Below are 110,571 nucleotides of genomic sequence, written 5' to 3'. Positions count from 1 at the left end.
GCGGAAACGATCTCGAAGCTGCGTAGCTCCAGCCTGTCGTCGGTCCCGAACGGGCACTCCCAGTGCAGGTCGCCGTCGCGCCGGAAGAAGCCATAGGCGCCCAGCGCCGGGATCGCCGTGCCGTAGCCGCCGCAATACATCTCGTCCGAGACGATGCGTTCGACGGAGCCTCCCTGCTGCATCGCCGGATCGCTCGTCACCAGCGTGTGCGAACCATCAGTGTTGAGGTAACGCTTGCTCTGGTGGCGGCCATGGATGGCATAGAGATCGTGATTGCCTGGTGTGGCGACAAAACGCAGGCCGAAGCGCCTGGAGTAGTCGTCGAGAAGCGCGGTCGCCGCCGCCATCGTCGATTGCTGGCCGTCGTCGGTCAGGTCGCCGGCAACGATAACAAGAAAAATGCCGCGCCGCACGATGTCGTCGAGCAGCGCGCGGGTCGCATGAAAGCTCTCGTTGAACACCCGCGTCGAGGCCGCCGTATCGGCCAGCGTCCGCATCGCCGCCCCTGCGCCGACACCGACACCTTGGCGGTGGTTGATGTCGTGGAAATGCGGGTCGGCGATGACGGCAATCTTCATTTCATTCTCGCTGCGAACGGGCCGAGCCGTCAGTTGTTGAGGACAAGGGCAGGTGCAGGCAATCCCTTGTCGATCATGGCAATCCATTGCGCCGCCTTGCGGGCGGCTGCGACCAGCATCGGCTTGGGCGCCTCGTGCCATTCGTCGCGGCGCAGCTCGCGCTTGGTGCGCACATGGTCGAGGGCTGCGTCGAGGGTGGGGAATTTCTCGGGCATCTCGACATGCAGGAACAGTGCGACCAGCGATACCGAACGGCTGCGGCCGCCACGGCAGTTGACCAGCACATTGCCCTTCTCGCGCCGCCTGTAGGTGGCCTTGTCAGGCAGCACCTGGCTGAGTGCCCCACGCAGCAGGTAGAAGCCCGACAGCATCATCGTCTCGGGATTGCCGTGGCCATCGATCAGCCCGAGCTTGTAGTAGCGCACGGCACCGACGCCGTAGATGGCATCGGCCGCCTCGCCCTCGCCGAACGGCTCGGTGGCGTAGTTGAAGTCGAGATTGACGGCACAGTTCACCACCGTGGTGATGTTTTTTTCCCTCAGCAGTTCGAGGTCGCCGGCGCCGTCCATGCCGCCGACATAGATGTCGATGCCGTAGCCGGCGATGTCGCGTTCGATCAGGCTGAGCGCCGGGCGCTCATATCGCGGGCTGGTGCGGTCCAATTTGGGTGGCCTTGATGCTCGATGGTGTCTCAAAAATTCACTTGCCGGCTTCGAGCGCGATGCCGGTCGCCTCGCTCATGCCAAGCGCCACGCCAGGTGCCGCCGCCAGCACCGCGCCGCCCTTGGTCAGCCCGCCGAGCGACAGGAAGGGAGCGACGACGCCGCCTGCTTCCTTGACCATCAGCAGCCCGGCGAGGCAGTCCCAGGCATGCATGTGCAATTCGGCATAGGCGTCCGAGCGGCCATCGGCGACATAAGCGAGGCCCAGCGCGCCCGACGCGCCACGGCGCACATTGGCGCCGCGCTCGAGGATGTTGGACAGCACTTCGAGATAGCGCTTGTTGGTCTTGCGGTTCGACCAGCCGAACTCGACGCAGGCGGCATCGAAATCGCTTGTCCCGGCAACCGACAGGGCCTTGCCGTTGCGGGTTCCACCATGCCCGCGACGAGCGAAATACAGCTCGTCCAGCACCGGATTGTAGATCGCGCCGATCTCGGTCTCGCCATTGCTGACGAAGGCGATCGAAATGCAGAAATGCGGAATGTCACGGGCGAAGTTCGCCGTGCCGTCGATCGGATCGACGACCCAGATGTCCGACTTGATGGCGCCGCCGCCCTCCTCGCCGAGAAAGCCATCCTCGGGGAATTCTTCGGCGATGCGCGCCTTGAGGTGCCGCTCCACCGCCGCATCCGTCTCGGTCAGGAAATCCTGCGGCCCCTTCATGCCGAAGCCGGCCACCCGGTTGGTGAAGCCGTCAAGCGCCACCGCACCCGCCGAACGTGCGATATCGCGGCAGAATGCTGCGCGCCGGTCGAGGCCGGTTTCATCAGTCGCTTTGGTGGCTGTCGCGTGAACCGTCATTTTTATGCCGCCTGTGATATCTGTTGATCTCAAATTGCACAGGTGTGCAAAATCGTCAACGCATTAAGTCGAATAATGTTTCGGCACTTCCTGGAACCTGGTGCAGCCAGCAATGTCGTAGGGATGCACACGCGTTCTTTCGTCATGCCGCGTCTCGCGCGCGGGCATCGCGACCGCAGGAGATCCGCCGCGCCACCCGCATCAGCGAGGGATAGTCGGCGCCTTCGCCCAATGCGACGTAGCCCGGGCACATGAAGTCGCTTGTATCGGTGGCGACCTTGCCAAGCGTCAAAGGGTGATAGCTGCCCCCGGCCTGTTTGAGGATGAGTACCGCCGCCGCGACGTCCCACGGGTTGCTGCCAAACCCGGCCGAGGCATCGACCCAGCCGGCAGCGACATGGCACAGGCTGAGCGCGCCGCTGCCTGGCCGGCGCAATGTCGAAAATGTCTCGACCAGCTCGCCGAAATTGGCCAGCGTCTGCTCGTGGCCGTCGAGCCGGAAGTCGCGCGCCACAGGGTAGCCCGTGATCAACGTCGCGTGGCGCTCGTCTGCGATGGCGCGCGAGCGCAACGGTTCGCCGTTCAGCCAAGCGCCGGTCAGGTCGGCCGAAAACAGCATGCCGGCGACCGGGTCGTAGACCGCACCGGCAACGACCTCGCCATCGATCGCCACGCCGACCGAGACGCACCAGAAGGCAAAGCCTCGGGCGAAGTTGGAGGTGCCGTCGATCGGATCGACATACCAGCGCACCCGGCCGGCACCGCTTTCGCCGGCCTCCTCGCCAATCACCACGGAACCGGGCACCTCGCCCAGGATGAAGGCGCGGATCGCCACTTCCGCTTCCTTGTCGTATCGGGTCACCACATCATGCAGATCGACCTTGTAGTCGACTGCCATGTTGGAGCGGAATGCCGCCAGCAGCGGGGCGCGCATCAGCTGCGCCGCCTGTTCGGCGACCGTTCTCAGGCGCCTGGACTCCTCGATGCCAGTCATGCCGCGATCCCGCGTGTGGCTTGATGGAAAAGACCGAGCAGCCCGACCGGGTCGGCGACGATGGCATCGGGCTTGAGCTTCAATTCATAGGGCAGGTCGTAGGTGCCCTTGGCTTCCATCAAGATGTTGCCGCCGATGCCGGCGCGTTTGCCGCACAGCACGTCGCGGTCGAAATTGTCGCCGACATACCAGGCCTCGCCTGCTTCGACACCGAGCGCCCGCGTCGCCAGCCAGATCATCTCCGGGTTGGGCTTGCGCAGCTTGACCTCGTCGCTGTGGATGATGGTGGCAAACCGGGCGGTCAGCCCGTGCGCGTCGAGGAAGTCGAGATGGACCTGCCCGCACAAGGCATTGCTGACGATGCCGACCGGCACGCCTGCCGCGTCGGCGGCATCGAACAGGTCGAGCATGCCCTTGCGCAGCACGCGTTCGCTCTTCCAGTTGCCCATCTTGCGGCAGAGATCATAGGCTTCGGTCACAACCACGTCTCGCGCCTGTCGCGGCCAGTCGCCGGCGACAAAGTCGCCCCAGAACTCCTCATGCCTCAGTTCGCGCGGCGCCAATGGCCGCGACATCGCATCCTTCCAGTGCGAGTCGGCGATGGCGGCAGCCTTGATGTCGTCGGTGATCTGTTCGACCGAAAGCTCGGGCGCTGCAACGCCGGCCCTGTCGAGCAGGCCGCGCACATACCCTCCCAGCCGTTCCTGCCAACCCGGCAGATGCGTGGTCGACACGATGACGCCGCCGAAATCGAGCAGCAGTGCCTTGGGAGCCGCGAGTTGCCTCGCCGAGGTTGCAGTCATTCAAAATCTCCAAGTCACCAGGTGCAAAGTCGTACGGTGGAAAAAAGTGGACGGAGCCGAAGGAGAAAGGCTCCGTCCCAGTCCACCGGAAAGCTATTTCTTGTAGGCGACGCGCCAGAGGTCCTGCCAATCCTGGCGCGCATCCCAGTCTGCGAGCGCCGTCGAGGCGTCGTATTGCTGCAGCCTGTCCAGCACCTTGCCGATGCCGGAGGGCTCGTCGGCGGGCAGGCCGATGTCAGGGTTGGTCGGCAGCTTGCCGTCCTTCACCTGCGGGGCGATGCCTTCTTCGGTCAGGATGTAGTGGATGAACAGCTTGGCCGCATTCGGGCTCTTGGTGCCGGTGGCGATCAGCCCGAGCTTGACATAGGTCCAGCCCGGCCAGGGATCGAGCCCTTCGCAAAGCCCGAGCTTGAAGCCCTTGTCGGCATTGTCGCGGAACTTGGCCGAGCTCATCAGCCCGAAGAACGGCTCCTTCTGGCCCGGCGCGCCCACCGCTTCCGAGATCGCGTCGTCGGCGTCGGCAAGCAGTGGCGCGTTGCCGGCAAAGCCCTTGACCCAGGCTGCCGTGGCGCTGTCTTCGCCGACCTCGATGTCCTTGCCGAACAGCGCCTTGTAGGCGGCCTTCATCTTGTCGTCGTCATGGGTCGCGGTCTGGTTGAACCAGTCGGGATAGGTGCCCTTCGACAGCGGATCGTAGAAGGCGACCTTGCCTTTCCACTTCGGCTCGGTCAGCTCCCAGATGTTCTTGATCGGGCAGGCGCTGTAGACCTCGGTGTTGTAGGCCCAGACCGAGGCATTGGTGGTGATCGCCAGCGGGTTCTGGAACTTGACCGGGATCTTGTCGGCCATGTCTGGCGGCAGATAACTCTCGACGAACTTCTGCGGCAGAAGCTGCGCCAGGCCGGCCGGCGCGTCGGTGATCAGCACCACGTCGCCCTTGACGTTCTTGGCCTGGCCCTCGCGGATGATCATCTCGAGCTGCGCGCTCGCCGACACCTTGATGCCGGTCGCCTTCACCCCGTATTTGGCGGTGAAGTTCTCGGCCATTTCAACGATCTTGCCGGTGCTGTCATAGATGTTGATCGGCGCTTCCTTTTTCGCCGCCTCGACCAGCGCATTGAGGTCGAAGGCCTCGGCGCGCGCCGGCGCCGATGCCATCAAGGCAGCCGTCATCATGGTGGCCAGCGCCGTCGTTGCCAGTGCAAAATTCCTGCTCGTTCCAAGTGCCGGTTTCATCGTTTCCTCCCCAAAAATCCGGCTGAAACGCGCCCGACATTGTTGCCGGGCGCGGCAGTCGCAAGCGTCATTTCTTGTAGTTGATGCGCCAGAGGTCCTGCCAATCCTGGCGCGCGTCCCAGTCGCTCTGGGCCGACGCCGAGTCGTAGGGGAAGATCTGGTCAAGCACCTTGCCGATGCCCGAGGGCTCGTCGTCAGGCAGCTTGGCATCGCTGTTGGTCGACATCTTGCCGTCGGCAGCCTGCGGGGCGATGCCCTCGTCGGTCATCAGGTAGTGGATGAACAGCTTGGCCGCATTCGGGCTGTCGGTGCCCTTGGCGATGAAGCCGAGGCTCGGATACATCCAGCCGGCGAAGGGCTTCAGGTCGGTGCACAGGCCAAGCTTGGAACCGACATCCTGGTTGTTGCGGAACTTGGCCGAGCTGATCAGGCCGATGAACTGCTCCTTCTGGTCGGGTGCTCCGACTGCCTGTGCGGCTGCCTCGTCGGCGTCGGTGAGCAGCGGGCCGTTGGCGGCCAGCGCCTTGACCCAGGCACCGGTGGCGCCGTCCTCGCCCGCTTCGAGATCCTTGCCGTAATAGTCCTTGTAGGCCGCCGCCACCTTGTCGTCGGCGTTGGTCGCCATCTGGTTGAACCAGTCGACATAGGACGCCTTGTTGAGCGGGTCCTGCATGGCGAGCTTGCCCTTCCACTTGGCCTCCGTCAGCTCCCAGATGTTCTTGACCGGGCAGCTCTGATTGAGCTCGGTATTGTAGGCAAAGACATTGGCTTCGTTGGAGACGGTCAGCGGGTTCTGGTACTGCGCCGGGATCTTGGCGGCGAGATCCGGCGGCAGCCAGCTCTCGACGAAGCCCTGCGGCACCAGCTGCGCCACACCCGCCGGCACGTCGCTGATCTGGATGACATCGCCCTGGACGTTCTTGGCCTGGCCTTCGCGGATCACCATTTCGAGCTGTGCCGCGGCATTGGCCTTGGTGCCCGTCGCCTGCACGCCGTATTTCTTGGTGAAGGCCTCGGCCTGCTTCACGATCTTGCCGGTGCTCGAATAGACTGCGATCGGCGGCTCTTTCTTGGCCGCCTCGATCAGCGCGTTGAGGTCGAACTCCTCGGCCTGCGCGGCCCCGGCAAACAGGCCCGCAGCGACGCCAAGTGCCGTTGCTGCCAGGAGCCGTTTCACATCGCAATGTCTGCTCATCTTTTCCTCCCTCTGTCGGGCCGGCGTCATGCCGGCCGTCTCGTTCCCGAGTGTCCTGCTTCTTCCCGCCGGGCGGTCCTCCACCGCCCGCCGAACCTGTCAGTGCAGCTTGGTCGGCCGCATCAGCCGGTCCGCCGCCTCCAGGCGCTGGCCCGCCTTGTCGAAGACATGCAGCGCCTTTGATTTGGCCCACCAGGTCACGGCATCGCCGACCTCGATTTCCGGCGACTGGTGCGTGGTCAAAAACAGCTTTTCGCCTGAGGCGGTCAGCTCGATGATCCAGCTGCCGCCGGTCGGCAAGATGCCCGTCACCTCGGCCTCGCCAGACAGCGCCCCTTCGGCGACGCCGCGCTCGGCGTCGGCCAGCCTGAGAGCTTCCGGACGGATGCCGATCGAACCGGCGTCGCGCAGCTCGGCAAAGCGTGAGCCGAGATAGGCATTGGCCAGCCGTGACAGCTCGGATTTGGCGTCGCCGAGTTCGACGATGTTGATCGGCGGGTTGCCGACGAACTGCGCGACGAAACGGTTGGCCGGACGGTCATAGATGTCGTTGGGCGTGCCGACCTGCTGCAACTGCCCTTCGCTCATCACGGCGATGGTGGTGGCCAGCGTCATTGCCTCCCACTGGTCGTGGGTGACGAACACGATGGTGGTCTTGAACTCTGCATGCAGCCGCTTGAGTTCGGCGCGCATTTCGAGCCGGAGTGCGGCGTCGAGGTTGGACAGCGGCTCGTCGAGCAGCAGCACCTCGGGATTGACCGCCAGCATGCGGGCCAGTGCGACGCGCTGCTGCTGGCCGCCCGAAAGCTGCGAGGGATAGCGGTCGCGGTACTTTTCGATGCCGAGCGTCTTCATCACCTGGTCGACACGCTGTTCGCGCTCGGCCTTGGGCATCTTGCGCAGCCTGAGGCCGAAATCGGTGTTGCGCTCGATGGTCAGATGCGGCCACAGCGCATAGCTCTGGAACACCAGCCCCATCTCGCGCCGTTCCGGCGGCACGAACACGCCTTCGACGACGGAGTCGACCAGCTTCGGGCCGACGCGGATTTCGCCTGCCGTCAGGTGCTCCAGCCCGGCGATCATGCGCAATGTCGTCGTCTTGCCGCAGCCGGAAGGTCCCAGCAGGCACATGAATTCGCCGTCGCCGATTTCGAGGTCGAGATCGGCCACCGCATTGGCGGAGTTGCCGCCATAGTTCTTCTCGACGCCGCTCAGGTTGATCTTCGGCATGTCAGTTCCCCAGTCCTTGCGCGAGATTGGTCTTGGTCAGTTTCTGGCCGAGCAGCGCGCCGAAATAGGCGAGACCGGCGATGATCAGCACGACGGCGTTGGCGGCCTGCGTGTAGTGGTAGTCGACCAGCCGCAGCGAATAGGTGGTCAGCACGTCGGTCGACGGCACCGCCAGCACCACGAACAGGCTCAGCCCCTTGATGCCCGAGATGAAGGGCAGCAGGATGCCTGTCGTCAGCGACCCTTTCTGGATCGGGATGACGATCGAGATCATGCGACGGAACCAGCCGGCGCCGGCGATCTGTGCTGCCTCTTCCGGTTCCTTGCCGAGCTGCGTCATCGCGGCGATGCCGGCGCGCGAGGCATAAGGCATCTGGTCGGCGATCAGCGCCAGCATCAGGATCAGTGTCGTTCCGTAAAGCGCGGGGATCGGCCCGCGCGGCACCGCAAACAGTGACAGGTAGGCTGCGGCAAAGGCGATGCCCGGCACGAGATATGGCAGGAACGTCACCTGGCGCAGGAAGGTGCCGAGCGGCCTCACCGGGGTGCGGGCCACGACATAACCGACCAGCAGCCCGAGAATGCCGGAGGTGATCGAAGCGACGCCGACGATGCGCAGGCTGTTCCAGGCGGCGTTCCACAGATCGGGGCTGAGCAGGATGCCGGTCTGCAGCGCCACCGTGTTGAGATTGGTGCCGATCCAGTAGTCGAGCGTGAAATTGTCCAGGTTGAACTGGCCCGGCATGCGCATGATCGTCGACAAAAACAGCGTGCCGATCGGCAGGCCGACACTGAGCACGAACATCAGCGCGGCAAAGCCGGTTGCCGGCATCCTGAGGATACCGAGCGGGCTCAGCCGGTTCATCGAGCCCTTCGAGCCGATGGTCACGAAACGGCGCGCTTCGCGCATCAGCCGGGCATCGATGGTGATGGTGATGATGCCGATCAGCATGATCGCACCGGCCAGCACCGCGCCCACGCCGACCTGGCGCGACGAGATATTCTGGTACAGCGACGTCGCCAGCACGTCGAAATTGACCGGCAGGCCGAGCACGTAAGGCACACCGAACTCGCCGAGGCACTTGGCGAAGATCAGCACCATCGCCGACATCAGCGACGGGCGCATCAGCGGCATGATGATCTTGCTTGCCACCGTCAGCCTGCTGGCGCCGAGGATGCGGGCCGAGTCCTCGAGCTGCGAGTCGAAGCGGCGCAGCGCGTTGCCGAACAACAAGATGACGAAGGGCGAATAATGCAGCGCCAGGATGATGGTCACCGGCAGCTGGCCATAAGACAGCCAGTCGGGCGGCGAAAAGCCAAGCGATTCCATCCAGCCCGGCTGGCCGCCGACAGTACGGTTCTTGAACAAGGTCGTCCAGGCCAGCGCGAAGGTCCAGGCCGGCAGCATGTAGGGCACGATGAGCGCGGTGGCGAACCAGCGCCGCCCGAACATGTCGGTGCGGCTGAGCAGCCAGGCGAGTGTGCCGCCAACCAGCATCGACAGCGTGATCGCGCCTGCCGCCACGCTGAGCGTGTTGACCAGCGGCTCCCAGAACAGGTCATGCGAGATGCGCGAGAAAAAGACGCGGTCGATATAGTACCAGGTCAGTTCGCCGACATCCTGCTTGATGCGGCGCTCGTCGCCGAATTGCACCCGCATCGCATCCGACAGCATCGAGATGATCGGCACGACGATGAGATAGGCAAACAGTGCCGCCGCCAGGATGCCGATCGTCGTCGTCGGCTCGCGCAGCGCCACCTTCAGCCGGTAGCGCAGACGCTGCCCGCGGGTCGGCGCGGCAAGGGATGCCTTGAGCGGCCGCATCGCCACCGCCTTGACCGATGTCTGGGACGAACCGGTCACGAGGCAACGCCTTGCGGGCACATTCCATCATGGCCGCAACGTGCGGAACCGGGAACGATGCGGCGCGAAGGCACGGCATGGCTGGCATGCAATGGCACGGGCATGAATTCTCCTCCGTTGGGCGCCTTGAAGCGGAACCTGCGCGCTTGCGACCCCAGCCGCCCGGCACACCTCACCCGCCCCGCTTCCGACGCCACCGCCCCTCCAAGCGGTGCGGCACATTCCCGTGCCTGTTGGCATATTCATTCCATTGGCGGTACGTTCGTGTCAATGCGGAATCCGCAAAAAATTGCACAGGCGTGCAAATGTTATGAATTTGCTTGAACTAGCTATGTTTTCTGCGGCCAGGCTTGACGACGCTGCAATCCAGACGTTCCACATTGGCAAAAACATGCACTGCCGTGCAATGCACAAAAAGCCGCCTTGCCGAAACCTGTTGAAATCAACGGAAAAGCAGCGTCGGCGCCCGATGAGGACGGCGCCTCTTTCGCAGTGCACGCAACATCTCTAGGGTGCGCCGCACGTAAAGAACCGCAAGGAATCGGCAATGTCGAACGAGCAGAAATCAGCGCCGGCAAAGAACGGCAAGGTGGCGCTGATCACCGGCGTAACCGGACAGGACGGCGCTTATCTCGCCGAAATCCTGATCGCGAAGGGTTATGTCGTCCACGGCATCAAGCGCCGCTCGTCGTCCTTCAACACCGGCCGCATCGAACATCTCTACGAGGATCCGCATGTCGCCGACCCCCGGCTGATCCTGCATCACGGCGACCTCACCGACGCCACCAACCTGATCCGAATCGTGCAGGAAACCCAGCCCGACGAGATCTACAATCTCGGCGCCCAGTCGCATGTCCAGGTCAGCTTCGAAACGCCCGAATACACCGCCAATTCCGATGCGCTCGGCCCGCTCCGGCTGCTCGAGGCGATCCGCCTGCTCGGCCTCGTCGGCAAGACGCGTTTCTACCAGGCTTCGACGTCGGAGCTTTACGGCAACATTCCTGCGCCGCAGCACGAGACCTCGGGCTTCGCCCCGCGCTCGCCTTATGCGGCCGCAAAACTCTATGCCTACTGGATCGTCGCCAACTACCGCGAGGCCTATGGCATCCACGCCTCCAACGGCATCCTGTTCAACCATGAAAGCCCGCTGCGCGGCGAAACCTTCGTCACCCGCAAGATCAGCCGTGCCGTGGCGGCGATCGAGGCCGGCACCCAGGATCGCCTCTATCTCGGCAATCTCGACGCCCGCCGCGACTGGGGCCATGCCCGCGACTACGCGCTCGGCATGTGGATGATGCTGCAGCAGGACAAGCCCGACGATTATGTGCTCGCCACCGGCGAGGCCCACAAGATCCGCACCTTTGTCGAAAAAGCCTTCGCCGAGATCGGCATCACCATCGCATGGCGCGGCCAAGGCGTTGGTGAAACCGGTGTCGACAGCGCCACCGGCCGCGTTCTCGTTCAGATCGACCCGCGCTATTTTCGCCCCACCGAAGTCGACTATCTGCTCGGCGACGCCTCCAAGGCGCGGACAGCGCTCGGCTGGCATCACAACACCAGCTTCGACCAGTTGGTGGCCGAAATGGTGCGCGAGGATCGCCGCGCCTTGGCAAAGAACGGTGAGCGCACCAATGGCTGATCTGCTCTACCCGCTTGCCGGCAAGCGCGTCTGGGTCGCCGGCCATCGCGGCATGGTCGGCGCCGCCCTTGTGCGCCGACTGGCGCAGGAAGACTGCGAGGTCGTCACCGCCGGCCGCGACAGCGTCGACCTGACCCGGCAGGCCGAGGTCGAGGCCTGGCTCGCCGACACCCGCCCCCAGGCCGTATTGCTGGCTGCGGCCAAGGTCGGCGGCATCCTTGCCAACGCCACCTATCCCGCCGCGTTTCTCTACGAGAACCTGGCGATCGAGACCAACATCATCCATGCGTCCCACAAGGTCGGCGTCGAAAAGCTGCTGTTTCTCGGCTCGAGCTGCATCTACCCGAAATTCGCGGCCCAGCCGATCACGGAAGACGCGCTGCTGACGGGCGCGCTCGAGCCGACCAACGAATGGTATGCCATCGCCAAGATCGCCGGGCTCAAGCTCGCTGAAGCCTATCGCAAGCAGCATGGCGTCGACTTCATCTCGGCGATGCCGACAAACCTCTACGGCCCCGGCGACAATTTCGACCTGACGTCGAGCCATGTCCTGCCGGCACTGATCCGCAAGGCGCATGAAGCCAGGCTTTCGGGTGCCACTGAGCTGACGATCTGGGGCAGCGGCACGCCGCGGCGCGAGTTCCTGCATGTCGACGACGCCGCCGACGCGCTGGTTTTCCTGCTCAAGTCCTATTCAGGCGACCAGCACGTCAATGTCGGGTCGGGAACCGACGTGACCATCCTCGAACTGGCCGAGACGGTGGCGCGTGTCATAGGCTTTGCCGGCCGCATCGCCCTCGACACCTCAAAGCCCGACGGCACGCCGCGCAAGCTGATGAGCGGCGACAAGCTCGCCCGCCTTGGCTGGCAGCCGCGCATCGAACTCGAAAGCGGCATCCGCGCGACCTACGACTGGTTCATCGACAACAAGCTGTAGCCAGGACGGCCAGCCCCGGCCCCTGGCTGGCGCGCGCCTATTTGACGATCTGGATGCTGGTGTTGGACGGGCCGTAGGCCTGGACCAGCTGGTACAAGTCGGCCGCATTGTCGGGGTGCAGGCGCACGCAGCCATGCGAGGCCGGCCGGCCGAGGCGGCTGATGTGGTTGGTCGCATGGACCGCATAGCCGCCATTGAAGAAGATCGAATGCGGCATCGGCGCGTTGTCGTATTTCTTCGAGTACCACATCTCATGCATGCGCGTCGGCTTGTAGGAGCCCCTCGGCGTGACATAGCCGCGGCCCGCCGTCGACACCTTCCACACAAAGGCCGAGCGGCCGTCGATGATGACATGCATGCGCTGCTGGCTGATCGACACCCGCGCCACGATCTTGCTCGCCGCAAAGGCGCTGCCCTGGCCTGCCGCCAGCAATAATGCGGCGCCTGATATGGCGATGGCGGCAATGTTGACCAGTCGCTTCTTCAGTTCGGAATTCATGACGTCCCCCTTGAGCCGGTCGCACCGGCAGTAAGATGCATTTCGCAATGGACGTCTTTTGCCAGCTTCGTGTTTCCGGCGAATTTCGTTTATCTATTCTTTCTGTTTCATATTCGTTTCCACTTTACTGAATTTGATTTCGCTAGCGCCCGCGCCCGTCACGCTTGCGACGGCTCAGCTCCGATGCGGACTGCCCTGAAACAAAGCCCCCCGGCCAGCCACGACCCTATGAAAACCTTGACGTACGGGCCGGTTTTGCCGCTGAAACGGCTGCGCATGCGCCCGGCCAGCCCGCAACCTGCCCACACATGCCCACAACCTGCTTGAAACATTCGGAAGCACTAAAGGTCATCCGGCGGCATCTTCCCGATACAGCCGCCCGGCACATTCAGCTCCGACGAAACGAACGTTGCGAAGGTTGGATGAGCGCGAAACGGTTGGCAGCGAGATGGTTCCTGCGGGTGGGCGTCGCTACGGCGATTCTGTCAGGAATCGGCTTTCTGGCCAATCCTGTTAACGCCATGGCAGCTGAATTGCCGCCGGTGCAGGACATGGCACCTGCGGCCTCCGCCGCCATCTTCTTTGCAGCAGCATTGTTCGTCGCAACTCTGCACATCGGCCGGGTCCATGGGCGTGGGTGCCTGGCCTGGGTGAGCAGAACCTCACGCGTCACGCGCGGCGAGGACAGGATACCCGCGCCGTCCACGGCAGGTCAGGCGGCGCGGGTATCTCGGTAGCCGGTTTTTCAACCCCCTGAAATGGAAACGGGGCCACAGCAATGAAGAGACAATTCGCAGCATCGGTGCTTTCGGCACTGCTCTATGCCCAGGGGCTGCTTGGCTTCGCGGGCTTGGCGAGCGTGCTCCTCAAGGACAGGGCCCATGCCGAAGAGACGGCGATTGTCGAGATGGCCGCGCCGGCGGTCGTTACCCCGGCAAGCTGACATTTTGGTCAGCGCAGCGCCATCAGTTCGGGTTCTCGGTTGGAGTGGTTGTGCCGGCCTCCTGGCCGGCTGTCCTTGTCGGGGGATCGAAACGATAGCCCGAACCACGGATCGTCGTGATGCTGTCGGTGTCGAGCTTGCGGCGCAGGCGCACGATGCGCGAGTCGATCGAGCGGTCGAAGGCATCGGCACTTTCGGCCGGTGCGGCCGCCATGATGTCGTCGCGCGTCAAGACGCGCCTGGGCTGCGACAGAAACAGCTTCAGCAAGGCGATCTGGCCGGGCGACAGCTGCTCCTCCTCGCCGGTGCTGTGCATGACAAGTGCCGAGCGCAGGTCGACAGTCGAATTCTCCAGCACCACCAATTCCTGCGTGCCGCGTCCCCGGCGCGTGAGGAGGCCGCCGATGCGCGCGGCGAGCTCCCTCACCACGAGAGGGCTCTCCACGACGTCGGCGGCGCCAAGTTCGAGCGCCAGCACCTTGTCGACGAGTTCGCCCGGCCGGCAGATCAGCACGAAGTCGGGACCACCCTCGCCGCCGAAACGGCGCAGCAGGTCGCGGCCCTCGGCGGGCGTCACCCCGTCGCCCACGACAACGACATCGATGCCTTTGCCCGCCAGCAGCGGCTCGGCTTCCCAAAGCCGCTTGGCGCAGCGCACGTCGTGGCCGCGCCGTTCGAGATGATCGGTCAGGTCGGAGGCTATGACCTCCGCGATGGCGACAAGTGCTACGACCGATCTTCCAGCCACGTTCCACCCCGCATCGTCAGCCTCAGTGCGACCATTGCCTTCAGGCGCGGACTGCGCGGCGCCTGCCGTGGCAAGAAGATGCCCAGGGATGCGCTTGGCCGGGGATGGGTCCCCAGTCGTCTCGCCCCAAGCTTCAAATCGCCCCTAACGAGGCAGGACGCCATTGGCAACTGCCCACCTGAAATGATCGCTGGACATCATGTTTATACCCAATCTACTTTCCGCCGGTAGCGGAGGCGAGACTAAACTGCGCGCTCGGATTGTCATCGTCGAAGATGAGCCCGACCTGAGGGATGCCGTTGCCGAGTATCTCGGCGCGAACGGCTTCGACGTCACCGGCGTCGAAAGTGCCGCAGCACTGCGCGCACTCATCGAGACAGAACAATTCCAGCTTGCCATCCTCGACATCGCCATGCCCGGCGAAGATGGGCTTTCGCTCGGCCGCTGGCTGCGGGCGAAAATGCCGATCGGCATCATCTACGCCACCGCCGCCGGCACAGCACTTGACCGCATCGTCGGCCTCGAGATCGGTGCCGACGACTACATGGTCAAGCCTTATGAACTGCGCGAACTTCTGGCGCGCGTGCGCTCGGTCATCCGCCGTGTGCCGCAGCCCGAAAGCTACCGGCAGTCGCTGCTTGCCGCCCAGCCGCCGCGCCGCACCATCGCCTTCGGACCGTTCCAGGCCGACCTCGACGGTCGCCTGGTCACCGGCGGCAGCGGCGCCATCATCGACCTTGCCAAGAGCGAATTCGACATGCTCGAGGTCTTCCTGACGCGGCCCAACCGGCTGCTCAGCCGCACCACCATTTCGGAGGCCATCGGCTTTGCCGAAGACCCCGAATCCTCGCGCGCCGTCGACATTCGCATCATGCGGCTCAGGAAGAAGATCGAGGACGATCCGGCGAACCCGAAATTTCTGCGCACCGTGCGCGGAGAAGGCTATATCTTCTCCTTGCCCGGCAGCGAAGGCTACTAGCGCGTCGGGCCAAAAATCGGCGCCGATTTTCGAAAAAGCCCGCTGCGCAGAATCAGAAACTAGAGCGTCTTTTGTGCGTCCGATTGGACGCACGGCGCCCTAAAGCAATTCCCGTCCGGAATTGCGCAAAAACAAGAAGATAGAGAGATTCCGCGATTCGAAGAAAAGCGGAAATGCTCTAAAGCCTCCGGCCCCCGCCAGGAACCGCGATGACATTGTTGACCGTCTCACGCACCGACAACCCGTCTGGCACGCCGAGCCCCACCATCGTGGCCGCTCAGATCGTGCGCCGGCTGCGTCAGGCCCAGGATTGGCAGATCGAGATCGACCATATCCTGGAAAGCTTTGCGCGCGGCTTCGGCGGCCATCGCAGCATCCTGTTTCGACTGCGCGACATGCCCGGCCAGGGCTTCGCGCAGTCGATCTCGGCCTACTGGGTCGATCCCAAGGTCGATGCCATCGCCGCACCACCCACGACCATCAACCAGGCACTTGTCGATTCCGACCCGCTGCTCGAGCGCCTTGCCGAAGAGGGCCGCCAGGGCAAGATCTTCACCGGACTGACGCGCGATCTGACCGGCTTCCTGCGCAATGATTTCGAAAAGCAGCACATCAAGTCGTTCCTGTCGGTGTCGGTGTCGGCGCATGGCCATCTGTGGGGCACGCTGGCGGTCAATGACTGCCTGGTCGAGCGTCACTGGAACGACGACGAGATCGCCGCGCTCGAAATCATCGCCGCAGCGCTTGGCGACGCCATCGAGCGCTCGCTGTCTGAGTATCATGTCAGCGAGATCATCCGCCGCACCATGCTGCAGGCCTCGCTCGACGCCATCATGGTGGTCGACGAGACCGGCTCGATCATCGAGTTCAACCCGGCGGCCGAAAAGATGTTCGGCTGGAGCCGCGACGAGATCCTGGGCAAGGACCTGCTCGACACGGTGATCCCCAGCTACTACCGCAAGGGCTACAACAACGGCGCGGAGTATCTGGCCGGACGCGGTTCGCCGATGGTCGGCCACCGGCTCGAGACGGTGACCCAGAACGCCACCGGCGAGATCATCCCGATCGAGCTCACCGCCAACGAGATGCGGCTCGCCGACCGGCGGCTCGTTCTCGGCTCGATCCGCGACCTCAGGGAAAAGCACCGCGCCGAAGAAGAGATCAACCGCCAGCGCGAAAAGCTGCACCAGAACGAAAAGATGGCGGCGATGGGCTCGCTGCTCGCCGGCGTCTCGCATGAGCTCAACAACCCGCTTGCCGTGGTGGTGGCGCAATCGACGCTGCTGCACGAATTCGCGCCCGACCCCCAGACCAAGATACGCGCCGAAAAGGTGCGCGCCGCGGCCGAACGTTGCGGCCGCATCGTCAAGAGCTTCCTCGGCATGGTCCGGCTGCACCCGACCTCGCGGGCCGAGACCGACCTCAACCAGGTCATTCGCGCGGCACTTGAAGTCACTGCCTATGGCGCCCGTTCCAGCGGCATCAGCATCGACACCGATTTCGCCTCGGGCACGCTGAGCGTGATGGCCGACGCCGATCACATGACCCAGGTGGCGGCCAACTTCCTGGTCAACAGCCAGCATGCGCTGGCTGCCGCACCCGGCGAGCGCAGCATTCGCGTCAGGACCTTCCGCAATGCCGACGGCAGCGCCGGCTTTTCGGTCGAAGATTCCGGTCCCGGCATCCCGCAGGCGATCCGCGACCGCATCTTCGAATCCTATTTCACCACCAAGCCCGTCGGCGTCGGCACCGGCATCGGCCTGTCGATCTCCAAGGCCATCGTCGACCGCCACAATGGCAAGGTCTGGTTCGAGCCGGTGGAGCCGACGGGTGCGCGCTTCATCGTCGAATTGCCGCCGATGGGCGCCGGCCACAGTGCGGTGCTGGAAGCCACGCCGAAGTCGAGCGGGCTGCGCCATGCCGTCATCATCGACGACGAGCCTGACGTCGCCGCCTCGCTGGCCGACATCCTCGAACTGATGGGCGTCAAGTCGCGCATCGTTTCGACCTGGGATTCGGTCGCTGAAGCGCTTGCCGGCCAGCCCGACATCATCTTTTCCGACCTGCGCATGCCCGACCGCAGCGGCATCACCATCTTCCGCGAGATCGTCGCGTCACAGCCCGACATGGCACCACGCTTCGTGCTCGTCACCGGCGATCTGATCGGCGCCAAGGCCGAGCTCGAGCAGCTGCCGCCCAACCTCAAGCCGCATATATTGGAAAAGCCGTTCAGCACTTTCGATGTTCGCAGCGCGCTCAGCGCCGTCAGCGAGCAGGTCGCCGATGGCGCATGACCCCGTCATGGATCGCCAGCGTCAATCGACAGTCACTGGGCGGTATAGCCACCGTCGATGACCAGTTCGGTCCCGGTGACGAAGCCCGACTCGTCCGAGGCGAGATAAAGCACGCCGTAGGCGACGTCATCGGGTTCGCCGACCCGGCCGAGCGGGGTCAGCTCGACGGCCTTGTTGCCCACGCCGCCTTCGGCCAGCTTGTCGAGTGCATCAGACGACATCGGCGTGCGGATCCAGCCCGGGCAGATCGAGTTGACGCGGATGCCGTAGCGCTCCCTGGCGCAATGCAGCGCAGCCGACTTGGTAAACAGCTTGACCCCGCCCTTGCTTGCGACATAGGCCGCGGTCGAGGGGCTGCCGACGATGCCCATCGTCGATGAGAAATTGACGATCGAGCCGCCCTTGCCGGTCGCCCGCATCGCCTCGATACCGAATTTGGTACCGAGAAACACGCCCTCCAGATTGACCGCCATCACCTGGCGCCAGTCGTCGAGGCTGAGATCTTCGACACTGCCGAACGGCGTGCCGACGCCGGCGTTGTTGATAAGGATATGGAGCCCGCCGAACGCCTCGCGGGTCTTTGCCATCACCCCTTGCCAGCCGGCTTCCGAGGTCACGTCATGTTCGGCATAGAGGCTGCGCCCGCCGGCGATCCGGATGGCTTCGGCGACCTGGCGGCCCTTGTCGGCCTGCAGGTCGCTGACGACGACCGCAGCGCCCTGGCGCGCCAGCAGCCTGGCGCTCGCCTCCCCCATGCCCGACGCGGCGCCGGTGACGATCGCAACTTTTCCTTCGACGCGGCCCATCGCTGATCCCCTTGCGTGAGGCGTCGATGGTCGCGTAACGACGATCGCCACCGCATCGTCCTGAGGGACTAACAGCGCCGTTCATCACGACAAAAAAAAGCCCCCGCAGCCGAGGCCGCGGGGGAGGTACGCGCTGGAGGATCTGTGTGCAGGCGCGGGGATTGGTGGCAGCGCTCTGAGCGCTAGAAAATGTTGGGCGTGGTGCGGACCGGTTCGGCGCTGGCGATCAGCCTGACCTTGCGCGCTTCGCCGGATTCCTTGGCGATGGTCTCGACGCAGATCTCGCTTTCCGCACCCCAGGCCTGCCCGCGGCAGGCGATCTCGGTCTCGGACAGCGGCAACCTGTCGGTCTTGGCAGTGGTGTGCGCACCCTCGATCACCCGCGGCATCGCGCCCATCGAGGCAAAGGCCGGGCCGCTGGTCGGGGCCAGCACCATCGATGACAGCGAGGCGACCACGAAAACCGAAAACATCGCCATCGGGTGCTCATTGGCACGCTGGCGGATGGCAAGGCGCGGACGGCGATAGATGTGCGAACGCGGCTGGAACTTGTGGTCGAACTCGGAAATCTGGGTGGAACCGGACATTGGGCAGCTCTTTTCGTTAAATTTCATTCCCCTGTTGATGTGAATGTAACCGCGCTTTGTAACACCCAGATGCTGATCAGCTACACCTAATGAAACAACCGCTAAACGTCACAAACAGTCAGCATTTCTGTCCAATCAGTCATAATCAGTCGCCATATCAGTCATTTCGACTGATAAGCTGTACCATTCCGAGAAAGCGCTGAAATCGCCCTTGTAACAGCCTGCCTGAAATTCAGGCAGACACGAAAATAACGAAAGGCCGGTGCAGTCGCCTGCACCGGCCTTTCGGATTGGGCCGGGCGATGCCCGGCGTCGATGTTTGAACCTAGCCGTTCAGCACGTCGGCCCATTCGGGATGGCGGCGGAATTGCGCCGCCGCAAACGGGCACAGCGGGATGATCTTCTTGCCCGCCACACGTGCGTCTTCGACCGCGCGTGTCACCAGCCTCAGGCCGGCACCCTGGCCCCGGAAGGCATCGGGAACTTCGGTGTGGTCGATGATGAACAGCTGCTCGCTGACATTGCTGTAGGTCATCTCGGCCTCAGCGCCGCCGGCACCTCGGATGACATAGCGCCCCTTGCTGCCGCGGTCCTCATGCTCGATCGCCGCCAGTTCTTCGCTCATTGCTACAGCTCCTTTGTCACGGTGGCGAACAGGCGCTTCACCGCATCGATTTCATCAGGTCTGACTTCATGGCCGCCGTCATGCCACTCGAGACTGACATCGGCACCGGCTTGCCGCAAATAGGCGTCGAGCCGGCTCGTCAGTTCGGGCGGGCAGATCGGGTCGCGGCGCCCGGCGGTGACAAGCACCTGCCGGCCGGCGAGGCTGCCCTTCACCTCTGGCGCAAACGGGATCAGCGGATGCATCAGCGCCACCGCGTCGAACAATTCAGGCGCGGCAAACAGCACCGAGGCCAGGATGTTGGCGCCATTGGAATAGCCGAGCGCCAGAACCCGTGACGGCCTTGCCGCTTCGACATGCGCCTTGACGAAACCGGCCATCTTGTCGGTCGCCCTTGCAAGATCGTCCATGTCGTAGACGCCCTCGCCGGTGCGGCGGAAGAAGCGTGCGGCGCCCATTTCGGAAACGTCGCCACGCGGCGACACGATTGTCGCCCCCGGCACCAGCTCGCGGGCAAAGCCCAGCAACTGGTTTTCGTCACCGCCGGTGCCGTGGAAGGCGAAGACCAGCGGACCATCAGCTTGCCCAGCAAGCAGTTTGTGGATGTAGCTATCGGTGCTCATCAATCCCTCCTCAGTCGCCCAGCGGCTGCAGCTTGTTTTCGAGATAATCGCGTAGATGCGCATGCTGCGACGGCAGCTTCAGCGCCTCGCCGAGATGGGCGGTGTCCTCGTCGCGGTCGAAGCCGGGCTCGTTGGTCGCGATTTCGAACAGCACCCCGCCCGGCGTGCGGAAGTAGATCGCCCAGAAATAGTCGCGGTCGATGACAGGCGTCACCTGGTAGCCCGTTTCCATCAGCGCCTTGCGCACCTCGAGCTGCTTGGCCCGGTTCTCCACCGCAAAGGCGATGTGATGCACCGATCCCGCGCCCATGCCGGCAAAGGACGCACCCGGCAGCGTCTCGATGTCGATGAAGTCGGCACCGTTGCCGTCCATCACCGCCAGCCGCTTGATGTTGCCGGAGGTATCGACGGTCTCATAGCCCATGAACTTCAAAAGCTCTTCGGTGCCACCGCTGTCGCGCAGCCTCAGTGACGCCGAATGAAAGCCGCGGATCGCCTCGTCATTGGCAACGCCACCCTTGACCCAGGGCGCACGGCCGTCGCCCTTGGCCTCGACCAGCGCAAAACCATCGCCGTCGGGCCCGGCGAAGTTCAGGCGCTTTTCGCCGAACTGCTCGGCTCGGGCAAGCCCGCTCACGCCCTGTTCGGCAAAGCGCCTTTCCCAAAACGGCAAGGTACCCTCGGGTACCGAAAACACCGTGGCGCCGACCTCGCCGACTCCAGGACGGCCTTGGCCGATATTGGGAAATGGAAAGTAGGTCATGACCGAACCCGGCGTGCCGAGCTCGTCGGCATAATAGAGGTGGTAGACGTCAGGCGCGTCGAAATTGACCGTCTTCTTGACCCGGCGCAGGCCGAGCTTGTGGGTGAAGAACCGGTTGTTCTCGGCCGCATCGCTGGCCATCGAGGTGACGTGGTGCAAACCCTTGATCTGGTTGAGCATCGTCTTGCTCCCTTTCTCGCCGCGGCCCCTGCCGCGCTGTTGCGATGAATATGGTCGCATTGGCAGAAGCGGCAAAGTGGGCCGGAACAGAATGCACTGTCGCCGATACGTGAACAATAAGCACGCCAGCGTTCACTGATTCTGGCATGGGCTGCGCCGACATAATGGCGCTTGCACGCGCCGATGAATCCGGCTTCCTTGGCCCGCGATTTCAGATTTGGGGGCGAGCTTGGCAGGCACCGGCAGACGGCGGAACATTCTTCTCATCACCTGCGACCAGTGGCGCGGCGACGCCCTGTCGGCCACAGGCCATCCGGTGGTGAAGACCCCCAACAGCGACGCGCTCGCCCGCGAAGCTGTGCTGTTCCAGCGCCACTATGCTGGCGCGGCACCCTGCTCGCCGGCGCGGGCCTGCCTCTACACCGGGCTCTACCAGATGAACAACCGCGTCTGCCGCAATGGCACGCCGCTCGACGACCGCCACGACAACATCGCCCGTGCCGCCCGCCGTGTCGGCTACGACCCGACATTGTTCGGCTACACCGACGTCTCGCCCGACCCGCGCAACCGCGCGCCAGGCGATCCGTTCCTGCGCAGCTATGAAGGTGTGCTGCCCGGCTTCACCACAAGGCAGCTTCTGCCCGAGCACCAGAAGGGCTGGCTGTCCTGGCTGGCCGCGCGCGGCATCGATTCCAGCCCCGGCTTCCCCGATGTCCACCGCCCGGCGGAGGCCGGCGCAGCGGAGGTCAGCAACGCTGTTCCTGTCTATTCGAAGGACGAAACGCCGGCCGCCTTCCTCACCGGCGAATTCCTGCGCTGGCTCGGCGAACAGGACGCGGGCGAGCCATGGTTCGCCCATGTCTCCTTCCTCAGCCCGCACCCGCCTTTCATCGTGCCCGAGCCGTTCAACACCATGTACAATCAGGCTGAGGGCCCGGCTTACGCCCGCGCAGCCACCCTCGATGCGGAAAAGGCAAGCCACCCCTTCCTCGCCTACCATCTCGAACATCACCAGAATAAGTCGAGCTTCATCCCTGGCGCGCCCGGCAAGGTCGGCGACTGGAACGAAGACGAGTTCCGCAAGATCCGCGCGCTTTATTACGGCATGATCTCGGAAGTCGATTCCCAGCTCGGCCGCATCTGGCAAGGCATTCGCGACAAGGGCGACTGGGACGACACCATCGTCATCTTGACCTCCGACCACGCCGAGATGATGGGCGACCATTTCATGCTCGGCAAAGGCGGCTGGTTCGACGGCTCCTACCACATCCCGCTGATCGTCAAGGCGCCCGGCCACCAGCATGCGGCGGGCAGCACCGTCGACCGCTTCACCGCCGCTGTCGACATCATGCCGACCTTGCTCGACCTTATCGGGGCGACAGCGCAGCCACATCTCGACGGCCAGTCGCTGAAACCGTTCCTCGACGGCGAGGAGCCAGCTGGCTGGCGCGATGCCGCGCATTGGGAATACGACTTCCGCTCCGTCACTGATGGCGCCACCGAAGCCCATTTCGGCACCGGCTCGCGGCAGCTCAACCTGTCGGTCATCCGCACAGAGACGGTCAAATATGTCCATTTCGGCGGTGGCCTGCCGCCGCTTCTTTACGACCTCGTCAACGATCCCGGCGAAACGCGCAACCTTGCCAATGATCCGGCCTGGCTGGCGGTGCGGCTCGAATTTGCCGAAAGGCTGCTCTGCTGGCGCGCCCGACATCTCGATCAGTCGCTGGCATTGTCGGAGCTGGCCGAAACTGGTCCGACCGGCCATTTCCTGCGCCTGCCCTAGCGCAATTCCGGGAAAACTGTGCAGCGGTTTTTCCTAGGAATTGCACAGGACAAGAAGACAGAGTGCTTGCGCGCCTCGAAGAGGAGCGCAAGCACTCTGACACGCAAAAAAGGCCCGCGCCGAAGCGCGGGCCTTGCCTCCTCGATACGAGGCAACTCGCCGCATCTACTGGGTCATGATCAGGCGCTGTTCGTCGCGCTTGGCAGCCCAGTTGCTGGCGTCATAGGCCGGCTGGGCGTCGAGCTGTTCCTTGGTAAAGGTCGTGTAGAGATATTTCTTGCCATCGGCATCGGCCATGAAGGCAAGGTTGTCGCTACCGACGGCGACCTTCTTTTCACCCACGCCGAGGAAGCCGCCAACGTCGATGACATAAGCATCGATCTTGCCGTCGGCGGTCATCAGGATGTCGCCGATCTCGCCGATATTGGAGTCGTCAGCACCGTAGACAGTGGTGCCCATCAACTCCTCGGCGCGCAGATCGGCAGCCGGCAGTTCCTTCAGCGTCGACTTGTCGATCGCTGCCGTCTTGGTCTCGTCGGCCGTTGCCGCATCAGGTGTCGCGGCCGGTGCCTGGGCGGTTTCCTCGGTCACGGGCGGCGTGGCCTCAGGTGTTGCCGGCGCTGGCGCCTGTGCCGTCTGGTCGGTGGCGGGTGCCGCCGGATCGGTCGCCGCTACAGCAGCCGGTGCGGGATCATAGGCGCGGCGGTCGAAATCAGGCAGCCCCTGCAGCTGCTCCTTGGTCGCCGCCGTCACCAGCCAGCGATCGCCGTTCTTCTCGGCCCAGTCGAAGTCCTTGAACGGCATGGCAACGTTCTTTTCGCCGATCCCAAGGAAGCCGCCGACGCCAATGATGAGCTGGTCGGCGGTGCCGTCAGCCGAAAGCACGATGTCGTTGACGTCGCCGATGTTCTCGGCGTCGTCGCCGGTGCCATTGTAGACCTTCTCGCCAATGATGTTGGCGGCAAGGAAGCCATCGGCATGCGGGATCACATCAGGCGTTGCCGGAGCAGCTTCCATCGGTGCTGCCGGTGCCGGCGCGGGTGCCGTGGTGTCCTGGGCATAGGCGCCGGTTGCAAGCAGGGCGGTAATGGCGGTCGTGGCCAAAAGGTTGCGGATCATGGTAAAGTCTCCTCGTGCGTGTTGTTCATGCATGCCGCGCCCCGACTTGTCTTTTGCGGGAGAGGTCGGGCGCGGCCTCCTACGGGTTCACAACGTTGTGACCCGGTCATGGTTCCGAATTTTTGCCAGGCTTATTTCGACAAGTGCCGGGCTCGGAACCGTCGCTCGCATTTCTGCAGGCGTTCGAAAAATACCTTTCCGTTAGGGCACTTAGCCCGGAGCCGTGATTGTCTGGTTGGCGTTCTGGTCGATCATCTCGCCATAGAATTCCGCGGCACCCCATGCCGCCAGCGCCAGCATCAGCGCCGCCACAAGCACCACCAGGACGTGGCGACCACGCGTTCCCTGTCGCGCATTTCGGGCTGGAATGATCCTGGTCATCTTTGCTCTCCCATGTGGTTCCAGGAGGGCTAACGACAGCATCACGGCATGGTTCCCAAGTTTCGACCAAGGCTTTTCAAGCGTGCCGCGCCCGTCTAGTTTCCCCAAGCCAAGAGGGGTGGCCGCGTGCAGGACGACACAACCAACGCAATCAACATCGCCGAGGACAGCGACAACGGCGCGCATAGGCGTGGGCCGCACGACGCCGATTTCGACCGGCTGGCAAGTCTTGCTGCGACGCTGATGGCGGCACCCGCGGCCCTGCTCACACTGGCCGACGCGCACGGGCGGCAAATCGTCCAGGCGCATGTCGGAACGTCTGCCGCGCAGGCAGCGGAGGCGCTCGGCCTTGCGGAACGGTTCCTGGCGAGCGATCCCGCCGAAGCGCGTGACCCCACATTTCTCCTGCGTACCGGTGCGCCGATCGTCGCGTCCGGCCGCACCGTCGGTGCCTTATTGGTTCTCGACGGCGGAGAACGCCCCGATCTGGACAAGCTCGAGCAGTTGCAGGACATCGCCGCACTTGCCGGAAGCCTGGTTGTGCTGCGCGACCGCTCGCAAGCCGGTGCGCGCGCCGAAGCAGCGCTGGTCCATGCCGAAACCCGCCGCGCGATCGCCCTTGAAGCCGCGGCGCTGGCCAGTTGGGTCTGGGACCCGCGCACCGGCGTCGTCGAATGCGACACGTTGCTACCCGAACTGTTCAACATGCCGCCGGCAGCGACAATGCGGGCGCGCGACATCGTCGTCGCCATCGATCGCCGCGATATCGGCAAGACGCGGAAGATCTTCCAGGAAGCGCTCAAAGGCAGCGACGATTACTCCGGCGAATACCGCATCCGCGGCTTCGATCCACCGCGCTGGCTCGCCGCCCGCGGCCGCGTCGTCGAGCGTGATGCCGATGGCCGTCCGACGCTGGTCTTCGGCGTCAATTACGACATCACTGAGCGCCGCAGTGCCGAAGAGCGCCAGCGCCTTTTGTTGCGCGAGATCAACCACCGGGTCAAGAACACGCTCGCCACCGTTCAGGCACTTGCCACCCAGACGGTGCGCCATGCCCGCGAGCCGCGCGAGTTCCTCGACGCCTTCAGCCAGCGCCTGCGCGCGCTCGGCCTCGCGCATGGACTTTTGTCGGAATATGAATGGCGCGGCATCGGCATCCGCGACCTCGCGCGGCTGGAGCTATCGCCGTTCGGTGATGCAGAGGCCCAGCGTATTTCTATCACCGGCCCCGACGCGCTGCTGACTCCGGACCAGACGCTGGGGCTGGCGCTGATTCTTCATGAACTGGCCAGCAATGCGCTCAAATACGGCGCGCTGTCGGTGCCAGGCGGCAGTGTTTCCGTGTCCTGGACGGTGAGGACCACCACAGGCGACAAGCATCTCGAGCTCGAATGGATCGAAAGCGGCGGGCCGAAGGTCACGCCGCCGACACATCACGGCTTCGGCTCGATCCTTATCCGCCGCAGCCTCGCCAAGGTTATCTCAAGCGAGGTAACACACGAATTCCCGGCTGAGGGCGTGCGCGCCCATATCTCGATGCCGCTCGGCGAAACGCTCGAAGCCTGAAAGTCGCCGGCCTAGTCGCCGGCCACGTCGTCGCTTTCGTCGGGTTTGCGATTCTCGCGATAGATCGCATAGGCGGCCAACGCCACCACCGGCCCCAGCAGCGCGCCGATGCCGCCTTTGCTGCGCAGCAATGTCGGCAGCAAGGCCATCGCCGCCGTGGTGCCAAGTGCCGCGATATCGGCGCGCCGGCGCCGCTCATCCTTGCGGGCACGCGACCCGGCCTTCAGCTTGTGCAGAAGCAGGATAAATCCCGCCAGCACCAGAAAGCCCAGGCCGAAGCCAATTGCCGCTTCGAGGTGACCATATTTCTCGGCCGCCCAGATGAAGGCAGCGCCGACGAGAAAGCCAGCACCGCAGAGGCCGGCGATCGCAGCCGCCAGATAAGCGACTGCGGCCCGGCGCGTCCGCCTCAGGGCCAGTGTCGTCTCGCCGGTGGCGAAACTCGCAATCAATGATGCCAGCATATGTCCCCCGGCCTGCCTGAAATTACGCATCGTACTGCCGAAAATCGATGCCGACTTTCGGCCGATACGCTAGCGCCGCGCCAGCAGCGCTATGAGAAAGCCAACGCCAGCCGCGATGGCAAGCGACGTCACCGGCTTTTCGCGCACGGTCGTCATGAACTGCTCTTCGATGTCGCGGGCGTTGGCACGCAGGGCTTCGACCGCCGCGTCGCTCTGTGCCTTCAGTTGCTCGGCACCTTGTGCCGCTGCGCGCCGCGCAGCACCGTAGCCATGTTCGCCGGTGGCTGCCAGTTGCTTGGCCAACGCCTCGATGTCAGCCTTCAATTGTTTGATGTCGGCTTCGAGGTCCGGCGTTGTCTTGGTCCCATTGGTCGGTTTGCCCGTAGCTGTCGCCATGTCGTTGCTCCTTGCATTCGATGGGGCCGAAACGCTTGATATCCCTGTCGGTTCCGTCGACACAGGAACCATCGCCTGTCGCCGGACGTTTTGCCAGTCTGATCCAGCTGGAAAAATTGTCGATGTCGAACCGCACCATCAAGAAGGCACCGACGGTGCGCCTGCCGCCAAAATCCAACTTCGAGATTCTGCTCACGCGCGGCGCACAGCTATCGATCATCTTCATCGGCATCATCGTCACCGTCTTTGCCCTTCATGCCGGCGAATTCATCCTCACCCCCATAGGCCTCGGCGTCGTCGTCGGCCTGATGCTCGGTCCGCTTGCCTCTCGGCTCGAGCACTTCAAGGTGCCGCCGGCACTGTCGGCGGCGATCGTCGTCGTGCTGTTCATCCTCTCCGTCGGCATCTTTGCGCTGCTGGTAAGCTCCCCGCTCGCCTTCTGGCTTCAGCGCCTGCCACAGATATGGGCCCAGCTCGCCACACTGCTGGCTGACCTCAAGGGCCCGCTCGAAACCTTCAAGAGCATGCGCGACCAGCTGCGCCAGGTCACCGGCGGCGAGGGTGTTGCGGTCTCGGTCGACGAGGGCATGGGCGTCGAGACCATGGCAACGCTGGCCCCGGCCGTCATCGCCCAGGTTCTGCTGTTCTTCGCCAGCCTCTATTTCTTTGTCGCCACGCGCGACCAGACCAGGATCGCCATACTCAGGGTCTGCTTCAACCGCCGCCTGCGCTGGCGCGTCGCCCATATCTTCCGCGACGTCGAACGGCTCGTTTCGCAATATCTGCTGTCGATCACCGTCATCAACTTCGCCGAAGGGGTCACCGTCGGCATCGGTCTCTATCTGCTTGGCGTGCCCTCCGCCCCGCTATGGGGCGCGCTGGCGATCATCACCAACTTCGTCCCCTTCGTCGGCCCGCTGGTGATGGTGGCGATCCTGTTTGCCGTCGGACTGACCGAATTCGACTCCCTGGGCGCGAGCCTGCTGCCGGTGGCGCTCTATCTCGGCGTCAACACCATCGAGGGCCAGTTCGTCACCCCACTGGTCATCGGCAGGGCGATGACGCTCAACCCGTTCGTCGTGCTCCTCGCTTTGGCATTCTGGATCTGGCTGTGGGGTGCCGTTGGCGGCTTCATCGCCATCCCCGCCTTGCTCGTCGGCTATGCCATCATCCGCAACGTGCTGCCCGGTGTGAACTGGGGCGTCGACGAGCTCGACCGGCAATATGAGCGCTAAGGCATGGCGGCAAAACCGGCGAGGTCATGCCCCACGCGTTTCACAGCAGGGGGCGTAGAGTTTCGTCGAGGCCGCTCCAGTTCGCCAGCGCCATCAATCCTTCGATGTCGAGCACCTTGCAGCCGCCATCGCGCCACTGAACCAGTTTGCGGTCGATCAGCTTGCGGATCGTCTTGTTGGTGTGAACCACCGAAAGCCCGAGCGTATCGGCAACATGCTGCTGGGTGATCGGGATATCGACATCGCCTTTGCCGCCCATGCCGACCTTGCGCGCCCGACTGGCAATGAAGGCCAGGAGATAGGCTGCACGCTCCAGCGCCGAGCGCCGGCCGACACTCAGCAGGTTTTCGTCGAGCATGCGTTCCTCGCGCGAAGCGATCCAGGTGATGTCATAGGCAAGGCCCGGATAGCCGCGATAAAGCTCCATCAGCCGGTCGCGCTCGAACATGCACAACAGCATCGGCGAAAGCGCTTCCACCGAGTGCTGCATCTCGCCCATCAGGCCGCCTTGCAGCCCGATCATGTCGCCGGGCAGCACATAGTTCAGAATCTGGCGACGGCCGTCCTCCAACAGCTTGTAGCGAAAGCCCCACCCCGCCAGGATGGTGAACAGATGGGCACTGTTGCTGCCTTCCGAAAGCAGCGTCGCGCCCTTGTCGGCGGCGAGTTCGCCGCGCTTGAAGTTGCTGACAAAGGCCAGCTCCTCCTTGTCGAACGCCCTGAATGTCGGCATCTGCCGCAAAGGGCAACTTTCACACGAAACTTTCCGCCCCACCTCGGTTGAGCCACCCCGTACAGCCATGCAACCTCCTGATTGTGCTCGCCAACGCCCCGACTTGACAAAGGTTCCGGCCGCGTCCAGCCATCTCTTGTTGACGCGTCCAGCCCATGTCTTTTTTAAATGACAGCGGGCGCGACTGCCGTCATGTTCGGCCCGATTTCATGGAGTGCCCCGCGACGTGTCGAGCCCGCTATCAGGACTGCGTATACTTGTGCTCGAAGACGAGGCGCTGATTGCGCTCGATGTCGAGCAGCTTTGCCGGGACCACGGTGCCGGAGAGGTTGCCATCGCCGGCAATCTTCGCGAAGCGCGCGAACTCGCCAAGCCCTATGATGCCGCCATCATCGACGTGATGCTCGGCGGCGAGCCGACCTTCGACTTCGCACGCTCGCTCAAGGTAGCTGGCGTCCCTTTCGTTTTCGCTTCGGGCTATGACAAGCTTGACGAGGTCTTCGCCGACTTCCCCGGCGTTGCCCTGGTCTCCAAGCCCTATGCCGGCGCCGACCTCATCGAGGCCGTCGCCGAAAGCATCCGCAAGGCGGCACGTTCAGCCGACAGTTGACCCCATCACCTGGGCCGCGATCGCGTCGGGGCCGTAGTCGGCCTCGCCCGAGATGTCGAGTATCTCCTGCAGCTTGTTGCGGGCGCGGCTGACGCGGCTCTTGATGGTGCCGACCGCACAGCCGCAGATTTCCGCAGCCTCTTCATAAGAAAAGCCCGACGCGCCGATCAGGATGATCGCCTCGCGCTGGTCCTCCGGCAACTGCTCAAGCGCCTTGCGGAAGTCGTCGAGATCGAGTCGCCCATGCTGGCTCGGATGCACGGCCAGTCGGGCTGTCAAAAGGCCCTCGCTGTCCTGCACTTCGCGTCCGCGCTTGCGCATCTGCGAATAAAACTCGTTGCGCAGGATGGTGAACAGCCAGGCCTTGAGGTTGGTGCCAGGCTGAAAGCTCGACTGCTTGTCCCACGCTTTGACAAGCGTTTCCTGGACCAGATCGTCGGCCCTGTCGGCGTTCTGCGACAGCGACATGGCGAAAGCGCGCAGGCCAGGGATGGTGGCGAGCAAGTCGCCCTTGAAACCGAGGGAAGCTGCCATGCCCGGTCAGTCCTTCTGCTGCTCAGGTTCGGCCTGTTCCAGCTGGCTGAGCAGCTGGGCAAATCGATCCGGCACCTCGTCGGACACCAGTTCATCGTAATATTGCTTGAGCTTGCGGCCTATTTCGGAGTTTGCCCCAAGAGGCTCACCATCGCGTCGACGGTTCGGCCCGGCGCTGGCTGCGCCACTGGTCTGCTTGGTCATATGCTTGTCTTCGCCCTTTTTGCCCCGCGGACGTCCCGCTCCACATGGCGCGCAACTACCTTGTCGGTTTTTCAAATTTTGCACCCAACTCCCCAAATGCGGATAGGTTCCACAAAAGAGGAACTTTTGCACAGACCACGCGTTGTGTGTCGCTTCACAACAGTTTCAGCAACGTCGAATGAGGGAGACGTCAATCATGACACTATCCACGAGAATCGCCCCGCACCTGCCCTATCTCCGCCGTTTCTCACGCGCGGTGGCGGGCTCCCAGGAGAGCGGCGATGCGCTGGTGGCTGCGATGCTTGAAGCACTGATCGACGACATCGATGTGTTCCCGTCCGCTTCCAACGACCGCATTGCGCTCTACAAGATATTTGCCCGTCTTTTCACATCCGTTTCCATTCGCGTGCCGCAGGACTCGCCAACGCTTGGCTGGGAAAAGCGCGCCGCAGCCAATCTTTCTGCGCTGTCGCCGCGTCCGCGCCAGGCATTCCTGCTGGTTGCCGTCGAAGGCTTCAACGAAGCCGAGGCCGCCGAGGTCCTCGACACCGATCCGGACGAGTTCACAAGGCTGCTGCAGGAAGCGAGCGGCGAAATCTCGCGTCAGGTGGCGACCGACATCCTGATCATCGAGGACGAACCGCTGATCGCCATGGACATCGAAGAGATGGTGGAGAGCCTGGGCCATCGCGTCGTCGGCACCGCCCGCACCCGCGCGGAGGCGATATCGCTGTTCAAGCGGACGCGTCCCAAGATGATCCTGGCCGACATCCAGCTCGCCGACGGCAGCTCCGGCATCGATGCCGTCAACGAGATGCTGTCTTCCGCACCGCTGCCGGTGATCTTCATCACCGCCTTCCCCGAGCGCCTCTTGACCGGCGAGCGGCCGGAGCCGGCCTTCCTCGTCACCAAGCCGTTCAACCCCGATATGGTCAAGGCGCTGATCAGTCAGGCTTTGTTCTTTGACAGACAGGCAAAGGCTGCGGCATAGGGCTTTTTATGCACCGCCTCAGGGAACCAACCTTGGGGCGGCACGTTTTTCATGCGTCATTTGAAGGAGATAGATCATGCTTTATTGGGCGCTCGTATTCCTTGTCGTTGCGATTATTGCCGGCGCCCTCGGCTTCGGCGGCATCGCCGGAACATCAGCCGGTATCGCGCAAATCTTGTTCTTCATCTTCCTGGCGTTCCTGGTCATTTCGCTGATCGCGGGCCTGTTCAGGCGCGCTTGATGACGCCGGCAATATGAAGAACCAACCCGAGACTGGAAGCCGGCCCCCTCAGTCGGAATCCAGCGCCGCCGGGTAGCGCCTCATTCTTGAAGCGTTGCCCGGCGGTCCCATTTGGTTCTTGCCGAGATCATTCGGCCGAACCGCAATGAGCAGAGCAAAGGCGCTCGTCGCATGGCCAATCCCTCCACAGCGGGACAGAGTAAAAGGGTCGACGCCGCCCTGCTCCATGCCTCCCGCAATGCGGGCATTGCCGTGCTCTACCAGGATCATAGGCTCCACACGGTCTGGTCGCACAATCTGCAGCCGCCCTGGGCGGACGCGCTCGAAGAGCAGACCGGCGAAGGCGACTTCCTGCCCGAACAGCAGGCCGACCGGCTCGTCGCCGCCAAGAAAAACACCCTTGCGACCGGCAATTCGGATGCGCTTGAGGTCAGCATCGCCGACAACGCTGCCGGCATGCGCTGGTTCGACGTCTGCATCGACGCCGACCGGTCGCCAAGCGGCCAGATCCAGGGTGTTGTCGTCACCGTCATCGAAACCACCGAACAGAAGCGGCGTGAGCAGACCCTGAAGGCGCTGTTGCGCGAAGTCAGCCACCGCTCCAAGAACCTTTTGGCGATCATCCAGAGCATCGCCAGCCAGACCGGCCACTACTCAGGCTCCATCGACGTCTTCCTCGATCGCTTTCGCGGCCGCCTCCAGTCGCTGGCCTCGTCGCAGGACCTTGTCACCTCGTCCAACTGGCGCGGCGCCGGCTTCCGCGAACTGGTCGTCGGCCAGGTCAAGCGCTACAGCAACGACACCGAGCACGCGGTGCACATTCTGGGCGACGATCCATATCTCACCCCCAATGCCGCCCTGCATATCGGCCTTGCCGTGCACGAGCTGGCGGTCAATTCGGTGAGTTATGGCGCGCTTTCCCGTGCCGACGGTCACGTCGAGGTAACGGCGAGCAAGATCTCCGGTCCCGACGGCGAAGAGCAGATGAGCCTGCACTGGTCGGAAGCGATCGGCCCGATCGCGGATGCCTCGACGCGCAAGAAACGCTTCGGCTCGGTGGCGCTCGAGCGCGTCGTACCGGCCGCTCTGAACGGCAATGCCGAGCTCGAAATCGGCGTCGACAGTCTGCAATACCGTCTCGTCATGCCCCAGGCGAACTTCGAGTTGGACCAGGACTAGCTGCCGCGACCGCCTGCCTTGAAATTCAAACGGTTCAGCTCGGCCGCTGCATGGAACTTTTAGCCTCCACCCGCCGTTTCTTGGCCGAGGTGGTTTGCCATGGAACACATCGCAGCATTTCTGTTGGTCGTTTCCTGCTCCCAGGACTTGTCGGGTTGCCGCGAGATTCCGGCGCCTGCGCCCCTGTATGAGGCGTATGACGCGTGCCAGGCTGAACTGCCGAAGGTTCTCGGCGCGTTCAGGTCGAGCAGCAACCGCACTTTTGCCAGGTGCCTGGAGGTCGATCCGGCACTTGAGGACGATTACGACCAGCTGACCTGGAACGTCCTGCCCAATGGCACGCTCGAGGCGTCTCTAACCGTATCCAGCGTCGTCGTGGCGGATACCGCCACCGGCAAGCCGGCTTATCTCCATTGATGCGGTCCATGAATGCGGCCCATGAATGCAGCAGCGTATCCGCCCACCCCCCTCAGACCAGGGAGCCGACATCATGCGGATACGCTAAGCCGTTGAATTGATGCGGCGAGCGGAAAAACGATTCCGATTTTCAGACCGATACGCTAAGTATTCCCAAGGGCGATGTTAAAGTGAGAGGACTGACCACATGAAGAAGCTTATCCTTGTCGTTGCAGCCGTCGTTGCAATCTCAGGCTGCACGACGACCGAGCGCGACGTAGCCACCGGCACGGGCGTTGGTGCTGTGGCGGGCGCGCTGATCGGCGGCGGCCGCGGGGCTCTGATCGGCGGTGCCGTAGGTGCTGCGTCGGGCCTGCTGGTGCGCAATCTGCGCAATGGCTACTGCGAATATCGCAACAGCCGCGGCCAGATCTACACCGCGCGCTGCCGCTAACACGGCTTTGCAGACCAAACCCGGCGATGGCTCTGGCCGTCGCCGGGTTTTTCTTGTCGAACCGGCTTCTTGGCAGACGTCGAGGCACGTCAGCGGCGATACGGTATATCGATCTCCACCCTCAACCCGTCTTCGGTGTAACGCCGCACGATCTGGCCATCGAGTTCGCGGGTGATGTTCATGTCGATCAGCTTGGTGCCGAAGCCGGTCTTTTCAGGTGCCGACACACCGTTGGCGTTGCGTTCGACCCAGTTGAACAACAGACGCCGCCCCTTGCCCTGGCCGTTCAGGCGCCAGTCGACCTTCAGTCCACCGACCGAGTTGTCACCATCGCCATATTTCAATGCGTTGGTCGCCAGTTCATGGAAAGTCAGCCCGAGCGCCTGTGTCGTCGTCTCGTCCAGTTCGACCTTGGGACCGGACATCATGTCCACCGGCAATTCCTTGCCGAACACCTGGCCGAGCTCGATGCGCAACAACTCGCCAAGATCGGCCTTTTGCCAGCGTGAACGCGTCAGCATGTCCTGGGAAGCAGCCATCGCCTGAAGCCGGGCCGAGAACGACGCCGAGAACTCGTCGATGTTTTCGGAGTGTGCCGCCGTCTGGCGCGCCATCGCCAGGACACGAGCGATCGAGTTCTTGATGCGATGCTTCATTTCCTGAAGCATCAGGTCCTTCTCCAGGAGGCTCTTCTCCGTCGTTTCGTGAAGCAGGGCCGCAGCCTCGTAGGCGCGCTGCTGGTAGCGGGCCACCAGCGCGATCGAGCCGGCCAGCACCAGGCCGAACAGCCCGAGCATCAAAGGTGCCGTGCGCGGCGATGGCGGCATGAAGGCGGTACTCGGCCTGAAATTGATCGTCCACTTGCGGCCGGCGACATCGGCCTCGCGCGTCACCGAAAAGTCGTCGCCATAGCCGGGATCTGGCGGCGCCTCCGAGCGGAACAGCAAGGTGTCGTCGCCCATCGTGCCGTCGAACACTTCGACAGCGACCGGCAGCAGCGGCGCCTTGCCAAGTGCGGCCTGAAACAGCTCGGAGGTGCGGAAGGCGACATAGAGGAAACCGGCAGGCGCCGTCCCCTCGCCATCCGGCCGGTCGACGCGCGAAAACACCAATATCCCTGGCTGGCGCGGGCCGTTGTCGCCCTGGCCAAGCAGCACCCGACTGGTAGCCCTGGGTTCACCCTTTGCCGCCAACGCCGCTTCGATCGCGCTGCGGCGCAGCGGGTCGGTCGCCATGTCGAAGCCCATGGCGTCAAGGCTGGCCTTGCTCATCGGCTCGAACAGCACGATCGGCGTCCGCCACGACAGGTTTGTATCAGGGAAAAGCGGTCGGTCGATGCCGTAGCCTTGTTTCAGCTCGGCTGTGATCGCATCGCTTTGTCCGCTGTCGATGAGCCTGACAAAACCGATGCCGCGCAGGCTCGGGAAACTCCGCTCGGCATCGAGCGAAGCGAAGTAGCTGCGAAACTGGTCGCGCGAAAGATTGCCCTTCTGCGCCGCAAACATCGCCTGCGTCGCATGCAGCAAGGCAAGGTCGAACTCCATCCTGCCCTCGATGCGGTTAAGCGCATCGTCGGCCACCGACTGGAACTTGATCCTCGCCGCCTCGACCGTCGCAAAATAAACGAGCGCCGCCATCGTCAGGCTGACCAGCGCGACGGCAATAAATATCAAAGTGGGAAAGTATTTTTTCAATTCTGGCCGGCTCGTGTCACGCTCCACTCATTAAAGCATGATCGCGAAAAGTGGGAACTGCTTTTCGCGACCATGTTTTGAGCCAGATTGGTAGCCGGCAAAGCCAGATAGTCGCTCAGGCGGCGATCTGCATCGCTCCCGGTCCCGGAATGGCGCCGGGCGGGCATTTTCCGAGGATGATCATGCCGAGCACCTCGTCCTTGGTCACATCCTGGGTGCGCGCCGTACCGACGACCTGGCCGTTCTTCATCACGCAGACGCGGTCGGCGAGATCGAACACGTCGTGGATGTCGTGGCTGATCAGGAAGATGCCGATGCCATCGGCCTTGAGCTGCTTGACCAGTTCGCCGACCTGCGCCGTCTCCTGCGGCCCAAGGGCTGCCGTCGGCTCGTCCATGATCAGGATGCGGGCATTGAACAGGATGGCGCGCGCGATCGCCACCGACTGCCTCTGGCCACCCGACAGCTTGCTGACCGGTTCCTTGAAGCGCTGGAAGCGCGGGTTGAGCCGGCCCATCACCTTGCGCGCCTCGGCCTCCATGGCGACGTCGTCGAGCGTGCCATAGGCGGTCATGATCTCGCGGCCGAGGAAGAGGTTGGCGGCGGCGTCGACATTGTCGGCCAGCGCCAGCGTCTGGTAGATCGTCTCGATGCCGTATTTCTTGGCGTCGCGCGGATTGGAGATCGATGCCTCCTCGCCGCGGACGAAGATCGCACCGCTGTCGCGCTTGTAGGCGCCCGACAGGATCTTGATCAGCGTCGACTTGCCGGCGCCATTGTGGCCGAGCAGGGCGACGACTTCGCCCGGATAGAGATCGACCGAGGCGTCGTCGACGGCGCGGATGCCGCCGAAGGCGATGGAGATGTTCTTGAGGTCGACGAGCGGGATACGGGTCTGTTCCATGATCTTGGCTCCCGGTTTTCGTTAGACGCGCTTGCGGTAGAGCGTGTCGAGCCAGACGGCCACGACCAGCACCAGGCCAACGACGATGTTCTGCAACGGCGTGTCGATGTTGAGCAGCACCATGCCCGACTGCAATGACTGCATCAGAAGAGCACCCAGCATGGCACCGGCAACGGTACCGGCGCCGCCGGCGAGCGAGGTGCCGCCGATGACGGCAGCAGCGATGACCAGCAGTTCGTCCAGCGTGCCGAGCGAATTGGTGGCAGAATTCAGGCGAGCACTGGAGACAGCGGCGCTGATCGCTGCCAGCACGCCCATGATCATGAACACCTTCATGGTGATCCAGCGCGTATTGATGCCGGCGAGGTTGGCGGCTTCGGGGTTGCCGCCGATGGCAAAGACATAGCGGCCGAAGCGGGTGCGGTTGGTGACAAAGGTCATGACGATGCCCACCGCCACCGCGATCAGCACGGGAATGGCGATGCCATGGGCGATGAACAGCCCGCCTTCGGGAACGGTGATGCCGTTGGCCTCGGCGTAGCGACGCACGATGCCGATCGGCCAGGGGTAGGAATTGGCAATCCAGACCGCACCGAGGATGACACCGCAGGTAACGGTGCCGAGAAATGTCTCGGCCCACAGCGGCCGCAGCGGGAACTTGAAGCGCTTGCGTTGCTGGCGGCCACGCAGCAGCAGCAACACCACGGCCAGGCATGCAACGAGACCGACGACCCAGCTCCATGTCGCGCCGATGGCGCCCTGCGGACCACCGCCCATCAACTGGAAAGTCGCATCCAGCGGCGCGATCGTCTGGCCTGAGGTGACCCACCAGGCCGCGCCGCGCCAGATCAGCAGTCCGCCCAGCGTCACGATGAAGGCGGGAACCTCCATATAGGCGATGACGAAACCCTGCAGCGCGCCGATCAGCAAGCCGAGCGCGATGCCGATGACGAGTGCCAACGCCCAGATCCACGGATTGCCGAGTTCGAGACCGACGGCTTTGACGAGGAAATGCACCTGGGCAAAGCCCATCACCATGCCGATCAGGCCTTCGGCCGAGCCGACCGACAGGTCGATGTTGCGCATGACGATGACCAGCACCATGCCGGTCGCCATGATCGCCACGGCAGACGCCTGCACCGACAGGTTCCACAAATTGCGGGCGGTCAGGAAGGTGCGGCTGTCGAAATCGAACGGGTTGACGCCGAGGCGCAGGCTCGAAATCACCTGCAGCCCCACCCAGATCAGCAACAGCGCGCCGACCATGCCGAGCATGCGCGTATCGATCTCGGTTGCCTTGAGGAAACGCCCGATCGGGCTGAGCTCCGTCGTTCGCGCGCGGTCCGCCGGCACGTTGGAAGTCGTGTCTGTCATAGTTACCTCCCGACCGGGCAGCCGTCTAAGCGGCGGCCGGTGTGCGCATGATAGGGTCAATATGCCATGTCATGAAGCGGGCGTTTTGGGAAAACGCCGCGGTCACTGGACCGCGGCGCTTCACCTGTCGGACCAGGCCGACTGTTAGTTGCAGGCTGCTACCGAGCCCGCTGCCACGCCCTGGCAGACGACGTCCTTGCCAACCCAGCCGGCGTCGATGACGACGTTGAGGTTGTCCTTGGTGATCGGAACCGGCGTCAGGAACACCGAGTTCAGATCGAGGCCACCGGGCGTCTTGAACTTGGTGACGTTGGCGATCTCTTCCATCTTCTTGCCGTCGGCGAGCTGCGAGGCGATTTCAGCCGCGTTCTTGCCGAGTTCGCGTGCGTCCTTCCACACCGAAACGGTCTGGGTGCCGAGCGCGATGCGGTTCAGCGCGGCATGGTCGCCGTCCTGGCCCGATACCGGCACCGAGCCGGCAAGGCCCTGTGCCTGGAGCGCGGCGATCGCACCGCCTGCGGTGCCATCGTTGGAAGCCACGACCGCATCGATCTTGTTGTCGTTGGCGGTCAGGAACTGCTCCATGTTCTTCTGGGCGTTGGCGGGCAGCCAGCCGTCGGTGTAGGCCTCGCCGACATTCTTGATCTTGCCGGCGTCGACGGCTTCCTTGAGCACTTCCATCTGGCCGGCAAACAGGAAGTCGGCGTTCGGATCGGCACCGCTGCCCTTGATGAAGACGTAGTTGCCTTCAGGCTTGGCGGCGAACACGCCCTTGGCCTGCATGCGCCCGACTTCCTTGTTGTCGAAGGTCAGGTAGAAGGCGTCCTTGTTTTCGATCAGGCGGTCATAGCCGACGACCGGAATGCCTTCGGCGACAGCCTTGTCGACGGCCGGTCCGATGGCCGAAGCGTCCTGCGCCAGGATGATGAGGGCGTTGGCGCCCTGCGAGATCAGGCTTTCGACGTCGGTCAGCTGCTTGGCTGGCGACGACTGCGCGTCAGCCGAGATGTACTTGTCGCCGGCTGCCTCGATGGCGGCCTTCATGGCGGCTTCGTCGGTCTTCCAGCGTTCTTCCTGGAAGTTCGACCAGGACACGCCGATGACCTTGTCCTTTGCCGAAGCCACTGCCGAAAGCGACAGAGTCATGGCAACACCCGCCAGGATGGCGGTGGTAAACTTTTTCATTGTTTCCTCCCTGCGCCCAATGGGCGCGCCTACTTCGCTTAGCCCTTGGAGAAGCTCTTTTTTTCGAGCCTCGAAAAAATACTGACGCAATGCCCGACCGCTGTCAACAAGGTTTCGCGTCCGCGCCTTATTTTTTTCGGAGCTCGAAATAAATAGAGACATTTGGTGCCGGCTCTGTCACAATCACTTGGCGCGTAAGGGACTGCCGCTTAAGAAGGCAGCGCTTCGCCGGGAGGAAGACGAGCACATGTCGGTCGGCATACGTCACGACGATCTGAGACGGCGCAACCGTGCCATGGTTATATCCGCGGTTCGCCGGGCCAGCCAGCCGTCGCGCACCGAAATCGCCGCCACCACCGGCCTCAGCCATTCGACCATCTCGACGATTTCCTCCGATCTCATCGCAGAAGGCATCCTTGCCGAAGCCAAGAGCAACGAGCCGGTTTCGATGAAGCGCGGCCGCCCCCAGGTCGCCCTGACGCTCGAGCCCAGGGCCGCGTCGGTCGTTGCCGTCGTGCTTTCCCTCAACAGCCTGTCTGCTGCAATCATCGATTATGCCGGCAACACTGTCGTTGAAGAAACCACGCGTCTGGTGACCGAGCATATGTCCGGTGAAGCGCTGACTGACGAATGCGTCGCCATGATCCGCCGACTGACTGAAAGCGACGATGCCGCGGGCGGAACGGTCTTGCGCATCGCCATGGCCGTGCAAGGCATCACCGATGCCGCTTCGCGCAAGCTGTTGTGGTCGCCGATCACCCGGCATGACGACATCCCGTTCGCCGACAGGCTGGAGCAGGAGTTCGGCGTGCCGGTGACGGTCGAAAACGACTGCAACATGATCGCCGAGGCACTGCGCTGGCGCGATCCGTCACGCTACCGCGACGATTTCATCGCCATCTTGTTGTCGCACGGCATCGGCATGGGCCTGGTCATCAAGGGCGAGCTGTTCACCGGCACGCAATCATCCGGCGCCGAATTCGGCCACATGATCCACCGGCCCGACGGCGCGCTGTGCCGCTGCGGCCGCCGCGGCTGCATCGAAGCCTATGCCGGCAACTATGCCATCTGGCGCAACGCCAGGCTTGGCGACGAGAACGCCGAGCCGCTGGCCGATCTGTCCGACGACGACATCCGCTCCCTTGCCGATGCCGCCCGCGACCATGACGGCCCCGAACGCGAGGCCTTCCGCAAGGCCGGCGAAGCGATCGGCTTCGGCCTCGGTTCGATGTTCGCCCTGTTCGACCCCGCGCCGCTCGCTTTCGTTGGCGTCGGCGCCACCGCCTTCGACCTGATGGAACCGCATGTCCGCGCCGCCATCGCCAAGACCGCAGGCGGGCTGCATTCGAAGGCGATCTCGTTCGACACCGAGCCCAACGAGGTTCCGCTCAAGCGCGAGGGCGCAATGATGCGCGCCCTGCTCCATGTCGATCAGGAAATCTTTGCCGCAGGCTCAGCGCCACGCCGCGCCGATGCCGACGTCGCGTAGAGCAATTCCAGGAAAAGTGCGTAGCGGTTTTCCCTAGGAATTGCGCAAAAACAAGAAGATAGAGAGATTCCGCGATTCGAAGAAAAGCGGAAGCGCTCTAGCGCCTGATAGGGACTAGTCCTCGCGAATGGCGTAACCGGCGCCGCGGATGGTGCGGATCACGTCAGGCATGCGGCCATTATTGACCGCCTTGCGCAGACGCCCGACATGCACGTCGACCGTGCGCTCGTCGATATAGATCGTTTCGCCCCAGACATTGTCGAGCAACTGGCTGCGCGAAAACACCCGGCCTGGATGCCGCATCATGAATTCGAGCAGGCGGAACTCGGTCGGCCCGAGCTTGATCTCGCTCTTCTTGCGATAGACCCTGTGCGACTCGCGGTCGAGCATGATGTCGCCGACCTTGAGTACCGACGACAGCACTTCTGGCTTGGCCCGGCGCAGCAGCGCCTTGACGCGCGCCATGAACTCCGGCGTCGAGAACGGCTTGACCAGATAGTCGTCGGCACCCGTCGAAAGTCCACGCACCCTGTCGCTTTCCTCGCCGCGCGCCGTCAGCATGATGATCGGCAAACGTTCGGTGTCGGGACGCATCCTGAGCCGGCGGCACAGCTCGATGCCGGAAAGGGCCGGCACCATCCAGTCGAGCACCAGAAGATCGGGCACGTTTTCCTGAAGCCTGATCTCGGCCTCGTCGCCACGCGTGACGACCTCGACCTGATAGCCTTCCGATTCGAGGTTGTAGCGAAGCAGCACGCCCAGCGGCTCTTCATCTTCGACGACCATGACCTTGGGAGCGATCATCGGCTATACCTTATCCTGGCGCATGGTCCTTGAGGCCCATGCGCTGATTTAACCTATGCAGCGCCCCCGCGCCAAACGCATGCGGTTGCGGAAATGCTCAGGCCGGAACCGTCGTCGTGGTCTCGTCGACCTTTGGCCGGTTCAGCGGCAGCTGCGTACCCGTGACGACGAAATAGGCGTTCTCGGCGATGTTGGTGACATGGTCACCGATACGCTCGAGGTTCTTGGCGCAGAACAGCAGATGCGTGCAGGCCGTGATGTTGCGCGGATCTTCCATCATGTAGGTCAAAAGTTCGCGGAACACGGCGTTGTACTGGATGTCGATCTTCTGGTCGTCGGCGCGCAGATCCTTCAGGCCCTCGGCCTTGCGCGCGACATAGAGGTCGACGACGCCGCGAACCTGGCCGAGCACCAGCTGTGCCATCGCGTCGATCGAGTGCGACAGGTTGCGCGGCGTCGGCGACTGGCCGACGGCGCCGACACGCTTGGCGATGTTCTTGGCCAGGTCGCCGATGCGCTCGAGGTCACCCGCCATGCGGATGGCACCGACGACCGCGCGCAGATCCTGCGCCATCGGCTGGCGCTTGGCGATCAGCGTGATCGCCGAATTGTCGAGGTCGCGCTGCTTGGCGTCCATGATCGTGTCGTCGGCGACGACGTTCTGCGCCAGCGACTGGTCGGACGACAACAGCGCGCGGATGGCGCCGGCGACCATCGCGCCGGCAAGGTCGCCCATGTCACGGATGAGCTGGTCGACGTGCTGGAGTTCTTCATCGAAGGACCGGACTGTATGTTCGCCCATGATTTCTTCCTCGTCTCGTATACAGCGGCGAAAACGCTCACTCAGCCGAAGCGGCCGGTGATGTAGTCCTGCGTCCGCTTGTCGTCGGGGTTGGTGAACATCTTGTCGGTGGCACCTTCCTCGACCAGATAGCCGAGGTGGAACATCGCCGTGCGCTGCGACACGCGTGCCGCCTGCTGCATCGAGTGCGTCACGATGACGATGGTGTAGTTCTCGCGCAGTTCGTCGATCAGCTCCTCCACCTTGGCAGTGGCGATCGGGTCGAGCGCCGAGCACGGCTCGTCCATCAGGATCACCTCGGGCGAAACCGCGATGGCGCGCGCGATGCACAGGCGCTGCTGCTGGCCGCCCGACAGGCCGGTGCCCGGCTCGTTGAGACGGTCCTTGGCTTCATTCCACAGTGCCGCCTTCTGCAGGCTCTTTTCGACGATGATGTCGAGTTCGGCCTTGTTCTTGGCCAGGCCGTGGATGCGCGGGCCGTAGGCGACATTTTCGTAGATCGACTTGGGGAACGGGTTCGGCTTCTGAAACACCATGCCGACACGGGCACGCAGTTCGACCACGTCGATCTTGGGATCGTAGATGTCTTCGTTGTCGAGCGTAATCTTGCCGCCGACGCTGGCGCTGTCGATGGTGTCGTTCATCCGGTTGAGGCAGCGCAGGAAGGTCGACTTGCCGCAGCCCGACGGGCCGATCAGCGCCGTCACCTGGTTCTGGCGCACGTCGAGATCGACGCCGAACAGCGCTTGCTTGTCGCCATAGTGCACGGTGACCTTGTCGCCGCGCATCTTGATGATTTCATTCGATCTGGCGTTCATCTCAGCATTCACCGCGTCGTCGAGGGATTTTTCGGTCATGATGTTCATAGCAGGATGCTCCTTGTCCATGCCCTACCAGCGGCGCTCGAAGCGGCGGCGCAGGACGATGGCGACGATGTTCATCGCCATGAGGAAGATCAAAAGGATGATGATGGCGCCCGACATGCGCTCGACAAAGGCGCGTTCGGCCTCGTTCGCCCACATGTAGATCTGCACCGGCAGGGCCGTCGCCGGGTCGAAGGGCGTCTTGGGATAGTCGGCGACGAAGGCGACCATGCCGATCAACAGCAGCGGCGCGGTCTCGCCGAGCGCACGCGCCAGGCCGATGATCGTGCCGGTCAGGATGCCAGGTGCGGCCAGCGGCAGGATGTGCTGGAACACCATCTGCATCTTCGAGGCGCCCAGGCCAAGTGCTGCCGAGCGGATCGACGGCGGCACGGCGGCAAGGGCGGCGCGCGTCGCGATGATGATCGTCGGCAGCGTCATCAGCGTCAGCACCAGGCCGCCGACGAAGGATGCCGAGCGCGGCAGGCCAAGGAAGTTGATGAATACGGCAAGACCGAGCAGACCGAAGACGATCGACGGCACGGCGGCGAGGTTGTTGATATTGACCTCGATCAGGTCGGTGAAGCGGCTCTTCTTGGCGAATTCCTCGAGATAGATCGAGGCAGCGACGCCGATCGGCAGCGCCAGCAAAAGCACGATCACCATCATGTAGAACGAGCCGATGAGGGCAACGCCAACACCAGAGGTTTCAGGCCGGCTCGATGCGCCATAGCTGAACAGCCCGGTGTTGAAATGCTCGGCCATCACGCCTTCGGCCTTGAGCTTGTTCATCCACTCGACCTGCTGGTCCGACACCTTGCGGCGGCTTTCCGGCACTTCGAGATCGATCTGGCCCTTGAAGGCAGAGTCCATGTTGGCGGCGGCCAGGATGTCGACATTGCGCGTCGTGCCGATGACCGACGGGTCGGCGGCGACGATCGCCCTGAGCTGAACACGCGAGCTGTCGGACAGGAAGCCCTTGAGCTTGCGCACCTCGGCCTTGTCGTTGGGATCGATGCCGAGCTTTTCGATCAGCGCGGCTTCGGCGAGCTTGGGGTAATTCGCCGTGATCAGCACGTTAGGATCGGTCGCCCGCTTGTTGGACGGATCGATGACCTTCTCGTCGAAGTTGATCGCAAGCGTCACCGTCGTCTGCCAGAAGGCGGTGTAGCCCTTGGAGATGATCGAGGTCAGCATGACGCCCAGGAAGGCCAGGCCGACGGCGATCGCCAGCACGCCATAGAGGCGGAAGCGGCGTTCGGCGGCGTAGCGCTTCTTGATGCCGATGTCGCGGCGCGGACGGGCAGCTGAGGTGGTCAGCGTGTCGAGCGAAATATCGGTCATTCGTACTGCTCCCGGTACTTCCGGACGATGTAAAGGGCGACGATGTTCATCACCAGCGTCAGCGCAAACAGCGTGATGCCGAGCGCGAAGGCGACCAGCGTCTGCGGCGTGTTGAACTCAAGGTCGCCGGTCAGCTGGTTGACGATCTTGACAGTGATGGTGGTCATCGCCTCGAACGGGTTGAGCGTCAGGTTGGCGGCAACGCCGGCCGCCAGCACCACGATCATCGTTTCGCCGATGGCGCGCGAGGCAGTCAGCAGGATGGCGCCGACGATACCAGGCAAGGCGGCCGGGAGGATGACGCGCTTGATCGTTTCCGAGCGCGTGGCGCCAAGGCCGAGCGAACCGTCGCGCATGGCGCGCGGCACCGCGGTGATGATGTCGTCGGAGAGCGAAGAGACCACCGGGATCAGCATCACGCCCATCACCAGGCCGGCGGTCAGGATCGACTGCGCCTGGATGAACGGGGTGCCGCCGGTCAGGGCCGCACTGATGTCGCGCAGGAAGGGTCCGAGCGTGACGAGCGCGAAGATACCGTAGACGATGGTCGGGATGCCGGCGAGCAGTTCGAGTGCCGGCTTGACCACCGCGCGGACCTTGGGGGCTGCGTATTCGGACATGTAGACCGCCGACATCAGGCCGATCGGCACAGCGACGAGCAGCGCCACAAAGGCGATGTAGAGCGTGCCGGCGAGCAGCGGGATCAGGCCGAACTGGCCTTCGCTGGCGCCTGCACCGGCAGCCGCAAAACGCGGATCCCACACGGTGCCGAAGAAGAAGTTGCTCAGCGGCACCTTCTCGAAGAAGGCGATGGTCTGGAACAGCATCGACAAAACGATGCCGATCGTCGTCAGGATGGCGAGCGTCGAGGCGCCGAGCAGGCTCCACAGCATCACCTTCTCGACATTGTTGCGCGCCCTGGCGCGCGGGCTGATGCCCCTGAGGCCGAAGCCGACGCCGATCAGCGCGAGGCCGACCGAAACGACGGCCGAAATCATGCCGAGCCGGTCGGAGACGCGGTTGGCCTCGGTGGCGATCGGGATCATGTAGTCCTGGGTGTCGGGCGCCAGCGCCACGCCCTTTGCGGCGAGCATCGGCTGCAGCTCGGCAAAGCTCGAAGGCAGCGCGGAAAGCGTCTGGCTGTCGAGCTTGCGCAGGCCGCTGGCGAGGCTCTTGACCAGGCCGGCGGCGAGATCTTCTTGCGCCACCGTGCCATCGGCGACATCGGCGGGCAGCGCCGAATGGATATGGCTGTTGAGATAGGCACTCGCGCCGATATCCCAGGCGGCGAGAAACAAGACGGCCGGAACGACGCCCGTAAGAAACGCCCACCAGCCATGGTAGTGCGCCCGCGAGTGCGGCTTGACCGTTCCGTCGTCCTGCGCACGCGCCCTTTGCCGGCCGGCCACGAAGGCCGCCAGTCCGATTGCGAGTACGATGGCGAAGACAAGCAGGAAAGACATGGGCCGGCCTCGGTGAATTCAGATCATTGTGCCGAACGGAACAGCCGGCGAAACATTCCATGGGGCGGCGGTTTTTTCCGCCGCCCCATGGTCGATATTACATGGTCTTGCCGGTGCCGAAGGCATCGCGCTGGGCAGCGCGCTCTGCATCCGGAGCAGGAACCAGGCCGTATTCGGCAAGCGGGCCTTCCGGGCCGACCATCTGGTCGTCGAGGAAGAACTCGACATATTCCTTCAGGCCGGGAACGACGCCGAGATGTGCCTTCTTGACGTAGAAGTACAGCGGACGCGACACCGGGTACTCGCCCTTGGCGATGGTCTCGACCGAAGGCGTGATGCCGCCGACGGTGGCGACCTTCAGCTTGTCGGCGTTGTTTTCGTAGAAGGCGAGGCCAAACACGCCGACGCCGGTCTTGTTGGAGTCGATGCGAGCGAGCGTCTCGGAGTAGTCGCCGTCGATGTCGACAGCCTTGCCGTCCTTGCGTACGGCCTTGCAAGCAGATTCCGAGGCCTTGTCGTCGAGACCTGACGCCTTGCCGGCTTCAACACCGCCGAGCGAGTGGCAACCAGCGATCAGGAGCTTCTCTTCGAACACTTCACGGGTTCCGTGCTTTTCGCCTGGGATGTAGGCGGCGATGTCCCAGTCGGGCAGGTTCGGGTTGACCTGGTTCCATTTGGTGTTCGGGTTGTCGACCAGCTTGCCGTCGACAGCGATCTTGGCGGCCAGCGCCTTGTAGACGTCCTCAGGGGTCAGCGCCCAATCCGGGCCCTTGACGTCGGTTGCGAAGACGATGCCGTCATATCCAAACTGCACTTCCTGGACGTCCTTGACGCCGGCTTCAGCGCACGACTTGACTTCCGAGTCCTTGATCTTGCGAGACGAGTTGGCGATGTCGACGGTGTTTTCGCCAACGCCTTTGCAGAATTCCTTGAGACCAGCCGAAGAGCCACCAGACTCAATGACTGGGGTCTTGAAGTTGGTGAAGGTTTCACCGAACTGCTCGGCGACGATCTTGGCATAAGGCAGAACGGTCGAGGAACCGGCAACCTGGATCTGGTCGCGGGCCGAGGCATAACCTGCCGAGGCAGCGATCGCGAAGGCAGCAGCCGACGCAGTGAGAAGAGCTTTTTTCATTGGGGCCTGCTCCTGTTGGAGTATCTCGTATGACGCCATTCCTCGGCGCCCGGTGAGCCAATAGCCCCCCTCTATTACAGTTGCATGACAGTTTCGTGTCACCCCTGTAACGGTTGCAGTGCCTGGCCCTGAAGGGGTCGTTTCCTCGGTCCTTTGCCGGCGCGAGGCAAACTACAGGTAGGCAACGATTGCAAGCCGCCTACCCAACGGCAGGCCGGCCTTTGGCATCGAGGACTGTCACATTTCCACAGTCTTTGAGAGCCGGCCCGGCATATGCCCGGGATTCGCGTCAGACGGCGCCGCGGCGCTCCTCGTCCTGCCACGACCAACGCTCGATCTTTTCGAGCAGCGCGCGCGGGCTGATCGGCTTGGGCAGATAGTCGTCCATGCCGGCTTCGAGGCAACGTTCCTTGTCGCCTTTCAAGGCATGGGCGGTGACGCCGATGATCGGCACGCGCATGCCCGTGCCGCGTTCGAGCTTGCGGATTTCGCTCGTCGCTTCGAGCCCGTTCATCTCGGGCATCGACACGTCCATCAGGATCATCCTGGGATGACGTTCGCCATAGGCGGCAACCGCGCGCCGGCCATTGCCGACGATCTCGAAGCTGAGCTCGGTCTCGGCCAGGATCTGGCTGAACACCATCTGGTTCACCTCGTTGTCTTCGGCAACGAGAATGTCGAGCCCGCCATCGCCGCCCGGCCGCTGGCCGCCGCGCAGGCGGGCGACTTGCGGTGCTGGACCGCTTGCGTGCTTAGCCGGCACCTGGGCGTCGGCCATCTGCGCTGGCGTGAGGTTAGGCACCCGCTTGCGCTGGATCGCCGCGACCAGCGCCTCGAGCAGCGCCGACGATCGCGCCGGCTTGATCAGCTGGGCATCGATGGCAAGGTCGCGGTGCGCCGGCCCCGAAAGCGACTGGTCGACCGAAGTCAGCATGACGATTGGCGTTTCAGAAAGGGTCGGCGATTGCCTGACGATCCGCGCCATCTCGGCGCCGGTCATGCCGGGCATCTGGTAGTCGAGCACGATGCAGTCGACATTGACGCCCATCGCCTGCGCCGCCTGCAACACCTGCAGACCTTCGGCACCGCTCTTTGCAGCACAGGAATCGAACCCCCACGACAGCATCTGTTCGGTCAGGATGGTGCGGTTGACGGCATTGTCGTCGACGATCAGCACGCGCGCGCCGGTGACATCGATCAGTGCTGCCGGCCGCGTCTCGAGCCGTCCGGCGTTGGGCAGCGTCAGCGTGAACCAGAAGGTCGAACCGGCCCCCTCGCCGCTTTCCACCCCAATCTCGCCGCCCATCATGTCGACGAGGCGCGAGGTGATGGCGAGGCCGAGGCCGGTGCCCTCGTGCCGGCGCGTCGACGACGCGTCGACCTGGCTGAACTTCTCGAACACCAGCTTGAGCTTGGCTTCGGGAATGCCGATGCCGGTGTCGGTGACAGCGACATGCAGCTTGGTCTGTTCGCCGTCGCTGCGCCCGGTGACGTCGACGAGCACATGGCCCGAATCGGTGAATTTCACCGCATTGCCGAGCAGGTTGGTGATGATCTGCCTGATGCGGCCGACATCGCCGACATAGAGGTGGCGCAGATCAGGCTGCATCCTGACGATCAGCTCGAGGTCCTTTTCCTTGGCCCGCGTCGACATCAGCGTGGCAACGTCCTCGATCGCCTCCGACAGGTTGAACGGGATCGGGTCGAGCACCAGCTGGCCGGCGTCGATCTTCGAGAAATCGAGGATGTCGTTGATGATCGTCAACAGCGCATTGCCCGATTTGACGATGATGTCGGTGAAGGTCTTTTGCTTGGGATCGAGATCGGATTTCGCCAGAAGTTCGGCCATGCCGAGTACGCCGTTCATCGGCGTGCGGATTTCATGGCTCATATTGGCGAGGAATTCCGACTTGGCGCGGTCGGCGAGTACGGCCCGGCGCTGCGCTTCTTCGAGCTCGGCCTCGCGCTGCTTGAGCTCGGTGATGTTGGTCGTCGAACCGATCAGGTAGAGCGAGCCGTCGGAGGCCACCATCGCGCTCTTGCGCGCGAACTGGTGGCGCACCACCCCGTCGGCGCAGGTCGCCGTCTCTTCGATCTCCACCGTCGTGCCGCGGCGCATGACCTCGCGGTCGGCCTCCATGAAAGGCTCGCCTTCGGGTCCAAAGATCTCGAGGTCGGTCTTGCCGATGGCTTCTTGTTTGGAATAGCCGGTCAGTTCGCACCAGCCCTGGTTGACATACATCAGCCTGAGGTCGGCGTGCTTGGCATAGATCGACACCGGAACATTGTCGATCAGGGAGCGGAACACCTCGTTTTCGCGCATCGAGTCCTGCAGCGCGCGCTCGCGCTGCTTGAGTTCGGTGATGTCGACGCGCACACCGATGAAGGTGCCGTCGGCCAGCCGCTGGTCGAAGATCTGGTACCAGCGCCCGTCGGGATTGCGCCGCTCGCGCACCGCCTGGCTGGAGTGATAGCGCTCGACCATGCCCTCGACCCAGGCGTCGGGATCAGCGTCATACAAGGCATCCAGGTCGTCGTCGCTGGTATCGCGGAAATAGCCCGAGCGCTGCGCTGCCACCATGCTGTCGCGCAGCGTGCGGCCTTCGGCCAGGACGTCGTGAAGGGCCGGCAAGGCACTCTTGAGCTTGCGGTTGGCCAGCACGAAACGGTCGTCGCGGTCATAGATGACGACGCCCGCCGGCAGCGACTCCAGCACTTCGGCCAACCGGTGACGGGCCTCGACGGCCTCGACCTCGCGCCGCTTCATCTCGCTGACGTCGTAGTAAGAAACCAGCCGCTTGCCGCCGGAAAGGGCGGTGACCGAATAGATCATGGTGCAGCCGTCGGCGCGGCGGAATTCGCGCGGCGCGACATCGCCGGCCGAAATCTCCGACTCGCGCAAGGCGACGTAGCTTTCCCAGTCGCCGTCGGCGACAGCGTAGACGCCGCTGTAGCGGTTGATGTCCATCAGCGCCCTGAACGAGCAGCCCATGGCGACCTGGCCGACGGTCAGCTTCCAGATGTCGTAGAAGGCGCGGTTGATGAACTGCACGTTGAGGCCGGCATCGACCAGCACCACACCCATGTTCATCGAATCGATGGTGCGTTCGAGATCGGCATAAGGCAGGTTCAGATCGTCCAGGGCCCGCGCATCGCCAGCCTCGTTCGTCAGCCCCCGCTCATTGGCCGGCTCGCCGGTCGGATCGATGACGTCCGAGCCCAGAATTTTCCGCATCCGTCAGCCCTGCATGCATGGGGCGATGCTGCTCCCCTGCAGACCGCCGCAACAAACCTTGCCGCAGAAGCATTAACGACTGACTAACCTTAACGCCGCAGCGCCATACATGAGCACATTCAAATGTAAACGGGATGGGAAACCGCGAAAACCTGCCACCGGAACTGCGCTTACTTTCCGCAACGTCAAAACAGGGCGGCCGGAAAACCGCCAGCTGCGGCCCCCGGACGGCCCGAAACCTCTCGGCTAGTCGTCATTGGCGGCGTTGAGTTCTTCCGGCCGCATGCCGCCATTGGGATCGACAAGGCCCAACGACCGCGCCAGGATCAGCCGGCGCGACTTGAGCAACGGCGAAAGTGCCGCCTGCACGTCAGACATGCGCGGGTTGCGCTCATGGGCGGCAACGGCCGAGTCGTCGGCATAAAGCTCGTTGACCATCACCTTGTTGGCGATCGGCGTGCCGTCGCGCTCTACCGGCTTGATGACCTCGAAGCGCAGGCAGCCCGGCTCTTCCTGCAGCGTGGCGCGGGCATGTTCCGAGATCAGGTCGAGGAACTGCTCCTCCGCCCCGTCCACTGTCTCGAATTCGGCGATGATGGTCATTTCAGCCAAGAGCTTATGCCTTTCCTTCGATCCCGCCGTCCGGCTGCCCGGGCAGCGGCGGTGACGTCAGGCTAAGTCATGCAGGCAGCGTTGGGAAGGCCATGGCAGGCCTTGAGGCGCACCGGCGGGCGAAGGGTTGTGCAGCCCGCCGGGCGTTGCCAAAGACGCGCACTCGATACATTGCGCAGGTGAATGGTGCGGAGTTGATGGTGAACAAATGATGAAGCCCAACGATCACTGTCGATGTCTTGATGTAAGGCAAGCCACCTCGCGCGGAACCATTTCCCGCCCAACAGAGTTGCGTTGAGGCACACCGGGCGTGGTCTTTTCCTTTCAACCACGCTCAGAAAGGGCCTGCCGTTCCCCTTCTGGCGGGCCCTTTCGCGCATCTTCAGGCAGCTTTTTCCTGCAACTCCGATGCAACCCAGAGTGACTCGACATCACACAGGTTGTAGAGCAGAATTTCCGCCCTGAAATAGACCACGCCAGCATGCAACCTTTGCCTCAAGGAGGCATATCGATGCTATCGCCTGCGGCAGATGCTTCCACATACGTGACGATGCTGAACTCTATCTTCGTTCTATACCCAGGGGTATGAGCGCGGATTTAGTTCTCGATCGCGATCAGCTTTGCTGACCGCGACAGCAAGCAGGCAAAAACTCAGCAGCAAAGCATAAGACAAAAGAACAAGCACCATATGGGAGAAGACTATGGAGCACGTACTTTTCACCCAGCCTAACTCCCCGATTTATCCCAGGGATCTCGCGCTTCTTCAGCATGTATTCGACCAGATTTGCCATGAACGCGGCGAAGATCCGAGCTCGGTATGGGCAAGCGAAATAGCGAGGACGCTCCTCAAGCTTTATCGAAGCGGCGTGCGTGACAAGGATCTGCTGCTGGCAAGCATACCCCGTTTCAGGACAAGAACCGCCGCCTGACGACAAGGCGGACCACAACTCCGAATTGATAACCTGGGAGCATTTCGGCTGTCGGGACAAGGTGGTGCTGATGCCAGGCTGCTGGCACCCATCACAGACTTCGTAAGGGTCCTGAATCCCGGGCGCGCAGGGCGCTCGGGTTTTTTGCGCCGATCTAAATTTTTCGAATTTTTCCCGAATTTTTTCCGACCTCTGGCGATCGCTGCAGTGATTTGAACCCGCCATTGATCCCGCTTCCCCGCCATTGATCCCGCTTCGATGAGCGGCGACAATGGCCAAGGCTGATTCCTTGCCGAAAACTGGCAAACGGGTTTTCGGACAAGGTCAGGCTCCAACGAGAAATTAGGGCTCATTTCCTGGAGCTCTAAGGCCGGGCACATGTCGCGACGCATCGCCACGCTGCTTGCCGCCATCGCTGCCGCTGCCATGGCAACGGCAGTTCAGGCTGGCGACAGCCGTGCCCGTCAGTTGCTGGTCGACCCGCATCCGCATGGCGTTGGCGTCCTTTATGCGCGCTGGCCGTCCATCGCCGCCGACTACACCACCGCGATGATGCGCTATCGCATGGCAACCGAATACGAGGACCTGCCGCCCAGGACCTATCCTTTCGTCATGTTCTCGCACCCGCCGCTGGGCGGCCCGTGGACCTGGACGGCGACCAACGGCTCCCATGCGCGGCGGCTCAAGGACGGCGCCTTGCGCATCAGCCTGACCGACCAGCTCGGCAACTGGTTCGTCGAGATCCTGTGCGCCGACAGCGGCTGGCCGGTGTTTTCGTGCAGCGACGGCATCCAGCGCATCGCCGCAGCGCCTGAACCCCACCTGCTGGTCATCGACGGCGTCGAATTCGTGCGGGCCCTGCCGGTACAGCCAGATCCCTGAGAAGAGCTTGTACAAGTAAGCCCGGCACCAGGCCGGGCTTCGATTTCGCGGGCAAGCAGTGCAGGTCAGAACTTGTAGCTGATGCCGGCGCGCACGGTGTGCTCGTTGAGGCCGATCTTGATGTCTGCCGGAAACGCCTCGGAACCGAAGTCGGCATAACGGTATTCGAAGCGGCCGATCCAGTTGTCGGTGAACGCATGCTCGATGCCGGCGCCGACGGTCCAGCCAAGGAACGTCTTGCTTTCGTCATAGGCCTGCATCTTCACAAAGCTATTGGCGAAGGCGACGCCGCCGGTCGCAAAGATCAGCGTACGGTCCATCGCGTAGCCGGCACGCAGGCGCGCGCTGCCTTGCCAGTTGGTCCCGGCTTCGACGGCAACGTTCATCGGCGGAAAATCGGGAATGCTGACGCGCACGACCAGATCGCGCTTGGTCCAGGCGTGCGAGATATCGGCCTCGATACCGGCGACAAGACTGCCGTTGAGTTGCCAATTGTAGCCTGCGTGGACGCCGAGCAGCCCATTGTCGAAGCCATCGACGTCGAAGGGCCGTGCGGCCGCAGCGACATCGACCGTACCATTTAGCCAGGCGTAACCGCCATGCAGGCCGACATAACCGCCGGTCCAGACAAAGCCGGCCGGCGCTGTATCTGGTGCCGGGGCATTGACGACCGCATCGGCAGCAAAGGAGCTGCCTGCAACGGCAAGCAGAAAGGTCGAAGCAAGAAGAATTGTTTTCATCAAGAACCCCTGAGATGAAGGGGCGCAACACGGCAACCTTTCGTTGCCTTATAACCTGACTGCTGCACGCCCTGCGGTGCGTGATAAGGGCTGGCCACGCGACCGGTAAACGACCAAATCTGGTCCTATCGTGCCGCTTGCGAATGTTGCGGCATTTCTGACCGATCGCCCTCGCCCCGCTCGGTCGCGGAGTGGGTTTCGCCACTGATGTTTTGAACCGCCCAGCAATAGGCCTCGTCAAGTGCGGCGAATTTCTGCGCCTGCCACAGGAAATAGTCGTCCAGAAACGCAGCCGACAGCCACAGCACCCGCTGCTCTGGCGTCACGGCCCAGCCCATCAGACCGCTGGTTTCGGCCTTTTTGAACATCCTCCTCAAATTCGTGACCGAGATGAAGTATCGCGCGGCGAGCTCCGCGACGCTGGAGGGTCCAACGATCACCTTGCCGCCCTGCGGCGTGAAGTCGTCGATGCGCGAGATGATTTCGTGCAGGATCATCCCGCCCAGTTCCGACTGCAGGAACGAATTGATGCTTTCGGCCGGATAGCGCCACAACGGATTTTCGATCAGCCGGCGGGCGGCGCGCGGCTGGGCCGCCCGGAAGATCCTGATGTCGGCTTGGCAACGGGCATGGCGGCCGCCATCGTCAAGTTCGTCGAGGCAGCTCATATGCCCCATGAACCAGCTGGTCATCGCCTTGCGGCTCGCCTCGGTCGTGTCGAGAAGGCGTAGCCGCTTGTCGTGCGGATTGGGGATTTCCATCAGGAACTTGTAGCTCAGCAGTTCCTGCAGAAAGGCCCGCGCCGTGTTGTGGCTCACCGCCCCGATGCTGGTGGCGATATCGACCAGACGAGACGCCGAAAGGCCGGAATCGGGATCCTCTTCCGTGCGCTCGAGCGTCAGCGCATAGAGCGACTGGGTCATCAGCCATTTGCGATGCGAGGCCTTGAGCCGCGCAAGCCTTGGCGTCTGCTCATGTATGGCGATCAGGTGGCGGGCCAAACGTCGGTCGATGCGTGGGAAGAGCGGATGCGCCGTCAGCTCCGCGGCGCTCATGGGGCCTGTGGGGTGACGGGGCGAACTGTTGTCAGGCATGTGCATTGGAGTCGCGATTGCAGTTGCATTTCCCGGCAAGTAACCCAGCCGGCCGACATCAGGCAATCCTGGATTGAACACTGCTCATGCCCACAGGACCCTCGGTGCCGGCACGGCAACGGGAGCGAGTTCGTCTTTCTCGCAGATTTGAAGCTGCATCAATTCATGGTCCGTGCCGCGACCGGCCAGCATGGCCCGGAAACAGCCAATGTCGATGCAACTCTCCGACCGCAGCCGCGTTTTGGTAGATGAATTTTACATCGACCGTCTGGATCAGGGATGGAGAGTTTTCGTTGCGCGAGGTCGTCTCGGTTCCGGATGCTGTCGCGTTTCTTGACGATTGGCCACATGACAAGCGCAATCCGTTCTTCTATCTGGCGGAGAATGCCATGCAGGCCGCGATCAACGGCTCTATCCCCGTCGACGAAGCCAGGGACGCCTTCGAAAGCTTCTGCGATGAAGCCGGAATACTGGCCATGCCGCCGGGCACGGCCTGACTTGCGTTCATGACTGACCTGAATTGCGTTCTTGACGGGAAAGGCTGCCGTCGCCATTTTCCTGGTCTGCTTGTCGCGCCCACTGCCCGGCAAGTTCGCTTGCTCGAATGACGGTCCATGACCCCGGAGGAAGTGATGACAGCCAGACCCTTTTCCAGCCCGATTTTCGTCAGGGACGCGGATCAGGCCATCCTGCAGATCGCAAGCGTTGCCGACGCGCTCGGGTTCCTGGCAAGGTGGCCCGAACAGCGGCGCGGACCGATCTACAACACGGCGATGCGCGCATGCCAGGCAGCACGCGAGGACCGCCTTTCGGTCGACGGCGCGCGCAATGCCTTCGCCGGCTTTGCCCGTTCCGTCGGCATCCGCGAAGCCGATCCGGTGTCGATCGAGCCGTGGATGGTCACGCCGACACGTGGCCGCATGCCGCTTTAACCCCGGGGAACATTTGCCCTTAGCTTTCCGTTGAAGCGGAAAGGAGCCCTGCCATGGAAATTCGTAGCGGCGAAACCATTCGATTTGGCAGCTGCTATTGCCGTGCTGTTAGCTTCCGGGTCACCGGTCAGCCCCTGCGAGTGGGAATCTGCCATTGCGCCGACTGCCGCAAGACAAGCGGTTCGGCGTTTTCCGCATACGCCGTCTGGCCGGCCTCGGCCCTCGAACAGACGGGCCAGGTCAGCACATATGGCAACAGGAGCTTCTGCGTCACCTGCGGCAGCCGCGTGACCTATGTCAGCGACGACGAGGCCGAGATCATGCTCGGCAACCTCGACATGGTGCCCTCCGATCTCACGCCTCAATATGAACTGTGGACCGTCCGCCGCGAAAGCTGGCTGCACCCGTTGCCGGATGCCCAGCAGTTCGAGCATGATCGCGACGCCGTGGCCGAGCCCGAACCGCCCGAAACCGAACAGCCGGAGCGAATCCGAACCCTCGACACGGTAGTCCCGCGTTCGAGCGAACTCGTTCGACCGGCTTGAGTCCGGGCGCGCCCCAGGCACTCCCGGCACGCAATGTCAGTGAGTGGTTGTCGCCGTCGCCGCTTTGGTGTTCGGCTTCGCAGCTGATTTGCGGCGACGCTTAGGCGCAGCCGAAGGCGCCGGGACAGGATCGAAATCCGACGGCACGCTGGCGATGAACTCCCGGCCCATCCTGTAGGCGGCGTAGCCGACGGCAAGCAGTGCTAGCGTTCGAAGCATGGCAATGTTCTCCTTTGCCAACGCAACGCCTGCCGGCGCGCTAGGTTCCGCCAGCCGTCCGGCGGTTCAAGCAGGCGCAACCCGGCACCGCTGTCGGACGCTTTATTTGCGCCCGACGAGGTATTTTCATCGTGCATTCACATCAGCTCAAATATGTAGGCTGACACAGCTCAATGGGGGCTGGGGTGAAATCCCAAGGGTGATAATTTGACACGACATCTTTCAGTTCTGCTGGCAGCAAGCGCCATGCTCGCCACTGCCGGCATGGCCAGCGCCCAGACCACTGGCGACTGGGTTCTGGGGAACTACAAGGGTTCCGGCTACTGGTTCGCCGGCGTCATCGAAAAGGTCGATGGCGACACCATCACCGTCCGCTACGACGACAATGAGCGCGAAACGACCAGCCTCAGCAAGGTCCGTCCCTACGACTGGATGATCGGCACCAAGGTCGAGTGCAACTTCAAGGGCGCCGGCGAATGGTACAAGGGCACCATCACCTCGCTGGCCGGCGAAAAAGTCGGCATCGCCTATGACGACGGCGACAAGGAAACCACCAAGACCGGCCGCTGCCGGACGAAGTGAGTGCTTCGGGCAGGCCAAATACCTGCCCGTTCATCTGCGGCTGTTCAATCGTGACTGGGTCTATCGGAACCCCCCGGCCTTCCGGAGCATCCGTGCCATCGAGACTCCTATGGGTCGGATCCGGCATTCTCGATACGATTGAGGGTAAATCCTGGCGGATCGGCGCAGCTCGCAACGAGCGGGTTCCGAGTAAGGCTCCTCGCTGACAGCGGGCGTCGACCAAACGCAAAAGCCCCGCTGCCTCGAGGTGGCGGGCTTATGCGTTTGGGCAAACAAGACCCCCGGCGCGAGGCCGGGGTTTGCAACGTCGGATACCTGGGCATTCAATGAACCTTGCTGATTTCGGTAGCGCCCGGAGCCCTTGGCGGGTCGCTTGCGCCTAAAAGAGCGCAGCGGTGGCGCCGGCTACTCCGAAGGCTATCAATGCGAGGATGGTGACCGGATAAACGACAAAATCGGCAACATCGCCGCCGGGCAACGACGTGCGGAAGTTTGTGAGCACAAGCAACAGGGCAACTGCGAGCAAGATACAAATCGCGCTGACCAACAAAGCCACTCGGCTCTCCTTCCTATTGCAGCAGATGCGGCCACATCATCGCAGCCGGAAGAGCGTTGTGCAGTGCATAGACCACGGCGACGATCACGAGCGCCACATCCTCGGCAATCGCCACGCTGATCTTGTTGCCGTTCATTCTTCAGGGCATCGGTCATCCCCATCGGAAAAAAACCGCCCGGATATTCCTCCCGATCCGGGCGGTCGCTTCAGGAGATCGCCTGCCGCCCTTCCATCTCCTGAAGTCTTATGTGCGTTCCGCACACCACACTTCAGGCAGTGCACTTGGCTCGGCCATTGCCTGCCCCGTTTTCAGCGCATCCTCGAGGCAACAGGTGAAATACGCGGTTTCCGCAGTCGCGCCGAAGTGGTTGATGCGTATTCGGCCCTGGGACTTGCTCATGACGATGCCAACCACCCTCAGCCTTTCCTGCACTTCGCGATACTTCATCCCTCTCCACCCCCTTCATTTCACGTCAGAACACGCGCCGGCCAACCTCCCTGGCGGCTGAGATGAAGGCCCGGCGGGCGTCCGGAGGAGCCCGCAGCCCATCGAGCACATCTCGACATATGCGAACGGCTGAACGGTATCGCGGGCCTGTGCAAGCCGGTCTTCGCAGTCGCAACCACTCCAGCGCTTCCCAAGCGGACGCAATCGTCCTGCGGCCGGCTCGGTTCTCGCGTGCAATCACCACGGGTGGGTCGAATTCCTTGTCCATGTTCAAACTCCCGGCGCGGGGCTAACCTTCGACCGCCGCCGAGGACGTCGTTTCGGGCACGCCGTCCATGGCTGCGAGCTTGTCAGCGCACATCACGGCAGCGCCCACGACTTCCTCCGACCCGAACTGGCTCCAGCCGCCGTCTTTGACAAAGTCATCTCGTTGCCAGGAACTGAGAGCTTTCAGGTCGGTCAGTCGTTGGGCCGCATCGGTGCCACCGAGAAAGCGGTTCACACATTCCGTCGAGGCCAGTTCCGCCACGGCATCCCGCGCCGCCACCGTCGCCATGAGCCTGGCGGATCCGCCGGTAACCCAGCCTCCTGCAATGAAACCAAATATCGTGGTCAATATAGCGCTGATCACAATTGACCAAGCCAAAATCTTCTTGCTTGGCCTGTAGTCTGAAATCCTTTGATCCAAGGACTTCCGGTCATTGTTTGCCTGATTCATTTCGGGCTCCTTCCGCATTGGTTTGTTGCGAGATTGAGCATTCACGAAGTGTAACACATTATTTCGATCTATGGGGCTAACCTCACGGGATCGTGATCAAACGTTACTGTCGGGCTTCATCAAAAGTGAGCGTTTGCGGCGCGCTCAAAGGCAGCGCGCGCAGCCCGCAACGTGCGCGCGCCAGTAGAGGCGGGCCCCAGGCTTGGATGTCCGAGCGCGGCATCTTTTCACCGGCGACCAATCATGGCGATTTCGTGTGAAGGCGCGCGCCAGCCCGCCGCTCAGGTGGATTTGCGCCCGTCTGCAGAGGAGGAACTTTGCAGGCGGCTGTCACATGACGGAGACGCGCTGACGCGCGCTCTTCCTTCGCGAACAGCGAAGGGAATAGAGCAGAAGTGCCGTAGGCTGGGGTTGGTCAAAAAGCTCGACGCGTGGACATCGTGGCAATTACCCGGCTCCGACGTTTGTATCCAACCGCAACGTGGCCGGAACTTATGGAAGCCTTCCCCGGCAGGAGCCGCCGCTGCATAAGAGAGGCGGCATGGAAGAGAGGCCTCTATCGATCGCGCAAACCCCACAAGATCAGAGGGGACCATTTGGTCGATCAATTTAAGCAGCGCTGTTTTGAGTTGAACGTCACGCTGCGAGATCTCAATGATGCTGTCGGGAACAGATACTTCCTGACGCTTCATAAAGAGCGCAGCAGGCGCCGCGCACGCCTTTCCAAAGCCTTGCGCGTTCTCAATGGGGAGCTAACGGTGGGGTGGAGAGGCCTCGAAGGAAACTAAGGCGCGTTGGCATGTCGAGTTCATCGAACGAATTTCTCAATCTGCGTGATTGGATCATGCGGCTGATCGAGGGGGAGGCGACGTCCCGCCAAAGCACTTATTTGACTGTTATTTGATGGGTTTGCCGTAGCTCGGCCAAGTGCCTGAAATAGTTGGTACGCCCAAGGGGAATCGAACCCCTGTTCCCGCCGTGAGAGGGCGGTGTCCTGACCGCTAGACGATGGGCGCAGCCGAGATCGGCGATATAGGCTGGCGATTTCGAAAAAGCAACAGGCCCAAAGGCGTTATTTGCGCCCGGGCTTGCTGCCGCAGGGGCATCAACGCTTCGGTTCGAGCAGATCCCACAGATTGCCGTGGATATCGGCGAACACCGCGACAGTGCCATAGGCTTCGTTACGTGGCGCCTCGCGGAATTCGACGCCGTTCGCCAGCATCAGCGCATGGTCGCGGGCGAAATCATCGGTCTCGAGAAACAGGAAGACGCGGCCGCCGGTCTGGTTGCCGATGGCAGCCGTCTGCCTGTCGCCATCCGCCCTGGCGAGCAAGAGCCTCGCGCCCTTGCCACCGCCGGGCTCGACCGTCACCCAGCGCTTGCCGCCGCCGAGGTCGACATCCTCGACAAGCACGAAGCCGAGCTTTTCGACATACCAGGCGATCGCCTGGTCGTAGTCGGCGACAACGACGGAGATCGTGGCGACGCGGCGCGAAGCGGCGAAGTCGCTCACTTGTTGCGGACCTGGAACTGGCCGATCAGGCGGCGCTCGGCGATGTCGTAGAGGAAGATGGTCCGGCTGCCGTCGACGAGCTCGGCATCGATCGAGATGCGGTTGCCCGACAGCGCCTGCGACATGATCTTGGCGCCCACCGGCAACACGATCTCACCGCTGATCTGGCCGCCCGCCGGCACCTGGATATCGCCGCTCGCCACCGGTGCAACTGTCTCCGGCGTCCGCGATTTGTAGACAACGCCGCCGAGGACGGCCATAAGGGCAATCAACAACAGCCCTATATTGATGATGAAGAAGCGGACGAGTTTCCTGCGGACGCGCTCAACCGATGGGTCGAGCGGCTTGTCTTCTTCTTCGATGGCGGGCCGAGACATGTCAAACTTCCGGAACAATTGTTATGAGCGCATCAGATAGCGAAGCGACAGGCACTTTGATAGTGCTCGAGGCCGACGCCGATGCCGCAGGCCTGCGGCTCGACCAGTGGCTGGCCGGCCGCCTCGCGCCCGATCTGTCGCGCAGCCGCGTCCAGGCGCTGATCAAGCAAGGTGCCGTACGTGTTGGCGGCAACGTCGTCAGCGAGGCCAAGCGCAAGCTCGCCCCGGGCGACCAGATTGCCATCGACATGCCCGAACCCGAACCGGCCGATCCCGAGGGCGAGGCGATCCCGCTCGACATCCTTTATGAGGACGACGAGCTGATCGTCATCAACAAGCCGGCCGGCCTTGTCGTTCATCCCGGTGCCGGCAACTGGACCGGGACGCTGGTCAACGCGCTGATCCATCATTGCGGCGATAGCCTGTCGGGCATTGGCGGCGTCAAGCGGCCGGGCATCGTCCACCGCCTCGACAAGGAAACCTCAGGCGTCATGGTCGTTGCCAAGACCGACCGCGCCCACAAGTCGCTGTCCGAGGCCTTCGCCGATCACGGCCGCACCGGCGACCTCGAACGCGCCTATGATGCGCTCGTCTGGGGCTTCCCGCAGCGCATGACCGGGACGATCGACGCCCCGCTCGGCCGCCATGCCGACCGCGTCCGCCGCGCCGTGGTGCCGGAGCACCGCGACGACGCCCGCCACGCCATCACCCATTTCACCGTGCTGGAGCGTTTCGGCTCCGAGCAAGGCGAATTTGCCGCCGCCAGCCTGGTCGAGTGCCGACTCGAAACCGGCCGCACCCACCAGATCCGCGTCCACATGGCCCATATCGGCCACCCGGTCCTCGGCGACCCCGATTACGGCCAGGCTTTCCGCACCAAGTCGAACCGCTTGCCCGAACCGCTCAAGTCGAACGTCAAGGCGTTTCCGCGCCAGGCTTTGCATGCCCGCCTTCTTGCATTTCGCCATCCGGCTACCCATCTGATCATGCGGTTCGAGGCACCCTTGCCTCGCGACATGGGGGAATTGGTCGAAGGCTTTCGCAATCTCTGAACCTTCGATCAGAAAACCTGACTCGTATTGTTCACTTAGGCGTGACACTCTGTTTCGCGTTGAACAAATCGTGTCTTTTCTGGTTTTGTTCCTGTATAAGACTCCATGGCGCGACAGGCATTCGGCAGCCGCGCCACATGCTCGCCTGGATCAGGGAGCATTTCTCGTGAAGAGGGAGGGCGCTTTATGGCCCAGTCACTACCTAGTATCGTCTCCGGCGAAGGCGGCCTCAGCCGCTACCTGGAAGAAATCCGCCGCTTTCCGATGCTCCAGCCGCAGGAAGAGTACATGCTCGCCAAGCGGTACAACGAGCATGAGGACACCTCGGCCGCCCACAAGCTGGTCACCAGCCATCTGCGTCTCGTGGCCAAGATCGCCATGGGCTATCGCGGCTATGGCCTGCCGATCGGCGAGGTCATCTCGGAAGGCAATGTCGGCCTGATGCAGGCCGTCAAGAAATTCGAGCCGGAGCGTGGTTTCCGTCTCGCCACCTATGCCATGTGGTGGATCAAGGCCTCGATCCAGGAGTACATCCTGCGCTCGTGGTCGCTGGTCAAGATGGGCACCACCGCCAACCAGAAGCGCCTGTTCTTCAACCTGCGCAAGGTCAAGGGCAAGATCCAGGCGCTCGACGACGGCGACCTGAAGCCCGAGCACATCACCGAGATCGCCACCCGCCTCAACGTCTCCGAGGCTGAAGTGGTGTCGATGAACCGCCGCCTGTCGGGCGACGCTTCGCTCAACGCGCCGATCCGCGCCAGCGAAGGCGAGTCGGGCGAGTGGCAGGACTGGCTTGTCGACGACCATGACAGCCAGGAAACCATGCTCATCGAGCAGGACGAGCTCGACAACCGCCGCGGCATGCTGGCGAGCGCCATGTCGGTGCTCAACGACCGCGAAAAGCGCATCTTCGAGGCGCGCCGTCTTTCCGACGAGCCGCTGACGCTGGAAGAGCTTTCGTCCGAGTTCGACATCTCGCGCGAGCGCGTCCGCCAGATCGAGGTTCGTGCTTTCGAAAAGGTCCAGGATGCGGTCAAGGCCGCAGCCAAGAAGCAGGCCCAGGCGCTCCGCACCATCGACGCCTGAGACTGACAGTCTCACCGAACAAAAAACGCGCCGGCAAAACCGGCGCGTTTTTGCGTTTTGGCATGATTACGCCATTGGGTGTGGCTGCCAACTCAAACCGGCACCGTCAGATCAACGGCCGCGTTGAGGCATGGATCCCCGTGACCCTTCGCAGCTTCGCCGCTACGGGCACGAGGATGACGAGATGGGGGGCGTCTCGACCAATCGCGAACGTCGGCGATTAGCGCGCAGATCATGGCTTCCGTCATCCTCGGGTCGGAGCGCGAGCGCAGCGCGCGGCGGAGATCCCGGGGATCCATGCCGTTACGGTTGCAAAATCGGCGACGGCGCCAGATTGCCTCTTGAATGCAACCCTCGCGGAGCCGCCAATAGGCGGTGACCGCACCAGCCCCGCAGCCAAGAAGCAGGCCCAGGCGCTCCGCACCATCGACGCCTGAGACTGACAGCTTCACCGAACAAAAAACGCGCCGGCAAAACCGGCGCGTTTTTCTTTTCGGTCTCCATCCTCCCCTCGAAGATGAAGGCCCGTCCCTAAACTTTCTTGGTCAGGCTCAGCGCCATCTGTTCCATGCGCTCGGCCAGCGAGCCCAGCGCGCCGGTCAGCGCGGCATCGTTCTTGTCGGCCTTGGTCAGCGCGTCGTCGCGCGTCTTGCGCAGCGTCAGGACCTCGGTTTCCATGCCCTTGACGCGCTTCTGCAGTTCCGACAGCTCGTCCATCACCATGATGCCGGCCATGACGGTCAGGCGCTGGTCGCCGATCTCGCCGAACGAGTCCTTGAGGTGCAGCACATAGCGGTCGAAGCGGCTGGCGAGGTCGATGAGGTGCTCTTCCTGCCCCTCGTCACAGGCCATGCGGTATTGCTTGCCATCGATGGTAACGGTGACTTGCGCCATCTCCATCCTACCTGTCCAGCACGGCGCGGATGGTCTCCATCGCCGTCACGAGCCGCCGCGAGACTTCCTTGTTGGCTTCTTCCAGCCGTTCGGCGCGGGCCTCGGAATTGTCGAGCTCCTGCGCCAGGCGCGCCCGATCGGCATTCATGCGCTGGACCTCGGCTTCGGCTTCGCCGTAATCCTGCTCATGTTCGAGCCGTGCGGCGACCGCGCCCTCAAGCGTATCGATCGCCTTGCCTAGCCGGCCAATGACTTCTCTGAGTGTCGTATCCCCGGTCATGGCTCCCGTAGACCCTCGCCCATCACCGAATCGCGCACGTTTCTGAACGCGTTATCACTGAAACATTAGGCACCGGTTGAAGGAAGCGTCAACAAAGCTGTTTTGTCTTTCCCCCATTAAGCGTGTCCAGCCCGACACAGGAAAGTGGCTGAGGCGTGACTTGGCGCCGCAATGCGGTGGCGAAAACGCACCGATTTATTGACTCAAGCCCTGTGCCTGCTATGTGTCGCGCACTTTTCCGGGGCTCCCATCGGCCCCAGTTTCCACGGCTTATGGGAGGGACGATGTCCTCGCGCGAAAAACACGACCGGATGGCCAATGCGATCCGCTTTTTGTCCATGGATGCCGTCGAGAAGGCCAACTCCGGCCATCCCGGCCTGCCGATGGGCGCCGCCGACATCGCCACCGTGCTCTACACCCGCTTCCTCAAGCATGACCCGGCCAACCCGAACTGGCACGACCGCGACCGCTTCGTGCTTTCGGCCGGCCATGGCTCGATGCTGCTCTACTCGCTGCTCTATTTGTCGGGCTACGAGGACATGACCATCGAGCAGATCAAGAATTTCCGCCAGCTCGGCTCCAAGACCGCCGGCCACCCCGAATACGGCCACGCCGCCGGCATCGAGACGACCACCGGCCCGCTCGGCCAGGGTCTCGCCAACGCGGTCGGCATGGCGCTCGCCGAACGCATCATGAATGCCCAGTTCGGCGACAAGCTCGTCGACCATTACACCTACGTGCTCGCCGGCGACGGTTGCCTGATGGAAGGCATCTCGCAGGAGGCGCTGTCTTTTGCCGGTCACCTCAAGCTCAACAAGCTGGTCGTCTTCTGGGACCACAACAACATTTCGATCGACGGCCCGATCTCGCTTGCCGACTCGACCGACCAGCTCGCCCGTTTCGCCGCATCGGGCTGGAACACGCTGGCCATCGACGGCCATGACCCGGAAGCCATCGCCGGCGCCATCGAGGCCGCCAAGCGTTCCGACCGCCCGACGATGATCGCCGCCAAGACCACCATCGGCTTCGGCTCGCCGGCCAAGGCCGGCACCAACAAGGTCCACGGTTCGCCGCTTGGCGCTGCCGAGATCGAAGCCACCCGCAAGGCGCTCGGCTGGGAATACCCGGCCTTCGAGATTCCCTCCGACATCCTCGACGCATGGCGCCTCGCCGGCCTCAACTCGGCCAAGAAGCGCAACGACTGGGAAAAGCGCCTCGGCGAGACCGAGACCGAAATCCGTGGCGAGTTCGAGCGCCGCATGCGCGGCGACCTGCCGGCCGGCTTCGATGCCGCGATTGCCGACTACAAAAAGAAGCTCGCCGCCGACAAGCCGAAGGTCGCGACCCGCAAGTCGTCGGAAATGGCGCTCGAGGTCATCAACGGCGTCGTGCCCGAGACCATCGGCGGCTCAGCCGACCTGACCGGCTCAAACAACACCAAGACCAGCCAGACCAAGCCGATCTCGGCTGAGGACTACGGCCAGCGCTTCGTCCATTACGGCATCCGCGAACTCGGCATGTGCGCTGCGATGAACGGCATGGCGCTGCATGGCGGCGTCATCCCCTACTCCGGCACCTTCCTGTGCTTCTCCGACTATGCCCGCCCGGCCATGCGCCTGGCGTCCCTGATGGGCATCCGCGTCGGCTTCGTCATGACCCACGATTCGATCGGTCTCGGCGAAGACGGCCCGACCCACCAGCCGGTCGAGCACCTGGCAGCCCTGCGCGCCATCCCCAACCACATCGTCTTCCGCCCGGCTGATGCCATGGAAGCCGCCGAGTGCTGGCAGCTGACGCTTGAAAACCGCGCCACCCCGTCGACGCTGGCGCTTACCCGCCAGAACCTGCCGGCGGTGCGCACCGAATATGTCGAGGAAAACCTCTGCGGCTACGGCGCCTATGAACTCGCCACCGCCGACGGCGATGCCGAAGTCACCATCTTCGCCACCGGCTCCGAGGTCGAGATCGCGCTCGATGCCCGCAAGCTGCTGCAGGCCGCCGGCCATCCGACCCGCGTCGTGTCGGTTCCCGCCTTCGAGCTGTTCGAACAGCAAAGCCCCGAATACCGCAAGGCGATGATCGGCAATGCCAAGGTCAAGGTCGCCATCGAGGCCGGCATTCGCATGGGCTGGGACAGCTTCATCGGCAGCGACGGCATCTTCATCGGCATGCACGGCTTCGGCGCCAGCGCCCCGATCGAAGAGCTCTACAAGCATTTCGGCATCACCGCCGAGGCCGCCGCAAAGGCAGCCACGGCACGGCTTCAGGCATAGACGTCCCCCAGGAGAACCAACATGACCGTTAGAGTTGCCATCAATGGTTTCGGCCGCATCGGCCGCAACATCGTGCGTGCCATCTATGAGTCGGGCCGCAAGGACATCGACGTCGTTGCCGTCAACGATCTCGGCCCGGTCGAGACCAATGCCCACCTGCTGCGCTATGACAGCGTGCATGGCCGCTTCCCGCACGAAGTGAAGGTCGAAGGCGATTCCATCAACATCGGCACCGACAAGTTCAAGGTCACCGCGATCAAGGATCCGTCGCAGCTGCCGTGGAAGGAACTGGGCGTCGACATCGCGCTCGAATGCACCGGCATCTTCACCTCCAAGGACAAGGCCTCGGCACACCTGACCGCCGGCGCCAAGCGCGTCATCGTCTCGGCACCCGCCGACGGCGCCGACCTGACCGTCGTCTACGGTGTCAACCACGACAAGATCACCAAGGACCACATCGTCATTTCGAATGCGTCCTGCACCACCAACTGCCTGGCCCCCGTCGCCATGGTCCTCAACAATGCCTTCGGCATCGAAAAGGGCTTCATGACCACGATCCACGCCTATACCGGTGATCAGCCGACCCTCGACACCATGCACAAGGATCTCTACCGCGCCCGCGCCGCGGCGATGTCGATGATCCCGACCTCGACCGGTGCCGCCAAGGCCGTCGGCCTGGTGCTGCCGGAACTGAAGGGCAAGCTCGACGGCGTTTCGATCCGCGTGCCGACCCCCAACGTCTCGTGCATCGACTTCAAGTTCCTGGCCAAGAAGAACGTCACGGTCGAAGAGGTCAATGCGGTGCTCATCGCTGCCGCCAACGGCCCGCTCAAGGGCGTGCTTGCCTTCACCGACGAGCCGCTGGTCTCCATCGACATGAACCACAACCCGGCCTCGTCGACCTTCGCGCTCGACCAGACCAAGGTCATCGAGGGCAACCTCGTGCGCGTCATGTCCTGGTACGACAACGAGTGGGGCTTCTCCAACCGCATGGCCGACACGGCCGTCGTGATGGGCCGCACCATCGGCTGATTGATCTTGAATGGTGCATGATCCTTTCCGAAAATCGAATTCGATTCTCGGGGTCATGCACTAACCCATTGGCAACGCCCGGCTTCGGCCGGGCGTTTTCATTTTTGCCGCAATGCAAAAAACTTTGGTCCAAGCCGGCAAAAATCCATTCTTGCTTGGACATGGCCTTTTCTTCGCCGCACTCTCAACCGACGCAACGAACAGGTGGTTCGCAGACGGGTCGGGGATGGAACAGGCGGTATATCTCATCACGCTGGTAGGCACCGCGCTGGTCGTGGCGGCGGCGTTTTCAAGCCTGATCGCCTTCCGCTTCGGCGCCCCCTTGCTGTTGCTGTTCCTCGGCATCGGCCTTGCCAGCGGCGTCGACGGCCTCGGCATCGTCTTCGACAATGCCCACATCGCCTATTTCGTCGGCGCCATAGCACTTGCCGTCATCCTGTTTGACTCAGGCTTCGGCACGCCTGTCGGCGTGTTACGCCAGGCCGGCATGCCGGCCCTCACGCTTGCCACCATCGGCGTCGGCATCACCACCGTCGTCTTCGGCATCGCCGCCTATTACCTCACCGGCTTCACCTGGCTCGAATCCTTCCTGCTCGGGGCCGCCGTCGCCTCGACCGATGCTGCGGCCGTGTTCTTCCTGCTGCGCGCCGGCAACATCAACCTGCGCGAGCGCGTCCGCTCGACGCTCGAAATCGAGTCCGGCACCAACGACCCGATCGCCATCTTCCTGACCATCACCCTGGTCGAGATCATCGCGCTCGGCGCCAAGCCCGACACCGACCTTTTGCTCGTCGATCTCGTCGTCGGCTTCTTCGTCCAGATGATCCTGGGTGCCGCCATCGGCCTGCTCGGCGGCTTCCTGATCGTCAAGCTGGTCGAACGGCTCAACCTCGACCGCGGCCTGTTGCCGATCTTCGTGCTGACGCTGTCGCTGCTGGTCTTCGCCGCAGCGGGTGCTGTCGGCGGCTCGGGCTTCCTTGCCGTCTATCTCGCCGGCCTCGTCGCCGGCAATTCCGACATCCGCGCGGTCTCGACGCTGAAGCGTTTCCAGGACGGTATGTCCTGGCTCGCCCAGATCATCATGTTTTTGGTGCTTGGCCTGTTTGCCACGCCGTCGCAGTTTCCCGAGATCGTCCTGTCGGCGCTGTTGCTCGGCTTCTTCCTGATGTTCGTCGCCAGGCCCCTTGCGGTCTGGCTGTGCCTGATCCCGTTCAAGTTCCCGCGCCAGGAAACCGCCTTTATCTCCTGGGTCGGCCTGCGTGGTGCCGTCTCCATCCTGCTTGCCATCACGCCGGTGCTCGGCGGGCTCGAAAACGGCCGCGATATCTTCAACATCGCCTTCATCATCGTGTTGTCGTCGCTGGTGATCCAGGGCTGGACCGTCGGCCCGCTCGCCCGCCGCCTTGGCCTGATCGTGCCGCAGCGCTTCGGCCCGCTCGACAAGGTCGAGCTCGAACTGCCCGGCTCGGCCCACCACGAACTGCTCGCCTACCGCGTCGTTCCAGGCAGCCCAGTGGCCAAGGGCCAGCGCGTCCCGCGCTGGGCGAGGCCTTCACTGGTCGTGCGCGACGGCCGTTCGATGCGCTTCCAGGACATGGGCCGCCTGCAGGCCGGCGACAACGTCTACATCTTCGTGCCCGACCGCTATCCGCGCCTGCTCGACCGGCTGTTTGCCTCCCGCGCCGAAGTCCATGCCGAGGACGAGGACTTCTTCGGCGCCTTCACCGTCGACCAGACCCACCTCGCCGGCGAGCTCGTCGCCATCTACGGCGCGTCGGTGAAGGACGAGGAACTCAAGCTGACCATCGCCGACCTGATCAAGCAACGGCTGCGCGGCCATGTCGAATATGCCGACCGCGTCTCGCTCGGGCTGATCGACCTGATCGTCCGCGACGTCGACGAAAAGGGCCGCATCATGTCGGTCGGCCTGTCGATCGAGCCTGCCCCTCCTCCACCGCCCGTGCCGGTGTTCCTGAGCGGCGGCGAAATCAGCGACCGCATCAAGCGCTTTCTCGCCCGGCGTTCAGGCAAGGCATCCGCCAAGCAGGAGACGCCGGCGACAACCTCGGAAGGCTTGCCCGAGGACGCGTGAGGATGAAGGACTGCGCATGTTTTCAGTTTGGGACAGCCGCAGCGACGGTTCAGAAATCTCCTGATCGACATCAGAAACCCACTATTTTCCACCCGCCGCCCCCCACAAACCTTGCATCCGCGTCGGCGCTGGCTATGGTCCGCGCGATCTCGCGGCGTATCGGCAGATGCGCGCCCAATGAGGAAAGGGAAACCCCATGGCCGGCTTCAGGACTCTCGACACCATCGGCAACGTCAGCGGCAAGCGGGTTCTGGTCCGCGTCGACCTCAACGTGCCGATGGCCGACGGCAAGGTTTCCGACGCAACCCGCATCGAGCGCGTCGCGCCCACCATCTCCGAGCTGTCCGGCAAGGGCGCCAGGGTCATCCTGCTCGCCCATTTCGGCCGCCCGAAGGACGGCCCCGATCCGGCTCTGTCGCTGGCCCCCATCGCCGCGGCAACATCAGAGGTCATCGGCCGCCCGGTCGGCTTTGCCGCCGACTGCATCGGCGACAAGGCGGCAAGCGCCGTCGCCGCGATGAAGGACGGCGACATCCTGCTTTTGGAAAACACCCGCTTCTACAAGGCCGAGGAAAAGAACGATCCTGATTTCGTCGAGCAGCTTGCCGCCAATGGCGACATCTTCGTCAACGACGCCTTCTCGGCCGCCCACCGCGCGCATGCCTCGACCGAAGGCCTCGCCCACAAGCTGCCGGCCTATGCCGGGCGCACCATGCAGGCCGAGCTCGAGGCGCTGGAAAAGGGCCTGGGCAACCCGGTCAAGCCGGTCGTCGCCATCGTCGGCGGCGCCAAGGTCTCGTCCAAGATCGACCTGCTGATGAACCTGGTGAAGAAGGTCGACGCACTGGTCATCGGCGGCGGCATGGCCAACACCTTCCTCGCCGCGCGCGGCACCGATGTCGGCAAGTCGCTGTGCGAGCACGACCTTGCCGCCACTGCCAAGCAGATCATGATCGAAGCAGCGAGCGCGGGCTGCGCCATCATCCTGCCGTCGGACGGCGTCATCGCCCGCGAGTTCAAGGCCGGTGCCGCCAACGAGGTCGTCGCCATCGACGCGGTTCCAGCCGATGCGATGATCCTCGACGTCGGCCCGAAGACCGTCGCCTCGATCAACGACTGGATCGACCGTGCGTCGACGCTGGTCTGGAACGGCCCGCTCGGCGCCTTCGAGATCACCCCTTTCGACAAGGCGACCGTCTCCGCCGCCCAGCACGCAGCCGCCCGCACCAAGGCCGGCAAGCTCGTCTCGGTCGCCGGCGGCGGCGACACGGTGGCCGCCCTCAACCATGCCGGCGTAGCCGACGACTTCTCCTACGTCTCCACCGCCGGCGGCGCGTTCCTCGAATGGATGGAAGGCAAGGAACTGCCTGGCGTGGAAGTGCTCAAGGCCTGACGCGTAACGGTTTTCCTCCCTTGCGAAAGCGGGGGAGGATTCATTTCATGCGACAACGGCGTAGTCGGCGCCACGCGCCGCTCTCCGCCTCGCTGCGCTCGGCACCTCTCCCCAACGGGCGAGGAACCCAAGCTGGAGAGGCGCGGTACTGGTGAACCTATCAGGGACCTAGGTTCCTCGCCCCTCTGGGGGAGAGGTGGCCCGGAGGGCCGGAGAGGGGTTTCAGCGTCGACCTGACCTCGCTGTAGGGCTGTCCAGCTCCCTTTACACCGGCTTGGCGTATTGCTCGGCGCTCATCACCTCGATGCAGACGAAACGTTCGTTGCCTTCGACCCAGGCATCGTGGCCCGGCGGAATGGTGTAGGAGGCACCTTGCTTGAGCGTCTTTTCGGTCCCGTCATTCAGCCTCACCGTAAGGGTGCCCGAGACGACGTAGCCGACATGCGACACCTGGCAGCTGTCTGTCTTGACCACCGGCTTGACGCATTCCGACCACCGCCATCCCGGCTCCATGTTGAGGCGACCAAGGGTGAAACCTGTCAGCCGGACCACCTCGACGCGGGTCTTGTCGGGCGCACGCACCTCGTCTGGTTCGTTGTGAGACTTGAACTCGAATTTCGTCACGTTCATTCCGCCATCGGCCATGGCTTCCTCCCATCATCGTCATGCGCACAGGCGCATGCGGAGGGCATTTATTTTAGCACTCACTGATATAATAGATAGGCGAAGGCCTGCTGCTTGCGGACGTCCGAAATGGCCTTCATCGGGCCGAGTCGAAGTGGCCAGGCTCGAGGCCAGCCAATGTACTTTTATCTATTCAGAAGTATATAAGTTCATATTTTCGACAACTGCGCGTTGTTCTTGCCCCAGATCTAAAACGATTGAAATAATTTCAATCGGTTATAGGCTTGTTGCCGGCATTCCGTTCGGGAAAACCATCTGCTATGCGCGCCGCATCTGATCAGGAGAAACTTGTATGAGCGAACGTCTCGAAGACATCGCCGTCGCCATGGTTGCGAACGGCAAGGGCATTCTGGCTGCGGACGAAAGCTCCGGCACCATCAAGAAGCGTTTCGACGTCATCGGCGTCGAGTCGACGGCCGATAGCCGCCGCGACTATCGCGAAATGATGTTCCGTACCAAGGAGGCGATGACCAAGTACATCTCCGGCGTCATCCTCTACGACGAGACCATTCGCCAGAGCGCTGCCGACGGCACGCCGCTGGTCGAGCTCATCAAGGCATCCGGCGCCATCCCCGGCATCAAGGTCGATGCCGGTGCCAAGGGCATCGTCAACTTCCCCGGCGATACCATCACCGAAGGCCTCGACGGCCTGCGCGAGCGCATGGCCGAGTACTACAAACTCGGTGCCCGCTTCGCCAAATGGCGCGCCGTGATCGACATCGACACCACCCGCAACGTGCCTTCGGCCTATTCGCTGTCGGCCAACACCCAGGCGCTCGCCCGCTACGCAGCACTGTGCCAGGAAGCCGGCATCGTGCCGATCGTCGAGCCGGAAGTGCTGATGGACGGCGCCCACGACATCGACACCTGCTACGACGTCACCAAGGCGACGCTGGTCAAGCTCTATGACGAGCTCTACGCCGCCCGCGTCAACCTCGAAGGCACGATCCTGAAGCCGAACATGGTCATCTCCGGCAAGAAGGCCGCAAGGCAGGCCAGCGCCGAAGAGATCGCCGAAAAGACCATCAAGCTGTTCCGCGAGACGGTTCCAGCGGCGGTCCCGGGCATCGCCTTCCTGTCGGGCGGCCAGTCCGACGAGGAGGCAACCGCCAACCTCAACGCCATCAACGCGATTGGCCCGCATCCGTGGAAGCTGACCTTCTCCTACGGCCGCGCGCTGCAGGCAGCGCCGCAGAAGGCATGGTCGGGCAAGGTCGAAAACCTCGGTGCCGGCCAGGCCGCCTTCACCCACCGTGCCCACATGAACCACCTGGCGGCACTTGGCCAGTGGCAACAGGCGCTGGAGAAGGCGGCGTAAGCCGAGACTTCAGGCAGAAATGCAAAAAGCCCCTGAGCAATCAGGGGCTTTTTTGTTTGCGCGGCCATAACCGTGCCGCGAACTGGAATGTTGGCACAATTGCAGCTGGCTGCTCAATCGCCTGGATTTTCTCCATGATCGGAGGCCCAAAACTCACACCCAAGCAGTTTTGTCATGCTTGTTGTTTGCGCTTGTGTCTGGATTGTTGGCACGCTGTTCGGGCCGATTGGCTGGTTTCTTGGAGCGGGCATCGGTCTGACGGCATACTAGCCATCGTCTTCACAATTGCCGACAAGGAGGAACGCCGTCGCGACAAGGAAGACAGCGCCACCGGCGAGCCGTCCTCAAGCGGGTGCCTACCGAACGGACCTGGGCCCGCCGCCCTCCACATCAATCCTGATATGTATACGACGCGCACATCTCGTCGCTGCTCTCCGGCGGTTCGTCGCCGGTGAACACGGCAACGATCGTCAGGCCCTCGCCGCCGCTCCAGCTGGCGAGGTAGGTCACGTCGCCCGCCCCGCACAGCCTGTTGCCGTTTTCCAGTTCGGGGTCGGAGGGATCCTCCACGCTGTAGACGGACGCGTTGACGCGGCTGCCGTCGACGACGAAATGGTCGCCCAGCAAGGCCGCGAACTTCAGGGACTCGCCATTGGCGAAAGTGATGGAGAAATCATCCATCGAGATGTCGCCGGTGATGCTCTCGGCGGTGGTGGAGAAGGCGCGGTAGCGGTCGCCCTCGGCGAATGCCGGCGTGGTCGCAGCGATGAGCAGGCCAAGAATGGCAGGCAGTATCCGTTTGGTGTTCATTGTTCCCCCTCGTCGCTCACCCGGCGAACTCCGTGGCAGCCGGCAGCAAGAGCCTGCTCTGTCACGCCATGTGAGCGCCGGCAAGGCCCAGAAAGGATGTGCCGCGAGCCCTTTCGAGCCGGTGCAGCCAAGCCAATTCCGGCTCTTCAACCATGAGGCGTTATGCGGCTCGCTTCCCCCGCCGGTTTGGCGTATGAGCGGCGATGGAAAACGTCAGGTTCGAAACTCCCGTCACCGTGAAGGCCGATCCGGCCGGCACCCCGCTACTCCTGCGCACCGCAAAAGAAGCTTCCGCCTTCCTGCTCAACAGCTGGCCCGGCAAGCGCAGCCCCAAGCATCGTGCGGCCCTGCAGGCCTGCTCCGACGCCATGTCGGGCGAAAAGCCTGTCATGTCGGCACGGCGCGCCTTCATCGCTGCGGCGCGCGAGGTCAACGTCTTCATCAACGACAAGGACTGACCGGCGCACCGGCCCGGGATCAAGGGCCGGATACGCGGTTCGGTAGCGCCCTTGGCGGCGCCTGCGGCGGCTATTCCTGGTTTTCGGTTTCGCCTTCCGGCTCCGACTCCATCTCCGTATCGGACTTTCCGCGCTGCTTGGCTTCGGCCTTGGCGGCCAGCTTGTCGGCCTTTTTCGCCGCCTTGGCGCGATCGCGGTCGCGGCGTTCCTGATTGTAGTTCGTCGGTCTGGGCATCTTTGTCCTCTTTTTCTGGCTTGTGCCTGCCTAGGGCGATACGCCCGCGAATACAACCAGCCATGTCGGCACACCACCGACAACAAGGGACAAAGTGGGCCGCGCTCAACCGCTTATGGCAGCGAAGAAGTTGTCGTTGATGCGGCGCGCGGTGGCGCGGAATACAGGCAGATGCGGTGCGACAGTCTGTGCCAGCCGCCCGGCCTCGTCAGCTCCCAGTGCCTGCTCGAGGCTCGCGGCATATTCCGGGATCTGCGACCAGTCGCCGACGGTGCGGTCGGTGATCTCCATATGATACTGGAAACCGTAGGCCTTGTGGCCGACACGCATCGCCTGGATCGGGCAAGCGGCGTTTGCGGCGAGAACTTCGCCGCCCTCGGGCAGCCCTGAAACCTCCGCGCCATGCCATTGCAGCGTTTCGATCGCTGGTTCGACGCCGGCAAACAACCGGTCGGCTCGACCGGCTGCGGTCAGCTCGACGGTGGCAAGCCCGACTTCGGGCGCCTTCATCAGCCCGACCTTGCCGCCCAGCGCATCGGCCAAAAGCTGGTGGCCAAGGCAGATGCCGAGATAGGGCCGCCCGAGTTCGCGCACCCAGCGCCGGATCGCCGCCTTCTCCTGTCTCAGCCAGGGATGGGCCTCTTCCTGCCAGACATCCATCGGCCCGCCCATCACCGCCAGCATGTCGAAGCCGTCGAGATCGGGAATCGCGCCGCCTTCGTCGAGCTCGACGATGTGCTCGCTATGCCCGGCCTCGCGCCAGAACCCGGCGAAGATGCCGCTGTGCTCGACGCGCAGATGCTGGAAAACAAGGATCTTCATTCTGCCCCCAAGGCTGCCTCACGCCGCCCCATCTGAAAACAATCGCGGCAGCGCGGCATGGGGCACGGCGGCCAAAGGATTGAGGCAGGGCTCACATCTGGTCGTTATAGGGCTCCTTCATCTGGCCAACCATCCGGGCCAGGGTCGAAAACGACGGGATGTCGGCTTCCGGCTGGCATTGGTTGGCCAGCTGCAGCAGCCGGATCGGGAAGTTGATGGCGTCGCGGTGGGACGACGACAGCTCTTCGGAGCGCTCTCCCGATGTCTCGCTCGCCTCGGCCTTGCGCAAGGCGATGTCGATCTCTTCGGCCGACAGCACGCCCTTGCGGACCAGGATATGATTGATGGTGGCGATGGCCATCACAAGGCCTTCGAGTTGCAGGTTGGCGACATTCACGGGGTTTGCTCCTTTCGGGAGGCGCCGGCTTGCTTCAGGGCCCAGCCGCGGCACGAGCGCTCATTGCTTGCGCCCGGAAATCTGCTCGTGGATAGCCTGGAAACAGGCGTCGAGATCGCGATGCAGGCGCTCGCCGGCGCCGCCAGCCGTCACGTCATCCTGCGTCACCTCATCGGCGTCGCCGGCTGGCTGACCGTACCAGGCGGTGACCAGCAGATTTTGCAAAAGCTCATACATTGCGGGCTCCACCCTTGTCTCGCCATGAGACAACCCCCGATGTGTCTCGCCATGAGACAACCCCCGATGCGGCAGAGCGTTCCATTGGGGCTACGGAAAACTGAGGCTACGGAAAACGCCAAATCGGCGCTGAGGCGGGCGGCTACTCTTCCTCGTCGTATCCGAGCAGGGTCAGAAGCTGATCGACGAGCAGTTCGGCCATCGTGCGGTTGATCGCCAGCTCGACGGCGCCGTCATCGGTCTCCAGGTTGAGCAGCGCCAAAAGCGGCTCCTCATTCACCACCATCGTGTCGACAGCCAACACCCGGTTCGGGGCCGTGTTCGTCAATCTCGCCATGGCCCATCATTCCATCATGCCGGGGCCGCAGCAACGGCGATCTTGACCGACACAGCCGCGCTATTTCGGCCCACACGCTTTGGTCCGTCGGCATGGACGGTCAGGAACCATTGTCGCGCCCATCGCTTACTCCCCGACGCAAACACAGAGGAAATAAGATCATGAAGACCCTGGCCGAACTGTTCGAACACACCTTGCACGACATCTACTATGCCGAAAATGCCATCGCCAAGGCACTGCCTGGCGTGTCCAAGGCGGTCACCGACAGCAAGCTCAAGCAGGCATTCGACGACCATCTTGAGGAGACCAAAGGTCACGTCCAGATTCTGAAGAAGGTGTTTTCGTCAGTTGGCCTCAAGCCCGAAGGCGAAAAGTGCGACGCCATCGAGGGCCTGCTGAAGGAAAGCGCCGGCCTGATCGAAGAGACCTCGGGAACGGCGCTGAATGCCGGCCTGCTGGCCGCGGCCCAGGCCGTCGAGCACTACGAGATCGCCCGCTACGGTTCGCTCAGGGAATGGGCCAAGGTTCTCGGCCACGACGAGGCGCACAAATTGCTGAGCGAAATCCTCGACGAGGAAAAGGCCGCCAACAGCAAGCTGACCAATCTTGCGGTGGCCGGCGTCAACAAGAAGTAGCCACCGAAAGGCGGCGCCTACTTTTCCTGGACCGAAATGCCTGTTTCGTCGATGCGCAGCTCGACGCCCTTGGGCTTCGTCTCTTCGCGATATGCATAGATGCCGAGCGCGATGACGGCGGCCACGAGTACGCCGATGATGAGGTAGAGATTGTTCTGCTTCATCAGGCACAGGTAGCGGCCCGCAACCGGCAAGTCCAGCGACTCGGTCTCAAGTCACTGAAGGCGCGGCCTGGCAACGTAGCGGGCCGCGTCCGATCAGTCGGAGCCGACGATCCCGTTGCCGAGGGTAACAGGCGAACGTTCGGGCCAGAACCAGATGAAGGCAGCGATGACGGTCGCAACGAGCTGGGCCAGTATCACCGCGCTCTCGGCGAGCGATCCGGCCTGCCACAGCTTGGCGAGGCCTGCCGCTGCCAGCACGGCAAAGGCATAAAACACCGCGCGTGGCAGATAGGCGGCGAATGCGAAGTCGCAGACCACCCGCGCCACCCAGACCCCGGCAAACCCGCCGGCGGCAGCGCCAGTCATGGCGGCAAATATCCTGATGTAGCGCGATTGCCGCAACGTTCCCGTGATCAGATCGTCGAGCATCGGCAGCCATCCTAGCGTTATGGTCAACGCGGCCATCACGAAGTAGGCGACGAGCGTGCAGATCATCAGCGAAAGAACGATGGCGGCAGCGGTCGTCGGCCCGAACGGGACTTTGGCAAAACCTTGGGAACTCATGCCCCCGCTCCCGATCCTGGACGTATCAAAATACCACAAAACGCAGCTGCCATTTCCTACAGGAACTCAGCTCATTTCGGCCAGAGCCATTTCAAGCAGGAAGGCGAAGCCGATGAAACAGACCAGCCCGGTGGCCCGTCGGGCGGCCCTTCATTGCGCCGGTGGCCAGGAGATGACCCGTGGGGCCTCCAACCCTGTCCCATCCCGGCACAGAAACCTCTGGCACGCGTCATGCATGGTATTGCTTGCCGGCGGTAGCCGGAGCCTGGCCTGCGCGGTCAGGTAAGGTCCGCCAGGGTTGGGATGGGGTTTTGCCCTGGCGGACCCCCCATTTTTTCGAGCACTTGCCTGCGCGGCCGGCTGCGTTGCATCTTCGCCGCCATGCCCGAATTGTTCATCCCCGAATTGTTCATCATCGTCGTTGGTGCCGTTTTCGTCCTCGCTGGGCTCGTCAAGGGCGTTGTCGGCCTCGGCTTGCCGACGGTCGCCATGGGCCTGCTCGGCCTCGTCATGCTGCCGGCCGAGGCCGCCGCCATCCTGCTGCTGCCCTCCTTCGTCACCAATGTCTGGCAATTGCTCGCCGGCCCCGACGTTGCAGCGCTGGTGCGTCGCCTGTGGCCGATGATGTCTGCCGTGTTTGCCGCCACGCTCGCCTCCGCAGGCCTGATCACCAGCAGCTACACATCCATCGTCACTGCGGGGCTTGGCCTGGTGCTGCTGGTCTATGCCGCGCTCGGCCTGCTCAAGCTCAAGATGTCGGTGCCATCAGCCGCCGAGCCATGGGTCGGCCCCGTCGTCGGTGCGCTCACCGGAATCATGACCGGCGCCACCGGCGTCTTCGTCATTCCGGCCGTGCCTTATCTCAGTGGACTGGGCCTTGGCCGCGACGATCTCGTCCAGGCGCTGGGCCTGTCCTTCACCGTCTCGACGGTCGCACTCGGCATCGGGCTGTGGGCCAACGGCGCGGTCCCGCTCAATCAGCTCGGCATGTCGGCCTTCGCTATCGTTCCGGCTCTGGCCGGCATGTGGCTGGGCGGCTGGCTGCGCAGCCGCATAGAAGCGGAAACCTTCAGGCGCTGGTTCTTTGCCGGCCTGGCCCTGCTTGGCGCGCATATTTCGTGGCAGGGCCTGGCCCCGGCCTTCTAGGGCAATTCCAGGAAAAGTGCATAGCGGCTTTCCCTAGGAATTGCGCAAAAACAATAAGATAGAGCGATTCGAAGAAAAGCGGAAATGCTCTAGGGCGCTTTAGTGACCGAGCAGCGCGGTGATCGAAATCGCCGCCAGCGCCAGCACCGCCAGCTTCCAGAAATCGCGCCGTTGCCTGAGCCCCGGCAGGCCGAGCGGCTTGACCAGCTGGATCGCCATGATGGCAAGGATGATAAGCGACAACGCCTTCGACATGCTGCCTTTGATCAACTTCGCGCGCCCCTGTCAAAGCCCATGGCCCGATCTGCTACAGTGGGCCTGCGGCACTACGATTTGAGAACAACGGCAGTGCATCGAAACGACGTCGAAAACGGCAGTTGCGGACAGTCTCTTAAACCAAGGTCAAATGGACGCCCCGTCGTCCCGGCGGGTACAAACTTCGCCAACAATGACGGCCTCAAGGGCCACTGTCCTGGGAAGGAAACGCCATGCCATCTCGCTATCACGAGGTCTATGACGGTTGGGCCAGCGATCCCGAGGGGTTCTGGGCCGAGGCGGCAAGGGCGATCGACTGGTTCAAGCCGTGGGACAAGGTCTTCGACGCCGAGGGCGGCGTCTATGGCCAGTGGTTCACGGGAGCTCAGTGCAACACCTGCTACAATGCGCTCGACCGCCATGTCGCATCCGGCCGCGCCGAACAGATAGCCCTGATCCACGACAGCCCGATCACCGGCACGCAGCAGAAATTCACCTATGCCGGGCTGATGGCCGAAGTGAACGCGCTCGCCGGCGTGCTCCAGGACCAGGGCGTCGGCAAAGGCGACCGCGTCATCATCTACATGCCGATGGTGGCTGAAGCAGCTTTTGCCATGCTTGCCTGCGCCCGCCTCGGCGCCATCCATTCGGTGGTGTTTGGCGGCTTTGCCGCCAAGGAGCTCGCCACTCGCATCGACGACGCCACGCCCAGGCTGATCATCTCGGCCTCCTGCGGCATCGAGCCTGGCCGCGTCGTCGCCTACAAGCCGCTGCTCGACGGCGCCATCGAACTCGCGACCCACAAGCCGCAGGCCTGCGTGATCCTGCAGCGGCCGCAGCTAAGTTGCGATCTCGTCCCCGGCCGCGACCTCGATTATGCCGAGACAGTCGGTGCTGCCAAGGCGGCAGGGCGCACTGTCGACTGCGTGCCTGTTGCCGCCACCGATCCGCTCTACGTGCTCTACACCTCTGGTACGACGGGCCAGCCCAAGGGCGTGGTGCGCGACAATGGCGGCCACATGGTCGCGCTCAAATGGTCGATGGAGAACGAATTCGGCGTCAAGCCGGGCGAGGTGTTCTGGGCGGCATCAGATGTCGGCTGGGTCGTCGGCCACTCCTACATCGTCTATGCCCCGCTGCTGCACGGCGCCACCACCATCCTGTTTGAGGGCAAGCCGGTCGGCACGCCCGATGCTGGCACATTCTGGCGTGTCATTTCGGAACACGGGGTCGTCGCCCTGTTCACCGCCCCCACCGCCTTCCGCGCCATCAAGAAGGAGGACCCGCAAGGCCTTTTTGTCCCGCAATACGATTTGTCGAAATTCCGCACCTTGTTCCTCGCCGGCGAGCGCGCCGACCCCGAAACCATCAAATGGGCCGAAAACAAGCTGAAGGTCCCTGTTATCGACCATTGGTGGCAGACCGAGACCGGCCACCCGATCAGCCAGAACCCTGTCGGGCTCGGGCTGTTGCCGGTCAAATACGGTTCGCCCTGCGTGCCGATGCCCGGCTACGATGTACGCGTACTCGACGATGCCGGCCATGAGGTTGGGCGCTCAACGCTCGGCAATGTCGTCATCAAGCTGCCCTTGCCGCCAGGCTGCCTGCCGACGCTGTGGCACGCCGACGAGCGTTTCTTCAACGCCTACCTCGCCGAGTTCCCCGGCTACTACAAGACCGCTGACGCCGGCTACATCGACGACGAGGGCTATCTGTTCATCATGGCGCGCACCGACGACATCATCAACGTCGCCGGCCACCGCCTGTCGACGGGCGGCATGGAGGAGGTCGTCGCCGAACACCCCGACGTCGCCGAATGCGCCGTCATCGGCATCGCCGATGCGATGAAGGGCCAGATCCCTTGCGGCTTCATCGTGCTGAATTCAGGCGTCGCCCGTGACACCGGCACGATCGAAAAGGAGGTCGTCAGCCTCGTCCGCGACCGCATCGGCCCGGTCGCCGCCTTCAAGATGGTCGTCACCATCAAGCGCCTGCCCAAGACCCGCTCGGGCAAGATCCTGCGCGGCACCATGCAGAAGATCGCCGACCGCGAGGAGTGGAAGATGCCGGCGACGATCGACGACCCCGTCATCCTCGACGAGATATCGGAGGCGCTGAAAGCCCGCGGCATCGGCATTGCCTGACGCCCTCGCGCTAGCACCAATATCTCATGGTTCGACAGGCGCTGTCATGAGCACACCACCAGCCGCTTGAGCGTTTGGGAAAGCGGTTACACTTTACCGTCCCCCGCCGATTTGCCCCGGTGCCATTGCCTGCACGCCGGGCACGCGGCAAGCTGCCCCTGATCGCATGAGGGGGCACTTGGATGCTGCGCAGCTGGGCCGTCAGGTACTGGTATTCGTTCTCGACGATCGGCCTGCTGCTCGGCACGCTGTTTTTCGCGGCGTCGCTGACCCCGACGCTGATCCCGCGCAACTACCTGACCCAGGGCGTGCTGTCGGGCCTTTCAGCCGCCGTCGGTTATGGCTGCGGCTTCTTCCTGCGCTGGCTTTGGCGTTATCTCGAACTGCCCGAACTCAAGGCGCGCATATTGCGCGGCGGCAAGCTTTTCGCCACCCTCGCCTGCGGCATCGTCGGGCTGGTGTTTTTGTGGCGCGCCGCCGAATGGCAGAACTCGATCCGCAGCCTGATGCAGCTCGACCCCGTCGACACCGCCCATCCGCTCGAGGTCGGTGCCATCGCACTCGTCACCTTCGTCGTGCTCGTAGCCCTTGGCCGGCTGTTCAAACTGACGCTTGTCTTCGTCTCCGAAAAGCTGCGCCGCTTCGTGCCGATGCGCGTGTCCTACGTCATCGGCACCACCATCGCGGTGCTGCTGTTCTGGTCGGCCGCCGACGGCATCATCTTCCGCTACGGCCTGCGCGTCATGGACAGCTCGTTCCAGCGCCTCGATGAACTGATGCCGCCCGAAACCCAGCAACCCTCCGATCCCGGCAGGACCGGCAGCTCGGCATCGCTGGTGCGCTGGCAGGACCTCGGCCGCATGGGCCGCTCCTACATCGCCAGCGGCCCGAGTGCCGCCGACATCGGCAAGCTCACCGGCAAGCCGGCCAGGGCGCCGGTGCGCGTCTATGTCGGGCTGCAGTCGGGCGACACGCCGCAGCAGCGCGCCAGGCTGGCGCTCGAAGAACTCAAGCGCGCTGGTGGCTTCGAACGCTCGACGCTGGTCATCGTCACGCCCACCGGCACCGGCTGGGTCGACGAACAGGCCATCGACCCGATCGAGTTCCTGCACAATGGCGATGTCGCCAGCGTCGCCACCCAGTATTCCTATCTCGCCAGCTGGCTGTCGTTGCTGGTCGAACCAGGCTATGGCGCCGATCAGTCGCGCGCTTTGTTCACCGAGATCTATGGCTACTGGCACACGCTACCCAGGCAAACGCGGCCGAAGCTGTACCTGTTCGGCCTCAGCCTCGGCGCTCTCAGCACCGAGCTTTCCAACGAATTGTTCGAGGTCCTTGGCGACCCCTACCAGGGCGCGCTGCTGAGCGGCCCGCCCTTTGCCAGCCGCATCTGGCGTTCGATCACCGACGACCGCAATCCCGGCACCCCCGAATGGCTGCCGGCGTTCCGCGACGGCTCTTATGTCCGCTTCACCGCCCAGAACAACGCGCTCGACATTCCGGGCGCCCAGTGGGGCCCGCTGCGCCTCGTCTACCTGCAATACGCTTCCGACCCGATCGTCTTTTACGAAACGCACGCGCTCTACCGCGAACCCGACTGGATGAAGACGCCGCGCGGCCCCGACGTGTCGCCCGAGCTGCGCTGGTATCCCGTCGTCACCTTCCTGCAGCTGACGCTCGACATCGCCATGGCGACCACAGCACCGATGGGCTACGGCCACGTCTATGCCGCCGAACACTATATCGACGCCTGGATGCAGGTCGCCGACATCACGGACTGGTCGCCAAACGACGTCGCCAGGCTGAAGCAGCATTTCATCGACAAGCGGAAGTAGCGCGTCGCGCCCGGCGTGGACGAACCGTTCTCTCGGCCGAAACGTCAGCGGATCAGGTCGGCTGCCTTCGCGTCGAGCGCGGTGATCAAATCATCCGGCCGCATGCGGATCTGCAGGCCTCTCTGGCCGCCATTGAGAAAGACCTCGTCCTCCAGCGTCGCCATCTCTTCGACCGCTGTCGGCACCTGCTTGCGCTGGCCGAAGGGCGAGATGCCGCCGACCTTGTAGCCGGTCAGCCGCTCGGCATTGTCAGGCTTCATCATCTGCGCTGCCTTGCCGCCGAAGGCCGCCGCCACCTTCTTCATGTTGACCTCCTGGTCGGAGGGCACCACCACGCAGGCCGGCTTGCCGTCGATCTCGACCATCAGGGTCTTGAGCACGATGCCGGGCGAAACCCCCATCGCCTCCGCCGCCTGCAGCCCGACCCGCTCCGCGCCGGCGTCATAGTCATAGGTCGCGAGCGCGAACGGAATGCCCGACCTGGTCAGCGCGAGCGTGGCGGGAGTGGTCTTCGACATGCCCTGTTGTGCAACACCGCCCCGGCATTTCGCAAGGGCGGCAAATTGGACTCGGGTCCACCTTGGCGAAATCCGCCTTCTGGCCGGAATGGAAACTGGCGTCAGCGCCGAAAGCGATTACTCCGCCTGCAATCGGCCCCCTTCCAGCCGCCGAGCATATCCAACGCCTCAAGACCGTCCGACCGCTGGTCTTGCAGCTGAGATGGGTCGGCTTTCGTGAAGCGCGCCCATGCCTTGCGCAATGCCCGTCCCAGATATGAAGATTGCCGCAGCGCGGGCTGCTTCACCAAAGCTTCGTTCCGCATGTGAACTGCTTCGTCCGGCATGTTCCCGCCCCTTTTCTGCTCGCTCCGCCACTCCTTGGAGGGCCATGACCTGCCGGCATGCGCGCACTGCAAGCAGGCTTCTGGTCAGAGCCCAAAACATCTGTCGGTGATGTCGATCACGCTGTCACGGTCCCGAGCCGGCGTGCCACGCACATTGGGACGTTCGGTCATCAAGATGGGACGTGAGGTCATGACTGGGCGCCAACGTCGCCCTTCGACAGGAAAGGGATTATCAGGTGCAGGTCACGGCCGTAACCTGCCTGCGGCGCAAACGATGACCCCGCCGTCGATGGACGGAGCATCCACCCGAAACGTGAAGGGCCCGACCGTGAGGCCGCCGATCAGCTATGGCGTGAAGCAGGACCTGGCTTTTCGGCTATCCCCCAGTCAGTTGGGCGCATAGCCGCGCCACCGAGCAGGAAATGCGAGTAGCCGACGCGGCGCCAGTGGAAATGTTGCGCGCGCCGGCCACCTGCAGAGCATTCGGTGAACTGCATCCGCGATCTCGCATCACCATTCTCCGCTGTCACTGCCGAAAGCGAGGTAATCGCGCACATTGGGACGTGCGGTCATCAAGATGAGACGCTGGATCAAGGCGCGAGATCATCTCCTCATGTTAGGGAATTGATCGTCATCACCTTCAAATCCTGGGGCTTGTTTTGAAAAATTCTGCCAGAACTACCATGATATTTTCCACCTTGATCCTGGGCGTGGCCTCCGCGCAGGCTGCCGACGCGATCGGCGAACTGCCGCCGGCACCAGTTTCGGAACGCTTCGCCTATGACTGGAACGGCTTCTACATCGGCGCCCATGGCGGCATTGGCGGCGGCAAATTTGACAATTCCTACAACATTGAAACCGAGGTCGATCTGATCAGCTACCACGTCAGCGACCAGGCGTTCGGTGGTTTCGGTGGCGTTCAGCTCGGCTACATCAACCAGTTAGCCCCCAACTGGGTCGCTGGTGTCGAGGCGGATTTGTCCTTGTCCGGGATCAAGGCCGAACACAGTGAGTCATCGACCGAAGGCTTCAGCTCTCGCTATACGATCCAGGTCGACTGGTTCGGCACGTTGCGCGGCCGTCTCGGCTACGCCAGCGACAATGTCCTGTTCTACGGCACAGGTGGCGCCGCCTATGGCAAGATTGCGTATTCCGACAGCAGCAGCGACGGGTTCAATGAGACGCTCTCCGACACCAATCTGGGCTGGACCGCTGGCGCGGGCGTCGAATATGGCATCACCGACAACATCACGCTGAAGACCGAATATCTCTATGTCGATCTCGGCAGCCTGAAGGCGACAGATTTCATCTACACCGGAGACCGGATCGAGATGGATACCGCCTTTCACACGCTCAAGAGCGGCTTGAACTACAAGTTCTGATCAGCAGCGTGCGAGACAAGCGGGCGCGGCCGCCGGGCCGCCTTTCGCTCAGGCGCGGGCGGCCGCAAGCCAGGCTTCGACGATCGCGCTTCCGTTGCCGCCGCCTCGTTTCAGCAGGGTCTCATACGTTGCCATCCGCATCGAATCCCTGGCCAGCGTACGGACGGAACTCGGGCTGATCTGATATCGCTTGTGGAAGGCGCGGCTGAAATGCGCTTCGCTGCGAAACCCGTGGCTGCGCGCGATGGCAGCTATCTTATGATCCGGCGTCGATCGCAGGATGCTCTGCAGGCTTCCCCTCAGCCGTTCGGCCAGCATCCAGCGTTGCACGCCGCCATGCGGCTCAAACAGGCGGAACAGTTTCGATCGCGAGACACCCAGGGCCGCGACCAGTTCATCGGGGCCGAAGTCGGGATCGGACAAGCCCTGGCGCGCGGTCGACGATGCGCGCTGAAAAAGGAACCGCTTGTCGCGCCTCTCGCGCGTCGCCGGGGTCGCATAGGCGGCCGCGGCGAAATGCAGGATACCGTCAACGACCACCTGGCATTGGTGAACGCTGAGACCGTCAATGTATTCGGCCAGCCCCCTGAGCTGGGTTCCCAGCACGGCGCCGGCATGGTCGTTGACCGTCAGCACAAGGCCATGTGCGTTGTTCTGAAGCTCGGTCTGCACGCTGGCCTTGTCGAAGGTCAGCGCGATCGCCTCAAAGCCTGACGTTTCGCTCTCATAAGGCAAGGAGTAGTCGACGATGACGATGTCTCCGGGCTCATGCTCCTGGATCAGGCCGTCGTAATTGCTCGTCACCCGCCCTTCCAGCACCATGAACAGCACCATATGCGGCGTCGGTCGCTCGTCGATGACCTGCTGAGTCCGCGACATCGCCATCGCCGAACAACCGCTGACGTGCACAAAGGCGCCGGGAAGCTGCCAGGCACAACCATGGAAATCAAAGGATGCGGGGTCTGCGTCGTCGGGGATCGAGCAATCGACAAGCAGGGAAAGCGCATTCTTCCAGGCGTTGAAACACGCCAGACCAGGCTGGAACGGCCATTGCTCTCGCTGTGGTGTTGCCATGATCGCCCCCCGGCATCGAGCTTCGATTTTTCACCGGCGCAGTACCGATCAAGCAATATGAGGTGAGCTCCAACTATCGAACTAGTCAATGGCTTTGGACGCTCGGTCAAGCAGTTGAGACGCTCGGTCAAGACACGCCTGTCCGACTAACGCTGCGTTCCAAAACCACCCCCATTGACAATCCCATACCCAATTGGCTATGTGTCATCGCATAGCCAATCGGGTATGACTTATGACCGAGCCTCAGGACGCGATCTTTCGCGCGCTTTCCGATCCGACACGCCGCGGCCTGTTCGAGCGTCTCTGCCGCAATGGTGACACCACCGTCGTCGGTCTCCTGGGCGAGGCCGGCGTCTCGCAACCGGTGGTCTCCAAGCACCTGAAAATCCTGAAGACGGCCGGCCTGGTGCGCGACCGGCAGCAGGGCCGCTACACCTATTACAGCGTCGAGCGTGATGCGTTGCGGACGCTGATCGACTGGACGACGGAGATGTCCGGTTTCTGGAACGACCGCTTCGACGATCTCGACAATTTACTCAAGAGGATGGACCAATGACCGAAACAATGGAAACCACGCGCTCGGTCGTGGTCGAACGCGATTTTCCCTATCCGCCCGAAAAGCTCTGGCGCGCTTTGACCCAGCCGCATCTCATCGCCGAATGGCTGATGAACAACGACTTCATCCCGATGGCCGGCCGCCGCTTCACGCTCTCCGCCGACTGGGGCCAGGTCGATTGCGAGGTCGAGACTGTCGAGGAAAACCGCGCCTTGTCCTATCGCTGGGACACCAAGGATCTCAAGAGCATCGTCAGCTGGACGCTCGCGCCCACGGCGTCAGGCACCAGCCTGCGCATGGAGCAGCGCGGCTTCACGACTGCCCAGAAGGCCTATTTCCAGGGTGCAACAGTCGGCTGGCCGCGCTTCTTCGACCAGCTCGGCAACGTCGTCGCCAAGCTCGACTGACCGCGGGGGGCGGCCAACGATCTCAGGGAGTATTGCAATGAGCCAAATGATCCGCATCGTCCATCGCTGGACCTCGCTCCTGTTCAGCCTGATCGTCGCATCGATCTTCGTCGGCATGGCCGTCACCACTTTGCCCGAGTGGTATTACTACCTGCCCTTGCCGCCACTTTTCGTGCTGATCCCGACCGGCATCTACATGTTCTTCATGCCCTATTTCGGCAGCCAGCAGGATGGGTTGCCGGCCGCAAAGGGCAGCACCTGATGGCCAAGAGTGCAGCACCCAAGCTTTTATCAGGCGGCAACCCGCAGATATCAAAGGGTTATGGCGACACCGTCGTCCAGTCCTACATCGACGCCATGCCCGGCTGGAAACAGGACGTCGGCCGCCGCATCGACACCCTCGTCACCGAGGCCGTCCCGCAAGTGGTCAAGGCGGTGAAGTGGAATTCGCCCTTCTACGGCATGGAAAAGGACCTCTGGTTCCTCGGCTTCCACTGCCTGACCAAATACGTCAAGGTCGCGTTCTTCAAGGGTGCTTCCCTGTCCCCGCTGCCGCCCGGAACCTCGAAACAGGCCGAGGTGCGTTATCTCGACATTTATGAAGGCCGCCCGTTCGACGAAGCGCAGTTCTCCGACTGGGTCCGGCAGGCAAGCGCCCTGCCCGGCGAGAAGATGTGAGGGCATCCAGGCGTTGCGCAAGGGCCGCCATGTGATAGCAATCGGACGGTTGGGCAGGTTGAAGGCCGCTTGCGTGAAGAGCAAATACACCATCGACGGCACGCGCATCCATTCGCTGGAAACCTTCTACGATGAGATCAGCCGCGTGCTGATCCCGAACCAGCGCTGGGGCCGCAATCTCGACGCGTTCAACGACATTCTGAGGGGTGGCTTCGGCACATCAGAGGGCTTCACCCTGACATGGTCCAACGCTGCGGAGTCCAGGGCCAGGCTGGGCTATCAAGAGACAGCCAGGCAGCTGGAGCTGCGCCTCGCGCAATGCCATCCCGACAACCGTGACCAGTTAAGCCAGGAGATCGCCGACGCCCATGCCGGCTTAGGCCCGACGGTCTTCGACTGGCTCGTCGGCATCATTCGCAATCACGGCCCCGGCGGCGACGAGGCCGAAGATGGCATCCGGCTGGTGCTCGATTGATCGCATCAGTGCCGTGCCCGCCAAAGAGATGCGACGGCAGACCGCCACGAGCACGCCGCGTGGTCGCGAATAGATAGCTGGATTGCCCACAAGGGGCCCACAAGGGGATTGCAATGACCGTTGGCATTCGAACGGCGCGCGCCGAAGACAGGGAAACCCTCGGCGCACTCAAGCTGCGCTCTTCGCTGGCGTGGGGAGATCATGTCGAGGCATTGCAGGCGCTGCCGGAGGCGAGTGAGGTTCCGGCCGAACACGTGCCGCATGTCGCGGTTGCCGAGATCGCCGGCAAGATCGTCGGCTTCGTGACTGTGCTGCCGGGCAACAGTGCCGCTCAAGCCGAGCTGGAAGATCTCTTCGTCGCGCCGGAAGCATGGCGAAGGGGGATAGGCAGCTTGCTGCTTGCCGAAGCCGAACGCAGCGCTATAGCGCTCGGCGCACGATCGCTTGAGGTCGTGGCCGGCGAACGGGCGCGCCCGTTCTACCAAGCCTCCGGCTTCCGCTTTGCCGGCATCGTCGCGACACTACTGGCACCCGCCATCCGGTTGCGAAAGGACCTTCCCTAGAGCATTTCCGCTTTTCTTCGAATCGCGGAATCGCTCTATCTTCTTGTTTTTGCGCAATTCCGGACGGATAACCGCTGCGCACTTTTCCTGGAATTGCTCTAGATCGACTATCGGGCCGGCAGGCATGCCCTGCCGGCGGTGGTAATCGGACTGCCAGCACCTCAGCCGCGCCGCGCCGCCTCGATCTTGGCGACGTCGATCTTCTTCATATCCATCATCGCGGCAAACGCGCGTTTTGCTTCGCCACCGCCTGCTGCCATGGCCTCGGTCAGCACGCGTGGCGTGATCTGCCAGTTGATGCCCCATCTGTCCTTACACCAGCCGCAGGCGCTTTCCCGCCCGCCATTGCCGACAATGGCGTTCCAGTAGCGGTCGGTTTCTTCCTGGTCGTCGGTGGCGATCTGGAACGAGAACGCCTCGTCATGCTTGAAGGCCGGCCCGCCATTGAGGCCGATGCAGGGAATGCCTGCGACAGTGAAATCGACCGTCAGCACGTCGCCCTCCTTGCCTGAGGGATAGTCGCCGGGCGCGCGATGCACGGCGTGCACGGCACTGTCGGGAAACACCGTGGCATAGAAGCGGGCCGCAGCCTCCGCATCCTTGTCGTACCAAAGGCAGATCGTGTTCTTGGCAGTCGGCATTATGTGTTCCTTTCCTCGCAGCCAGTCGGCATCACCCACCGCTCCCCTTTCGACATAGGGGGACCACGGCCTTTGTCCACCCCGGCCACTGGTGATGGAAGGTCACAGCCATTGTATGCTGACAAACGCGCCATGGCCGTGCGCATTGGGACTTCCGAACGCGAAATGCCCAGTGCTCAAGAAAATGCGACGAGACTGTCGGGAACCCTGCCGGCCATTCGTCCTCTGGAGGCGCTACGCAAGGATGTGCAACAACCCGGAGCTTACGATGACGCCCACCATCACCGCTTTTGAGGCTTCTCCCGACGAGGGCCAGGGACTGGCCCGTGACATGCGCGTGCGCTGGGCGCTCGAGGAAGTGGGCCTGCCTTACGATGTCCGTCTTGTTTCGTTCAAGGCGATGAAGCAGCCGGCGCATCTGGCGCGTCATCCGTTCGGGCAGATCCCGACCTATGAGGAGGGCGACCTCGTGCTGTTTGAGTCAGGCGCCATCATCTTGCATATCGCCGAACGCCATGCCGGGCTGCTGCCCAAACAAGCCAATGCCCGGGCACGCGCCATCACCTGGATGTTTGCCGCGCTCAATACGGTCGAGCCGCCGATCGTCGAGCTCGAACAGGCGCCTTTTGTGGAGGGCGACAAGCCCTGGCTCGCGGAGCGGATCCCGATGCTCAGGGATCGCATCCGCGTCCGGATGAACCAGCTGTCCAATAGGCTTGGCGATGCCGAATGGCTCGATGGCGCCTTCAGCGCCGGTGACCTCACGATGGTGATGGTGCTGCGCCGGCTGGAGGGCGATGGCATAGTGGAGGATTATCCAAACCTCGCCGCCTATGTCGCCCGCGGCCAGGCGCGTCCCGCCTACAAGCGTGCGTACGAAGCCCAACTGGCGGTTTTCACCGCCGCATCGGGCGGCTGAGCAAGACGGCGGTCGCGCCACCCTCCCCGTTGACCGCTCTCGCCCTTGCCGCCACTGTCCGCGACTGGATTCGCCTTTCCGGCGACAAGGGCAGGAGCGGACAATGAAGCTCGACGGCAAGACGGCAATCATCACCGGCGGCGCCAAGGGCATCGGCTATGCCATCGCCGAGCGTTTCCTCAGGGAAGGCGCGCGCGTCGTCATCGCCGACATCGACCAGGAGCAGGGCAATGCTGCCGAGCGCGACCTCGAAAAGCTCGGCCAGGCCCGCTTCGTCCGCGCCGATGTCGGCAAGCGCCTCGACGTCCACAATCTCGTCGCCTCGACGATCGACGCCTTCGGCGACGTCGACGTGCTGGTCAACAATGCCGGCATCGACCACCAGGCCGATTTCCTCGACCTCGCCGAGGACGATTTCGACCGCGTGCTCCGCATCAACCTCAAGGGCTCCTTCCTTGTCGGCCAGGCGGTCGCCCGCATCATGGTCGAACGGGTCAAGGCGGGCGGCAACTCGGGCACCATCATCAACATGTCGTCGATCAATTCGGTCGTCGCCAACCCCGACCAGGTGCCTTATGCCGTGTCGAAGGGCGGCGTCGGCCAGCTGACGACGGTCATGGCGCTTGGTCTCGCGCCCTATGGCATCCGCGTCAACGCCATCGGCCCCGGCTCGATCTCCACCGACATGCTGGCCCGCGCCAAGGCCGATCCGGCGGCCAAGGCCCGCATGCTGTCGCGCACCCCGCTTGGCCGCATCGGCGAGCCGCAGGAGATCGCCGCGATCGCCGCGTTCCTGGCTTCCGACGACGCTTCCTACATCACCGGGCAGACGATTTTCGCCGATGGCGGCCGGCTTGCGCTCAACACCACGGTTCCTGCCAAGGCCTGACGGAAAGATCATCGAAGACGGCTGCTCGCTCCTGACAGACTGCTGTCAGGAGGGGTGTGCGATACTCCTCTCGTACAAGATTAGGAGGACCCGTCATGAACACGTTCGCACCTGACATATTTCGCACCATCAGACACTATGCCGGCAAGGTCAGGACCATGCACAATGAGATCCGCACCGAGCGCCTCATGAATTCTTTGCCGACAAGCATCCGCAAGGATATCGGCTGGCCCGATCGTTTCGACGCTCGCCGAACCGACCGTAACTGACATCGCCTGACAGAGGGGACACGCTCATGACCGCATCCAAGACAATCGGCGTCCTGTTCATCGAAGGCTATGCCGACTGGGAATACGGCCTTCTGGCCGCGTCGGCGGTCGAGTGGTTCGGCGCGCGCGCGATCGCGATTTCGCCGCATGCCGCACCGCTGACCTCGATCGCCGGCTTCAGCCTGTCGCCGACGCGTGGCGCAAATCCCGCGGAAAACATGGATCTCGACGCGGTCGCCGTCATCGGCTCGGATGGCTGGACGGCAAAGGACGCGCCTGACGTTGCGCCGCTGCTCAAGGCCGTTGCCGCGCGTGGCGGCGTCGTCGGCGGCATCTGCGCCGGCACGCTGGCGCTGGCCCGGGCCGGCCTGTTTGCAGGTGTCTCCCACACCTCGAACGGCCGCGACTGGATCCTCGGACATGAGCCGGCCTATGCCGGCGCGGCAAGCTACAAGGACGTGCCGCATGCCGTCGCCGACGGCAACATCGTCTCCGCCGCGGGCTCGGCACCTGGTACGTTCGCCGCAGCCTTCCTCGAGACGCTCTATCCCGAGATGGCCGGACAGATCGGCGAGATGCGCGCCATGTTTGCGCGCGAGCATGCCATGGCCAAACATGGTCATGGTGACGGCTCCTGACAATACGCTGTCAGGAGCCCTGTGCGATGATAGGGTGAAGAGGTTCGCATTCCGAGGTCTTCGGCACCATCCGGCGCCAGATACGATGGAGCATGCCGGACCGACTTTTTGACGACGCGCATTGTCATCGACGCCAGGCGCCCCCACTTGGCCAAGAACAGCGCGAGACTTTGAGGGGTAATCGATGAGACGCGCCGACAGGCTGTTCCAGATCGTACAGCATCTCCGAGGTGGCCGCCTGGTCACCGCGCACAAGCTGGGCGCGTGGCTCGAGGTTTCCGAGCGCACGATCTATCGCGACATCGCCGACCTGCAATCGACGGGTGTGCCGATCGATGGCGAGGCCGGGGTGGGCTATATGATGAGGGAGGGTTTCGACCTTCCGCCGCTGATGTTCACACGAGACGAAATCGTCGCATTGGTTGCCGGCGCCCGCATGGTCCGCGCCTTTGGCGGCGCCGCCATGGCGCGCGCCGCCGACGAGGCGCTAGTCAAGATCGGCGCCGTACTTCCCGACTCCGAAAAAGACCGCATCGCCCGCACCGAGATCCACACGCCGATGTGGGTGGTCTCCGACGCCGACCGCGAGGCCATCGACCTGATCGAGCGCGCCGTCGAAAAGCGCCAGGTGCTCAAGCTCGACTACAATGACGAGGCCGGGCGCGGCTCGGCCCGCGAGGTGCGGCCGCTCGGCCTGTGGTTCTGGGGCAAGGTCTGGACGCTGATCGCCTGGTGCGAGATGCGCAACGACTTCCGCGCCTTCCGCATCGACCGCATCTCGTCGGTCGCCGCGGCCAGCCGCAGCTTCAAGCCCGAGCGCGGCAAGCTGCTCGTCGACTATTACCGCAGCGTCGAACGCAGCGAATCCTACGGTGCTCCCGACCGCAACTCGCACGGCTGACGCAACAGTTTTGCTCCCCGACTGCTGCGAAATTGTCCCGGTGACAAGCCGGGACTTTCTTTTGGCAGTTGCAGGCAATACCCAACCGTCCTGCATGCCGCCAGGCTTGGAAGCGGAAGGAGAGACTGCCCAATGGACATGGACATCCACGAGATTGACGGCGCCTGCCATTGCGGCACCGTTCGCCTGCGCGTCAGGCTGGCGGACGGCCTGCGCAGCGCGCGCCGCTGCACCTGCTCCTACTGCCGGATGAAGGGTGCGGTCGCCCTGTCGGCCGACCTCGGCGGTGTCGATGTCGTTTCAGGCGAAGACGCTCTCACCCTCTACCAGTTCAACACCATGGCCGCGAAGCACTACTTCTGCTCGAAATGCGGCATCTACACTCACCACCAGCGCCGCTCGAACCCCAATCAGTTTGGCGTCAACGCCGCCATCCTCGAAGGCATCAGCCCGTTCGACTTCACCGAGATCCCTGTCATGGACGGCGTCAACCATCCCTCGGACCGCAAGGGCGGCGTATCGGGCTCGGGCATTGCCGGCACCTTGAAGTTCATCGCCAGCGAATAGGTTGGCATCGGCAGCGCTTTTTCCCGCCGCTCAGCCTGGCGTTTTCGCCTTGACCATCCAGGCACGCGCCACGAGGTCGATCGGCCCCGTCGATCCCAGCCGCTCGGCCAGGCGCGCCTTGAGTTTGGCGCGCTGATACTCGTTCAGGCTCATGCAGTAGCCAGGGGCCGGCCCCGCGCCCAGCGTGAAGGGCTGCCAGAACGCCTCGAAATCCGCGAAGCGGGTTTCGATCTCCATCGGCGCGATGGCGATGTCGCGCAAGCCGGCGTCCTGGCACAGCGCCAGAAGCCCTTCCCTGGTGCAGAACGGAAACCGCCTGCCTTCACCCAGCTCCGCAGCAGCCGGATCGATGGTGATCGCTGCCTGCCAGAACTGGCGGATAAAGCCGATGCCGCCACCGGGATAGTCCCAGACATAAAACGACAGCAGCCCGCCCGGCTTGAGCACGCGCTGCATTTCGGCAAGGGCTGCCGGCCTGTCGGGAACAAAGTTGAGCACCAGCCCGGAGGTGACGACGTCGATGCTGACCGGCTCCGCCGGCAGCTTCAGCGCATCGGCGACCTCGAACCGGGCGCGGCCGTCGCCGATCGCTTTGCGGACATGCGCGATGAAATCGACTGAGGGATCGATCGACACGATCGAGCGCGGTGCCGCACCTGAAAGCACTGCTGCCGTCAACGCGCCGGTGCCACAGCCGATCTCCAGCCACGCCGCCTGCCCGGGCGGCGCAAGCCAGGCGACGAACTTGGTCGCCACCAGCCGGCTCCACCGGCCCATGTAATGTTCATAGCTGTTGCCGGCACTCCAGGCGTCGAATGCGGCGGACCCGCTCATCTCGTACCTCGGGGGCATCTCGAGTTCGCTGAAGCCCCGATCATGCGCCTGCCCCAGTGAACCGGCAAGGTGAACCGGCAAGGCGAACCGGCCAGTCGGGCGAACGCCGCTTGCAACCCATTTGACCGGGCGTTTCAGCGCAATGCTGTTGCAATCTCAAGCTGTCAGATGAGCGATGCTCCCAAGCCAAACGCCTGTTCGAGAGACAGCAACACCATGACGACAACGAGAAAACCAACAGCGCTTTCAGGCGCCCTGACTGCCGCCGCCGCAATCTGCACCGTGGCTGCTTTCTCCGGCGGCCTGCTCTATCTTGACCAACTGATCGAGAGACCTTTCACGGTGACGACAGCATCCGCCAACAGCGCCGCCAATACATTCCCGGCCGATTCGGAAATCCGAAAGATCCTTGCCGAACGCGTCGACCTCAGGGCCGAAAGCGTCGGCATCGTCGTCGGCACCATCGGCCCGCATGGCCGCAGCGTCGTTGCGCACGGCAAGTTCGGCGCCAAGGACCCGCGCCCGGTCGATGCCGACACGCTCTTCGAGATCGGTTCGATCACCAAGGTCTTCACCAGCCTGCTGCTCGCCGACATGGCGGCGACTGGGGAAGTAAAGCTCGACGCCCCGCTCGCCAACTACATGCCCGAGGGCGCCATCGTGCCCGAACGTGCCGGCAAGTCGATCACCCTTGTCGATCTGGCGACCCATCGCTCCAGCCTGCCGAGCCTGCCCGACGATCTGGTTCCGCCTGACACACTCAATCCTTACGCCACCTACACCACCGAACAGCTCTACCGCTTCCTGTCGCGCTACCAGCTACCGCGCGACATTGGTGCCGATTTCGAATACTCCAACACCGGCTTTGGCTTGCTCGGCCACGCACTCGCCCGCCGCGCCGGCGTCGACTACGAGGCGCTGGTCAGCCAGCGGATCACCACGCCACTCGGCATGTCGAGCACCGCCATCACGCTCTCGCCTGAACTCGCCGGGCGCATGGCCACCGGCCACAACAGCGATTTGCAGCCAGTCCCCAACTGGGACCTTCCGGCCTTCGCCGGCGCCGGTGCGCTGCGCTCGTCAACGAACGACCTGCTGGATTTCCTGGCAATGGCGCTCGGTACCGAAAAGTCCCCGCTCAACGCGGCCGTCACCGCAGCCAGCGTCAAGCGCAAGCCGGTCAACTACGACACCCAGGTCGGCCTCGCCTGGATGGTCACCGAAAGCTCATCGGGCGATATCGTCTGGCACAGCGGCGGCACCGGCGGCTTCACCACCTTCATCGGCTTCCACCCGGCGTCGAGGACGGGTGTGGTCGTGCTTTCCAACTCCGATGCCGGCGTCAACGACATCGGCATGCACCTGCTCAACCGGGATATCCCGCTCACCGAGCCCAAACCAAAACCGGTCGAGGCGGTCGTCGATCCGAAACTCTTCGACGGCTATGCCGGCAGCTACCAGCTTGCGCCCAACCTGGTCTTCGAAATCAGCCGCGACGGCGACAAGCTGTTTGCCCAGCTGACCGGCCAACCCAGGCTGCGCCTGTTCCCCGAGGGCGGCCATCGTTTCTTCTACAAGGATGTCGAGGCCGCCATTACCTTCGTACCAAATGGCGCCGGCCCGTCGCCGAGCCTGACCCTGCATCAGTTCGGCAACGACGTCTCGGCGCAGCGCGTGACCGACTGATCCCGCCCGGCCCACATGCAAACGAAAGGCCCCGCCGATGCGGGGCCTTTTTCAATGAGCAAAGCCTGGAGGTACCGAGCCGCAGGCAGGCGCCGCCCAATCCCGGCAGCCGCAATGCTCTTGCAATCTGTCGGAGCCAGACAATGCGGCCAGACAATGCAGTTTGAATCGCAAGTCAGGCATCGCGCCGCAACACGCGCCCAGAGACAGCACCGCCAATGAAACCCTTCAGGACGCCTTCCGCATTCTCAGCTGCGCTGACCGCAGCCGCCGTCATTTTCACGGTGGCAGCCGTCATTGGCGGCCTGCTTTATCTCGACCGCAAACAAGACAGGCCCATAGTCGTCACCGCCGCTGCCAGCGCTTCGTCAGGCCAGCTCCCCACTGAAACGGAAATCCGCCGCATCCTCGCCGACCGGATCGATGTTCAAAGGCAAAGCGTCGGCATCGTCGTCGGCACCATCGGGCCCAACGGACGCAGCATCGTCGCTCATGGCAGCTTCGGTGGCCTCGACCCGCGTCCGGTCGACGGCGACACGGTCTTTGAAATCGGCTCGGTGACCAAGGTGTTCACCGGGCTGCTGCTCGCCGACATGGCCGGGCGCGGCGAGGTCGCCTTGACCGACCCGGTGTCCAGATACCTGCCCCTGAACGTCGTCGTGCCCGAACGCGGCGGCAAGGCGATCACGCTCGTCGACCTCGCGACGCAGACATCCGGCCTGCCGCGCCTGCCAGACAATCTCGAAACGACCGACGAGACCAACCCTTACGCCGACTACACCATCGACGAGATGTATGCGTTCATGTCGGGCTACAAGCTGCCGCGCGACATCGGTGCCGAATACGAGCACTCGAATCTCGGCTCGGCACTGCTGGGACAGGCCCTCGCCAGCCGTGCCGGCAAGAGCTACCAAGCCCTGGTTCAGGAGCGCATCGGCGTGCCTTTGGCGATGCGCAGCACCGCCATCGAACTGACGCCACGCCTCGCCAAGCGCATGGCCACCGGCCACAACGAGCTGCTCGAGATCGTTCCCAACTGGGACCTGCCTGCCTTTGCCGGCGCCGGCGCCTTGCGCTCGAGCGCCAACGACCTGCTCGAGCTGCTGCAGCTGGCGGTCAAGACGGACAAGACGCCGCTGACCACCGCCCTTGCCGGCACGCTGGCGACGCGGCGGGCGATCGGCGAACAGGAAACCTCGGCGGCACTCGGCTGGGTCGTCACCAAAAGCAGCAATGGCGAGATCGCCTGGCATGACGGCGGCACCGGCGGCTACAGCGCCTTCGTCGGCTTCCACCTGGCTTCACGCACCGGCGTCGTTGTGCTGTCGAATGCCAATACCGGCGTCAGCGACATCGGCCTGCACCTGCTCAATCCAGAAATCCCGCTGACCAGGGTCAAGCCGCGCCACAGCGAAGTTTCAGTCGATCCCAGGCTGTTCGACAGCTATGTCGGCCACTACCAGCTCGCGCCCGACGTGGTGCTTTCCGTCATGCGCGACGACGACGCCCTGTTCGCCCAGTTCACCGGCCAGCCCAGGCTGCGCCTGTTTGCCGAAGGCGGACACCGCTTCTTCTACAAGGAGGTCGAGGCCGCCATCACCTTCGCGACACCGCAGGCCGACCGCTCGCCCAGCCTCGTCCTGCACCGCTTCGGCCGCGACATGGCAGCACCGCGCCTGTCGGACTGATCCTTCCAGCCAAAACCTCTCGGCAGCGCAGAAACGAAAAAGGCCCCGCAAAGCGGGGCCTTTGATGTTGTGAGGAGAACCTCAGAACTTGTCGTCTTCGTCCTCATCGGGCGTTTTCGAGCGCAGCGCCGAGAGCTTGGCGAACACGGCGTTGGCGTCGAGTTCCCTGTCTTCGTCCTTGGGTGCGGCCTGCTCGGGCGTCAGGCGCTCGGTCAGCGAGGCCGGCAGCAGCGTGTCGCCGGTCGGTGCCGGGGCTTCGCGGCCACGCGAGGCGCGCTGCACTTCGATGTCGAGGTCGATCTGCGAGCACAGGCCAAGTGCGACCGGATCGAGCGGCGACAGGGTCGCCATGTTCCAGTGCTTGCGCTCGCGGATCTGCTCGATCGTTGCCTTGGTGGTACCGACGAGGCGCGAGATCTGCGCGTCCTTCAGTTCCGGATGGTTCTTGACCAGCCAGTAGATGGCGTTCGGGCGATCCTGGCGCTTGGACAGCGGCGTGTAGCGCGGACCCTTGCGCTTGGCCTCGGGCACGCGGACCTTGGGGTCCGACAGCTTGAGGCGGTGGTTGAGGTCGCCTTCGCCCTTGGCGATTTCGGCGCGCGTCAGCTGGCCGGTCATGATCGGGTCCATGCCCTTGATGCCCTGGGCCGATTCGCCGTCGGCGATTGCCTTCACCTCGAGCGGGTGCAGCGAGCAGAACTGCGCGATTTGGTCGAACGAAAGCGCTGTGTTGTCGACCAGCCAGACGGCGGTCGCCTTGGGCATAAGCAGCGTATTGGCCATGCGATATATCCTCTTCGCTCGCCCGCGTCCCTCACGCGGGCGGTGGTCAGACCACCAGAAAATGGGAAATTCGGCCCGTATATAGACGCATTCGCCGGCCACCGCAACGATTTTGGAACCGCGCCAAAGCGGCCTTCGGAGCCACCTTCCGGAAGGCGACCAACCCCGGCGATGCCGCAGCTGCTCGCAGCCATTCCGGGTGGCGGTCAAGTGTAGAAACCGGCCTTGACCCGGTTGATCTATCAGCAAAAGCTTACTATTCAATGGAAAGGGGACATCCAAGTTTTCTGCAAGCTATCCCGCCGAGAGTCGGCTCGCGTAATACGCTGACGACGTTTTTCTTTGGGCGGGATTACTGGCGGCATATTTGAACACTCCATTCGAGCGGCAGCCTGCTGCGCGTGGAAAACCATTTTGAGACGACGATTTTTTGGGGGGCGTATCATGACAACTGGCCACAATGCGGCCATGCGCGGATTGTTGCGCGCTGTTTCGCTAGCCGGCATGGCCAGCACCGTCTTGTGCACCCTTGCCGCTGCTGCTCATGCCCAGACCTGGGAAGGGGACCAAAGCAGCGACTGGTTCAACGGCGGCAACTGGTCGGGCGGCAGCGCTCCCGCAGGAACAGCCGTGATCGTCAACCAGCCGGGCGCGCCCAATGCCCCAAGCGTTGGCACCCCGGGGGCAAGCACAAGCACCATCTTCATCGGCGGCGTCGCCGGCGCCTCGCTCAACATCGTCAATGGCGGCAGCCTGGCTTCGACATCGGCGATCATTGGCAACTCGTCGGCCAACGGCGCACCACCAGCCAGCAGCCAGACAGGCCAAGCGACGGTTACGGGCGGCAGCTCGACCTGGACGACCGGCGACCTCAATGTCGGCTTCTACGGATCGGGGACATTGAACATCGCGGCTGGCGGTAGTGTTGAAGCTGCGCACGCGTCGGTGGCCACCCAGGCGGGCAGCGTCGGCCTGGTCAACGTGACCGGCACGAACTCGTCGCTGAGCACCGGCAACAGCGGATTTGTTGTCGGCGACGGCGGCGAAGGCACCTTCAATCTCAGCCTGGGCGCAACCGCGAGCAGCTACTCAGCAAGCCTGGGCCAGCAGGCGAGCGGCCACGGCATCGCCAACATTTCGGGTGCCGATACGCTGTGGCAGATCACCAACGCCAACCTGATCCTCGGCCAGGCCGGCGACGGTGAATTGCATATCTCCGGCGGCGCGAAGGTTACGGCCAACAATCGTACGTTTCTGGGCAGTGGGACCGGCTCCTCGGGCACGCTGACCATCGATGGTACGGACTCTGCCCTCACCTCGACCGTCGACATCAGGATAGGCGTCAATTCGGCCGGTTCGGCCAGCGTCACGGCAGGCGGCACATTGCAAAGCGCAGCAGTGATCGTCGGAGCCAACGCCTCCGGCGTCGGCGACCTCATCGTCTCCGGCTCGGGCTCCCGCGTCGTGTCGAGCACATATGTCATGCTCGGCTGGAATGGCGCTGGTACCGCAACTGTCAGCCACGGTGGCACGATCTCGACGGCAGCTGCCGGCATCCAGATCGGCTTCGCCGGCGGCTCCACGGGCACGCTCAACATCGGCGCGGCCGAGGGCGACGCGGCCGTCGCTGCGGGCATCATCGACGCACCGAAAGTCGTTTTCGGACCGGGCAGCGGCACGCTCGTCTTTAATCACACCGACGATGCCCATGATTTTGCCGCGGCCATTTCAGGCAGCGGCGCGATCAGGCATCTGAGCGGAACAAGCCGCCTGCTGGGCAACAGCTCGGCCTTCACCGGAACGACCGACGTTGTGGGCGGGACCTTGTGGATCGGCGATGGCCTCGGCGGCGCGCTCGAGGTCTTTTCGACCGCCAGGCTTGAAGGCAGCGGCGATCTCGGCAACGTCACGATCCGCTCCGGCGCCACCGTCGCGCCCGATGGAACCTTCAACGTGGCCGGCGATTTCGCCTTCCAGGCAGCCTCGCTTTACGAGGTCGGCATTGGCGGCACAGCCAGCCGCATCGCCGCCGGCACCGCCTCCATCGACGCGACATCTTCGGTCCATGTCATCGCCAACGGCACGGGTGCGCTGTCGGACGAATATCTGATCCTGTCGACAACCGGAGCGCTGACGGGCGCCTTCAGCGGCGTCACCGACGACTTTGCCTTCCTCGACAGTGCGCTCGACTACAGGAACGCCACCGAGGTCTGGCTCACCTTGCATTTCAATGGTGCCGCATTCGGCACCGTCGCCATCACCGACAACCAGCAGGCCGTGGCCGGCGCGCTCGACAATCTGCCGGCCGGCAACCCGATGGTCGGCGGCCTGCTTGGCCTTTCCGCCGGCGGCGCGCGCGACGCGCTCGACCAGTTGTCGGGCGACATCCACCCCTCGCTGATGAACGCCGGCATCATATCAGCGACACTGGCACAGGATGCCGTGCACAACCGCATCCGCCAGACCTTCGACACAGCGGCCGGCAAGCCATTGCGTGCCTTCTGGGTCGAGGGTGTGGGCAATATCTCGGAATTGTCAGGCGTGGACGACACGGATGGCTTCAAGGTCAAGACCGCGGCACTGTTCGGCGGCCTCGACGGCGAAGTCGCCGAAGGCATCCGTCTCGGCGCCATGGCCGGCTATTCCAGCAGCAGCATCTCCCGGGATGGGCGGGCCGCCACCGGCGCCGCCGACACCTTGCATGCCGGCCTCTATGCCGGGGCCGAACTTGGTGCGCTTCGCCTGCAGCTTGCCGCCATCCAGGCGTGGCACGACCTGTCGAGCGAGCGTCGCGTCGCCTTCGGCGGCTTCTCCGACAGCCTCGCCGCCGGCTACGACGCAACAACCACCCTCGTCCATGGCGACGTCGGCTACCGCCTTGGCCTCGGCGCGTCCTATGTCGAGCCGTTTGCCGGCATCGCTTATGTCAGGACCGGCAGCGACGGATTTGCCGAGACCGGCGGCGCCGCGGCACTGACCGGCGCAGCCGGCGACCAGGACGCGACCATCTCCACCCTCGGCATCAGGGCAAGCACCGAACTGCCGGCCGGCGCGCGATCCGTCACGCTGCAGGGCATGCTCGGCTGGCGCCACACCGAAAGCGACGCACCGCTGTCGCGCCTTGCGCTTGCCGGCACGGCACCGTTTTCCGTCGTCGGCGACAGCCTGGCGTCGGACGCCTTCGTTTACGATGCCGGCCTGAGCTTTGCCGTCAGGGACAATGCCCGCATCGATGTCAGCTATGCCGGCGCCGTCGGCGACGGCACCGCAGCGCACCAGCTGCGCGGCAGCTTCGCCATGGGCTTCTGACCCGCACACCCGAAACGAAAAAGCCCCGCCTCCTGGTCCCAGGAAGCGGGGTTTTTTCTTGCCGGCACTGTTGCCGGATTAGCTTACTTCAGCTGATCAGTGACCTTTTCGAGCGCAGCGACAGCGCAAGCTTCGTCGAAGTTGCCGCCCGGTGCGCCGCCGACGCCGATGGCGCCGATGACCGCGTCACCTGCCTTGATCGGCAAACCACCTGCCAGCACCAGGAAGCCGTCAATGTCGACGAGACCGGCGGCACCCGGGTTCTTCTGCACGTTCTCGGCCATCTTGGAGGTCGGCGTGCGCGACGAGGCCGAGGTGAAGGCCTTGTCCTGGGCGGCCGAAACCGTGTGCGTGCCGGCATTGTCGGCGCGAACCAGGGCGCGCAGCACACCGGCGCGGTCGACCACGGCGGCGGTGACGTTGTACTTGTCGGCAGCACATGCTGCGACCGCGTTCTGGGCGATCTCGACAGCGAGGCTCGACGAGATGTTCTTCTCGGTCAGCACCTGTGCGGAAGCAGCGCCATTGAGGGCGACGGTGGCAGCGGCGGCGAGGAAAATGCTCTTGATCATGACTGGGTTCCTGTCCTGATGTTGCTTGGGAAAAAGCGTCTTGCTTGTCCGAGGCAACATCTACGCTGGTCGCAGGCACCGAAGAATCCGCGATGCCACCACCTGGCCTAGGTAGGACTACCTAGCCGTCTATCGGGGACCAGCCCGTCAGAGATGATCCCGAAGCTAGGCCGGCGTGGCCAAAGCTGAAGTCACGCACCCTTTTCCAGCAGCGTCAGCCGCACGAACTCGGCCACTGAGCTTGTGCCGAGTTTTTCGGCGATCTTCGCCCGGTGCGCGTCGATGGTGCGCACCGATACGTCGAGTGCCTGCGCCACCTCCTTGCTGGCCCAGCCGCGCGCCACCATGTCGAGCACCTCGCGCTCGCGCTCGGTCAGCCTGGCCAAAAGCGTGCGCGCCTCGCGCTTTTCCAACCTGGCGTCGAGGCTCGAAAAACCCTGCTGCAGTGCTTCGACCAGCACCTCGCCATCGACGGGCTTGGTCAGAAAATCCTGGATGCCGGCCTTGAAGGCGCGGCGGCAGGCGGCGACGTCGCCATGACCTGTTATCATGATCGTCGGCCAGTCGATGCCGCGCTCGCCAAGCTTCTGGTGCAGCTGCAGCCCCGACACCTCGGGCATGCGCAGGTCGACCACCAGGCAGCCCGGCCGGTCCTCCTGGACATGCGCCAGAAAAATTGCCGGTTCGCCGAAGGTCTCGACCTCGATGCCATAGGTGCCGAGCAGGAACGCGATCGCCTCGCGCACCGCCTCGTCATCGTCGATCAGATAGACCTTGTACCGGCTCATGCTTTCGCTCCCCGCAGCGCCGCGCGTCCTGTGGACGCGTAAAGGCCGCTCCGCCACCTATCGAATCTAAGCGCCGCGCGTGTAGACGCGTTAAGGCCGCTCCGCCCAAATCTACGCGCCGCGCGTGTGGACGCACAAAAGCCGCTCCGGCACATGTTGAATCTACGCATCGTGCTTTCCGGAAATCGGTGCCGATTTCAGGGTTAATGCAGCGGGTAGCGTGATGACGAACCGCGCCCCGCCACCGGCGGCGTTGTCCGCCTCGATCCGCCCGTCGACCCGCTCCACCAGCGTCTGGCACAAGGACAGGCCCAGCCCCATGCCGTCGGCCTTGGTGGTGAAGAACGGCACAAACAGCTTTGGCAGCACCGCAGCTGCGATGCCCGGCCCGTTGTCCGACACCACGATCTGCACCTCGCCGCCCAGGACGCGCGTTTCGATGCTGATCCGCGCGCCCACGGCGCCTTCCAGCGCATCGGCCGCATTGCGGATCAGATTGTGCAGCACCTGCTCCATCTCGATAGGGTCGACCACCGCCTCCGGCCTGTCCTCGCCGAGCGCAAGCTCCAGCGCGATGCCGCGCCGCACCAGATCGGCAGAAGTCAGCGCCACGATCTCGGTAACGATCCCGTTCAGATCAGACGCGACAGGCGCCGGCGCCTTGTTGGAGGCATAGTCGCGCATGCGTTTCAGCATTTCGCCGGCGCGCTTGGCCTCGCGCACATTGACGTTAAGCGCCTGGGTGATCAGCCCGAGATCGGGCTTGTCGGCGCCCGCGAGCCTCAGTGCCGCCTGGCTGCGGCTCAGCACCGCCGTCAGCGGCTGCGTCAGCTCATGCGCCATGCCGGACGCAAGCTCGCCCATGGCGTTGACGCGCGAGGCATGCGCCAGAAGTGTTTCCCGCTCCTGCAACAATGCGCGCGCCTCCGCTTGCCGTGCCGTTTGCAGCGATGCCTGCGCCGCCGCCCGCTGGCGCAAGGCAAACATCAGCGCAAACGACGCAAGGCCCGCCAAGCCGGCAAAGCCCAGCAACTGGCCCGGCGGCAACAGTGCTGCCAGCGGCAAAGCCCGGTCGAGCGTAAGCAGGATGCGCTGCCCCTCGCCGTCGATCACCTTTTCGAAATGCGGTGCTGTCACAAGCGCGCTGCCCGCGCCCTCGTCCGCCGGCAGGTCCAGCAGCTCCTGGCCGTCAAGCACGAGCCTGAGATGCGCCCAGCCGGGGCGCTCCTCCGGCTCCAGCAGCAGCCTGGCGTCGATGCCGAACACCAGTGCCGCATCAGAAGGCGCCTGCGCCCGCTTGGCCAGCAGATAGCGCCCATTCTGGCTCGTATAGACCGAGATCTTGCCGCGCAGCTGTTCGCCGATCGCCCCGCGCAACGGTGCGAGGTTCTCGCCGCCGCCCTCGGGCACCTCGACCAGCGTCCTGACTGCGCCGGGCGCGACGCCGGCGCCGGCCGCCGCCCCTTCGCCCTTGGCACCAGCCGCCCCACCATCTTCCCCACCAAGCGAAACCAGCGCGATCCAGGCGATGCGCGGATAAAACCTTGATATGCTCTCCATCACCTGCCGCACCGCGCCCAAGGGCGGGTCGGCGCTGGTCAGCGCGATCAGGCTGGTCATATGCGCATCATGCTGCGCCGCCCGCTGCGAGATCAGCCGGTGCAACGTCCGCCCGGTCACCTCCAGCTCACCCGCCAGCCGCGCCTTGGACGTCTCGACCGAATAGAGCGCGAACGCCGCCATTGCTGCGAGCCAGAGCGCGAGGCCGAGGAGGCGAGGATTGGAGAGGGGTGAGGTCACGTGCGGTTAATGTTGGCCAGAAGTCGGCACCACCATAATCGCGGACCAATCAGAAGGGAACGGCGTGTCTGTTTGGCGAAAAGGCTACCTTATCGAGCGAAGGACATGTTCTGTTCGGGGGTCAAAAGCTGATGGTCTGGTTTCGGCAGCTACACGGCAAAAGCGGCCGCTCTGGGAGCTTACTTTATAGGGCGCTCGCCGGCCCCCTGTACCAAGGGAACAAAATTGGGCGCCGATAGACAGGATGGGCAAACAATCAGTCGAACCGCCTAGGCATCGCCAGGCGGTTCAACCAGACACCGACTCTATTTCTCCAAAAGCTCGTTGGTGTAAAAATCCGAAGGAGGGCGGCGCTCGCCTATCTCCCCATTAGTGGAAATTAGGTCCAAGGCCTCATTGATAAGGTCGTCGCTGATCCAGCCGATTGGTTTCTCACTCCCTGTGTCCAAAGTCGCAGAAGTTGCGACTATTTGTTGTTGGACCAATTCCTGGGAGGGAGCCGCGCTCCAGGCTTGAAGCAACGCAGCGGTGGCCGATGCGGGATCCTCGCGAGTAAGTTCGATGGCTTCTTTGGTAGCCTGTAGGAAGCGTTTGAGGACGTCGGGCTTTTCGGCAATGCCACGGTCGCTTACCACCGCCGCCAGTCCTGGCACCGACAAACCAAAGTTCGGAAGGTCGAGGACAGCAAACTTCATCCCGGTCCTCTGTTCGATGAGTGGCAGATCAACATTGGTGTAGATGGTAATCAGATCGACGCGCCCTTGCATGAATTGTGGAATCTTCAGTTGAGGATCCAACTGAATTTGCTGGATTTTGCTGCAATCGACTTTGTTGGCCTTGCAGAAGGCACCCAGATAGGTCGTTGCGGTGTCACCGACCGAAACTGCAAGCGACCGGCCTTCGATCTCGCTTGGCTTTGTAACAGCATGGTCCAGCTTCGAGATGAATGCGAACGGGGTGCGTTTCTGGTAGATTGCCGCGATCTTGACGGGCATGCCCTTCTGGATTGCCGAGATAGCAAATATCGCAGGTACAATGACAACGTCCTCGTTGCCTTGAACAAGCGCACCTAGGGCCGCTTGCGCTCCGGCACCTTCTCCCAAATCTAGGTCAACATTATTGCGTTGATACAAGCCCTTCTCTTTTCCAAGATAGAAAAACCCATATTCCCCCTTCAACTTCCAACTAAACCTAAGTTTTACAGGATCTGCTGCCCACGCGGGCGTAGACAGCATTGCAGCGCTGTAAGCAAACATCACCAAGCTCATTATTCTCAGTATCTTAGACAATTTCTTCTCCCATTGTTGATTGTGCATTGCACGCCACCCTCGTCGGCTTACGCCATTCTATTGGGTTGCTGCAGCGACGGATTTTAATTGGCTATGCCTTCAGCACGCCCGATTTCTTCGCCGTCCATGTCGCGATGTAGTCCATCAATCCGGGCGACAGGCAGTCATAGGGCTCGAGCCCAAGCTCCTTCAGCTGGCCGCGCACGCCGTCCATTTCGGCGGGGTCGACGCCCGCCTCGATGATCGACGACACGAAGGCGGCAAAGCCCGGCTCGGCCCAACCCGCTTCCTGGAAGCGCTCGGGATGGATGAAGTCGAGGCCCTTGAAGGCATGGTCGCGTTCGACCGGGCCATACATGTGCACGCCGCAGCCCTTGCAGGCGTGGCGCTGGATCAGTGCGGACGGATCGACGACCGCAAGCTTGTCGCCATTTTCCAACACCGTCACATTCTCATGCGCGGTGACGGCAACGACCGAGAACTTGGCCCCCTCCGGCTTCCAGCACTTGGTGCAGCCGCAGGCATGGTTGTGGGCGACCTGGCCCTTGATCGCCACCTTGACCGGTTTGTCAGCGCAGGCGCAGACGAGCGTGCCGCCGGTGAAGGCAGCACTGCCGGGTTTGATCCCGCCGTCGAGTGCCGGATGTATCGAAACTGAAGCCATGTCCTGTTCCTCCCTGTTGATGACTATTCGAGATGCGCCCCCCTCAAAAAAGGAGCGTCAGTAGACGACCACGCTGCGGATGCTTTCGCCCGCATGCATCAGGTCGAAACCCTTGTTGATGTCTTCGAGCTTGAGCGTATGCGTGATCATCGGGTCGATCAGGATCTTGCCCTCCATGTACCAGTCGACGATCTTCGGAACGTCAGTACGGCCACGCGCGCCACCAAAGGCGGTGCCCTTCCAGGTCCGCCCGGTGACCAGTTGGAACGGACGCGTCGCAATCTCCTGGCCGGCACCGGCGACACCGATGACGATCGACTCGCCCCAGCCGCGATGCGACGCTTCGAGCGCCTGGCGCATCACCTTGACGTTGCCGGTGCAGTCGAAGGTGTAGTCGGCACCGCCGATCTGGTCGGCACCACGCTTGGTCATGTTGACGAGGTAAGGCACGATGTCGCCTTCGACCTCCTTCGGATTGACGAAATGCGTCATGCCGAACTTTTCGCCCCAGGCCTTGCGGTCATTGTTGATGTCGACGCCGATGATCATGTCGGCACCGGCAAGGCGCAGACCCTGCAGCACATTGAGGCCGATGCCGCCGAGGCCAAAGACGATCGCCGTCGAACCGATCTCGACCTTGGCGGTGTTGATGACCGCGCCTATGCCTGTCGTTACCCCGCAACCGATGTAGCAGATCTTGTCGAACGGGGCGTCCGGATTGACCTTGGCCAGCGCGATCTCGGGCAGCACGGTGAAGTTCGAAAACGTCGAGCAGCCCATATAGTGGAAGATCTTGTCCTTGCCGATCGAAAACCGGCTCGAGCCATCCGGCATCAGACCTTGGCCTTGGGTCGAGCGGATCGCGGTGCACAGGTTGGTCTTGCGGCTGAGGCAGGACGGGCAGGAGCGGCATTCCGGCGTATAGAGCGGGATGACGTGGTCGCCCTTCTTGAGCGAGGTCACACCCTTGCCGACATCGACGACGACGCCGGCACCTTCATGGCCCAAAATGGCAGGGAAGATGCCTTCGGGATCGGCACCCGACAGGGTGAACTCGTCGGTGTGGCAGATGCCGGTCGCCTTGATTTCGACAAGCACCTCGCCCTCGCGCGGCCCTTCGAGGTCGACCTCCATGATCTCGAGCGGCTTTCCAGCTCCGACGGCGACTGCAGCGCGGGTTTTCATGATGATCCTTGTGTCGTTTCTGTTCGTCGCCGGGTAACATTAGATGTCGAGCACAATCTGCTTTGACCTTGCTCTCGAACAACAGATGGACATCTGTTTGTTTTCCCGTTTTTCATTGTCAGTCTGATAAGTATCGCGATGGTCGACATCGCCACTGATCACGCGTGTCAGGCACGAGCCACAGATGCCCTGTTCACAAGACAGCTTTGGCATGATGCCGGCATCGATCAGCGCATCGGCAATGGATTTATCGGAGGGCACGGTTATCGTCATTCCACTGCGCGCCGCTACTACTTCGAACTCAGCTTCGCCTTCGATCTTGAGGGGCGTAAAGCTCTCGACGTGAATGCGTCCTGCCTGGCAGCCAGAGTTTTTCGCAGCGCCGGCGACAAAATCCATGAAACCTTTCGGTCCACAGATGTAGACCGTCGCCCGCGGACCGATTTCTCCAAAAGCACGGAAAGGGTCGAAGCGCTGCTGGGACGGGCCTTCATCCAGGTGCAGGTGAAATCTCGACGCAAAAGGACTTGCGGCTATCTCTTCGACAAAGGCTGCTCGGTCCCGCGAGCGGGCACATAAATGAAAGGTGAAATCAGCCTGGCGGCGCGACAATTGGTACGCCATCGACAGGATCGGCGTTACGCCAATTCCTCCGGCAACCAAGACAATATCCTCCGCATCTTCTGCAAGGCCGAAATTGTTTCGCGGCCGGCTGATACGGATCACATCATCCGTGCGGAACGTCTCATGGATCGCCTTGGAACCACCTCTCGAGGTCGCCTCTTCCTGGACAGCAAGGCGATAGTGGGAGGGGTCGGCCGGATCGTTGCATATCGAGTATTGTCGAATGACGCCGTCGTTGATGAAAACGTCGACGTGGGATCCGGCCGAAAAGGGAGGAAGCTCAAAATCACCGGCAGGAACAATTTCCAAGCATGCAATATCCTTTGCGATCACCTCGAAACGACGGATGCGCACGTTCATAAGTTGACTAGCTTCATTGGTCATTGGTCATACAAATCCATTGATCAGGATTTCCGGCTCCCACGCTGTCGGGGAGAAACCTGACCTCTAGAATTGTAAGCGGGCGCAACGATGCGGGGAAATTGGCATTATGGACGGCTGCTATCCGTCAGCACGATAGATCAGCGTTTCGACTTTGATTTCTGAGCCGCAACACGGACCACTTCATCGCGCATCCATTGCAGGCCGGGGTCTCGGTCATGGGAACGGCGCCACTGCAAGACGTCAGTCATCAGAGGCAGCTCAAACGGGACCTCGACTGTTCGAATTGGAAGGTGTGCGGCCGCTCGCTCAGCGAGATCCTGAGGCACCAATGCGAGGAAATGCGTCCCGATCAACGCATCCGGCAACAGCGTAAAGCTGGGTGCCGTTATTCCTGCTCTTGGCGCTTTTCCGAACTGCTTGAGAAACCAGGCTTCGATAAAGGTCGTTCGTTCACTATAGGCTTGCGCATGCCTGACTTCGAGGAAGTCTTCCAATGAAATCGATTTGCCGATCAAATCGTTGTTCGCCCAAACGATGCATACATACGCTTTGGGCGGGAGCGGAATGAAATGGCAGTCCTCAAGCATAAATCGGTCAGGGACAATCAGCAGGTCGATGTCGGTTTTGTAGAAGCGGGAACTCGGACCCTGGTAATAAATGTTCACCGAAGGTGCAATCAGACGCAAATGCGAAATAATTTCAACTATTAACGTCGCCCAGACATAGTCGGAACAAGCGATTGTAAACTGCCTGTCCGAACTCGCAGGATCAAATGCGCTCCTCATCGCCAGGAGCTTTTCTGTTTCGGAGAGAATTGCGGAGAGCGGGTTAATCAGCTCCTCTGCCAAGGGCGTGAGCGCCATGCGGCGCCCGCTTCTAACGACGAGGTCGTCCTCAAAATGCTCACGCAGACGGGCGAGGATGCCGCTCGTGGCGGATTGACTCAAGCACAGCCGCTCGGACGCACGCGTAATGTTCTGGTGCGTGAGAATTGCGTCCAGCGCGACCAGCAAATTCATGTCCAGATGGCGGAATCGCATGACGCGCTTTTGAACGGTTGGTACTCCCTGCACGTTAGCTCATCTCCGCAGCGCGGGCCACAAATCGCTTGATCACTCTCGTTGCCAATCCTGATGAGGACAGCCAATTGCGCCCCGGACGAGACGTTGCTCTTTCCGGGGCGCTCTAAGGGTCAAAATGCTAGCGCTCCGCTTGCAGCTTGGCGTCGACGATACGCCGAGCTCTGACAGCCGGCCCATCGGTTTGCAGCAAGACGGGATTGAGCGCCATCAGTTCGCTGGTGTCGATCGCAATCTGTTGAGCCTCGATGACCGGCTTGTCTTCGTCGTCAAAGACCGCCACCCCAACCCGCAAGAGCTCCTCACTCAACGCTGCTTCGTCCTGGCGGAAGTCACGCGACATGGCCCAGAAATAGTGAGTGGTAAGGTCCGTTTCAGGGGTGAGCAGGTGTGACGTGGGGATTGATAGCCCCTCTTCGACAGGCCGGCCAACGCCAGTCATGCCAACGTCGAGGAGCAGCAGTGATGGCGTCGACCAACGCATGAAGTTGCGATGGTCGCCGCGCCGATCCGCCGGATAGCCGAGCATCTGGAAGTACTTGTTTGGGTATTGGTTCGGCCGCGAGAAGCGTGCCCAGACTTCGTTGTCCGATGGGTTCTTTTCCGGTTCGAAGTGTGGCGGTCCCTCCGCATTCTTGAACATGGGATGGATATACTGACCATGGCTAAGATCGAGAAGGTTATCGGAAATGAGCTGGTAACCCGCCTTGACGTGAAGATAGCTGCTGACCGTGCAAAACCTCGGGTCTGTCATGACGCTGAAGTCAGCGATTAGGCCTTCATCGGCCAACTCGGCCTCGCCGAGCCAAAGCCAAGCCACGTTGTACTTCTCGACAACCTTGTAACTTTTCACTCGAGCCGCGCGCGGGATCTTACCATCTCCGTGCGGGTTGAGCGTGCAAGCGCCGGACGGATCGAAGCAGAGTCCGTGATAAGCGCACTCGACAATATCACCTTCAAGCTTGCCAAGATGAAGTGGAACAAAACGGTGCGGACAACGATCTTCGATTGCGGCGACACCACCGGCTTCGGTACGATAAAAGACGATCTTTTCATTGGCGATCGTACGTGCCAGCATCTGCCGGTTTATTTCTTTCGACCAAGCTGCTGCGTACCAAGTGTTTCTGATAAAGGGCATGGACTCTTCTCTGGCTCTGATTTGTGG

Annotated in this window: 121 protein-coding genes and 1 tRNA gene (1 of these 122 only partly in view); 49 read left to right on the top strand and 73 right to left on the bottom strand. The window is 63.1% G+C overall.

Features of this window, described 5'->3' with window-relative positions:
• From IHE39_RS11815 to IHE39_RS11775, 9 genes are all read right to left on the bottom strand, one after another.
• On the bottom strand, positions 1-578 hold the 5' portion of the coding sequence (locus IHE39_RS11815) for a metallophosphoesterase family protein (RefSeq protein ID WP_192566561.1). 1,147 nt of this gene lie to the left of the window's left edge; 578 of the gene's 1,725 nt are visible here — the first part of the coding sequence; it begins with the start codon at positions 576-578; the stop codon falls past the left edge of the window.
• A gap of 29 nt (positions 579-607) precedes the next feature.
• The gene (locus IHE39_RS11810; RefSeq protein WP_192566560.1) at positions 608-1,240 is read right to left on the bottom strand and encodes a dual specificity protein phosphatase family protein; all 633 of its coding nucleotides are present in this window, start codon (positions 1,238-1,240) and stop codon (positions 608-610) included.
• Between the two features lie 37 nt (positions 1,241-1,277).
• The gene (locus IHE39_RS11805; RefSeq protein ID WP_192566559.1) at positions 1,278-2,102 is read right to left on the bottom strand and encodes an inositol monophosphatase family protein; all 825 of its coding nucleotides are present in this window, start codon (positions 2,100-2,102) and stop codon (positions 1,278-1,280) included.
• A gap of 142 nt (positions 2,103-2,244) precedes the next feature.
• The gene (locus IHE39_RS11800) at positions 2,245-3,096 is read right to left on the bottom strand and encodes an inositol monophosphatase family protein (protein ID WP_184772395.1); all 852 of its coding nucleotides are present in this window, start codon (positions 3,094-3,096) and stop codon (positions 2,245-2,247) included.
• Positions 3,093-3,899 carry an HAD family hydrolase gene (locus IHE39_RS11795; protein ID WP_184772397.1) on the bottom strand — a complete coding sequence of 269 codons (807 nt, stop codon included), beginning with the start codon at positions 3,897-3,899 and terminating at the stop codon, positions 3,093-3,095. Before IHE39_RS11795 ends, IHE39_RS11800 begins: the two co-directional genes overlap by 4 nt.
• 93 nt (positions 3,900-3,992) lie before the next feature.
• Complete coding sequence (locus tag IHE39_RS11790) at positions 3,993-5,135, bottom strand: ABC transporter substrate-binding protein (protein ID WP_192566558.1); 1,143 nt, start codon at positions 5,133-5,135, stop codon at positions 3,993-3,995.
• 67 nt (positions 5,136-5,202) lie between these two features.
• Positions 5,203-6,330, bottom strand: a complete 1,128-nt coding sequence (locus IHE39_RS11785; RefSeq protein ID WP_192566557.1) for an ABC transporter substrate-binding protein — start codon at positions 6,328-6,330, stop codon at positions 5,203-5,205.
• A gap of 99 nt (positions 6,331-6,429) precedes the next feature.
• Positions 6,430-7,560 (bottom strand): ABC transporter ATP-binding protein, encoded by a 1,131-nt coding sequence (locus tag IHE39_RS11780; protein WP_192566556.1) that lies wholly within the window; start codon positions 7,558-7,560, stop codon positions 6,430-6,432.
• Between the two features lies 1 nt (position 7,561).
• Complete coding sequence (locus tag IHE39_RS11775) at positions 7,562-9,385, bottom strand: ABC transporter permease (protein WP_192566612.1); 1,824 nt, start codon at positions 9,383-9,385, stop codon at positions 7,562-7,564.
• 586 nt (positions 9,386-9,971) lie between these two features.
• On the opposite strand from IHE39_RS11775, the gene gmd reads away from it, so the two are divergent.
• Positions 9,972-11,063 carry a GDP-mannose 4,6-dehydratase gene (gene gmd / locus IHE39_RS11770; protein ID WP_192566555.1) on the top strand — a complete coding sequence of 364 codons (1,092 nt, stop codon included), beginning with the start codon at positions 9,972-9,974 and terminating at the stop codon, positions 11,061-11,063.
• Entirely contained in the window at positions 11,056-12,000 is a 945-nt protein-coding gene (gene fcl / locus IHE39_RS11765) for a GDP-L-fucose synthase (RefSeq protein WP_184772407.1), read from the top strand. Before gmd ends, fcl begins: the two co-directional genes overlap by 8 nt.
• A 37-nt stretch (positions 12,001-12,037) precedes the next feature.
• On the opposite strand, the gene IHE39_RS11760 is transcribed toward fcl, so the two are convergent.
• Positions 12,038-12,499 (bottom strand): L,D-transpeptidase, encoded by a 462-nt coding sequence (locus IHE39_RS11760; RefSeq protein WP_184772409.1) that lies wholly within the window; start codon positions 12,497-12,499, stop codon positions 12,038-12,040.
• 778 nt (positions 12,500-13,277) lie between these two features.
• Here IHE39_RS11760 and IHE39_RS11755 point away from each other — a divergent pair.
• Complete coding sequence (locus IHE39_RS11755; RefSeq protein ID WP_165915910.1) at positions 13,278-13,442, top strand: hypothetical protein; 165 nt, start codon at positions 13,278-13,280, stop codon at positions 13,440-13,442.
• A gap of 22 nt (positions 13,443-13,464) precedes the next feature.
• Here the strand turns inward: IHE39_RS11755 and IHE39_RS11750 are convergent, their stop codons facing one another.
• A complete protein-coding gene (locus IHE39_RS11750; protein WP_192566554.1) occupies positions 13,465-14,190 on the bottom strand; it encodes a winged helix-turn-helix domain-containing protein in 726 nt (241 codons plus the stop codon).
• Between the two features lie 199 nt (positions 14,191-14,389).
• Between IHE39_RS11750 and IHE39_RS11745 the strand changes: the two genes are divergently transcribed.
• Positions 14,390-15,169, top strand: a complete 780-nt coding sequence (locus tag IHE39_RS11745; RefSeq protein ID WP_184772415.1) for a response regulator — start codon at positions 14,390-14,392, stop codon at positions 15,167-15,169.
• A 209-nt stretch (positions 15,170-15,378) separates the two neighbouring features.
• Positions 15,379-17,463 (top strand): PAS domain S-box protein, encoded by a 2,085-nt coding sequence (locus tag IHE39_RS11740; protein WP_192566553.1) that lies wholly within the window; start codon positions 15,379-15,381, stop codon positions 17,461-17,463.
• Positions 17,464-17,495: 32 nt separating this feature from the next.
• On the opposite strand, the gene IHE39_RS11735 is transcribed toward IHE39_RS11740, so the two are convergent.
• The 5 genes from IHE39_RS11735 to IHE39_RS11715 form a co-directional block, all read right to left on the bottom strand.
• Positions 17,496-18,269, bottom strand: coding sequence for a glucose 1-dehydrogenase (locus IHE39_RS11735; RefSeq protein WP_192566552.1), 774 nt, complete (start codon positions 18,267-18,269; stop codon positions 17,496-17,498).
• Positions 18,270-18,451: 182 nt separating this feature from the next.
• Complete coding sequence (locus tag IHE39_RS11730) at positions 18,452-18,856, bottom strand: hypothetical protein (RefSeq protein WP_184772421.1); 405 nt, start codon at positions 18,854-18,856, stop codon at positions 18,452-18,454.
• Between the two features lie 325 nt (positions 18,857-19,181).
• The gene (locus IHE39_RS11725) at positions 19,182-19,481 is read right to left on the bottom strand and encodes a GNAT family N-acetyltransferase (RefSeq protein ID WP_192566551.1); all 300 of its coding nucleotides are present in this window, start codon (positions 19,479-19,481) and stop codon (positions 19,182-19,184) included.
• Between the two features lie 2 nt (positions 19,482-19,483).
• Complete coding sequence (locus IHE39_RS11720) at positions 19,484-20,104, bottom strand: alpha/beta hydrolase (protein WP_184772425.1); 621 nt, start codon at positions 20,102-20,104, stop codon at positions 19,484-19,486.
• A gap of 10 nt (positions 20,105-20,114) precedes the next feature.
• Positions 20,115-21,047, bottom strand: a complete 933-nt coding sequence (locus IHE39_RS11715; RefSeq protein ID WP_192566550.1) for a VOC family protein — start codon at positions 21,045-21,047, stop codon at positions 20,115-20,117.
• 229 nt (positions 21,048-21,276) lie between these two features.
• Between IHE39_RS11715 and IHE39_RS11710 the strand changes: the two genes are divergently transcribed.
• Positions 21,277-22,833, top strand: coding sequence for an alkaline phosphatase family protein (locus tag IHE39_RS11710; protein WP_192566549.1), 1,557 nt, complete (start codon positions 21,277-21,279; stop codon positions 22,831-22,833).
• 165 nt (positions 22,834-22,998) lie between these two features.
• On the opposite strand, the gene IHE39_RS11705 is transcribed toward IHE39_RS11710, so the two are convergent.
• Together IHE39_RS11705 and IHE39_RS11700 are read right to left on the bottom strand one after the other, a co-directional pair.
• Complete coding sequence (locus IHE39_RS11705; protein ID WP_192566548.1) at positions 22,999-23,952, bottom strand: PRC-barrel domain-containing protein; 954 nt, start codon at positions 23,950-23,952, stop codon at positions 22,999-23,001.
• 210 nt (positions 23,953-24,162) lie between these two features.
• Positions 24,163-24,333 (bottom strand): hypothetical protein, encoded by a 171-nt coding sequence (locus IHE39_RS11700; RefSeq protein WP_192566547.1) that lies wholly within the window; start codon positions 24,331-24,333, stop codon positions 24,163-24,165.
• A 126-nt stretch (positions 24,334-24,459) separates the two neighbouring features.
• Here IHE39_RS11700 and IHE39_RS31070 point away from each other — a divergent pair, with 126 nt between their 5' ends.
• The gene (locus IHE39_RS31070) at positions 24,460-25,899 is read left to right on the top strand and encodes a sensor histidine kinase (protein ID WP_343070083.1); all 1,440 of its coding nucleotides are present in this window, start codon (positions 24,460-24,462) and stop codon (positions 25,897-25,899) included.
• Positions 25,900-25,910: 11 nt separating this feature from the next.
• Here IHE39_RS31070 and IHE39_RS11690 read toward each other — a convergent pair whose 3' ends face one another.
• Together IHE39_RS11690 and IHE39_RS11685 are read right to left on the bottom strand one after the other, a co-directional pair.
• On the bottom strand, positions 25,911-26,363 hold the full coding sequence (locus tag IHE39_RS11690) for a hypothetical protein (protein ID WP_192566546.1): 453 nt from the start codon (positions 26,361-26,363) through the stop codon (positions 25,911-25,913).
• A gap of 69 nt (positions 26,364-26,432) precedes the next feature.
• Positions 26,433-26,759: an ElaB/YgaM/YqjD family protein gene (locus tag IHE39_RS11685; RefSeq protein WP_184772438.1), complete on the bottom strand. Its 327-nt coding sequence runs from the start codon at positions 26,757-26,759 to the stop codon at positions 26,433-26,435.
• A gap of 122 nt (positions 26,760-26,881) precedes the next feature.
• On the opposite strand from IHE39_RS11685, the gene IHE39_RS11680 reads away from it, so the two are divergent.
• A complete protein-coding gene (locus IHE39_RS11680; protein WP_184772440.1) occupies positions 26,882-27,994 on the top strand; it encodes an AI-2E family transporter in 1,113 nt (370 codons plus the stop codon).
• Between the two features lie 40 nt (positions 27,995-28,034).
• On the opposite strand, the gene IHE39_RS11675 is transcribed toward IHE39_RS11680, so the two are convergent.
• A complete protein-coding gene (locus tag IHE39_RS11675) occupies positions 28,035-28,796 on the bottom strand; it encodes a Crp/Fnr family transcriptional regulator (RefSeq protein ID WP_184772442.1) in 762 nt (253 codons plus the stop codon).
• Positions 28,797-28,953: 157 nt separating this feature from the next.
• Here IHE39_RS11675 and IHE39_RS11670 point away from each other — a divergent pair, with 157 nt between their 5' ends.
• On the top strand, positions 28,954-29,337 hold the full coding sequence (locus tag IHE39_RS11670) for a response regulator (RefSeq protein WP_184772444.1): 384 nt from the start codon (positions 28,954-28,956) through the stop codon (positions 29,335-29,337).
• Here IHE39_RS11670 and IHE39_RS11665 read toward each other — a convergent pair.
• Complete coding sequence (locus IHE39_RS11665) at positions 29,323-29,871, bottom strand: sigma-70 family RNA polymerase sigma factor (protein ID WP_184772446.1); 549 nt, start codon at positions 29,869-29,871, stop codon at positions 29,323-29,325. The two genes, IHE39_RS11670 and IHE39_RS11665, sit on opposite strands and share 15 nt — an antisense overlap.
• A 6-nt stretch (positions 29,872-29,877) precedes the next feature.
• Positions 29,878-30,075, bottom strand: coding sequence for a NepR family anti-sigma factor (locus IHE39_RS11660; protein ID WP_184772448.1), 198 nt, complete (start codon positions 30,073-30,075; stop codon positions 29,878-29,880).
• A gap of 196 nt (positions 30,076-30,271) precedes the next feature.
• Here IHE39_RS11660 and IHE39_RS11655 point away from each other — a divergent pair, with 196 nt between their 5' ends.
• The 5 genes from IHE39_RS11655 to IHE39_RS11635 all read left to right on the top strand — a co-directional run bounded on the left by IHE39_RS11655 (position 30,272) and on the right by IHE39_RS11635 (position 33,336).
• Entirely contained in the window at positions 30,272-31,066 is a 795-nt protein-coding gene (locus IHE39_RS11655; protein ID WP_192566545.1) for a response regulator, read from the top strand.
• Positions 31,067-31,142: 76 nt separating this feature from the next.
• The gene (locus IHE39_RS11650) at positions 31,143-31,307 is read left to right on the top strand and encodes a DUF1328 domain-containing protein (RefSeq protein ID WP_018429836.1); all 165 of its coding nucleotides are present in this window, start codon (positions 31,143-31,145) and stop codon (positions 31,305-31,307) included.
• A gap of 171 nt (positions 31,308-31,478) precedes the next feature.
• Positions 31,479-32,486: a sensor histidine kinase gene (locus tag IHE39_RS11645; RefSeq protein ID WP_192566544.1), complete on the top strand. Its 1,008-nt coding sequence runs from the start codon at positions 31,479-31,481 to the stop codon at positions 32,484-32,486.
• A gap of 99 nt (positions 32,487-32,585) precedes the next feature.
• A complete protein-coding gene (locus IHE39_RS11640) occupies positions 32,586-32,903 on the top strand; it encodes a hypothetical protein (protein WP_192566543.1) in 318 nt (105 codons plus the stop codon).
• Between the two features lie 187 nt (positions 32,904-33,090).
• Entirely contained in the window at positions 33,091-33,336 is a 246-nt protein-coding gene (locus IHE39_RS11635) for a YMGG-like glycine zipper-containing protein (protein ID WP_067957313.1), read from the top strand.
• Between the two features lie 89 nt (positions 33,337-33,425).
• Here the strand turns inward: IHE39_RS11635 and IHE39_RS11630 are convergent, their stop codons facing one another.
• From IHE39_RS11630 to xylF, 4 genes are all read right to left on the bottom strand, one after another.
• Positions 33,426-35,030 carry a CHASE domain-containing protein gene (locus IHE39_RS11630; RefSeq protein WP_192566542.1) on the bottom strand — a complete coding sequence of 535 codons (1,605 nt, stop codon included), beginning with the start codon at positions 35,028-35,030 and terminating at the stop codon, positions 33,426-33,428.
• A 115-nt stretch (positions 35,031-35,145) separates the two neighbouring features.
• Positions 35,146-35,934 carry an ATP-binding cassette domain-containing protein gene (locus IHE39_RS11625; RefSeq protein WP_184772458.1) on the bottom strand — a complete coding sequence of 263 codons (789 nt, stop codon included), beginning with the start codon at positions 35,932-35,934 and terminating at the stop codon, positions 35,146-35,148.
• A gap of 21 nt (positions 35,935-35,955) precedes the next feature.
• A complete protein-coding gene (locus tag IHE39_RS11620; protein WP_192566541.1) occupies positions 35,956-37,308 on the bottom strand; it encodes a sugar ABC transporter permease in 1,353 nt (450 codons plus the stop codon).
• A gap of 144 nt (positions 37,309-37,452) precedes the next feature.
• Complete coding sequence (gene xylF, locus IHE39_RS11615) at positions 37,453-38,493, bottom strand: D-xylose ABC transporter substrate-binding protein (RefSeq protein WP_184772462.1); 1,041 nt, start codon at positions 38,491-38,493, stop codon at positions 37,453-37,455.
• 247 nt (positions 38,494-38,740) lie between these two features.
• Between xylF and IHE39_RS11610 the strand changes: the two genes are divergently transcribed.
• Entirely contained in the window at positions 38,741-39,982 is a 1,242-nt protein-coding gene (locus IHE39_RS11610) for an ROK family protein (RefSeq protein WP_184772464.1), read from the top strand.
• A 114-nt stretch (positions 39,983-40,096) separates the two neighbouring features.
• Here IHE39_RS11610 and phoB read toward each other — a convergent pair whose 3' ends face one another.
• The 8 genes from phoB to IHE39_RS11570 all read right to left on the bottom strand — a co-directional run bounded on the left by phoB (position 40,097) and on the right by IHE39_RS11570 (position 50,231).
• Entirely contained in the window at positions 40,097-40,786 is a 690-nt protein-coding gene (gene phoB / locus IHE39_RS11605; RefSeq protein WP_067957297.1) for a phosphate regulon transcriptional regulator PhoB, read from the bottom strand.
• Between the two features lie 97 nt (positions 40,787-40,883).
• Complete coding sequence (phoU, locus tag IHE39_RS11600) at positions 40,884-41,588, bottom strand: phosphate signaling complex protein PhoU (protein ID WP_184772466.1); 705 nt, start codon at positions 41,586-41,588, stop codon at positions 40,884-40,886.
• Positions 41,589-41,629: 41 nt separating this feature from the next.
• Positions 41,630-42,454, bottom strand: a complete 825-nt coding sequence (gene pstB, locus IHE39_RS11595; RefSeq protein WP_192566540.1) for a phosphate ABC transporter ATP-binding protein PstB — start codon at positions 42,452-42,454, stop codon at positions 41,630-41,632.
• A 24-nt stretch (positions 42,455-42,478) separates the two neighbouring features.
• Positions 42,479-43,795 carry a phosphate ABC transporter permease PstA gene (gene pstA / locus IHE39_RS11590; RefSeq protein WP_192566539.1) on the bottom strand — a complete coding sequence of 439 codons (1,317 nt, stop codon included), beginning with the start codon at positions 43,793-43,795 and terminating at the stop codon, positions 42,479-42,481.
• Positions 43,792-45,258, bottom strand: coding sequence for a phosphate ABC transporter permease subunit PstC (gene pstC / locus IHE39_RS11585; RefSeq protein ID WP_192566538.1), 1,467 nt, complete (start codon positions 45,256-45,258; stop codon positions 43,792-43,794). Before pstC ends, pstA begins: the two co-directional genes overlap by 4 nt.
• A gap of 97 nt (positions 45,259-45,355) precedes the next feature.
• On the bottom strand, positions 45,356-46,393 hold the full coding sequence (locus tag IHE39_RS11580) for a PstS family phosphate ABC transporter substrate-binding protein (protein WP_192566537.1): 1,038 nt from the start codon (positions 46,391-46,393) through the stop codon (positions 45,356-45,358).
• A 289-nt stretch (positions 46,394-46,682) separates the two neighbouring features.
• Positions 46,683-49,628: a response regulator gene (locus tag IHE39_RS11575; RefSeq protein ID WP_192566536.1), complete on the bottom strand. Its 2,946-nt coding sequence runs from the start codon at positions 49,626-49,628 to the stop codon at positions 46,683-46,685.
• Between the two features lie 246 nt (positions 49,629-49,874).
• Positions 49,875-50,231 (bottom strand): putative quinol monooxygenase, encoded by a 357-nt coding sequence (locus IHE39_RS11570; RefSeq protein ID WP_192566610.1) that lies wholly within the window; start codon positions 50,229-50,231, stop codon positions 49,875-49,877.
• Between the two features lie 710 nt (positions 50,232-50,941).
• Here IHE39_RS11570 and IHE39_RS11565 point away from each other — a divergent pair.
• Together IHE39_RS11565 and IHE39_RS11560 are read left to right on the top strand one after the other, a co-directional pair.
• On the top strand, positions 50,942-51,169 hold the full coding sequence (locus tag IHE39_RS11565) for a hypothetical protein (protein ID WP_184772479.1): 228 nt from the start codon (positions 50,942-50,944) through the stop codon (positions 51,167-51,169).
• A 378-nt stretch (positions 51,170-51,547) separates the two neighbouring features.
• The gene (locus IHE39_RS11560; protein WP_184772481.1) at positions 51,548-52,051 is read left to right on the top strand and encodes a hypothetical protein; all 504 of its coding nucleotides are present in this window, start codon (positions 51,548-51,550) and stop codon (positions 52,049-52,051) included.
• Positions 52,052-52,116: 65 nt separating this feature from the next.
• Here the strand turns inward: IHE39_RS11560 and IHE39_RS11555 are convergent, their stop codons facing one another.
• On the bottom strand, positions 52,117-52,791 hold the full coding sequence (locus IHE39_RS11555) for an outer membrane protein (protein WP_192566535.1): 675 nt from the start codon (positions 52,789-52,791) through the stop codon (positions 52,117-52,119).
• A gap of 125 nt (positions 52,792-52,916) precedes the next feature.
• Positions 52,917-53,846 (bottom strand): hypothetical protein, encoded by a 930-nt coding sequence (locus tag IHE39_RS11550; protein ID WP_246485448.1) that lies wholly within the window; start codon positions 53,844-53,846, stop codon positions 52,917-52,919.
• 287 nt (positions 53,847-54,133) lie between these two features.
• On the opposite strand from IHE39_RS11550, the gene IHE39_RS11545 reads away from it, so the two are divergent.
• From IHE39_RS11545 to IHE39_RS11535, 3 genes are all read left to right on the top strand, one after another.
• On the top strand, positions 54,134-54,382 hold the full coding sequence (locus tag IHE39_RS11545) for a DUF982 domain-containing protein (protein WP_192566533.1): 249 nt from the start codon (positions 54,134-54,136) through the stop codon (positions 54,380-54,382).
• A 135-nt stretch (positions 54,383-54,517) separates the two neighbouring features.
• Positions 54,518-54,817, top strand: coding sequence for a DUF982 domain-containing protein (locus IHE39_RS11540; RefSeq protein WP_192566532.1), 300 nt, complete (start codon positions 54,518-54,520; stop codon positions 54,815-54,817).
• 53 nt (positions 54,818-54,870) lie between these two features.
• A complete protein-coding gene (locus IHE39_RS11535) occupies positions 54,871-55,362 on the top strand; it encodes a GFA family protein (protein WP_192566531.1) in 492 nt (163 codons plus the stop codon).
• 36 nt (positions 55,363-55,398) lie between these two features.
• Here IHE39_RS11535 and IHE39_RS11530 read toward each other — a convergent pair whose 3' ends face one another.
• The gene (locus tag IHE39_RS11530; RefSeq protein WP_192566530.1) at positions 55,399-55,581 is read right to left on the bottom strand and encodes a hypothetical protein; all 183 of its coding nucleotides are present in this window, start codon (positions 55,579-55,581) and stop codon (positions 55,399-55,401) included.
• Between the two features lie 246 nt (positions 55,582-55,827).
• Here IHE39_RS11530 and IHE39_RS11525 point away from each other — a divergent pair, with 246 nt between their 5' ends.
• Positions 55,828-56,163, top strand: coding sequence for a tudor domain-containing protein (locus tag IHE39_RS11525; RefSeq protein ID WP_184772494.1), 336 nt, complete (start codon positions 55,828-55,830; stop codon positions 56,161-56,163).
• Between the two features lie 379 nt (positions 56,164-56,542).
• Here IHE39_RS11525 and IHE39_RS11520 read toward each other — a convergent pair whose 3' ends face one another.
• The 8 genes from IHE39_RS11520 to IHE39_RS11490 form a co-directional block, all read right to left on the bottom strand.
• Positions 56,543-56,719 carry a hypothetical protein gene (locus IHE39_RS11520; RefSeq protein ID WP_192566529.1) on the bottom strand — a complete coding sequence of 59 codons (177 nt, stop codon included), beginning with the start codon at positions 56,717-56,719 and terminating at the stop codon, positions 56,543-56,545.
• Between the two features lie 13 nt (positions 56,720-56,732).
• Entirely contained in the window at positions 56,733-56,855 is a 123-nt protein-coding gene (locus tag IHE39_RS30920) for a hypothetical protein (RefSeq protein WP_281399363.1), read from the bottom strand.
• A 108-nt stretch (positions 56,856-56,963) separates the two neighbouring features.
• The gene (locus IHE39_RS11515; protein WP_192566528.1) at positions 56,964-57,167 is read right to left on the bottom strand and encodes a hypothetical protein; all 204 of its coding nucleotides are present in this window, start codon (positions 57,165-57,167) and stop codon (positions 56,964-56,966) included.
• A gap of 25 nt (positions 57,168-57,192) precedes the next feature.
• Positions 57,193-57,435 carry a DUF982 domain-containing protein gene (locus tag IHE39_RS11510; protein ID WP_192566527.1) on the bottom strand — a complete coding sequence of 81 codons (243 nt, stop codon included), beginning with the start codon at positions 57,433-57,435 and terminating at the stop codon, positions 57,193-57,195.
• Positions 57,436-57,456: 21 nt separating this feature from the next.
• Entirely contained in the window at positions 57,457-57,885 is a 429-nt protein-coding gene (locus IHE39_RS11505) for a hypothetical protein (protein ID WP_192566526.1), read from the bottom strand.
• A gap of 941 nt (positions 57,886-58,826) precedes the next feature.
• Positions 58,827-58,901: transfer RNA gene (locus IHE39_RS11500), tRNA-Glu, on the bottom strand.
• Positions 58,902-58,990: 89 nt separating this feature from the next.
• The gene (locus IHE39_RS11495) at positions 58,991-59,398 is read right to left on the bottom strand and encodes a VOC family protein (RefSeq protein WP_192566525.1); all 408 of its coding nucleotides are present in this window, start codon (positions 59,396-59,398) and stop codon (positions 58,991-58,993) included.
• Entirely contained in the window at positions 59,395-59,775 is a 381-nt protein-coding gene (locus tag IHE39_RS11490; protein ID WP_192566524.1) for a fimbrial protein, read from the bottom strand. Before IHE39_RS11490 ends, IHE39_RS11495 begins: the two co-directional genes overlap by 4 nt.
• A 23-nt stretch (positions 59,776-59,798) precedes the next feature.
• Between IHE39_RS11490 and IHE39_RS11485 the strand changes: the two genes are divergently transcribed.
• Together IHE39_RS11485 and rpoH are read left to right on the top strand one after the other, a co-directional pair.
• Positions 59,799-60,827, top strand: coding sequence for an RluA family pseudouridine synthase (locus IHE39_RS11485; protein WP_184772509.1), 1,029 nt, complete (start codon positions 59,799-59,801; stop codon positions 60,825-60,827).
• 186 nt (positions 60,828-61,013) lie between these two features.
• Complete coding sequence (gene rpoH / locus IHE39_RS11480; RefSeq protein ID WP_192566523.1) at positions 61,014-61,913, top strand: RNA polymerase sigma factor RpoH; 900 nt, start codon at positions 61,014-61,016, stop codon at positions 61,911-61,913.
• A gap of 531 nt (positions 61,914-62,444) precedes the next feature.
• Here the strand turns inward: rpoH and IHE39_RS11475 are convergent.
• Both IHE39_RS11475 and IHE39_RS11470 read right to left on the bottom strand, forming a co-directional pair.
• Positions 62,445-62,807 carry a cell division protein ZapA gene (locus tag IHE39_RS11475; protein WP_184772511.1) on the bottom strand — a complete coding sequence of 121 codons (363 nt, stop codon included), beginning with the start codon at positions 62,805-62,807 and terminating at the stop codon, positions 62,445-62,447.
• 7 nt (positions 62,808-62,814) lie between these two features.
• Positions 62,815-63,087 (bottom strand): DUF4164 domain-containing protein, encoded by a 273-nt coding sequence (locus tag IHE39_RS11470; RefSeq protein ID WP_115730532.1) that lies wholly within the window; start codon positions 63,085-63,087, stop codon positions 62,815-62,817.
• Positions 63,088-63,371: 284 nt separating this feature from the next.
• Here IHE39_RS11470 and tkt point away from each other — a divergent pair, with 284 nt between their 5' ends.
• From tkt to IHE39_RS11450, 4 genes are all read left to right on the top strand, one after another.
• Positions 63,372-65,360, top strand: coding sequence for a transketolase (gene tkt, locus IHE39_RS11465; protein WP_184772513.1), 1,989 nt, complete (start codon positions 63,372-63,374; stop codon positions 65,358-65,360).
• Between the two features lie 21 nt (positions 65,361-65,381).
• Positions 65,382-66,392 (top strand): type I glyceraldehyde-3-phosphate dehydrogenase, encoded by a 1,011-nt coding sequence (gap, locus tag IHE39_RS11460; RefSeq protein ID WP_184772515.1) that lies wholly within the window; start codon positions 65,382-65,384, stop codon positions 66,390-66,392.
• Positions 66,393-66,618: 226 nt separating this feature from the next.
• Positions 66,619-68,484, top strand: a complete 1,866-nt coding sequence (locus IHE39_RS11455; protein WP_184772517.1) for a potassium/proton antiporter — start codon at positions 66,619-66,621, stop codon at positions 68,482-68,484.
• 196 nt (positions 68,485-68,680) lie between these two features.
• Positions 68,681-69,877: a phosphoglycerate kinase gene (locus tag IHE39_RS11450; protein WP_192566522.1), complete on the top strand. Its 1,197-nt coding sequence runs from the start codon at positions 68,681-68,683 to the stop codon at positions 69,875-69,877.
• 264 nt (positions 69,878-70,141) lie between these two features.
• Here IHE39_RS11450 and IHE39_RS11445 read toward each other — a convergent pair whose 3' ends face one another.
• Positions 70,142-70,522, bottom strand: a complete 381-nt coding sequence (locus IHE39_RS11445) for a cupin domain-containing protein (RefSeq protein WP_184772521.1) — start codon at positions 70,520-70,522, stop codon at positions 70,142-70,144.
• 331 nt (positions 70,523-70,853) lie between these two features.
• On the opposite strand from IHE39_RS11445, the gene IHE39_RS11440 reads away from it, so the two are divergent.
• Positions 70,854-71,879 carry a class I fructose-bisphosphate aldolase gene (locus IHE39_RS11440; protein WP_184772523.1) on the top strand — a complete coding sequence of 342 codons (1,026 nt, stop codon included), beginning with the start codon at positions 70,854-70,856 and terminating at the stop codon, positions 71,877-71,879.
• A gap of 390 nt (positions 71,880-72,269) precedes the next feature.
• Here IHE39_RS11440 and IHE39_RS11435 read toward each other — a convergent pair whose 3' ends face one another.
• Positions 72,270-72,689 carry a hypothetical protein gene (locus IHE39_RS11435; RefSeq protein WP_192566521.1) on the bottom strand — a complete coding sequence of 140 codons (420 nt, stop codon included), beginning with the start codon at positions 72,687-72,689 and terminating at the stop codon, positions 72,270-72,272.
• 203 nt (positions 72,690-72,892) lie between these two features.
• Between IHE39_RS11435 and IHE39_RS11430 the strand changes: the two genes are divergently transcribed.
• Entirely contained in the window at positions 72,893-73,147 is a 255-nt protein-coding gene (locus IHE39_RS11430) for a DUF982 domain-containing protein (protein ID WP_115730523.1), read from the top strand.
• A 70-nt stretch (positions 73,148-73,217) separates the two neighbouring features.
• Here the strand turns inward: IHE39_RS11430 and IHE39_RS11425 are convergent, their stop codons facing one another.
• From IHE39_RS11425 to IHE39_RS11405, 5 genes are all read right to left on the bottom strand, one after another.
• Entirely contained in the window at positions 73,218-73,382 is a 165-nt protein-coding gene (locus IHE39_RS11425) for a hypothetical protein (protein WP_184772529.1), read from the bottom strand.
• Between the two features lie 105 nt (positions 73,383-73,487).
• On the bottom strand, positions 73,488-74,204 hold the full coding sequence (locus IHE39_RS11420) for a type 1 glutamine amidotransferase (RefSeq protein ID WP_192566520.1): 717 nt from the start codon (positions 74,202-74,204) through the stop codon (positions 73,488-73,490).
• A 91-nt stretch (positions 74,205-74,295) separates the two neighbouring features.
• The gene (locus IHE39_RS11415; RefSeq protein WP_192566519.1) at positions 74,296-74,601 is read right to left on the bottom strand and encodes a hypothetical protein; all 306 of its coding nucleotides are present in this window, start codon (positions 74,599-74,601) and stop codon (positions 74,296-74,298) included.
• 60 nt (positions 74,602-74,661) lie between these two features.
• Positions 74,662-74,838 carry a hypothetical protein gene (locus IHE39_RS11410; protein WP_192566518.1) on the bottom strand — a complete coding sequence of 59 codons (177 nt, stop codon included), beginning with the start codon at positions 74,836-74,838 and terminating at the stop codon, positions 74,662-74,664.
• 142 nt (positions 74,839-74,980) lie between these two features.
• The gene (locus IHE39_RS11405; protein ID WP_184772537.1) at positions 74,981-75,175 is read right to left on the bottom strand and encodes a hypothetical protein; all 195 of its coding nucleotides are present in this window, start codon (positions 75,173-75,175) and stop codon (positions 74,981-74,983) included.
• Between the two features lie 161 nt (positions 75,176-75,336).
• Between IHE39_RS11405 and IHE39_RS11400 the strand changes: the two genes are divergently transcribed.
• Positions 75,337-75,810 (top strand): YciE/YciF ferroxidase family protein, encoded by a 474-nt coding sequence (locus tag IHE39_RS11400; protein ID WP_192314010.1) that lies wholly within the window; start codon positions 75,337-75,339, stop codon positions 75,808-75,810.
• A gap of 17 nt (positions 75,811-75,827) precedes the next feature.
• On the opposite strand, the gene IHE39_RS11395 is transcribed toward IHE39_RS11400, so the two are convergent.
• Positions 75,828-76,004 carry a hypothetical protein gene (locus IHE39_RS11395; protein WP_184772671.1) on the bottom strand — a complete coding sequence of 59 codons (177 nt, stop codon included), beginning with the start codon at positions 76,002-76,004 and terminating at the stop codon, positions 75,828-75,830.
• 63 nt (positions 76,005-76,067) lie between these two features.
• Positions 76,068-76,538, bottom strand: coding sequence for a hypothetical protein (locus tag IHE39_RS11390; RefSeq protein ID WP_192566517.1), 471 nt, complete (start codon positions 76,536-76,538; stop codon positions 76,068-76,070).
• 381 nt (positions 76,539-76,919) lie between these two features.
• On the opposite strand from IHE39_RS11390, the gene IHE39_RS11385 reads away from it, so the two are divergent.
• Positions 76,920-77,684: a sulfite exporter TauE/SafE family protein gene (locus IHE39_RS11385; RefSeq protein ID WP_192566516.1), complete on the top strand. Its 765-nt coding sequence runs from the start codon at positions 76,920-76,922 to the stop codon at positions 77,682-77,684.
• Positions 77,685-77,783: 99 nt separating this feature from the next.
• On the opposite strand, the gene IHE39_RS11380 is transcribed toward IHE39_RS11385, so the two are convergent.
• Positions 77,784-77,954 carry a hypothetical protein gene (locus tag IHE39_RS11380; protein ID WP_184772673.1) on the bottom strand — a complete coding sequence of 57 codons (171 nt, stop codon included), beginning with the start codon at positions 77,952-77,954 and terminating at the stop codon, positions 77,784-77,786.
• 218 nt (positions 77,955-78,172) lie between these two features.
• Here IHE39_RS11380 and IHE39_RS11375 point away from each other — a divergent pair, with 218 nt between their 5' ends.
• Together IHE39_RS11375 and IHE39_RS11370 are read left to right on the top strand one after the other, a co-directional pair.
• The gene (locus IHE39_RS11375) at positions 78,173-80,083 is read left to right on the top strand and encodes a propionyl-CoA synthetase (RefSeq protein ID WP_192566515.1); all 1,911 of its coding nucleotides are present in this window, start codon (positions 78,173-78,175) and stop codon (positions 80,081-80,083) included.
• A 182-nt stretch (positions 80,084-80,265) separates the two neighbouring features.
• Positions 80,266-81,918, top strand: coding sequence for an alpha/beta hydrolase (locus tag IHE39_RS11370; protein WP_192566514.1), 1,653 nt, complete (start codon positions 80,266-80,268; stop codon positions 81,916-81,918).
• Positions 81,919-81,962: 44 nt separating this feature from the next.
• Here IHE39_RS11370 and ybaK read toward each other — a convergent pair whose 3' ends face one another.
• Together ybaK and IHE39_RS11360 are read right to left on the bottom strand one after the other, a co-directional pair.
• Positions 81,963-82,436 carry a Cys-tRNA(Pro) deacylase gene (ybaK, locus tag IHE39_RS11365; protein WP_192566513.1) on the bottom strand — a complete coding sequence of 158 codons (474 nt, stop codon included), beginning with the start codon at positions 82,434-82,436 and terminating at the stop codon, positions 81,963-81,965.
• A gap of 101 nt (positions 82,437-82,537) precedes the next feature.
• Entirely contained in the window at positions 82,538-82,762 is a 225-nt protein-coding gene (locus IHE39_RS11360) for a hypothetical protein (RefSeq protein ID WP_192566512.1), read from the bottom strand.
• A 683-nt stretch (positions 82,763-83,445) separates the two neighbouring features.
• Here IHE39_RS11360 and IHE39_RS11355 point away from each other — a divergent pair.
• Entirely contained in the window at positions 83,446-84,144 is a 699-nt protein-coding gene (locus IHE39_RS11355; RefSeq protein ID WP_192566511.1) for an outer membrane protein, read from the top strand.
• Between the two features lie 48 nt (positions 84,145-84,192).
• Here IHE39_RS11355 and IHE39_RS11350 read toward each other — a convergent pair whose 3' ends face one another.
• Positions 84,193-85,218, bottom strand: coding sequence for a helix-turn-helix transcriptional regulator (locus IHE39_RS11350; protein ID WP_192566510.1), 1,026 nt, complete (start codon positions 85,216-85,218; stop codon positions 84,193-84,195).
• A 232-nt stretch (positions 85,219-85,450) separates the two neighbouring features.
• Between IHE39_RS11350 and IHE39_RS11345 the strand changes: the two genes are divergently transcribed.
• From IHE39_RS11345 to IHE39_RS11320, 6 genes are all read left to right on the top strand, one after another.
• Positions 85,451-85,774: an ArsR/SmtB family transcription factor gene (locus tag IHE39_RS11345; RefSeq protein WP_115730512.1), complete on the top strand. Its 324-nt coding sequence runs from the start codon at positions 85,451-85,453 to the stop codon at positions 85,772-85,774.
• Positions 85,771-86,181: an SRPBCC family protein gene (locus IHE39_RS11340; protein WP_184772557.1), complete on the top strand. Its 411-nt coding sequence runs from the start codon at positions 85,771-85,773 to the stop codon at positions 86,179-86,181. Before IHE39_RS11345 ends, IHE39_RS11340 begins: the two co-directional genes overlap by 4 nt.
• A 37-nt stretch (positions 86,182-86,218) precedes the next feature.
• Positions 86,219-86,443, top strand: a complete 225-nt coding sequence (locus IHE39_RS11335; protein ID WP_246485447.1) for a hypothetical protein — start codon at positions 86,219-86,221, stop codon at positions 86,441-86,443.
• A complete protein-coding gene (locus IHE39_RS11330) occupies positions 86,443-86,859 on the top strand; it encodes a DUF1801 domain-containing protein (protein ID WP_192566509.1) in 417 nt (138 codons plus the stop codon). Before IHE39_RS11335 ends, IHE39_RS11330 begins: the two co-directional genes overlap by 1 nt.
• Before the next feature lie 73 nt (positions 86,860-86,932).
• On the top strand, positions 86,933-87,334 hold the full coding sequence (locus IHE39_RS11325) for a barstar family protein (protein WP_210327533.1): 402 nt from the start codon (positions 86,933-86,935) through the stop codon (positions 87,332-87,334).
• A 113-nt stretch (positions 87,335-87,447) separates the two neighbouring features.
• On the top strand, positions 87,448-87,897 hold the full coding sequence (locus IHE39_RS11320; RefSeq protein WP_192566507.1) for a GNAT family N-acetyltransferase: 450 nt from the start codon (positions 87,448-87,450) through the stop codon (positions 87,895-87,897).
• A 161-nt stretch (positions 87,898-88,058) separates the two neighbouring features.
• Here IHE39_RS11320 and IHE39_RS11315 read toward each other — a convergent pair whose 3' ends face one another.
• A complete protein-coding gene (locus tag IHE39_RS11315; RefSeq protein ID WP_192566506.1) occupies positions 88,059-88,538 on the bottom strand; it encodes a VOC family protein in 480 nt (159 codons plus the stop codon).
• A gap of 268 nt (positions 88,539-88,806) precedes the next feature.
• On the opposite strand from IHE39_RS11315, the gene IHE39_RS11310 reads away from it, so the two are divergent.
• The 6 genes from IHE39_RS11310 to IHE39_RS11285 all read left to right on the top strand — a co-directional run bounded on the left by IHE39_RS11310 (position 88,807) and on the right by IHE39_RS11285 (position 92,721).
• On the top strand, positions 88,807-89,457 hold the full coding sequence (locus IHE39_RS11310; RefSeq protein WP_192566505.1) for a glutathione S-transferase family protein: 651 nt from the start codon (positions 88,807-88,809) through the stop codon (positions 89,455-89,457).
• Between the two features lie 103 nt (positions 89,458-89,560).
• Positions 89,561-90,346, top strand: coding sequence for an SDR family NAD(P)-dependent oxidoreductase (locus IHE39_RS11305; RefSeq protein WP_192566504.1), 786 nt, complete (start codon positions 89,561-89,563; stop codon positions 90,344-90,346).
• 95 nt (positions 90,347-90,441) lie between these two features.
• The gene (locus IHE39_RS11300; RefSeq protein ID WP_192566503.1) at positions 90,442-90,615 is read left to right on the top strand and encodes a hypothetical protein; all 174 of its coding nucleotides are present in this window, start codon (positions 90,442-90,444) and stop codon (positions 90,613-90,615) included.
• A 26-nt stretch (positions 90,616-90,641) separates the two neighbouring features.
• On the top strand, positions 90,642-91,253 hold the full coding sequence (locus tag IHE39_RS11295) for a DJ-1/PfpI family protein (RefSeq protein ID WP_192566502.1): 612 nt from the start codon (positions 90,642-90,644) through the stop codon (positions 91,251-91,253).
• Between the two features lie 184 nt (positions 91,254-91,437).
• The gene (locus IHE39_RS11290; protein WP_115730502.1) at positions 91,438-92,154 is read left to right on the top strand and encodes a helix-turn-helix transcriptional regulator; all 717 of its coding nucleotides are present in this window, start codon (positions 91,438-91,440) and stop codon (positions 92,152-92,154) included.
• Positions 92,155-92,286: 132 nt separating this feature from the next.
• A complete protein-coding gene (locus IHE39_RS11285) occupies positions 92,287-92,721 on the top strand; it encodes a GFA family protein (RefSeq protein ID WP_192566501.1) in 435 nt (144 codons plus the stop codon).
• 30 nt (positions 92,722-92,751) lie between these two features.
• Here the strand turns inward: IHE39_RS11285 and IHE39_RS11280 are convergent, their stop codons facing one another.
• A complete protein-coding gene (locus IHE39_RS11280) occupies positions 92,752-93,555 on the bottom strand; it encodes a class I SAM-dependent methyltransferase (protein WP_192566500.1) in 804 nt (267 codons plus the stop codon).
• Positions 93,556-93,771: 216 nt separating this feature from the next.
• Here IHE39_RS11280 and IHE39_RS11275 point away from each other — a divergent pair, with 216 nt between their 5' ends.
• Complete coding sequence (locus IHE39_RS11275) at positions 93,772-95,241, top strand: serine hydrolase (RefSeq protein WP_192566499.1); 1,470 nt, start codon at positions 93,772-93,774, stop codon at positions 95,239-95,241.
• A gap of 218 nt (positions 95,242-95,459) precedes the next feature.
• Positions 95,460-96,929, top strand: a complete 1,470-nt coding sequence (locus IHE39_RS11270; protein ID WP_192566498.1) for a serine hydrolase — start codon at positions 95,460-95,462, stop codon at positions 96,927-96,929.
• An 81-nt stretch (positions 96,930-97,010) separates the two neighbouring features.
• On the opposite strand, the gene IHE39_RS11265 is transcribed toward IHE39_RS11270, so the two are convergent.
• Positions 97,011-97,712, bottom strand: coding sequence for a DUF1013 domain-containing protein (locus tag IHE39_RS11265; protein ID WP_184772585.1), 702 nt, complete (start codon positions 97,710-97,712; stop codon positions 97,011-97,013).
• 444 nt (positions 97,713-98,156) lie between these two features.
• Here IHE39_RS11265 and IHE39_RS11260 point away from each other — a divergent pair, with 444 nt between their 5' ends.
• Positions 98,157-101,021 carry an autotransporter outer membrane beta-barrel domain-containing protein gene (locus IHE39_RS11260; RefSeq protein WP_192566497.1) on the top strand — a complete coding sequence of 955 codons (2,865 nt, stop codon included), beginning with the start codon at positions 98,157-98,159 and terminating at the stop codon, positions 101,019-101,021.
• An 83-nt stretch (positions 101,022-101,104) separates the two neighbouring features.
• On the opposite strand, the gene IHE39_RS11255 is transcribed toward IHE39_RS11260, so the two are convergent.
• The 9 genes from IHE39_RS11255 to IHE39_RS11215 all read right to left on the bottom strand — a co-directional run bounded on the left by IHE39_RS11255 (position 101,105) and on the right by IHE39_RS11215 (position 110,544).
• Positions 101,105-101,593, bottom strand: coding sequence for a GlcG/HbpS family heme-binding protein (locus IHE39_RS11255; RefSeq protein WP_192566496.1), 489 nt, complete (start codon positions 101,591-101,593; stop codon positions 101,105-101,107).
• 191 nt (positions 101,594-101,784) lie between these two features.
• Positions 101,785-102,381, bottom strand: coding sequence for a response regulator transcription factor (locus tag IHE39_RS11250; RefSeq protein ID WP_192566495.1), 597 nt, complete (start codon positions 102,379-102,381; stop codon positions 101,785-101,787).
• Between the two features lie 162 nt (positions 102,382-102,543).
• The gene (locus tag IHE39_RS11245; protein ID WP_192566494.1) at positions 102,544-104,124 is read right to left on the bottom strand and encodes a sensor histidine kinase; all 1,581 of its coding nucleotides are present in this window, start codon (positions 104,122-104,124) and stop codon (positions 102,544-102,546) included.
• A gap of 362 nt (positions 104,125-104,486) precedes the next feature.
• Positions 104,487-105,470 (bottom strand): ABC transporter substrate-binding protein, encoded by a 984-nt coding sequence (locus tag IHE39_RS11240; protein WP_246485446.1) that lies wholly within the window; start codon positions 105,468-105,470, stop codon positions 104,487-104,489.
• Between the two features lie 91 nt (positions 105,471-105,561).
• Positions 105,562-106,134: an S-(hydroxymethyl)glutathione synthase gene (gene gfa / locus IHE39_RS11235; protein ID WP_184772595.1), complete on the bottom strand. Its 573-nt coding sequence runs from the start codon at positions 106,132-106,134 to the stop codon at positions 105,562-105,564.
• Between the two features lie 57 nt (positions 106,135-106,191).
• Complete coding sequence (locus IHE39_RS11230) at positions 106,192-107,319, bottom strand: S-(hydroxymethyl)glutathione dehydrogenase/class III alcohol dehydrogenase (RefSeq protein WP_184774102.1); 1,128 nt, start codon at positions 107,317-107,319, stop codon at positions 106,192-106,194.
• Between the two features lie 39 nt (positions 107,320-107,358).
• Entirely contained in the window at positions 107,359-108,327 is a 969-nt protein-coding gene (locus tag IHE39_RS11225; RefSeq protein ID WP_192566493.1) for a PDR/VanB family oxidoreductase, read from the bottom strand.
• A 137-nt stretch (positions 108,328-108,464) separates the two neighbouring features.
• On the bottom strand, positions 108,465-109,367 hold the full coding sequence (locus tag IHE39_RS11220; protein ID WP_184772600.1) for a LysR family transcriptional regulator: 903 nt from the start codon (positions 109,365-109,367) through the stop codon (positions 108,465-108,467).
• A 160-nt stretch (positions 109,368-109,527) separates the two neighbouring features.
• Positions 109,528-110,544: a Rieske 2Fe-2S domain-containing protein gene (locus IHE39_RS11215; protein ID WP_192566492.1), complete on the bottom strand. Its 1,017-nt coding sequence runs from the start codon at positions 110,542-110,544 to the stop codon at positions 109,528-109,530.
• Positions 110,545-110,571: the final 27 nt, after the last annotated feature.

The organism is Aminobacter carboxidus, assembly GCF_014863355.1.
Classification (GTDB): domain Bacteria; phylum Pseudomonadota; class Alphaproteobacteria; order Rhizobiales; family Rhizobiaceae; genus Aminobacter; species Aminobacter carboxidus.
The sequence above is the reverse complement of the archived record's forward strand: the minus strand, read 5'-3'. Positions and strand labels throughout refer to the sequence as shown.

Coding starts and splice junctions, on each gene's coding strand:
- IHE39_RS11805 (WP_192566559.1), bottom strand. CDS start 2,102: ATGACGGTTCACGCGACAGCCACCAAAGCGACTGATGAAACCGGCCTC.
- IHE39_RS11800 (WP_184772395.1), bottom strand. CDS start 3,096: ATGACTGGCATCGAGGAGTCCAGGCGCCTGAGAACGGTCGCCGAACAG.
- IHE39_RS11795 (WP_184772397.1), bottom strand. CDS start 3,899: ATGACTGCAACCTCGGCGAGGCAACTCGCGGCTCCCAAGGCACTGCTG.
- IHE39_RS11790 (WP_192566558.1), bottom strand. CDS start 5,135: ATGAAACCGGCACTTGGAACGAGCAGGAATTTTGCACTGGCAACGACG.
- IHE39_RS11785 (WP_192566557.1), bottom strand. CDS start 6,330: ATGAGCAGACATTGCGATGTGAAACGGCTCCTGGCAGCAACGGCACTT.
- IHE39_RS11780 (WP_192566556.1), bottom strand. CDS start 7,560: ATGCCGAAGATCAACCTGAGCGGCGTCGAGAAGAACTATGGCGGCAAC.
- IHE39_RS11775 (WP_192566612.1), bottom strand. CDS start 9,385: ATGCGGCCGCTCAAGGCATCCCTTGCCGCGCCGACCCGCGGGCAGCGT.
- gmd (WP_192566555.1), top strand. CDS start 9,972: ATGTCGAACGAGCAGAAATCAGCGCCGGCAAAGAACGGCAAGGTGGCG.
- fcl (WP_184772407.1), top strand. CDS start 11,056: ATGGCTGATCTGCTCTACCCGCTTGCCGGCAAGCGCGTCTGGGTCGCC.
- IHE39_RS11760 (WP_184772409.1), bottom strand. CDS start 12,499: ATGAATTCCGAACTGAAGAAGCGACTGGTCAACATTGCCGCCATCGCC.
- IHE39_RS11755 (WP_165915910.1), top strand. CDS start 13,278: ATGAAGAGACAATTCGCAGCATCGGTGCTTTCGGCACTGCTCTATGCC.
- IHE39_RS11745 (WP_184772415.1), top strand. CDS start 14,390: ATGTTTATACCCAATCTACTTTCCGCCGGTAGCGGAGGCGAGACTAAA.
- IHE39_RS11740 (WP_192566553.1), top strand. CDS start 15,379: ATGACATTGTTGACCGTCTCACGCACCGACAACCCGTCTGGCACGCCG.
- IHE39_RS11735 (WP_192566552.1), bottom strand. CDS start 18,269: ATGGGCCGCGTCGAAGGAAAAGTTGCGATCGTCACCGGCGCCGCGTCG.
- IHE39_RS11730 (WP_184772421.1), bottom strand. CDS start 18,856: ATGTCCGGTTCCACCCAGATTTCCGAGTTCGACCACAAGTTCCAGCCG.
- IHE39_RS11725 (WP_192566551.1), bottom strand. CDS start 19,481: ATGAGCGAAGAACTGGCGGCGATCGAGCATGAGGACCGCGGCAGCAAG.
- IHE39_RS11720 (WP_184772425.1), bottom strand. CDS start 20,104: ATGAGCACCGATAGCTACATCCACAAACTGCTTGCTGGGCAAGCTGAT.
- IHE39_RS11715 (WP_192566550.1), bottom strand. CDS start 21,047: ATGCTCAACCAGATCAAGGGTTTGCACCACGTCACCTCGATGGCCAGC.
- IHE39_RS11705 (WP_192566548.1), bottom strand. CDS start 23,952: ATGATCCGCAACCTTTTGGCCACGACCGCCATTACCGCCCTGCTTGCA.
- IHE39_RS11700 (WP_192566547.1), bottom strand. CDS start 24,333: ATGACCAGGATCATTCCAGCCCGAAATGCGCGACAGGGAACGCGTGGT.
- IHE39_RS11690 (WP_192566546.1), bottom strand. CDS start 26,363: ATGCTGGCATCATTGATTGCGAGTTTCGCCACCGGCGAGACGACACTG.
- IHE39_RS11685 (WP_184772438.1), bottom strand. CDS start 26,759: ATGGCGACAGCTACGGGCAAACCGACCAATGGGACCAAGACAACGCCG.
- IHE39_RS11680 (WP_184772440.1), top strand. CDS start 26,882: ATGTCGAACCGCACCATCAAGAAGGCACCGACGGTGCGCCTGCCGCCA.
- IHE39_RS11675 (WP_184772442.1), bottom strand. CDS start 28,796: ATGGCTGTACGGGGTGGCTCAACCGAGGTGGGGCGGAAAGTTTCGTGT.
- IHE39_RS11665 (WP_184772446.1), bottom strand. CDS start 29,871: ATGGCAGCTTCCCTCGGTTTCAAGGGCGACTTGCTCGCCACCATCCCT.
- IHE39_RS11660 (WP_184772448.1), bottom strand. CDS start 30,075: ATGACCAAGCAGACCAGTGGCGCAGCCAGCGCCGGGCCGAACCGTCGA.
- IHE39_RS11655 (WP_192566545.1), top strand. CDS start 30,272: ATGACACTATCCACGAGAATCGCCCCGCACCTGCCCTATCTCCGCCGT.
- IHE39_RS11650 (WP_018429836.1), top strand. CDS start 31,143: ATGCTTTATTGGGCGCTCGTATTCCTTGTCGTTGCGATTATTGCCGGC.
- IHE39_RS11645 (WP_192566544.1), top strand. CDS start 31,479: ATGGCCAATCCCTCCACAGCGGGACAGAGTAAAAGGGTCGACGCCGCC.
- IHE39_RS11640 (WP_192566543.1), top strand. CDS start 32,586: ATGGAACACATCGCAGCATTTCTGTTGGTCGTTTCCTGCTCCCAGGAC.
- IHE39_RS11635 (WP_067957313.1), top strand. CDS start 33,091: ATGAAGAAGCTTATCCTTGTCGTTGCAGCCGTCGTTGCAATCTCAGGC.
- IHE39_RS11625 (WP_184772458.1), bottom strand. CDS start 35,934: ATGGAACAGACCCGTATCCCGCTCGTCGACCTCAAGAACATCTCCATC.
- IHE39_RS11620 (WP_192566541.1), bottom strand. CDS start 37,308: ATGACAGACACGACTTCCAACGTGCCGGCGGACCGCGCGCGAACGACG.
- xylF (WP_184772462.1), bottom strand. CDS start 38,493: ATGAAAAAGTTTACCACCGCCATCCTGGCGGGTGTTGCCATGACTCTG.
- IHE39_RS11610 (WP_184772464.1), top strand. CDS start 38,741: ATGTCGGTCGGCATACGTCACGACGATCTGAGACGGCGCAACCGTGCC.
- phoB (WP_067957297.1), bottom strand. CDS start 40,786: ATGATCGCTCCCAAGGTCATGGTCGTCGAAGATGAAGAGCCGCTGGGC.
- phoU (WP_184772466.1), bottom strand. CDS start 41,588: ATGGGCGAACATACAGTCCGGTCCTTCGATGAAGAACTCCAGCACGTC.
- pstB (WP_192566540.1), bottom strand. CDS start 42,454: ATGAACATCATGACCGAAAAATCCCTCGACGACGCGGTGAATGCTGAG.
- pstA (WP_192566539.1), bottom strand. CDS start 43,795: ATGACCGATATTTCGCTCGACACGCTGACCACCTCAGCTGCCCGTCCG.
- pstC (WP_192566538.1), bottom strand. CDS start 45,258: ATGTCTTTCCTGCTTGTCTTCGCCATCGTACTCGCAATCGGACTGGCG.
- IHE39_RS11580 (WP_192566537.1), bottom strand. CDS start 46,393: ATGAAAAAAGCTCTTCTCACTGCGTCGGCTGCTGCCTTCGCGATCGCT.
- IHE39_RS11575 (WP_192566536.1), bottom strand. CDS start 49,628: ATGCGGAAAATTCTGGGCTCGGACGTCATCGATCCGACCGGCGAGCCG.
- IHE39_RS11570 (WP_192566610.1), bottom strand. CDS start 50,231: ATGACCATCATCGCCGAATTCGAGACAGTGGACGGGGCGGAGGAGCAG.
- IHE39_RS11565 (WP_184772479.1), top strand. CDS start 50,942: ATGGAGCACGTACTTTTCACCCAGCCTAACTCCCCGATTTATCCCAGG.
- IHE39_RS11560 (WP_184772481.1), top strand. CDS start 51,548: ATGTCGCGACGCATCGCCACGCTGCTTGCCGCCATCGCTGCCGCTGCC.
- IHE39_RS11555 (WP_192566535.1), bottom strand. CDS start 52,791: ATGAAAACAATTCTTCTTGCTTCGACCTTTCTGCTTGCCGTTGCAGGC.
- IHE39_RS11550 (WP_246485448.1), bottom strand. CDS start 53,846: ATGAGCGCCGCGGAGCTGACGGCGCATCCGCTCTTCCCACGCATCGAC.
- IHE39_RS11545 (WP_192566533.1), top strand. CDS start 54,134: ATGAATTTTACATCGACCGTCTGGATCAGGGATGGAGAGTTTTCGTTG.
- IHE39_RS11540 (WP_192566532.1), top strand. CDS start 54,518: ATGACAGCCAGACCCTTTTCCAGCCCGATTTTCGTCAGGGACGCGGAT.
- IHE39_RS11535 (WP_192566531.1), top strand. CDS start 54,871: ATGGAAATTCGTAGCGGCGAAACCATTCGATTTGGCAGCTGCTATTGC.
- IHE39_RS11530 (WP_192566530.1), bottom strand. CDS start 55,581: ATGCTTCGAACGCTAGCACTGCTTGCCGTCGGCTACGCCGCCTACAGG.
- IHE39_RS11525 (WP_184772494.1), top strand. CDS start 55,828: ATGCTCGCCACTGCCGGCATGGCCAGCGCCCAGACCACTGGCGACTGG.
- IHE39_RS30920 (WP_281399363.1), bottom strand. CDS start 56,855: ATGAACGGCAACAAGATCAGCGTGGCGATTGCCGAGGATGTGGCGCTC.
- IHE39_RS11515 (WP_192566528.1), bottom strand. CDS start 57,167: ATGAAGTATCGCGAAGTGCAGGAAAGGCTGAGGGTGGTTGGCATCGTC.
- IHE39_RS11510 (WP_192566527.1), bottom strand. CDS start 57,435: ATGGACAAGGAATTCGACCCACCCGTGGTGATTGCACGCGAGAACCGA.
- IHE39_RS11505 (WP_192566526.1), bottom strand. CDS start 57,885: ATGAATCAGGCAAACAATGACCGGAAGTCCTTGGATCAAAGGATTTCA.
- IHE39_RS11490 (WP_192566524.1), bottom strand. CDS start 59,775: ATGTCTCGGCCCGCCATCGAAGAAGAAGACAAGCCGCTCGACCCATCG.
- IHE39_RS11485 (WP_184772509.1), top strand. CDS start 59,799: ATGAGCGCATCAGATAGCGAAGCGACAGGCACTTTGATAGTGCTCGAG.
- rpoH (WP_192566523.1), top strand. CDS start 61,014: ATGGCCCAGTCACTACCTAGTATCGTCTCCGGCGAAGGCGGCCTCAGC.
- IHE39_RS11475 (WP_184772511.1), bottom strand. CDS start 62,807: ATGGCGCAAGTCACCGTTACCATCGATGGCAAGCAATACCGCATGGCC.
- IHE39_RS11470 (WP_115730532.1), bottom strand. CDS start 63,087: ATGACCGGGGATACGACACTCAGAGAAGTCATTGGCCGGCTAGGCAAG.
- tkt (WP_184772513.1), top strand. CDS start 63,372: ATGTCCTCGCGCGAAAAACACGACCGGATGGCCAATGCGATCCGCTTT.
- gap (WP_184772515.1), top strand. CDS start 65,382: ATGACCGTTAGAGTTGCCATCAATGGTTTCGGCCGCATCGGCCGCAAC.
- IHE39_RS11455 (WP_184772517.1), top strand. CDS start 66,619: ATGGAACAGGCGGTATATCTCATCACGCTGGTAGGCACCGCGCTGGTC.
- IHE39_RS11450 (WP_192566522.1), top strand. CDS start 68,681: ATGGCCGGCTTCAGGACTCTCGACACCATCGGCAACGTCAGCGGCAAG.
- IHE39_RS11445 (WP_184772521.1), bottom strand. CDS start 70,522: ATGGCCGATGGCGGAATGAACGTGACGAAATTCGAGTTCAAGTCTCAC.
- IHE39_RS11440 (WP_184772523.1), top strand. CDS start 70,854: ATGAGCGAACGTCTCGAAGACATCGCCGTCGCCATGGTTGCGAACGGC.
- IHE39_RS11435 (WP_192566521.1), bottom strand. CDS start 72,689: ATGAACACCAAACGGATACTGCCTGCCATTCTTGGCCTGCTCATCGCT.
- IHE39_RS11430 (WP_115730523.1), top strand. CDS start 72,893: ATGGAAAACGTCAGGTTCGAAACTCCCGTCACCGTGAAGGCCGATCCG.
- IHE39_RS11425 (WP_184772529.1), bottom strand. CDS start 73,382: ATGCCCAGACCGACGAACTACAATCAGGAACGCCGCGACCGCGATCGC.
- IHE39_RS11420 (WP_192566520.1), bottom strand. CDS start 74,204: ATGAAGATCCTTGTTTTCCAGCATCTGCGCGTCGAGCACAGCGGCATC.
- IHE39_RS11410 (WP_192566518.1), bottom strand. CDS start 74,838: ATGTATGAGCTTTTGCAAAATCTGCTGGTCACCGCCTGGTACGGTCAG.
- IHE39_RS11405 (WP_184772537.1), bottom strand. CDS start 75,175: ATGGCGAGATTGACGAACACGGCCCCGAACCGGGTGTTGGCTGTCGAC.
- IHE39_RS11400 (WP_192314010.1), top strand. CDS start 75,337: ATGAAGACCCTGGCCGAACTGTTCGAACACACCTTGCACGACATCTAC.
- IHE39_RS11390 (WP_192566517.1), bottom strand. CDS start 76,538: ATGAGTTCCCAAGGTTTTGCCAAAGTCCCGTTCGGGCCGACGACCGCT.
- IHE39_RS11385 (WP_192566516.1), top strand. CDS start 76,920: ATGCCCGAATTGTTCATCCCCGAATTGTTCATCATCGTCGTTGGTGCC.
- IHE39_RS11375 (WP_192566515.1), top strand. CDS start 78,173: ATGCCATCTCGCTATCACGAGGTCTATGACGGTTGGGCCAGCGATCCC.
- IHE39_RS11370 (WP_192566514.1), top strand. CDS start 80,266: ATGCTGCGCAGCTGGGCCGTCAGGTACTGGTATTCGTTCTCGACGATC.
- ybaK (WP_192566513.1), bottom strand. CDS start 82,436: ATGTCGAAGACCACTCCCGCCACGCTCGCGCTGACCAGGTCGGGCATT.
- IHE39_RS11360 (WP_192566512.1), bottom strand. CDS start 82,762: ATGCCGGACGAAGCAGTTCACATGCGGAACGAAGCTTTGGTGAAGCAG.
- IHE39_RS11355 (WP_192566511.1), top strand. CDS start 83,446: ATGATATTTTCCACCTTGATCCTGGGCGTGGCCTCCGCGCAGGCTGCC.
- IHE39_RS11350 (WP_192566510.1), bottom strand. CDS start 85,218: ATGGCAACACCACAGCGAGAGCAATGGCCGTTCCAGCCTGGTCTGGCG.
- IHE39_RS11345 (WP_115730512.1), top strand. CDS start 85,451: ATGACCGAGCCTCAGGACGCGATCTTTCGCGCGCTTTCCGATCCGACA.
- IHE39_RS11340 (WP_184772557.1), top strand. CDS start 85,771: ATGACCGAAACAATGGAAACCACGCGCTCGGTCGTGGTCGAACGCGAT.
- IHE39_RS11335 (WP_246485447.1), top strand. CDS start 86,219: ATGAGCCAAATGATCCGCATCGTCCATCGCTGGACCTCGCTCCTGTTC.
- IHE39_RS11330 (WP_192566509.1), top strand. CDS start 86,443: ATGGCCAAGAGTGCAGCACCCAAGCTTTTATCAGGCGGCAACCCGCAG.
- IHE39_RS11320 (WP_192566507.1), top strand. CDS start 87,448: ATGACCGTTGGCATTCGAACGGCGCGCGCCGAAGACAGGGAAACCCTC.
- IHE39_RS11315 (WP_192566506.1), bottom strand. CDS start 88,538: ATGCCGACTGCCAAGAACACGATCTGCCTTTGGTACGACAAGGATGCG.
- IHE39_RS11310 (WP_192566505.1), top strand. CDS start 88,807: ATGACGCCCACCATCACCGCTTTTGAGGCTTCTCCCGACGAGGGCCAG.
- IHE39_RS11305 (WP_192566504.1), top strand. CDS start 89,561: ATGAAGCTCGACGGCAAGACGGCAATCATCACCGGCGGCGCCAAGGGC.
- IHE39_RS11300 (WP_192566503.1), top strand. CDS start 90,442: ATGAACACGTTCGCACCTGACATATTTCGCACCATCAGACACTATGCC.
- IHE39_RS11295 (WP_192566502.1), top strand. CDS start 90,642: ATGACCGCATCCAAGACAATCGGCGTCCTGTTCATCGAAGGCTATGCC.
- IHE39_RS11290 (WP_115730502.1), top strand. CDS start 91,438: ATGAGACGCGCCGACAGGCTGTTCCAGATCGTACAGCATCTCCGAGGT.
- IHE39_RS11285 (WP_192566501.1), top strand. CDS start 92,287: ATGGACATGGACATCCACGAGATTGACGGCGCCTGCCATTGCGGCACC.
- IHE39_RS11280 (WP_192566500.1), bottom strand. CDS start 93,555: ATGAGCGGGTCCGCCGCATTCGACGCCTGGAGTGCCGGCAACAGCTAT.
- IHE39_RS11275 (WP_192566499.1), top strand. CDS start 93,772: ATGACGACAACGAGAAAACCAACAGCGCTTTCAGGCGCCCTGACTGCC.
- IHE39_RS11270 (WP_192566498.1), top strand. CDS start 95,460: ATGAAACCCTTCAGGACGCCTTCCGCATTCTCAGCTGCGCTGACCGCA.
- IHE39_RS11265 (WP_184772585.1), bottom strand. CDS start 97,712: ATGGCCAATACGCTGCTTATGCCCAAGGCGACCGCCGTCTGGCTGGTC.
- IHE39_RS11260 (WP_192566497.1), top strand. CDS start 98,157: ATGACAACTGGCCACAATGCGGCCATGCGCGGATTGTTGCGCGCTGTT.
- IHE39_RS11255 (WP_192566496.1), bottom strand. CDS start 101,593: ATGATCAAGAGCATTTTCCTCGCCGCCGCTGCCACCGTCGCCCTCAAT.
- IHE39_RS11250 (WP_192566495.1), bottom strand. CDS start 102,381: ATGAGCCGGTACAAGGTCTATCTGATCGACGATGACGAGGCGGTGCGC.
- IHE39_RS11245 (WP_192566494.1), bottom strand. CDS start 104,124: ATGGCGGCGTTCGCGCTCTATTCGGTCGAGACGTCCAAGGCGCGGCTG.
- gfa (WP_184772595.1), bottom strand. CDS start 106,134: ATGGCTTCAGTTTCGATACATCCGGCACTCGACGGCGGGATCAAACCC.
- IHE39_RS11230 (WP_184774102.1), bottom strand. CDS start 107,319: ATGAAAACCCGCGCTGCAGTCGCCGTCGGAGCTGGAAAGCCGCTCGAG.
- IHE39_RS11225 (WP_192566493.1), bottom strand. CDS start 108,327: ATGACCAATGAAGCTAGTCAACTTATGAACGTGCGCATCCGTCGTTTC.
- IHE39_RS11220 (WP_184772600.1), bottom strand. CDS start 109,367: ATGCGATTCCGCCATCTGGACATGAATTTGCTGGTCGCGCTGGACGCA.
- IHE39_RS11215 (WP_192566492.1), bottom strand. CDS start 110,544: ATGCCCTTTATCAGAAACACTTGGTACGCAGCAGCTTGGTCGAAAGAA.